97 protein-coding genes and 1 tRNA gene (1 of these 98 only partly in view) are annotated in these 89,861 nt (G+C 55.3%); 53 read left to right on the forward strand and 45 right to left on the reverse strand.

What is annotated here, in order from left to right:
* Window positions 1-578 carry the 3' end of an NADPH-dependent 2,4-dienoyl-CoA reductase gene (locus tag RGV06_RS24680; RefSeq protein WP_322151674.1) on the forward strand. It extends 1,459 nt beyond the left edge of the window, so only the last 578 of its 2,037 coding nucleotides appear in the window; the start codon falls outside the window, past its left edge; its stop codon occupies window positions 576-578.
* A gap of 114 nt (window positions 579-692) precedes the next feature.
* Here the strand turns inward: RGV06_RS24680 and RGV06_RS24685 are convergent, their stop codons facing one another.
* The 6 genes from RGV06_RS24685 to RGV06_RS24710 form a co-directional block, all read right to left on the reverse strand.
* Window positions 693-1,478: an amino acid ABC transporter ATP-binding protein gene (locus tag RGV06_RS24685; RefSeq protein WP_257622807.1), complete on the reverse strand. Its 786-nt coding sequence runs from the start codon at window positions 1,476-1,478 to the stop codon at window positions 693-695.
* A gap of 16 nt (window positions 1,479-1,494) precedes the next feature.
* Window positions 1,495-2,736 (reverse strand): NAD(P)/FAD-dependent oxidoreductase, encoded by a 1,242-nt coding sequence (locus RGV06_RS24690; protein WP_046810350.1) that lies wholly within the window; start codon window positions 2,734-2,736, stop codon window positions 1,495-1,497.
* 49 nt (window positions 2,737-2,785) lie between these two features.
* The gene (locus RGV06_RS24695) at window positions 2,786-3,496 is read right to left on the reverse strand and encodes an ABC transporter permease (RefSeq protein WP_019829054.1); all 711 of its coding nucleotides are present in this window, start codon (window positions 3,494-3,496) and stop codon (window positions 2,786-2,788) included.
* Window positions 3,493-4,212, reverse strand: coding sequence for an ABC transporter permease (locus RGV06_RS24700; protein WP_046810349.1), 720 nt, complete (start codon window positions 4,210-4,212; stop codon window positions 3,493-3,495). The genes RGV06_RS24695 and RGV06_RS24700 overlap by 4 nt, the downstream gene beginning before the upstream one ends.
* A 104-nt stretch (window positions 4,213-4,316) precedes the next feature.
* Window positions 4,317-5,072 (reverse strand): transporter substrate-binding domain-containing protein, encoded by a 756-nt coding sequence (locus tag RGV06_RS24705; protein ID WP_019829056.1) that lies wholly within the window; start codon window positions 5,070-5,072, stop codon window positions 4,317-4,319.
* Between the two features lie 13 nt (window positions 5,073-5,085).
* On the reverse strand, window positions 5,086-5,961 hold the full coding sequence (locus RGV06_RS24710; RefSeq protein ID WP_019829057.1) for a MurR/RpiR family transcriptional regulator: 876 nt from the start codon (window positions 5,959-5,961) through the stop codon (window positions 5,086-5,088).
* 132 nt (window positions 5,962-6,093) lie between these two features.
* Here RGV06_RS24710 and RGV06_RS24715 point away from each other — a divergent pair, with 132 nt between their 5' ends.
* The gene (locus RGV06_RS24715; protein WP_322151676.1) at window positions 6,094-7,116 is read left to right on the forward strand and encodes an Ldh family oxidoreductase; all 1,023 of its coding nucleotides are present in this window, start codon (window positions 6,094-6,096) and stop codon (window positions 7,114-7,116) included.
* A gap of 240 nt (window positions 7,117-7,356) precedes the next feature.
* On the opposite strand, the gene RGV06_RS24720 is transcribed toward RGV06_RS24715, so the two are convergent.
* Both RGV06_RS24720 and RGV06_RS24725 read right to left on the reverse strand, forming a co-directional pair.
* Window positions 7,357-8,391: an AraC family transcriptional regulator gene (locus RGV06_RS24720; protein WP_046810232.1), complete on the reverse strand. Its 1,035-nt coding sequence runs from the start codon at window positions 8,389-8,391 to the stop codon at window positions 7,357-7,359.
* Window positions 8,388-9,308 carry a GGDEF domain-containing protein gene (locus RGV06_RS24725; RefSeq protein ID WP_019829061.1) on the reverse strand — a complete coding sequence of 307 codons (921 nt, stop codon included), beginning with the start codon at window positions 9,306-9,308 and terminating at the stop codon, window positions 8,388-8,390. Before RGV06_RS24725 ends, RGV06_RS24720 begins: the two co-directional genes overlap by 4 nt.
* A gap of 397 nt (window positions 9,309-9,705) precedes the next feature.
* Here RGV06_RS24725 and RGV06_RS24730 point away from each other — a divergent pair, with 397 nt between their 5' ends.
* The 6 genes from RGV06_RS24730 to RGV06_RS24755 all read left to right on the forward strand — a co-directional run bounded on the left by RGV06_RS24730 (window position 9,706) and on the right by RGV06_RS24755 (window position 18,026).
* Complete coding sequence (locus tag RGV06_RS24730; RefSeq protein ID WP_198822523.1) at window positions 9,706-12,240, forward strand: TonB-dependent receptor; 2,535 nt, start codon at window positions 9,706-9,708, stop codon at window positions 12,238-12,240.
* 129 nt (window positions 12,241-12,369) lie between these two features.
* A complete protein-coding gene (locus RGV06_RS24735; RefSeq protein WP_322151679.1) occupies window positions 12,370-14,277 on the forward strand; it encodes a phytase in 1,908 nt (635 codons plus the stop codon).
* A gap of 55 nt (window positions 14,278-14,332) precedes the next feature.
* Window positions 14,333-15,043 carry a protein TolQ gene (tolQ, locus tag RGV06_RS24740; protein WP_322151681.1) on the forward strand — a complete coding sequence of 237 codons (711 nt, stop codon included), beginning with the start codon at window positions 14,333-14,335 and terminating at the stop codon, window positions 15,041-15,043.
* A 14-nt stretch (window positions 15,044-15,057) separates the two neighbouring features.
* Window positions 15,058-15,504: a protein TolR gene (tolR, locus tag RGV06_RS24745; RefSeq protein ID WP_322151682.1), complete on the forward strand. Its 447-nt coding sequence runs from the start codon at window positions 15,058-15,060 to the stop codon at window positions 15,502-15,504.
* Window positions 15,501-16,280: an energy transducer TonB gene (locus RGV06_RS24750; RefSeq protein ID WP_322151684.1), complete on the forward strand. Its 780-nt coding sequence runs from the start codon at window positions 15,501-15,503 to the stop codon at window positions 16,278-16,280. The genes tolR and RGV06_RS24750 overlap by 4 nt, the downstream gene beginning before the upstream one ends.
* A gap of 255 nt (window positions 16,281-16,535) precedes the next feature.
* The gene (locus tag RGV06_RS24755) at window positions 16,536-18,026 is read left to right on the forward strand and encodes a DASS family sodium-coupled anion symporter (protein WP_048352017.1); all 1,491 of its coding nucleotides are present in this window, start codon (window positions 16,536-16,538) and stop codon (window positions 18,024-18,026) included.
* Between the two features lie 124 nt (window positions 18,027-18,150).
* Here RGV06_RS24755 and RGV06_RS24760 read toward each other — a convergent pair whose 3' ends face one another.
* The 7 genes from RGV06_RS24760 to RGV06_RS24790 form a co-directional block, all read right to left on the reverse strand.
* Window positions 18,151-18,522, reverse strand: coding sequence for a Na+/H+ antiporter subunit G (locus tag RGV06_RS24760; RefSeq protein WP_322151686.1), 372 nt, complete (start codon window positions 18,520-18,522; stop codon window positions 18,151-18,153).
* Entirely contained in the window at window positions 18,519-18,797 is a 279-nt protein-coding gene (locus tag RGV06_RS24765) for a K+/H+ antiporter subunit F (protein WP_016780538.1), read from the reverse strand. Before RGV06_RS24765 ends, RGV06_RS24760 begins: the two co-directional genes overlap by 4 nt.
* Window positions 18,794-19,282: a Na+/H+ antiporter subunit E gene (locus tag RGV06_RS24770; RefSeq protein ID WP_019829079.1), complete on the reverse strand. Its 489-nt coding sequence runs from the start codon at window positions 19,280-19,282 to the stop codon at window positions 18,794-18,796. Before RGV06_RS24770 ends, RGV06_RS24765 begins: the two co-directional genes overlap by 4 nt.
* Window positions 19,279-20,964 (reverse strand): monovalent cation/H+ antiporter subunit D, encoded by a 1,686-nt coding sequence (locus RGV06_RS24775; RefSeq protein ID WP_019829080.1) that lies wholly within the window; start codon window positions 20,962-20,964, stop codon window positions 19,279-19,281. Before RGV06_RS24775 ends, RGV06_RS24770 begins: the two co-directional genes overlap by 4 nt.
* On the reverse strand, window positions 20,961-21,305 hold the full coding sequence (locus tag RGV06_RS24780) for a Na+/H+ antiporter subunit C (protein WP_019829081.1): 345 nt from the start codon (window positions 21,303-21,305) through the stop codon (window positions 20,961-20,963). Before RGV06_RS24780 ends, RGV06_RS24775 begins: the two co-directional genes overlap by 4 nt.
* Window positions 21,305-24,247: a monovalent cation/H+ antiporter subunit A gene (locus tag RGV06_RS24785; RefSeq protein ID WP_322151689.1), complete on the reverse strand. Its 2,943-nt coding sequence runs from the start codon at window positions 24,245-24,247 to the stop codon at window positions 21,305-21,307. The genes RGV06_RS24780 and RGV06_RS24785 overlap by 1 nt, the downstream gene beginning before the upstream one ends.
* Window positions 24,248-24,425: 178 nt before the next feature.
* Window positions 24,426-25,379 carry a DMT family transporter gene (locus RGV06_RS24790; protein WP_416194586.1) on the reverse strand — a complete coding sequence of 318 codons (954 nt, stop codon included), beginning with the start codon at window positions 25,377-25,379 and terminating at the stop codon, window positions 24,426-24,428.
* A 69-nt stretch (window positions 25,380-25,448) separates the two neighbouring features.
* Between RGV06_RS24790 and RGV06_RS24795 the strand changes: the two genes are divergently transcribed.
* A complete protein-coding gene (locus tag RGV06_RS24795; RefSeq protein WP_046810223.1) occupies window positions 25,449-26,012 on the forward strand; it encodes a helix-turn-helix domain-containing protein in 564 nt (187 codons plus the stop codon).
* Between the two features lie 192 nt (window positions 26,013-26,204).
* A tRNA-Cys gene (locus RGV06_RS24800) sits at window positions 26,205-26,278 on the forward strand.
* Window positions 26,279-26,376: 98 nt separating this feature from the next.
* Here the strand turns inward: RGV06_RS24800 and RGV06_RS24805 are convergent.
* A complete protein-coding gene (locus RGV06_RS24805; protein ID WP_322151691.1) occupies window positions 26,377-27,426 on the reverse strand; it encodes a tyrosine-type recombinase/integrase in 1,050 nt (349 codons plus the stop codon).
* A 1-nt stretch (window position 27,427) separates the two neighbouring features.
* Entirely contained in the window at window positions 27,428-27,667 is a 240-nt protein-coding gene (locus RGV06_RS24810) for a DUF4224 domain-containing protein (RefSeq protein ID WP_322151693.1), read from the reverse strand.
* 706 nt (window positions 27,668-28,373) lie between these two features.
* On the opposite strand from RGV06_RS24810, the gene RGV06_RS24815 reads away from it, so the two are divergent.
* The 3 genes from RGV06_RS24815 (at window position 28,374) to RGV06_RS24825 (ending at window position 30,314) form a co-directional block, all read left to right on the forward strand.
* Window positions 28,374-29,240, forward strand: coding sequence for a hypothetical protein (locus RGV06_RS24815; RefSeq protein ID WP_322151695.1), 867 nt, complete (start codon window positions 28,374-28,376; stop codon window positions 29,238-29,240).
* Complete coding sequence (locus RGV06_RS24820) at window positions 29,218-29,640, forward strand: hypothetical protein (protein ID WP_322151696.1); 423 nt, start codon at window positions 29,218-29,220, stop codon at window positions 29,638-29,640. Before RGV06_RS24815 ends, RGV06_RS24820 begins: the two co-directional genes overlap by 23 nt.
* 95 nt (window positions 29,641-29,735) lie before the next feature.
* The gene (locus RGV06_RS24825; protein WP_322151697.1) at window positions 29,736-30,314 is read left to right on the forward strand and encodes a hypothetical protein; all 579 of its coding nucleotides are present in this window, start codon (window positions 29,736-29,738) and stop codon (window positions 30,312-30,314) included.
* Window positions 30,315-30,473: 159 nt separating this feature from the next.
* Here RGV06_RS24825 and RGV06_RS24830 read toward each other — a convergent pair whose 3' ends face one another.
* The 4 genes from RGV06_RS24830 to RGV06_RS24845 all read right to left on the reverse strand — a co-directional run bounded on the left by RGV06_RS24830 (window position 30,474) and on the right by RGV06_RS24845 (window position 32,862).
* Window positions 30,474-31,289, reverse strand: coding sequence for a DUF2303 family protein (locus RGV06_RS24830; protein WP_322151698.1), 816 nt, complete (start codon window positions 31,287-31,289; stop codon window positions 30,474-30,476).
* A gap of 25 nt (window positions 31,290-31,314) precedes the next feature.
* Entirely contained in the window at window positions 31,315-31,662 is a 348-nt protein-coding gene (locus RGV06_RS24835; protein ID WP_322151700.1) for a hypothetical protein, read from the reverse strand.
* A 91-nt stretch (window positions 31,663-31,753) separates the two neighbouring features.
* The gene (locus tag RGV06_RS24840) at window positions 31,754-32,101 is read right to left on the reverse strand and encodes a hypothetical protein (protein WP_322151702.1); all 348 of its coding nucleotides are present in this window, start codon (window positions 32,099-32,101) and stop codon (window positions 31,754-31,756) included.
* A gap of 377 nt (window positions 32,102-32,478) precedes the next feature.
* Window positions 32,479-32,862: a LuxR C-terminal-related transcriptional regulator gene (locus RGV06_RS24845; RefSeq protein WP_138738247.1), complete on the reverse strand. Its 384-nt coding sequence runs from the start codon at window positions 32,860-32,862 to the stop codon at window positions 32,479-32,481.
* A 611-nt stretch (window positions 32,863-33,473) separates the two neighbouring features.
* Between RGV06_RS24845 and RGV06_RS24850 the strand changes: the two genes are divergently transcribed.
* Window positions 33,474-33,797 carry a DUF1654 domain-containing protein gene (locus tag RGV06_RS24850; RefSeq protein ID WP_138738248.1) on the forward strand — a complete coding sequence of 108 codons (324 nt, stop codon included), beginning with the start codon at window positions 33,474-33,476 and terminating at the stop codon, window positions 33,795-33,797.
* Here RGV06_RS24850 and RGV06_RS24855 read toward each other — a convergent pair.
* Both RGV06_RS24855 and RGV06_RS24860 read right to left on the reverse strand, forming a co-directional pair.
* On the reverse strand, window positions 33,794-34,414 hold the full coding sequence (locus RGV06_RS24855; RefSeq protein ID WP_322151705.1) for a hypothetical protein: 621 nt from the start codon (window positions 34,412-34,414) through the stop codon (window positions 33,794-33,796). The genes RGV06_RS24850 and RGV06_RS24855 overlap by 4 nt on opposite strands.
* Window positions 34,398-35,225 carry a S24 family peptidase gene (locus RGV06_RS24860; protein ID WP_138738250.1) on the reverse strand — a complete coding sequence of 276 codons (828 nt, stop codon included), beginning with the start codon at window positions 35,223-35,225 and terminating at the stop codon, window positions 34,398-34,400. Before RGV06_RS24860 ends, RGV06_RS24855 begins: the two co-directional genes overlap by 17 nt.
* A gap of 88 nt (window positions 35,226-35,313) precedes the next feature.
* Here RGV06_RS24860 and RGV06_RS24865 point away from each other — a divergent pair, with 88 nt between their 5' ends.
* The 8 genes from RGV06_RS24865 (at window position 35,314) to RGV06_RS24900 (ending at window position 40,192) form a co-directional block, all read left to right on the forward strand.
* The gene (locus RGV06_RS24865; protein ID WP_322151708.1) at window positions 35,314-35,523 is read left to right on the forward strand and encodes a hypothetical protein; all 210 of its coding nucleotides are present in this window, start codon (window positions 35,314-35,316) and stop codon (window positions 35,521-35,523) included.
* Between the two features lie 245 nt (window positions 35,524-35,768).
* Entirely contained in the window at window positions 35,769-36,683 is a 915-nt protein-coding gene (locus tag RGV06_RS24870; protein ID WP_322151709.1) for a DnaT-like ssDNA-binding domain-containing protein, read from the forward strand.
* Window positions 36,680-37,375, forward strand: a complete 696-nt coding sequence (locus tag RGV06_RS24875) for a replication protein P (RefSeq protein ID WP_322151711.1) — start codon at window positions 36,680-36,682, stop codon at window positions 37,373-37,375. Before RGV06_RS24870 ends, RGV06_RS24875 begins: the two co-directional genes overlap by 4 nt.
* A complete protein-coding gene (locus RGV06_RS24880; RefSeq protein WP_322151713.1) occupies window positions 37,368-37,577 on the forward strand; it encodes a hypothetical protein in 210 nt (69 codons plus the stop codon). The genes RGV06_RS24875 and RGV06_RS24880 overlap by 8 nt, the downstream gene beginning before the upstream one ends.
* Entirely contained in the window at window positions 37,574-38,869 is a 1,296-nt protein-coding gene (locus RGV06_RS24885; protein WP_322151714.1) for a tyrosine-type recombinase/integrase, read from the forward strand. Before RGV06_RS24880 ends, RGV06_RS24885 begins: the two co-directional genes overlap by 4 nt.
* 2 nt (window positions 38,870-38,871) lie before the next feature.
* Window positions 38,872-39,054: a hypothetical protein gene (locus RGV06_RS24890; RefSeq protein WP_322151716.1), complete on the forward strand. Its 183-nt coding sequence runs from the start codon at window positions 38,872-38,874 to the stop codon at window positions 39,052-39,054.
* Window positions 39,055-39,057: 3 nt separating this feature from the next.
* Entirely contained in the window at window positions 39,058-39,744 is a 687-nt protein-coding gene (locus RGV06_RS24895; protein ID WP_322151717.1) for a hypothetical protein, read from the forward strand.
* A 139-nt stretch (window positions 39,745-39,883) separates the two neighbouring features.
* Window positions 39,884-40,192 (forward strand): hypothetical protein, encoded by a 309-nt coding sequence (locus RGV06_RS24900; RefSeq protein WP_322151719.1) that lies wholly within the window; start codon window positions 39,884-39,886, stop codon window positions 40,190-40,192.
* Here the strand turns inward: RGV06_RS24900 and RGV06_RS24905 are convergent.
* Window positions 40,182-40,418, reverse strand: coding sequence for a hypothetical protein (locus RGV06_RS24905; protein WP_321833242.1), 237 nt, complete (start codon window positions 40,416-40,418; stop codon window positions 40,182-40,184). The two genes, RGV06_RS24900 and RGV06_RS24905, sit on opposite strands and share 11 nt — an antisense overlap.
* A gap of 565 nt (window positions 40,419-40,983) precedes the next feature.
* On the opposite strand from RGV06_RS24905, the gene RGV06_RS24910 reads away from it, so the two are divergent.
* From RGV06_RS24910 to RGV06_RS25050, 29 genes are all read left to right on the forward strand, one after another.
* The gene (locus RGV06_RS24910; protein WP_321833240.1) at window positions 40,984-41,298 is read left to right on the forward strand and encodes a phage holin family protein; all 315 of its coding nucleotides are present in this window, start codon (window positions 40,984-40,986) and stop codon (window positions 41,296-41,298) included.
* 60 nt (window positions 41,299-41,358) lie between these two features.
* On the forward strand, window positions 41,359-41,556 hold the full coding sequence (locus tag RGV06_RS24915; protein ID WP_322151722.1) for a hypothetical protein: 198 nt from the start codon (window positions 41,359-41,361) through the stop codon (window positions 41,554-41,556).
* On the forward strand, window positions 41,553-41,882 hold the full coding sequence (locus RGV06_RS24920) for an HNH endonuclease (protein ID WP_322151723.1): 330 nt from the start codon (window positions 41,553-41,555) through the stop codon (window positions 41,880-41,882). Before RGV06_RS24915 ends, RGV06_RS24920 begins: the two co-directional genes overlap by 4 nt.
* A 241-nt stretch (window positions 41,883-42,123) precedes the next feature.
* Window positions 42,124-42,618, forward strand: a complete 495-nt coding sequence (locus RGV06_RS24925) for a terminase small subunit (RefSeq protein WP_322151725.1) — start codon at window positions 42,124-42,126, stop codon at window positions 42,616-42,618.
* Window positions 42,619-44,298 carry a terminase large subunit gene (locus tag RGV06_RS24930; protein WP_322151727.1) on the forward strand — a complete coding sequence of 560 codons (1,680 nt, stop codon included), beginning with the start codon at window positions 42,619-42,621 and terminating at the stop codon, window positions 44,296-44,298.
* The gene (locus RGV06_RS24935; protein ID WP_314490909.1) at window positions 44,295-44,486 is read left to right on the forward strand and encodes a hypothetical protein; all 192 of its coding nucleotides are present in this window, start codon (window positions 44,295-44,297) and stop codon (window positions 44,484-44,486) included. Before RGV06_RS24930 ends, RGV06_RS24935 begins: the two co-directional genes overlap by 4 nt.
* Window positions 44,486-45,697: a phage portal protein gene (locus tag RGV06_RS24940; RefSeq protein WP_322151729.1), complete on the forward strand. Its 1,212-nt coding sequence runs from the start codon at window positions 44,486-44,488 to the stop codon at window positions 45,695-45,697. Before RGV06_RS24935 ends, RGV06_RS24940 begins: the two co-directional genes overlap by 1 nt.
* Window positions 45,675-46,328 carry an HK97 family phage prohead protease gene (locus RGV06_RS24945; protein WP_086797708.1) on the forward strand — a complete coding sequence of 218 codons (654 nt, stop codon included), beginning with the start codon at window positions 45,675-45,677 and terminating at the stop codon, window positions 46,326-46,328. The genes RGV06_RS24940 and RGV06_RS24945 overlap by 23 nt, the downstream gene beginning before the upstream one ends.
* A gap of 9 nt (window positions 46,329-46,337) precedes the next feature.
* Entirely contained in the window at window positions 46,338-47,543 is a 1,206-nt protein-coding gene (locus RGV06_RS24950; RefSeq protein WP_322151732.1) for a phage major capsid protein, read from the forward strand.
* Window positions 47,544-47,585: 42 nt separating this feature from the next.
* Window positions 47,586-48,011 (forward strand): HeH/LEM domain-containing protein, encoded by a 426-nt coding sequence (locus RGV06_RS24955; protein ID WP_322151734.1) that lies wholly within the window; start codon window positions 47,586-47,588, stop codon window positions 48,009-48,011.
* Window positions 48,004-48,321, forward strand: a complete 318-nt coding sequence (locus RGV06_RS24960) for a head-tail connector protein (RefSeq protein WP_322151735.1) — start codon at window positions 48,004-48,006, stop codon at window positions 48,319-48,321. Before RGV06_RS24955 ends, RGV06_RS24960 begins: the two co-directional genes overlap by 8 nt.
* Complete coding sequence (locus RGV06_RS24965; RefSeq protein ID WP_322151737.1) at window positions 48,318-48,653, forward strand: phage head closure protein; 336 nt, start codon at window positions 48,318-48,320, stop codon at window positions 48,651-48,653. The genes RGV06_RS24960 and RGV06_RS24965 overlap by 4 nt, the downstream gene beginning before the upstream one ends.
* Window positions 48,646-49,119 (forward strand): HK97-gp10 family putative phage morphogenesis protein, encoded by a 474-nt coding sequence (locus tag RGV06_RS24970; RefSeq protein WP_322151739.1) that lies wholly within the window; start codon window positions 48,646-48,648, stop codon window positions 49,117-49,119. The genes RGV06_RS24965 and RGV06_RS24970 overlap by 8 nt, the downstream gene beginning before the upstream one ends.
* Entirely contained in the window at window positions 49,119-49,484 is a 366-nt protein-coding gene (locus RGV06_RS24975; RefSeq protein WP_322151741.1) for a DUF3168 domain-containing protein, read from the forward strand. Before RGV06_RS24970 ends, RGV06_RS24975 begins: the two co-directional genes overlap by 1 nt.
* Window positions 49,485-49,541: 57 nt before the next feature.
* Window positions 49,542-50,033 (forward strand): phage tail tube protein, encoded by a 492-nt coding sequence (locus RGV06_RS24980; protein ID WP_322151742.1) that lies wholly within the window; start codon window positions 49,542-49,544, stop codon window positions 50,031-50,033.
* A gap of 9 nt (window positions 50,034-50,042) precedes the next feature.
* Complete coding sequence (locus RGV06_RS24985; protein WP_095028573.1) at window positions 50,043-50,393, forward strand: phage tail assembly chaperone family protein, TAC; 351 nt, start codon at window positions 50,043-50,045, stop codon at window positions 50,391-50,393.
* A gap of 29 nt (window positions 50,394-50,422) precedes the next feature.
* A complete protein-coding gene (locus tag RGV06_RS24990) occupies window positions 50,423-50,680 on the forward strand; it encodes a hypothetical protein (protein WP_019829244.1) in 258 nt (85 codons plus the stop codon).
* A gap of 123 nt (window positions 50,681-50,803) precedes the next feature.
* A complete protein-coding gene (locus RGV06_RS24995) occupies window positions 50,804-51,175 on the forward strand; it encodes a hypothetical protein (protein ID WP_127196279.1) in 372 nt (123 codons plus the stop codon).
* 57 nt (window positions 51,176-51,232) lie between these two features.
* Window positions 51,233-54,526, forward strand: coding sequence for a phage tail tape measure protein (locus RGV06_RS25000; protein WP_322151744.1), 3,294 nt, complete (start codon window positions 51,233-51,235; stop codon window positions 54,524-54,526).
* A gap of 10 nt (window positions 54,527-54,536) precedes the next feature.
* A complete protein-coding gene (locus RGV06_RS25005; protein ID WP_322151746.1) occupies window positions 54,537-55,016 on the forward strand; it encodes a DUF1833 family protein in 480 nt (159 codons plus the stop codon).
* A gap of 2 nt (window positions 55,017-55,018) precedes the next feature.
* Entirely contained in the window at window positions 55,019-55,453 is a 435-nt protein-coding gene (locus RGV06_RS25010; RefSeq protein ID WP_322151747.1) for a hypothetical protein, read from the forward strand.
* A complete protein-coding gene (locus RGV06_RS25015) occupies window positions 55,392-58,448 on the forward strand; it encodes a host specificity factor TipJ family phage tail protein (RefSeq protein WP_322151748.1) in 3,057 nt (1,018 codons plus the stop codon). Before RGV06_RS25010 ends, RGV06_RS25015 begins: the two co-directional genes overlap by 62 nt.
* A 17-nt stretch (window positions 58,449-58,465) precedes the next feature.
* Window positions 58,466-58,930, forward strand: coding sequence for a hypothetical protein (locus RGV06_RS25020; protein WP_322151750.1), 465 nt, complete (start codon window positions 58,466-58,468; stop codon window positions 58,928-58,930).
* A 135-nt stretch (window positions 58,931-59,065) separates the two neighbouring features.
* Window positions 59,066-61,165: a hypothetical protein gene (locus RGV06_RS25025; protein ID WP_322151752.1), complete on the forward strand. Its 2,100-nt coding sequence runs from the start codon at window positions 59,066-59,068 to the stop codon at window positions 61,163-61,165.
* 56 nt (window positions 61,166-61,221) lie between these two features.
* Window positions 61,222-61,638 (forward strand): hypothetical protein, encoded by a 417-nt coding sequence (locus RGV06_RS25030; RefSeq protein ID WP_322151754.1) that lies wholly within the window; start codon window positions 61,222-61,224, stop codon window positions 61,636-61,638.
* Between the two features lie 58 nt (window positions 61,639-61,696).
* The gene (locus RGV06_RS25035) at window positions 61,697-62,365 is read left to right on the forward strand and encodes a glycoside hydrolase family 19 protein (protein WP_322151756.1); all 669 of its coding nucleotides are present in this window, start codon (window positions 61,697-61,699) and stop codon (window positions 62,363-62,365) included.
* Window positions 62,362-62,883, forward strand: coding sequence for a lysis system i-spanin subunit Rz (locus tag RGV06_RS25040; protein ID WP_322151759.1), 522 nt, complete (start codon window positions 62,362-62,364; stop codon window positions 62,881-62,883). Before RGV06_RS25035 ends, RGV06_RS25040 begins: the two co-directional genes overlap by 4 nt.
* Window positions 62,884-62,972: 89 nt before the next feature.
* On the forward strand, window positions 62,973-64,169 hold the full coding sequence (locus tag RGV06_RS25045) for a hypothetical protein (RefSeq protein ID WP_322151761.1): 1,197 nt from the start codon (window positions 62,973-62,975) through the stop codon (window positions 64,167-64,169).
* A gap of 467 nt (window positions 64,170-64,636) precedes the next feature.
* Window positions 64,637-65,584: a hypothetical protein gene (locus tag RGV06_RS25050; RefSeq protein ID WP_322151763.1), complete on the forward strand. Its 948-nt coding sequence runs from the start codon at window positions 64,637-64,639 to the stop codon at window positions 65,582-65,584.
* A gap of 841 nt (window positions 65,585-66,425) precedes the next feature.
* On the opposite strand, the gene RGV06_RS25055 is transcribed toward RGV06_RS25050, so the two are convergent.
* Together RGV06_RS25055 and RGV06_RS25060 are read right to left on the reverse strand one after the other, a co-directional pair.
* A complete protein-coding gene (locus tag RGV06_RS25055; protein ID WP_322151765.1) occupies window positions 66,426-66,980 on the reverse strand; it encodes a hypothetical protein in 555 nt (184 codons plus the stop codon).
* A gap of 1,234 nt (window positions 66,981-68,214) precedes the next feature.
* Window positions 68,215-68,598, reverse strand: coding sequence for a hypothetical protein (locus RGV06_RS25060; RefSeq protein ID WP_240477097.1), 384 nt, complete (start codon window positions 68,596-68,598; stop codon window positions 68,215-68,217).
* Window positions 68,599-68,803: 205 nt separating this feature from the next.
* Between RGV06_RS25060 and RGV06_RS25065 the strand changes: the two genes are divergently transcribed.
* Both RGV06_RS25065 and RGV06_RS25070 read left to right on the forward strand, forming a co-directional pair.
* Complete coding sequence (locus RGV06_RS25065) at window positions 68,804-68,974, forward strand: YhfG family protein (RefSeq protein ID WP_019821961.1); 171 nt, start codon at window positions 68,804-68,806, stop codon at window positions 68,972-68,974.
* Complete coding sequence (locus RGV06_RS25070) at window positions 68,974-69,573, forward strand: putative adenosine monophosphate-protein transferase Fic (protein WP_322151766.1); 600 nt, start codon at window positions 68,974-68,976, stop codon at window positions 69,571-69,573. Before RGV06_RS25065 ends, RGV06_RS25070 begins: the two co-directional genes overlap by 1 nt.
* Window positions 69,574-69,971: 398 nt before the next feature.
* Here the strand turns inward: RGV06_RS25070 and RGV06_RS25075 are convergent, their stop codons facing one another.
* From RGV06_RS25075 to RGV06_RS25165, 19 genes are all read right to left on the reverse strand, one after another.
* Window positions 69,972-70,673, reverse strand: a complete 702-nt coding sequence (locus RGV06_RS25075; RefSeq protein WP_322151768.1) for a DarT1-associated NADAR antitoxin family protein — start codon at window positions 70,671-70,673, stop codon at window positions 69,972-69,974.
* Window positions 70,673-72,286 carry a DarT ssDNA thymidine ADP-ribosyltransferase family protein gene (locus tag RGV06_RS25080; protein ID WP_322151769.1) on the reverse strand — a complete coding sequence of 538 codons (1,614 nt, stop codon included), beginning with the start codon at window positions 72,284-72,286 and terminating at the stop codon, window positions 70,673-70,675. Before RGV06_RS25080 ends, RGV06_RS25075 begins: the two co-directional genes overlap by 1 nt.
* A gap of 96 nt (window positions 72,287-72,382) precedes the next feature.
* Window positions 72,383-72,874 carry a hypothetical protein gene (locus RGV06_RS25085; protein WP_322151771.1) on the reverse strand — a complete coding sequence of 164 codons (492 nt, stop codon included), beginning with the start codon at window positions 72,872-72,874 and terminating at the stop codon, window positions 72,383-72,385.
* A 405-nt stretch (window positions 72,875-73,279) separates the two neighbouring features.
* Complete coding sequence (locus RGV06_RS25090; protein ID WP_322151773.1) at window positions 73,280-74,596, reverse strand: undecaprenyl-phosphate glucose phosphotransferase; 1,317 nt, start codon at window positions 74,594-74,596, stop codon at window positions 73,280-73,282.
* A gap of 340 nt (window positions 74,597-74,936) precedes the next feature.
* Entirely contained in the window at window positions 74,937-75,578 is a 642-nt protein-coding gene (locus RGV06_RS25095; RefSeq protein WP_322151776.1) for a winged helix-turn-helix domain-containing protein, read from the reverse strand.
* A 96-nt stretch (window positions 75,579-75,674) separates the two neighbouring features.
* Complete coding sequence (locus RGV06_RS25100) at window positions 75,675-76,379, reverse strand: winged helix-turn-helix domain-containing protein (RefSeq protein ID WP_322151777.1); 705 nt, start codon at window positions 76,377-76,379, stop codon at window positions 75,675-75,677.
* A 221-nt stretch (window positions 76,380-76,600) separates the two neighbouring features.
* Entirely contained in the window at window positions 76,601-76,972 is a 372-nt protein-coding gene (locus RGV06_RS25105; protein ID WP_322151779.1) for a VanZ family protein, read from the reverse strand.
* A complete protein-coding gene (locus RGV06_RS25110; RefSeq protein ID WP_322151780.1) occupies window positions 76,969-79,050 on the reverse strand; it encodes a YjbH domain-containing protein in 2,082 nt (693 codons plus the stop codon). The genes RGV06_RS25105 and RGV06_RS25110 overlap by 4 nt, the downstream gene beginning before the upstream one ends.
* The gene (locus RGV06_RS25115; protein WP_322151781.1) at window positions 79,047-79,814 is read right to left on the reverse strand and encodes a capsule biosynthesis GfcC family protein; all 768 of its coding nucleotides are present in this window, start codon (window positions 79,812-79,814) and stop codon (window positions 79,047-79,049) included. The genes RGV06_RS25110 and RGV06_RS25115 overlap by 4 nt, the downstream gene beginning before the upstream one ends.
* Window positions 79,811-80,470: a YjbF family lipoprotein gene (locus RGV06_RS25120; RefSeq protein WP_322151782.1), complete on the reverse strand. Its 660-nt coding sequence runs from the start codon at window positions 80,468-80,470 to the stop codon at window positions 79,811-79,813. Before RGV06_RS25120 ends, RGV06_RS25115 begins: the two co-directional genes overlap by 4 nt.
* A 13-nt stretch (window positions 80,471-80,483) precedes the next feature.
* Window positions 80,484-81,596: a polysaccharide biosynthesis/export family protein gene (locus RGV06_RS25125; RefSeq protein WP_322151952.1), complete on the reverse strand. Its 1,113-nt coding sequence runs from the start codon at window positions 81,594-81,596 to the stop codon at window positions 80,484-80,486.
* An 86-nt stretch (window positions 81,597-81,682) separates the two neighbouring features.
* Window positions 81,683-82,006, reverse strand: coding sequence for a hypothetical protein (locus RGV06_RS25130; protein WP_322151784.1), 324 nt, complete (start codon window positions 82,004-82,006; stop codon window positions 81,683-81,685).
* 305 nt (window positions 82,007-82,311) lie between these two features.
* Complete coding sequence (locus tag RGV06_RS25135; protein WP_322151786.1) at window positions 82,312-83,721, reverse strand: mannose-1-phosphate guanylyltransferase/mannose-6-phosphate isomerase; 1,410 nt, start codon at window positions 83,719-83,721, stop codon at window positions 82,312-82,314.
* 28 nt (window positions 83,722-83,749) lie between these two features.
* A complete protein-coding gene (locus tag RGV06_RS25140) occupies window positions 83,750-84,220 on the reverse strand; it encodes a GDP-mannose mannosyl hydrolase (protein ID WP_322151788.1) in 471 nt (156 codons plus the stop codon).
* A 3-nt stretch (window positions 84,221-84,223) separates the two neighbouring features.
* Window positions 84,224-85,432, reverse strand: coding sequence for a glycosyltransferase WbuB (locus tag RGV06_RS25145; RefSeq protein ID WP_322151790.1), 1,209 nt, complete (start codon window positions 85,430-85,432; stop codon window positions 84,224-84,226).
* The gene (fcl, locus tag RGV06_RS25150; RefSeq protein WP_322151791.1) at window positions 85,432-86,409 is read right to left on the reverse strand and encodes a GDP-L-fucose synthase; all 978 of its coding nucleotides are present in this window, start codon (window positions 86,407-86,409) and stop codon (window positions 85,432-85,434) included. Before fcl ends, RGV06_RS25145 begins: the two co-directional genes overlap by 1 nt.
* Before the next feature lie 2 nt (window positions 86,410-86,411).
* Window positions 86,412-87,536, reverse strand: coding sequence for a GDP-mannose 4,6-dehydratase (gene gmd, locus RGV06_RS25155; RefSeq protein ID WP_322151793.1), 1,125 nt, complete (start codon window positions 87,534-87,536; stop codon window positions 86,412-86,414).
* A 1-nt stretch (window position 87,537) separates the two neighbouring features.
* A complete protein-coding gene (locus RGV06_RS25160; RefSeq protein ID WP_322151795.1) occupies window positions 87,538-88,773 on the reverse strand; it encodes a glycosyltransferase family 4 protein in 1,236 nt (411 codons plus the stop codon).
* A gap of 23 nt (window positions 88,774-88,796) precedes the next feature.
* Window positions 88,797-89,861: O-antigen polymerase (locus RGV06_RS25165; RefSeq protein WP_322151797.1), on the reverse strand; the 1,065-nt coding region annotated here is incomplete at its 5' end.

Below are 89,861 nucleotides of genomic sequence, written 5' to 3' on the forward strand. Positions count from 1 at the left end.
TGAGCTATCTGGATGTCATCCTGGGTCGCAAACCAGTGGGCAGCAAAGTTGCAGTGATTGGTGCAGGCGGGATCGGCTTCGATGTGTCCGAGTTTCTGGTGCATCAGGGCGTCTCCACCAGCCAGGACCGGGAAGCGTTCTGGAAAGAGTGGGGCATCGATACTGCACTGCAAGCCCGCGGCGGCGTTGCCGGGATCAAACCCGAAGTGCATGCCCCGGCGCGTCAAGTATTCCTGCTGCAACGCAAAGCCAGCAAGGTGGGTGACGGCCTGGGCAAGACCACCGGCTGGATTCACCGTGCGGGCCTTAAAAACAAGCAGGTGCAGATGCTCAACAGCGTTGAATACCTGAGCATCGACGATGCAGGGCTGCACATTCGAATTGGCGAGGGTGAGCCGCAGGTATTGCCGGTGGACAACATTGTGATCTGCGCCGGGCAAGACCCGCTGCGAGAGTTGCAGGACGGTCTGGTCGCTGCCGGGCAGAGCGTGCATTTGATTGGTGGTGCCGACGTGGCAGCCGAACTGGATGCCAAGCGTGCGATTAATCAGGGGTCAAGATTGGCGGCGCAGCTCTAGGCTCCCGCCTGGGCCCTTTGTGGGAGCGGGCTTGCTCGCGATTGGATCGACGCGGTTCAACTTCAATACCGCGGCGCCTTGATCGCGAGCAAGCCCGCTCCCACAGGGTGGTGTCTAGTGCACGATCTGCGCTAAAAACGCCTTGGCCCGCGGGCTTTTCGGCGCGTTGAAGAACTCTTCAGGTGGCGAGTCCTCGATCACCATTCCGCCATCCAGAAACAACACCCGCTCGGCCACCTGACGGGCAAAGCCCATTTCGTGGGTCACGCACAGCATCGTCATGCCGCTGCCTGCCAGATTGACCATCACGTCCAGCACTTCACTGACCATTTCCGGGTCCAGCGCCGACGTGGGCTCATCGAACAGCATGATTTTTGGCTCCATGCACAGCGCACGGGCGATTGCGACGCGTTGCTGCTGGCCACCCGACAACTGGCTCGGGTATTTGTCCGCCTGACTGGCAATCCCGACCTTGGTCAAAAAATGCTGCGCCAGTTCGATCGCCTTCTTGCGCGACAAACCGCGCACCGACATCGGCGCCAGGATGCAGTTATCGATCACGCTCATGTGCGGGAACAGGTTGAAGTGTTGAAACACCATGCCGATTTCGCTGCGCACCTTGCTCGCTTCACGGGTGGGCAGGGACAGGTCGGTATCGTTGATCAGGATGCGACCCTGTTCGGCGATTTCCAGGCGGTTGATGCAGCGGATCAAGGTCGATTTGCCGGAGCCGGACGGGCCGCACAGCACGATGCGTTCTCCTTCGCGGACTTTCAGGTCGATGCCCTTGAGTACGTGAAAGGCGCTGTAGTACTTGTTCAGTCCGGCGATATCCACCACTACCTTGCGGGTGTCAGTGACTGGCGACACAGGGTGAACGTAAGCAGGTTGTGCGTGCATGGTGTGTCTCCAGTGATCAGTGAAAACGCTCGGCGCTGTAGGGCGCAGGGTCGGTGAAAGGTGTTTCGCCGGTCATCATCTCGGCCAGCAGGCGACCGCTGACCGGACCCAGGGTCAGGCCGTGGTGGGCGTGGCCAAAGTTGAACCACAGGCCCTTGTGGCGACTGCCCGGGCCGATGACCGGGCACATGTCCGGCAGGCAAGGGCGGCGGCCGAGCCAGGGCTCGGCATCGACCCGCTTGCCCAGCGGATACAGGCGCTGGGCCCGCTCTTCGCAGCGGCGCAACTGGATTTCGTTGATCGGGTCATCGCTGTCAGCGAACTCGATACCTGTGGTCAGGCGGATACCCCCAACCATCGGCGCCAGCACATAGCCGCCCACCGAATCGAGAATCGGGTGCTGCATGGTCTGACCGTCCTTGGCCGCGTAATGCATGTGGTAGCCGCGCTTGATTGCCAGGGGGATGCGATAGCCCAGGGGTTCGAAAATTTCTCGTGCTTGTGGCCCGAGTGCTACCACCACTTCATTGCCGACAATCAGGCCTTTTTGGCTTTCGACCTGCCACTGTCCGGCCGTTGCCCGCAGGCTGGTGGCATTACCGGTCACGAACGTGCCGCCGCGCTTGATGAACAGTTCGGCGTAACCACGGGTCAAGCCGCCGGGATCGCTCACGGTCTTGGGGTCCAGCCAGTGAATGCCGCCGATGACATCGGTGTGCAGGCCCGGCTCCAGAGCGTGCACTTGCTGCTCGCCGAGCACGCGGTAGTTGAGCTTGTATTCGCTCAAGGCCGCGGCGTCGCGCTGGGCTTTGTCGAAATCGGCCGGGGTGCGATACACCTCGATCCAGCCGCTGTCGTCGATCAGTTCAGTCACGCCCGCAGGCTCGGCCAGCAGGTCGTGCTCACTCACGCATTTTTCAATCAGCGGCAGCATGGCCCGGGTGGCCTTGGCCAGTTCCTTGGGGCCGGACTGCTGCCAGTATTTCAACAGCCACGGCCCGGCCTTTGGCAGGTGCTTGAGGCTGTAGCGCACATCGGATTGCTGATTGAGGCCATAGCGCAGCAAACGCGAAATTTCACGGGGGAACGAGTAAGGGATCACGCTGGCGCGCTCGATCAGCCCGGCATTGCCGTGGCTGGTGCCGCTGCCGGGCGTTGCGCGGTCGAGCAGCACAACGCTGCGCCCGCGGGCCTGGAGTTGCAACGCGGTACTGACGCCGACGATGCCGGCTCCCAGAACGATAGTGTCGCAGTGCATAAACAAATCCTTAAAACGGGGGGCCGTGTTCGCAGCCCGAACAATGGGCTTACTGCAAATGGCGGCCGAGACGGCCTTCGATCAGCTTCAGACTGCGTCGTACCACTTCCACGATCAGCAGATACAGCACGGCGGCCCACAGGTACACCTGGAAGTCGAAGCTGCGCGAGAACGCCATTTTGGTGACGCCCATCAAGTCGTAAATGGTCACCAGCGACGCAATGGCACTGGCCTTGATCATCAGGATCAGCTCATTGCCCAACGGGCCGATGGCGACCAGCAGCGATTGCGGCAGCACGATCTTGCGAAAGGCGGTCCAGCGCGACAAGTTCAGCGCCTTGCAGGCTTCACGCTGGCCCTGGGCCACGGACAAGATGCTGCCACGCAGGATCTCGGCCTGATACGCCGCCGTGTTAAGGGTGAAGGCCAGCAGCGTGCAGAACCAGGCATCGCGGAAAAACCACCACAAACCCACGTCTTGCCAGAAGCCCTTGAACGAGCCGAGACCGTAGTACAGCAAAAACAGTTGTGCCAGCAGCGGCGAGCCCCGGAAGAAGTACACGTAGGCGCCGGTAAAGCTGCGCAAAAAGCGGTTGCTGGACAGACGGCCCAGGGCAATCAGCAAGCCGAGCAGGGCGCCGAGGGTGAACGAAATCGCCACCAGCTTGCCCGTCACCAGCAGCCCGTCGATAAAGCGCGGGCCGTAGCGTTCAAGCAGGTCGGGGTTGAGAAACATGTTTTGCAGATCCGCCAGACTCATGGCTGCGCGCTCCGTTGATGGCGGCTGAAGTAGCGTTCAAGGAAGGCAAACAGCCGCCCGGAAATCGCCGAGAAAAACAGATAGCCCAGGCACGCGACGCTGTAGAACAGCATCGGGTCTTTGGTGACGCTGACCGCCAGGTTGGTCTGGCGCATCAAGTCCACCAGGGAAATGGTCGACACCAGCGAGGTGTCCTTGAGCAGTGACAGCCAGTTGTTGGACAGGCCGGGCAGGGCGATGCGTGCCAGTTGTGGCAGCACGACCTTGCGAAAGGTGGTGAATTTGCTCAGGCCCAGAGCCGAGGCGGCTTCGAACTGGCCTTTGGGGATGGTTTTGAACGCACCCAGCCAGATCTCGCTGGAGAAGGCGGCAAACACAAGGCTGAAGGCGACCATCGCGGCCACGAAGGTATTGATCGTGACCTGTGCGTCGTAGCCCATCATGGCGAGGATCTTTTGCGCGGCGATCTGGCAACCGTAGTAAATGATCAGCAGCGTCAGCAGTTCCGGCAAGCCACGGAATACGGTGGAGAACGTGGTTGCCCACGCCCGCACCCAGCGGTTTTTAGAGCGTGCCGCTACCGCCACGGCCAGGCCCAGAGGTAAACCGATAGGCAGGCAGCTCAAGGCCAGGGCAATGGTCACCATGGCGCCTGCGAGCAAAGCCGAGCCCCAGCCGCCACTGGCGAAAGAAAGAAGTGAGAGTTGATCGAGCATGCTCGAATCCCCGGGCAAAATTGGGCCGAAATTCAGCCGCTGCGCACCTTAAGTGCGCAGGGCAGGGTCATTGGCAGGGAAGCCCTCAAACGAGGGCGGGCGACTCAGTAAATGTCGAAGTCGAAGTACTTGCTGGAGATCTTTTTATAAGTGCCATCAGCCACGATTTCATCCAGCGCCTTGTTGAAGCGCTCGCGCAGGGCGTTGTCGTCCTGGCGCACGGCAATGGCCGCATCGGCATTGGTGCCATTGACGTCACCGATGATCTTGCAGCAGTCGTCGCTGGCCTTGTTGATCCATTCCAGCAGCGGGAACTTGTCGGCAATGACGGCATCGACGCGGCCGTTTTTCAGTTCGGCGTTGGCTTCATCAAGCGTCGGGTACAGGTTGAGTTTGGCGCCGGCTTTCTCGTAGTGATCTTCGGCGTAGATACCTTGGGTCGCTGCGCCCTGGGCACCGATGGTGCGGCCCTTGAAGTTGATCTGGGCATCGGTGATGTCAGAGTCTTTGGGTACGGCGATCGACAGCGGGGTGCGGTAGTAGTGATTGGTAAACGCAATTTTCTTTTTGCGTTCATCGGTCACGATCATCGACGCCACGATGGCATCGTACTTTTTCGCCATCAGCCCCGGAATTATGCCGTCCCAGTCCTGGGCAACGATCTTGCACTGCGCGTTCATGCGTTCGCACAGGGCATTGGTGATGTCGACGTCAAAGCCCGATACCGTGCCGTCGGAGTTGGTGGTGTTGAATGGAGGGTAGGCGCCTTCGGTGGCGATAGTCAGCGTGTCGGCGTGCGCGTTGGCTGCAACGGCGGCCACGAGTGCACATGCACTTGCAAAGCGAATGACGTATTTCATCTAGCACCTCGTTTTATTGTTTTGATCCGGGTGAGGATGTGTAGCCCACGAACTCATTGTGTAAGGCCGCGGTTGCCTCAAGACGCTTCTCAACGTCCGGCCCCAGTTGTTTGCACACTTCATTGATCAGCAGATGCACCAGCGACAGCATTGCCGAGGTGGACTCCCAGAACAGGTTGAATTCGGTGGGCACGCGAAACACTTCATTAGCGCTCTGGTCAGCCCAGTCGCAGAAGGTATCGGTGATGAGCGTGACCTCAATCCCTGCTTCACGTGCCTTGCGGCACAACAGCTGGGCATGGCGCGAGTAGCGTCTGGCTTCAAACACCACCAGCGCGCAGTCTTGTGCAGGGCATAGCAGCACGTCGGCGTAATGCCCGGCGGCACCGTCGACCAGTTGCACGCCATCGCGCAGGTATTGCAGCAAATGCACCATGGAGGCGGCGATCCCGCGCTCGGTCTGGAACCCTGCCACAAACACCTTGCGCCGCGTGGCCAGGCGCTGACTGACGGCACGCCACTCAGGCGTAAGGCTGTATTCATAGACCTTGACCAGCGCACCGACTTCAAGCTCAAAACTGCGCGGCAATGCCTGCGGGCTCTGGCTCGATTGCTGGCGGAATTCTTGCAGGCGATCACCGACCAGCCACGGGCCATCGCCCAGGTCGTCCTTGAGATCGTTTTTCAAATCCTTGAAATGGCTGTAGCCCAGGGAGCGGCAAAAGCGCCCGACACTGGATTCGCTGACCCCCAGTTTGCTGGCGATGTCAGCGGCGGTCTGAAAGGGCAGCTCGTACAAATTGGCCAGCATATAGCTGGCAATCGCCCGACCCGAAGGTGCGGCGGTTGACAGACTGCTTTCAAGGCGTTGTTTAATCGGCTGGCTCACGACTGCTTCCTGTTTTTATTTCAGCGCGTTGCAGAAAGTGAATGTTTTCTGTCATTAAGTCAACAATTGACAGAGAACTGTCACCCAAGGATAGTTTGCCACAGACAAAAATAATCAGATTGGAGCGCCAGAATGTCCCAGCCCGTCACCTCCACCCAGTCGCTTTCCCTCGCTGAATTGACCGCCTTGCTGCAAAAAATTTTTGAACGTCACGGCACCTCGCAAGCGGTGGCTCAGGTATTGGCTGACAACTGCGCCCGGGCTCAGCGCGACGGCTCGTACAGCCACGGTGTGTTCCGCATTCCGGGCTACCTGTCTTCGCTGGCCAGTAGCTGGGTTGATGGCCAGGCTGTTCCCGTCGTGGAGGATGTTGCCTCGGGTTTTATCCGGGTGGACGCGGCCGGTGGCTTTGCCCAACCTGCGTTGGCAGCCGCCCGTCAATTGCTGGTCGAAAAAGCCCGCAGTGCCGGGATAGCAGTACTGGCGATTCGTAACTCCCACCACTTTGCTGCGCTTTGGCCGGACGTGGAGCCGTTTGCCGAAGAAGGCCTGGTGGCGTTGAGCGTGGTCAACAGCATGACCTGCGTGGTGCCCCACGGTGCGCAAAAGCCCCTGTTTGGCACCAACCCGATTGCCTTTGCGGCGCCCCGTGCCGAGGGTCATCCGATCGTATTCGATCTGGCGACCAGCGCCATTGCCCACGGCGATGTGCAAATTGCCGCTCGCAAGGGCCATCAGCTGCCTGCCGGTATGGGGGTGGACAAACAGGGTGAGCCGACTGAAGACCCTAAAGCCATTCTCGACGGCGGTGCCTTGCTGCCATTTGGCGGGCACAAGGGCTCGGCGCTCTCGATGATGGTCGAGTTGCTGGCAGCGGCCCTGACCGGAGGTAATTTCTCGTTTGAGTTCGACTGGTCCAAGCACCCCGGTGCGCAAACTCCGTGGACCGGTCAATTGCTGATCGTGATCGACCCGAGTAAATCCGGCGGCAACAGTTTTGCCCAGCGCAGCGCAGAACTGGTGCGTCAGATGCACGCCGTGGGCCTTGAGCGCATGCCCGGCGATCGCCGCTTTATCGAGCGTGCGAAATCATTGGACGAAGGCATCCCGCTGGGCGCTGAAGAGTTGACCAAGTTGCGTGAGCTGGCGGGGTAAGCCGCGTAGGAGCGAGCCTGCTCGCCGGATTGTGTGAGCTTCTTGGGGCTCACTAAAGCGCCCTTGTGGGAGCGAGCCCGTTCGCGAAGGCAGCACAGTGATTGTTCGGACCCACCGCGGCGCATGAATCGCGAGCAGGCTCGCTCCCAAAGGGGGCTTTGGCCAGTAACCAAATTTCTACAGCATTTGAGTATCAGTTGTGAGTTGCGCAGGGTTTTGAGTTTGAGCCCATGCGTGGGATTACAACGCCAAAAACTGTCGGATCAGGTTAGGGGTGCATCCCGTCCAGCGTTTCAGGGCACGGCGAAAGTTTGCCGGGTCGCTGAAGTTGAGGTACTCGGCCACGGCTTCGTGGCTCAGCCCCTTGAACTGATACAGGTACAGCGCCATGTGTTTGCGCGCTTGATCCTGCTGGGCCTGAAAGTGCGTGCCGTGTTTGTTCAGTTTGCGCTTGAGGGTGGCCTGGCTCATTGAAAAGTGCTGCGCCGCCTGCTCAAGACTGGGGGCGTGTTGCGCATTGTTGCGCAAGTACACATACAGCCGGTCAAGCAGGCTGGTGCTGAACCCCAGGCTGAGCAACTGCTCCTGCGCCTGCTGGTACGCCACCTGCCGGGCAATGGCCGAAGCGTTGGGCCAGGGCCGGGTCAGGTATTCGCGGGGCAGGCGCATCATGTCCAGCTGACAACCAAACTGAGTGTTTTCACCCAGATGCACCCAGTACTGCTCCACATAACGTGGCTGCGGATGGTTGAAGCTGCACTCCCACGGCAGGCGCTCACCGCTGAGCCATTGGCTCATGGCCTTCAGCGCCGTCATGCTGGCTTCCAGCACAAAACGCAATTGCTCCCCGGCACCGCAACTGTCGAGCCAGTACACGTAGGCGTACTTGTCGTCCAGCAACAGGCGTGGCGTCAGCAAAGGGCTGAGCAGGGCGCGGTGATGGATCAGGGTTTCCAGTGCCTGATGCAGATTTTGCGCCTGCTGCAGGGCGTGACTGGCCGGGCCGTAGTGCCCCGGCCACAGGCGTTGGCCAAACAGAAAACTGCTGTCATCGGCTTCGAGCAAGCGCTGGGCGTTGGCAATCAGGCCGAAGCATTGCTGTGGGCTGAGACGGGTGTGGCCGGCCACAATATCGTCGTAAAACAACCCGGTGCCGCGCAGCAAGCGATGACTGTCGATGTCTCGTGACAACGCCAGATCAATCAGGGTGGCAGGTTGGTAATGGCCGACAATAAAACGGCTGTCAGATTCGTACCAGTGAGTGTGGCGCGTCATGCGCGTTTGCTCCGTGGCGGCTTGGCTCGAACCAGTGCCAGATTCAGCCGCTTGAGCAACTCATCGGGTGCCTCATCGAGCGCCATCACCACCGCCGTACTGGCTGACAAATACACCCGTTCACCATGCTGGCGGGTTTTGTGGGCCAGGCTTTGAACTGCCTGTTGCAGTTCCAGGGCCAGCAATCGGGCCTGACTTTCACCCGTACCGGGCAGCAGCACGACAAAGCGGTCGCCGGCCAGTCGGCAGAGCAGATCGTGGCGGCGCAGGTTGAGCAGGAGCAGTTGGCTGAGGGCTTGAAGCACGGCATCACCTTCGGGGTGGCCGTAGTGCTGATTGATCGAGGCAAAATCGTCGATATCCAGCGCCAGAAGTGACAGCGGTTGTTGCTGCTCAAGGCTTTGCGCAAGGCAGTCGCTGACCTGGCGCTTGAGGTATTCGGCGCCGCCCAGGGGGGTCAGTTTGTCGAACAGCCGATGCTCGCGAAACACCCGTTCGCGCTTCTCCATGTGCTGGTTGATCGCCTGTTGTTCACGGTGCCAGTGGAACAGTCCGATGGTCAGCAAAATCATGCCGATGGGCATCGGCCCCGATTCCAGCCAGTGATCCCAGCCGATGTGTTTGGGCAGGCGAATGAACTCATCCAGCACGTCCAGCCACCAGGAGAAAAACATAAAGCACAAACCGCTGGCCAGGTAGTTGGTGACCCGTCCGGTGGGTCGGCTTTTAAGCACCAGCCCCAGCCAGAACAGCATAAACAGAGCCGTGCCCCCTTCACCGACGATGTCCAGCCAATGCCATTCGCTGAAGGCCTTGGGCGTGCCGAAAGCCAGGTTCAGCCACACGGCCATATTGGCCGCCAACAGCAGCAAGCCGAGCTTGTAGCGATGGTGTTTAAGGACGTTGAGCCAAGTCATCACAGTTCTACCAAAACGTATTGCCGGTCAGCAAAACAGAGGTGTGTGACAGCTGTGTGACGGGTTGTGCGGGTCGAATCAGCTCAGGTGTCTTGTGCAAAAACCTTGAACATTCACCTGTTTGACCGTGGGAGCGGGCTTGCTCGCGATGCAGGCGACGGGGTGGCTCAGTTGCACCGTGTTGATGCTATCGCGAGCAAGCCCGCTCCCACAGGGTGCGGGGTAGCTGACGCGGGTCATATCAGCTCAATTGCCTTCAAAGTGCCGCTCAAAAGGCTCTGTTTCGGGGTTTCAGCCAAACACTGTCACAGCGTTGTCATCCACCAACCCTAGCGTTCGCTCCCAAGTTGTCGGGCCATTTGCCCGGCCTGAAGTGCGATTTTGGGGGAGGACAAACATGTACAAGTCTCGCAGCAAGGCGCAGTGGGTCGGCTTTACCGTCAGTGCATTGGCCCTGGCAATCGCCAGTGAGCGCCTGAGCGCCGCTGAGGCATCGACCATTGGCGCCACCGAACACGTAGAAGTGGTCGGGCAGGCCGTCAGCCTGGACAAGGCGCTCAAGCAACAGCGCAGTTCGGACAACATCGAGAGCGTGGTGCATGCCGATGGCGTGGCGCAGTTGCCGGACGCTAACGTCGCCGAGGCGGTACAGCGCTTGCCAGGTATCAGTATTGAGCGCGATCAGGGCGAAGGTCGTTTTGTCAGCGTACGGGGCCTGGGGCCTGACCTGAACAGCGTGACCATCAACGGCACGCTGGTGCCGTCGCCGGAGAGCGCCCGCCGCGCCGTGGCCCTGGACGTTTTGCCGTCGGAACTGGTGCAGTCGCTGTCGGTGATCAAGACCCTGACACCGGACATGGATGCCAACTCACTGGGTGGCACGGTCGATGTCGAGAGCTTGTCCGCGTTCGACCACAAAGGTCTGTTTTATACGGGCAGCACTGAGGCCGGTTACAACAAGAACAGCCATCAGACCAGCCCCAAGGTGTCTGGCGCCATCAGTGATCGTTTCAGTCTCGGCGACGGTGTCGACAACTTTGGTGTCGCGGCCGCATTGAGCTGGAACAAGCGCGATTTTCGCTCTGACAACGTAGAGACCGGGGGCGACTGGGACTTCAGTGACGGCGCGCGCCTGAACAGCTTCGAGCAGCGGGTCTATGAAATCAGCCGCGAACGCACCGGTGGCGGTCTGAACTTTGACTACAAGCCCGACGACGACACCAGCCTGTACCTGCGCACGCTGTACAGCCGCTTCGAGGACAACGAAACCCGCAACTCCACCAGCTTTGAGTTTTCCGATCCCCAGGCCGAGGGCGAGGTGGGTAAAACCAAGACCAAGCGCAAGCTTAAACAGCGCGAGGAAACCCAGGAAATCCAGTCTTACGTGTTCGGCGGCGAACGCATGATGGGCCTGTGGACCCTCAGTGGGCAGGCCGGTTACAGCGAGTCCAGCGAAGACAACCCGGGAGGCATTGCCGGGGCGACCTTCAAAGGTGATTCGAGCATCGGTAACGGTGGTTTCTACGACACCGAAAAACCGCGCCCCATCATCGGCGCAGGCTTCTATGACCCGGCCAACTTCAGCCTCGACAAGGTGGACTGGCAAGAGCAGCACACCAAGGACACCGAGAAAAATATCCGCCTGGACCTGGCCCGTGACTACGACGTGCAGGGTTATGCCTCCCAGGTCAAATTCGGCGGCAAGGTCAGTCGGCGCAACAAGGACAACGACCTCAATGCCTGGACGTACAAGGACTTTTCGGATCTGGGCTTCAGTGACGAACAGCTCAACCTCGAGCAGTTCAACAAGGGCAACCTGCACTACAACCTTGGGCGGTTCGGCCCGGGCATCAGCGGGGGTGCGATCAAGGATCTGATCGGCGGATTGAACCGCGACGACTTCTATAACGAGCAAGACTCGCGGGCCAATGACTTCACCATGCGCGAAGACATCAACGCGGCCTACCTGATGAACACCGTCGATATCGATGACTGGCGCTTCATTGCCGGCATGCGCTACGAGGGCACCGAGTTCGAAGCCAAGGGCACGGGCGTGCGCAATGGCGTTTTCGAAGATCAGGACACCCGGCGTGATTACCATCACTGGTTGCCCGGCCTGCATGCGCGTTATCAATTGGCGAAAAACACCCAGGTGCGTGCGGCCTGGACCAACGCTGTGGTGCGCCCGACCTTTGGTCAACTGGCCCCGGGTTTTGTGATCGAAGATGACAAGGCCGAGTTCGGCAACCCTAATCTCAAACCGCTGGAGTCGAGCAACTTCGACCTGGGCATCGAGCACTTCATGGGGCAGGCGGGCACGGTGTCGGCGTTCCTCTTCTACAAAGACATCAAGAACTTCGTCTACAACAACGACCTGGCCGGCAGTGGCGAGTGGGTCGACTTCACTGAAGCCCACAGTTATGCCAACGGCGACAGCGCCAAACTCTACGGACTGGAACTGGCCTATTCGCAAAAATTCGACTGGCTGCCAGCGCCCTGGAACGGCGTGATCCTGGGTGCTAACAGCACGTTCAGCCGCTCCAGTGCGAGCATCAAGGGCGTCGATGCGGCAACCGGGGCAACCCTCAAGCGCGACATCGATTTGCCGAATCAGTCCAACACCGTCGGCAACCTGATGCTGGGCTGGGAAGACGACAAGCTGAGCCTGCGCCTGTCCGCCAACTACAAGTCGGACTACCTCTACGAGTTGGCGGGAGTCAACGACAAAGCCCATGACACCCATGTCGATGCCCAGACTTTTGTGGACTTCAGCGCCCGCTATTCGCTGACCAAAAACCTGCAAATCAAGTTCGACGCCCAGAACCTGACGGACCAGCCGTACTTCGTCTACAGCGGCAACAGTCGCTACAACAACCAGTACGAAGAATACGGCCCGACCTACTCCGTGGGCCTGACCTTCACCCATTTCTAAACGTCCGCAGCCTCTTGTGGGAGCGAGCCTGCTCGCGAAGGTCGTAAGCGATGCCGAGGCCATCGCGAGCAGGCTCGCTCCCACTGAAAGACCGTGCTTTTTTTGAACAGCATTCAGGATTGATCACTCATGTTTAAACGCAAACCCCGACTACTGCCCTTGCTGGTGTGCCTGACCGCAGGGAGCGTGCAGGCGGCCACTGAAGTCGCCGCTCCGGCATTGCAGCAATGGTCCACCAGCAAGGCCCAGGCGTTGAGTTACTTGCCAAACGGGACGGGCGACGAACGCCTGGCCGTGAGCAAGCGCGAAGGTTTGTTGTTGCTCGATAAACAGGGCAAAACCTTGAGCCGGGTGCCCGGGGTGTTTGCCGGCCTGGACAGCCGTGCGCTGGGGGATCAGGTCCTGGTAGCCAGCAACGACAAGGACAAACAGCAAGTGGCGCTGTTTAGCCTCGACCCCAAGACCCATCAATGGCAAGCCCCGACGTACTTGCCCGCCCGTGACTATTCGGTTGAGGGGGTGTGCCTGTACCAGGATGACGCGAGCAACATTTACCTGTTCACCGTGGGCGAAGAAGGCAAGGGCGAGCAGTGGCTGGTAGCTGCGGACAGCCAGCGCTTGGCTTCACCGCTACGGGTGCGCAGTTTGCCGTTGCCGCCGCAAGCGAAGTTCTGTCAGGTGGACGATGCCGCACAGAACGTGTTCGTCAACGAAGAAAATGTCGGCTGGTGGGCTTACCCGGCGCACGCCGAAGCTGACGTTGAGCGCGTCCCGGTGGCGATGGTCGAGCCCTTCGGCAATGTGAAAAAAAGTGCCGGAGCAATGGCACTGGTACCGGGCGGGATGCTCGGGCTTGATCCCGAAGCGGCGCAGCTGAATCTGTATCAGCAGCAGGGCAAGCGTTGGTCGCCTGTGGCCAGCCTGGCGCTGGCTGGAGTGGTCGAGCCTGAGCATCTGGCGCTGCGCCAAACACCCCAGGGCCTGCAACTGCTGGTGCAGGACGGCGCCAGCAACAGACTGTTCGAAGGCCTTCTGGGCTGGCAGGCCAGTGCGGTGAATGTGCCGCTGGTATTGGCCAGCGTAAAACCTGCGGTGCAAACCGAGGTGGTGATGAGCCAGGGCGACGCGGCGGATGACCCGGCGATTTGGGTTCACCCGCAGGCGCCGGCCCTGAGCCGTGTACTGGGCACCAATAAGCAGCAGGGGCTTGAGGTGTACGACCTTCAGGGCAAGCGCGTGCAGCATTTGCCGGTTGGGCGGCTTAACAACGTCGATGTGCGCCCGGGCTTCGAGCTGGGCGGGCGCACTGTGGATCTGGCCGTGGCGACCAATCGCGATCACAACAGCCTGAGCCTATTCAGCATTGATCGCACCACGGGTGAGGTGCAGGAGGCGGGCGAGATCGCCACACCGGTTTCAGATATCTACGGCCTGTGCCTGTTCAAGGCGCCGTCGGGCGAGATCTACAGCTTTGCCAACGACAAGGACGGCACCTTTGTGCAGCACCGCTTGTTTGCCAAGGGCAACAAGGTCGAGGGCGAACTGGTGCGCCAGTTCAAGGTGCAGACCCAGCCTGAAGGCTGTGTGGCGGATGACCGCGGCCAGCGCCTGTTTCTCGGGGAAGAAGACGTGGCGGTATGGGCGGTGGATGCCCGTCCTGACCAGCCGGCAACGCTTACCAGCGTGATCAAGGTGGGTGAGCAGGTGCATGACGACATCGAGGGCATGGGGCTGTATCAAACCGAAAAAGACAACTACCTGGTGATCTCCAGCCAGAGCAACGACAGCTATGTGGTGGTCGATGCCGAGCCACCTTACGCCGTGCGTGGCGCTTTTCGGGTGGGGGTGAATGCCGCAGCGGGGATTGATGGCGCGTCAGAGACCGATGGGCTGGAGGTGACGTCGGCCAATCTCGGTGGCCCCTGGAGCAAAGGCATGCTGGTGGTGCAGGACGGTCGCAAACGCATGCCCGAGCAAGCGCAAAACTTCAAGTACATCCCCTGGAGCGAGGTGGCCAAGGCGTTGCACTTGCCATAACCCGGTCATCTGAATGCTTTTCAATCCCTCAATCGCGGATCAATGGAGTAACAACATGTACGCAACCATGGAACACATGACGATATGGGGCCTGATCAGCGACGCGAGTCTGCTGGTCAAAGGCGTGATGCTGACCCTGCTGCTGGCCTCGCTGTTGAGCTGGTTTTTGATTGTGCGACGCAGCGCCATTTTGCGTCGCAGCGAGCGCGACATGGACAATTTTGCGCAGCGGCTCCGGGCTCAGGGCGAGCTGAATGCGCTGTACCGTGAAAGCCGCGATGCCAGTCATGAAGACGCCGGTGCCGAGCAGGTATTTGTCGCCGCTTACACGGAGTACGCCCAGCTCAAGCAGCAACCCTCGGTGGATGCCGAAGGCGTGATGCAAGGAGTTGAACGGGCGCTGTATGTGGCCATCAGCGAGCAGGAAATCCGTCTGGAAAAAGGCCTGCAGTTTTTGGCCACCGTGGGTTCGGTCAGCCCCTACATCGGCTTGTTCGGCACCGTGTGGGGGATCATGAATTCCTTTATCGGTCTGTCCCAGGTGCAGCAGGCGACCCTGTCCACTGTGGCCCCGGGCATTGCCGAAGCCTTGATCGCAACCGCCATTGGCCTGTTTGCCGCGATCCCGGCGGTGATTGCCTATAACCGCTTCTCGGCCCGTGGCCAGACCCTTCTGACCCGTTATTACAGCCTGGGCAACGAAGTGCAGATGCGCTTGTACCGCAACCTGCATGCCGGTTCGCGGAACATGTCTGCCGTCGCTTGAAAGGGAGTTTGAACATGCTTGCTCGACCACAGCGCAAACACGGGCCCAAGGCCGAAATGAACGTAGTGCCTTACATCGACGTGATGCTGGTGCTGTTGGTGATCTTTATGGTGACTGCGCCGATGCTGACCCAGGGGGTGAAAATCGAACTGCCTAAAGTCGCCAGCGAAGCCTTGGTTAATGACAGTCAGCAAAAAATCCTGACGCTGTCGGTCAAGGCCGAGGGCGGTTACTACTGGAATCTGGGCAGCGAACTGGACACCAAAAACCAGACCGACAGTGCCGTCAGCCTTGAAGAGTTGCAGGCCAAGGTCGGGCAGGTGGTGGCGCAAGACAGCGACACCCAGGTGTATATCCACGCCGACAATGAAGCGGGCTATGGCAGTGTGGTCAAAGCCATGGCGGCTTTGCAGCAGGGCGGCGTCACTCACCTGGGGCTGGTGACCGAGGCCCCGCAATGACTGGCACCTTGATGCACGGAGCGCTGGCGCACGCGCAGCCGTTGCCTTGGACCCGGCTGTGGCACAACAGCCAGGCCGTGGTGGTGAGCGTTGCCCTGCACAGCGCCGTGGTGGCTTTTCTGGTGCTGGGCTGGAGCATGGAGCAATCAATGCCAGAGCCTGCGCAGTCGACGCTCAAAACCCGGCTGGTGATGTTGCCCGCCGAACCGCTCGCGGCACCCCCTGCGCCTGAACCTCTGCCGGTGGTAGCGCCTGCGCCCGTGGTTGAGGCTAAACCCGAGGTGGTAAAGCCTAAAGTGGACCCGCAGTTACAGGCGCGCAAACTGGAACAGGCGGCGCTTGCGCGCAAACGTGTGGAGGAGCAGAAACAGGCGCAAGTGGAGCAACAAAAAGCCGCGCAGGTTGAGGTTCAGCGCCAGCGAGCGCTGGCCGAAGCTTCGGCGCAGCAGGCCCGTGTGGCAGCAGATAACGCCAGGCGAGCGCAACAGGCGGCAGCGGCAGCGGATGTGCGCCAATACCTGCCCATCAGCAAGCAAGCCCCGGATTACCCGCAGCGGGCACTGGACAAGGGCATTGAGGGTGATTGCACGGTGGAGTATTCGGTGACCCCGCAAGGCAAGGTCGACAACCCCAAAGTGGTGGGCAACTGCCATCCCGCGTTTATCCGGCCGTCACTGGTGGCGGCGGCGACCTTCCGTTATCAACCTCGGATGGTCGATGGTCAGGCCGTGACCGTACCGGGGGTGCGCAATACCTTTCACTACAAGATCCAGTAACGTGTGCAGGAAGTATTCGTAGCAGCTGCCGAAGGAACGAGGCTGCGTCCGGCGGCGAAGCCGTCGTAAAGTCGGACTCATCCTTGTGTCAGGCAGACCTGATGTTTCGGGTTTGCGATTGCTTCGCAATCGGACGCAGCCTCGTTCCTTCGGCAGCTGCTACAAGGTTACCTACCCTGGGCCTTGACAGGCATCAAGGCCCATCGCTTGTTCCTGGCCTATGCTCCACGGGTTTTCAAGCATAAGGAACTGGCCATGAATGCGCCTGCAACCACCCCGACGCCTGCTACGGCAAAAGCGAAACTCCCCATAGGCCTGGTGATTGCGGTCCTGGTGATGATCGGCATTTTGCTGTTGCCATTGCCTGCCGACTTGCCGGTGGCGGGTCATCGCATGCTGGCGATTCTGGCATTTGCAGTGGTGGTATGGATCACCGAAGCGGTGTCGTACGAAGCCAGCGCCATCATGATTACGTCCTTGATGGCGTTTTTGATCGGCATGGCGCCGACCCTGGCAGATCCGTCAAAGCTTTACGGCACATCGGCCGGTATCACCATGGCCCTGACCGGGTTTTCCAATGCCGCCCTGGCGTTGGTAGCGGGTGCGTTGTTTATCGCCGCGGCCATGACTCACACCGGCCTGGACCGGCGCATTGCCCTGGTGACCCTGTCGCGCATCGGCACCAGCACCCGGCGCATTTTGCTGGGGGCAATTGCCGTCACCATCTTGCTCAGCTTGGTGGTGCCCAGCGCCACGGCCCGCAGTGCGTGCGTGGTGCCAATCATGATGGGGGTGATCCTGGCGTTTGGCGTGGACAAACGCTCCAACATTGCAGCCGGGATCATGATTGTCGTGGCCCAGGGCACCAGTATCTGGAACGTAGGCATTCAAACGGCGGCCGCGCAAAACCTGCTGACCGTGGGCTTTATGGACAAAATGCTCGGGGCGCGGGTGAACTGGCTCGACTGGCTGATCGCCGGTGCGCCGTGGGCCATCATCATGTCGGCCGTGTTGCTGTTTGTGGTGCTTAAACTGCTGCCACCGGAAAGCGACAGCATTCCCGGCGGCAAGGAGGCGGTCGAAAAGTCACTGGCAGAACTGGGCCCCATGACCGGGCCGCAGAAACGCCTGATGGGTGTGTCGATAGCATTGCTGCTGGCGTGGGCCACTGAAGGCAAACTCCACAGTTTTGACACCACCTCGACCACTTATGCCGGGCTGGTGTTTTTGCTGTTGCCGCGATTTGGCGTCATGACCTGGAAAGATGTGCAGTCACGTATCCCGTGGGGCACGGTGATCGTGTTCGGGGTCGGGATCAGCCTGGGGACCGCGCTGCTGACCACCCAGGCCGGGCAATGGCTGGGCACGCAGGTGGTGGCCAATACCGGTCTGGATCAGGTCGGTCCGGTGGGGATTTTTGCGATTTTGGGGGCTTTCCTGATCTTGATTCACTTGGGCTTTGCCAGTGCCACCGCGCTCACCTCGGCACTATTGCCGATTTTGATTGCGGTGCTGCAAACCTTGCCGGGTGAATTCAACCGCCTCGGCATGACCATGTTGTTGGGCTTTGTGGTCAGCTACGGGTTTATCCTGCCGATCAACGCGCCGCAGAACATGGTGTGCCTGGGCACGCAAACCTTTACGGCCAAACAGTTTGCCAAGGTCGGGTTGATCGTGACTGCAGTGGGGTACTTGCTGATGCTGCTGTTCGCCACAACGTACTGGAGCTGGTTGGGCTGGATGTGATACCGATTTGTAGTCGCTGACGAGGCACGAGGCTGCGATGGGCTGCGCAGCGGCCCCGGCGTTTGAAGGTCCTTCGGCCCTTATCGCAGCCTCGTGCCTCGTCAGCGACTACAGGTCTGGCTGTTCAGTTGCCGCTTTCGCTGCGCCCGCCGCTGCTGACTTCCGCCGGTACATCTTCACCCGCCATGCGCTTGCGAAACAGCGAGGTCCGGGCCAGCAGCAAGGTGGTCACGGGTACGGTGATGGACAGCAGGATCGGCATCAGCCAGGCATGCAGCACCGGGGTCGATTTAAGCGCAGAAAAGTACAGGATCGACGCCAGCGCCACACCCCACGCACCAATGGTCGAAGCCAAAGCAGGGGGGTGCATGCGCTGAAAGAAGTCCTTGAGGCGCAACAAGCCGATGGCCCCGCACAAGGCAAACAGGCTGCTGAGCACCAGCAGCAGGGCCACCGGTATTTCGATCCAGAGCGACAACTCGCTGACGCTATTCATTCGATCACCTCGCCACGCAGCAGGAATTTGGCCAGCGCAAAAGAACCGACAAAGCCAAACAGGGCAATCAGCAGCGCGCCTTCAAAGTAAGTGTCACTGGCATAGCGGATGCCCAGCACCAGCATCATCAACATGGCCAGGATATACAGATAGTCCAGTGCCAGAACCCGGTCCTGGGCCGAGGGGCCCTTGAACAGGCGGATCACGGTCAGGACCATTGCCAGGCTGAAGATAAACAGGCTGAGCAAGATGGCATTGGAGAGCAGGGCACTCATTCAAAGATCTCCATCAATGGGCGTTCGTAGGCAGTTTTGAAGTGCTCTATAAACTTCGCATCGTCATCCAGATCGAACACGTGCAGCAACAGCACGCTGCGATCCAGCGCCAGTTCCGACCAGATGGTGCCGGGCACCACGGTGGTGATCATCGACAAGGCTGCAAGGCCGTTGGCATCACGCAAATCCAGGGGGATTTTGACAAACCGCGAGCGTGGCGGATTTTTGCCAGCCCGCAGTACACCCCAGGCCACTGCAATGTTGGACAGCACGACATCGCGGCCCACCAGAAAGAACAGCTTGATGATCACCCACGGATGACGAATGCGCACAGGCAACGGCCGCAACGGTGCGAACATCAGTGGCGCCAGAATGGCCAGTGCCGCACCTAGCAGCAGGTTGCCAGCACTCAGCGACAGGTTGAGCAACAGCCACAGCATCCACAATGCGAGGGACAGCCAGGGAGCAGGGAATAGACGCTTCATGGCTGCACCTGTGGCATGGAGGCCGCCTTGGCCTGCGGGCTTGGAACCGGGCGGGTGCCGATAACGGCCATCACGTAACGCTCGGGGTTATTGAGGGTGTCTGCAGCAGCCTGGGTGTAACGCAACACCGGCTCGGCCTTGAACGTCAGCAGCACACACAGCCCGAGCAGTAACACGATGGGCAGGCATTCGATGCGGCGCAAGATGGGCGACGGGCGCTCAAGGGGCGTCCAGAAACGCTGGATGCCCATGCGTGAGAAGGCAATCAAAGACGCTAGCCCCGAGAGAATCAACAACGCCAGCAGGCACCAGGCCGCCGTAGAAATCGGCGTATCCGTGGCATTGCCCAGGCCTAGCGGATTAAGCAGGGCGTTGAGCAAGCTGAGTTTGCCGATAAACCCGGACAGCGGCGGCATGCCGATAATCAGCAGGGCACAGGCAATAAAGCTCAACCCCAAAAAGGCCATGGTCCAGGGAATGATCTGGCCCACAACCACTTTTTGTTCGTCGTCGAGGTTGCTGCCACGCGGCGGCGGAGTGACGGTCAGGCTCGGCTGGGGTTCCGCATCGTCTTCGAGCACCAGGTCGGCCGAGGAGCGCGAACGCTCGATCAGCTCGGCCAGCAGGAAGAGCGCACTCAGGGCCAGGGTCGAGCTGATCAGGTAGAACAGCGCGGCGGCGGTCAGGTTGGGTTGGGCGAAACCTACTGCCGACAACAGGATGCCTGCGGAGACCAGGATGCTCAGGCTGGCCATGCGCTCCAGTCGCTGGGCGGCAAGGATGGCAATGCCGGCACAGACAATGGTCGCCATACCGCCATAGATCAGCCAGTCGCCCGCAAAGTACGCCGAGGCCCCGGCTTGCCCGGAGAACAGCAGGGTCCACAAGCGCAACACGGTGTAGATCCCGACCTTGGTCATGATCGCGAACAGGGCCGCAACCGGGGCACTGGCCGACGAATAGGCAGGCACCAGCCAGAAGTTCAGCGGCCACATGCCGGCCTTGGCTAAAAAGGCCACCGCCAAAATGGCCGTGCCCGCATGCAGCAAGCCACGATCCGCTTCAGGCACCAGAGGGATTTTCAGCGCCAGGTCAGCCATGTTCAGCGTGCCGGTGACGCCATAGATCAAGGCCGCGCCAATCAGGAACAGTGAAGAAGCCAGCAGGTTGATCGAAATGTAATGCAACCCCGCAGACACCCGGGTCTTGCCCGAGCCGTGGAGCATCAAACCGTAAGAGGCGGCCAGCAGCACTTCGAAAAACACGAACAGGTTGAACAGGTCGGCGGTCAGGAAGGCCCCGTACAGCCCCATCAACTGGATCTGGAACAACGCATGGAAGCTGGCACCGGCGCGGTCCCAGCGGGCCATGGCGAACAGCAGGGCGCAGATGGCGATGATGCCGGTCAGGACCAGCATCAGGGCGCTCAAGTGGTCGACCACCAGGGCAATCCCGAAGGGCACTTGCCAGTTGCTGGGCAGGTACACGCCAATTGAGGCCGGAATGGCCTGATGACGGGTCCACAGCAACAGCATCACAGAGATGCCCAGGCCGAGCAGGGTTGAGATCAGGTTGATCCGGGCTTTGAGTGGACGGTGTTTTTCGCCCAGCAACAGCATGCAGGCTGCGGTCAGCAACGGTAGCAAAATGGGTGCGACGATCAGGTGCGGCATCAAATTCATTCTTTAGGCTCCCGGCCATCAACGTGGTCGGTACCGGTCAGGCCCCGAGAGGCCAGCAAGACCACCAGGAACAGCGCGGTCATGGCAAAACTGATGACGATTGCGGTCAGCACCAGAGCCTGGGGCAATGGGTCGGTGTAATTAAGCAAATCCTGGGGCACGCCGTTCTTGATTACCGGCTCCTTGCCGATAAACAGGCTGCCCATGCTGAAGATGAACAGGTTGACACCGTAGGACAGCAGGCACAGGCCCATGACCACCTGGAAGGTTCGCGGACGCAGAACCAGCCAGGTGCCCGATGCGGCCAGTACTCCGATAGCAATGGCGATGACTTCTTCCATCAGGCGGCTCCTTCTTTAGTGGCAAGAGCGGATTGAGGGGCAGGCAGCGGGGCAAGCTGATTGCTCGGGCGATGGGCCCGCACAGACTGGTGAGCCAGTGCCGTGAGGATCAGCAGGGTCGCACCGACCACCACCGCATAAACGCCGATATCGAAGAACAGGGCGCTGGCCACATGGATATCGCCCAACAGCGGCAAGCTGAAGTGCGCGGTGTGGGTGGTCAGGAATGGGTAACCCAAGGGGATTGCGCCCAGCCCGGTCAGGGTCGCGCACAACAGCCCGGTGCCCATCCAGCGCAAGGGGCGCAGGCTCATTTGCGCTTCGACCCACTGTGTGCCGGCAACCATGTATTGCAGGATAAACGCGACCGACATCACCAGGCCTGCAACAAAGCCGCCGCCTGGTTGGTTATGGCCGCGCATGAACAGGTACATGGACACCACAAAGGCAATCGGCAGCAGCAAGCGCACCAGCACTGCCGGCACCATCATAAAGCCCAGTGCGGTATCGCTGGCGCTGCGGGGGTTGACCAGGTCGGTCATCACGTCCTTGGCCAAGAGCCGCTGCTGTGCAGGGAGTTGCATGCTTTCTTTGGAAGGGCGGAAGCGACGCAGCAGGGCGAATACCGTCAGTGCCACAGCGGCCAGAACGGTGATTTCACCCAGAGTGTCGAAGCCACGGAAATCCACCAGCATCACATTCACCACATTGCTGCCGCCGCCTTCAGGCAGCGCCCGGCTGAGGTAGAACGAAGAAATGTCGTTGGGGGTCTGGCGTGTCAGCATCGCGTAGGACAGCAACGCCATGCCGCCACCCACTGCCGTAGACAGCAGCAAGTCGCGCAAACGACGGATCTGCGCCTTGCGCAGGGTGCCCGGCAGTGGCGAGACTTCTTCGATACGGCGTGGCAACCAGCGCAGGCCCAGCAGTATCAGCACCGTGGTCACGACCTCGACCACCAGTTGGGTCAAGGCCAGATCCGGCGCCGAGAACCATACAAAGGTGACGCAGGTCATCAGGCCGCACACGCTGACCATCGTCAGGGCTGCGAGACGGTGGTACTTGGCTTGCCAGGCGGCGCCCAGTGCACAGGCAATCGCCAGCAGCCACAGGGTGATGAAGACAATCGAACCCGGTATTTTCGGGCGATCGCCCCAGCTCAGGCCGCTGTAGAACATCGGGATCAGCCCGGCAATCACGGCAACCAGAATCAACAGGAACAGCTGGGTTTGCAGGCGCTGGGTGCTGATGCGTCGTTCAAGCCGGCGCGCGCCGCGCATGATCACTACCAGGCTGCGCTCGAAGAAACGCTTGCCATTGAAGAACTTGCTCAGCGGCGGGTACGGGAAGCGACCGAGCTTGAGCTGTTTGCGCAACAGCACATACAGCAAGATGCCGCCGGACATGGCGATCAGGCTCATGATCATCGGTGCATTCAGGCCGTGCCAGATGGCCAGGCTGTATTCGGGCAACTCGCCCCCTACCACCGGTTGTGCGGCGGCGGCGAGCAGCGGGCCGACGGTTTGTGCCGGGAAAATCCCTACCATCAGGCAGGTGAATACCAGCAGCTCGACCGGGGCGCGCATCCAGCGTGGAGGCTCGTGCGGAGTGTGTGGCAGGTTGGTCGCAGGCGGGCCGAAAAACACGTCCACGGTAAAGCGAAGGGCGTAGGCCACGCTGAACGTGCCGGCGATGGTCGCAATGACCGGCAGGGCGATTTCGACCCAGGCCGTGGAGTTGATGAACACGGTTTCAGCAAAGAACATCTCTTTGGACAGGAAACCGTTCAGCAGCGGCACCCCGGCCATCGAGGCACTGGCCACCATGGCCAGGGTTGCGGTGTAGGGCATGAGCTTGAACAGGCCGCTGAGCTTGCGAATGTCACGGGTGCCGCTCTCGTGGTCGATGATCCCGGCCGCCATGAACAGAGAGGCTTTAAACGTTGCGTGGTTAAGGATGTGGAACACCGCGGCAACGGCCGCCAGCGGGCTGTTAAGGCCCAGCAGCAGGGTAATCAGGCCCAGGTGGCTGATGGTCGAATAGGCCAGCAGGCCTTTAAGGTCATTTTGAAACATCGCGCAGTAAGCGCCCAGCACCAGGGTGCAGGCACCGGCGCCGCTGACAATCCAGAACCACTCCTCACTGCCCGACAGGGAGGGCCAGAGGCGAGCAAGCAGAAACACCCCGGCCTTGACCATCGTTGCCGAGTGCAGATAAGCCGATACGGGGGTGGGCGCCGCCATGGCGTGGGGCAGCCAGAAGTGAAACGGGAATTGCGCACTTTTGCTCAGGGCGCCGATCAGGATCAGGGGGAGCAGGATTGGATACAGACTGTGGGCGCGGATCTTGTCGCCCGCCGCGAGCACGGCATCCAGATCATAGCTGCCGACGACATGGCCAAGCAGCATGACCCCCGCCAGCAGACACAACCCCCCGGCGCCAGTGACCATCAGCGCCATATAAGCGCCGCGTCGGGCATCCGAGCGGTGGTGCCAATAACCAATCAGCAAGAATGAAAAGAGGCCGGTCAGCTCCCAGAAAAATACGATCTGGATCAGATTGCCCGACAGTACCAGGCCGAGCATGGCACCCATAAACGCCAGGAAAAACGCAAAGAAGCGCGGAACCGGGTCTTCAGGTGACATGTAATAGCGGGCGTACAGCGACACCAGCGTGCCGATGCCAAGCACCAGAATCGAGAACAGCCAGGCGAATCCGTCCAGGCGCAGGACAAAATTCAAGCCGAGACTGGGCAGCCACATGAACTCTTCACGAATGACGCCGCCGTGGGCGATTTGCGGATAGAGCATGGCTACTTGAACAGTACCGATCAAAGCAATAAGACCGGCCAACAGTGATTCACTGTTACGTGCGTTATGCGGCAAAACAGCCGCCAGACAGCTGCCAACGAAGGGCAGAAGCAGTAGAACTATCAGGGACATAGGCTTCTAATCTGCAGGAGTTTGTAAGCGATCATACGTGGCGAGTTGCAGATCACCAACAGCGAACCTGTGGCTGAATCCTACAAAGTCTGTCGATAACCGGTCAGGTTTCCTACAGTTCTCTCCTTGTATAACCGCTTATAAGTAAAAAATCGTACCGGTTCACAGGCGTGCAGTTCTAATCGCAGGCTTGGTCGCCTTGCTTTTCCTCACGCTCTTCGAGCTTGTTACCTTTTGTTTTTAACTCACTCACGATCACCGCTGCAACAATCAATGCCGCGCCAAGCAATGCAATGCCAGGCAATCGCTCCCCCGCAAGACGCCCGGCGATGCCGGCCCAGACCGGTTCACCCGCATAAATAAGGGTGGCACGGGTAGGTGAAACACTCTTCTGAGCCCAATTCATCGCAACCTGAATGGCCGCGCTGGCAGCGCCCAAGCCAACGGCACTGGCTAACAATAGCCATGAAAAGTCAGGAATGGCTTCTTGAGTTGGCACAATCATCAAGAATGCCAGAATAGACGCTGTGCTGAGTTGAACGATGGTTACCCGACGCACGTCGACTTTGCCTGCATAAGCACTGATCAGAATGATTTCGGCCGCTATGGCAATGGCGCTGATCAGCGTGGCGATCTCCCCCGGGCTGAAATCCAGGGACGCACCGCTCGGACCGGACAACAACATCAGCCCGGTAAAGGCCAGCATGATCCCCAGGCTGGGCATCAAACCGGGCCTGCGCCCCAGCACCAGCCACTGCAGCAGAGGCACGAAGGGGACGTAAAGCGCGGTAATGAAGGCTGACTGGCTACTAGGGATGGTCTGTAGGCCAATGGTTTGCAAGCCGTAGCCAAGCATGATCGAGACACCGATAAACATACCCGCCTTGAGCTCGAACAGCGTAATACCGCGCAGACTGCGAAGTGAAAACAGAGAGACGATGACCGCCGCCGCCGCAAAGCGCAGGCCTACAAAAAACATCGGTCCGCTCGCCGTCAGTGCATGCTGCACCAATAGAAAGGTGACGCCCCACACCATGGTGATCAGGATCAGCACGCACTCCGCTTTACTGAAGCGGGAGGTCAAAGACAGCAGTCTGGTAAGTTTCAATGGCGTCGCAACCTTGCGTGCTATAGGACAGGAGACGCACAATGCGTCAAAGCTGGGCAGTATACTGCGCAGCCCCACAAGGTGAGCAATATAGTGCCCAAAGAAAATTCGCAACGTGCTTCGGTTTTGCAGCACGTCAGTCAAAACGTACGACGCCTCAGGCTGCTTTCGCACCTGAGCCAAAGCACATTGGCAGAACTGTCCGGCGTGAGTCGGCGAATGCTGGTCGCTATCGAGGCGGGCGAAAAGAACGTCAGCCTGAGCACCCTTGACCGAGTTGCAGAGGCGCTGAACGTAGCCTTCAGCGATCTGATCCAGGCCCCGGGCTCACCAGACCCGAGCCGCATCAACGAAGTGGCCTGGACGGGCACGAAGCCGGGCAGCAAAGCCGTACTGCTGTCCAAAGCCACCGCCACCCGCGAAGTCGAGCTTTGGGAGTGGACGTTGGAACCGGGAGAGGAATACCACTCCCAGGCAGACGCCGAAGGCTGGAGCGAACAACTCTACGTATTCGAAGGCTGCCTGACCCTGGTGATGGACGAAGAGGCGCTACGTTTTAGTGCGGGAGAGTTCTACATGTACGCCAGCAACCGACCCCATGCCTACCGCAACGAAGGCGAGGGGATATTGCGGTTTGTGCGCAATGTCGTGATCTGAAAACCCGTGCCAGAGAAATAACTAAAAATTATTAGAATTCAGGGGGTTGCCAGCTTCAACCTTCTAGTACATAATGCGCGCCATCAGCCCGGGGGCAACTACCTGGAGCGCTGAAGAATCAAATAGTTGTAGCGATAAGTCGCAGTAACACACTCTTGTTTTTGATGTTTCTCAGAAGCCTCAAGCACAATTGGCCGAATAGCAAAATGGTTATGCAGCGGATTGCAAATCCGCCCACGCCGGTTCGATTCCGGCTTCGGCCTCCACATTCGAAAGCCCCGCAGATTACGGTCTGCGGGGTTTTTTATTGGGCGCAGGAAAGTGAAGTGTTCCATTACTTTGGGCATGGTGTTCCATAACTAATTCACTTTGTGGGCTTGGCGATGGCTCCGATACGTCGGTAAACCCGTTCCGTAATCCCTTCTTTTGAGTGCCCAAGAAGCGCGCTCGCCTCCGAAATATCTGCAATTTCCGACGCAGCCTTTGGCCTGATATCGCGAAACTGAAATTGCATGATCCGCTTTGCTTCCTCCTCTGATCCCGATGCTCTTGCCCTGTCAGCGGCAAGCAATCGAGTGGCGTCCCAGCGGTTGCGCATCATTTGCCAGGACACCCTCACACCGCTTTTACTGAGAATGAAATAAGGCGAGGTGTGAGCAGCATTGCGCTGCATTATTTGGTCAAGCAACAGCCCGAGACTGCTGCGGCCGATACTGGTGTTCAAGTGAATGCGAAGGCGCTTGCCCGTCTTGCCTTGTCTTACCAGCAGAAAATCCCCAGCCATGTCGTCGCGGCGCATCGCCAAAACATCTGCCGGGCGTTGCCCTGTCAGATAGGCTAAGTCCATTGCGTCCTGAACTTCTTGTGGTGCGCAGCCATAAACGGCTGCCCATACTTCGTCATTGGCGTAATAGTCCCTGGGCTTCTCTTTGTTCTTGCGAACACCAAGGCACGGATTCTCCTGTCGAGTTAATCCCCACTCCCTGGCAATGTTGAATACATGCGAGAGCAAAGCGAGCTCTCTATTGGCTCGAGTCTTGGCAGATCGGGCATCGCGGTATTGGGCGACCATAGACGGCGATATCGCATCAATAGGCGCATCATCAAATACCGCTCTCAGTTGGCGAAGTTCGGCAGCATTGTCTTTTTGCGTCCTTGGGGCCTTCTTTGGAATGATGTCTCTGGCGTATCGATCAAATATCCCTCTCATTACAAGCAGGTCTAAAGGTTTTTCTTTCGACTCCAGTTCGGCCCACTTCATACGGGCCTGGTTAATATCCTTGCCCAGCGGAATGTCATGGCCCGTTGCATCGCGGTAATAGTAAGCCGTCCACACTTTCCCGTTTTTACGCAGGCGCGTGCGCTGATACATCCTTGGCGGCAGGTGTTGGTTTGCGGTTTTGCGAGGGCGCATTTCAACTTACTCGAGAAAAGTCAGGGGTCCAGGTAGGAGCTGGTGGTGGGGGTTGGGCTGCCAGTGTTGGCGAAATTATTCCGAGCTTCATGCGGGCGAACATCCGGCCAACGAGAGGGCGACCACCGCGACTTTCGATAAAGACCCAGTTGTGAGCCTTGAGCCATTGACGCTGGTAGCTGCGGTGTTTGTAGCCGGTAAGGTCGGCCAGCTCTTCCTCTGAGAGGATTTCAGTTTCCACCTTCAACTCCTATGTGTATGAAGTACGTAAATGACAATCGAAAACCTGGCCACAATCTTGAGTGCCGCTCCGGCGAAGGCTTCGATCAGGTGAGTTATTGATTCCCTATCGATAAAAAGGGTGGGGCAAGAAAAGCTACACAACGGTGCCAATCAGTACGCACAGGCAAAACTGTTTGAATCTGACTGGGTTAATTGAGTGGGTGCAGAGCTGCATACAGCCCTAGAGGTGGCAGTCGGTGATGGTTTTGAGGTCATGATTAGCATCTGGCTGCCCTCTGCAGGGCAAGGGCTGCATGGTGAGGGCTGTGATTCGTAGTGCTTTGGTAGGCTCTTGTCCGACATATAGCCAGTGCTTGGGAGGTCGGGTTCAGATGGGGGCGGGCTTCTGGGTAGAATTGCCGCAACTTCAAGTTCTACTGCGGTGTTATTGCCCTGTTTTGATAAGAGCTAGGGCGTCGCATTCCTGTGTACATCAAGTTTGAAGCATGTACGCGGTGCTGGTCACGTGGTGGAATTTTGATAATGGTCTGGGTGTAATCAAGCTGGTTGGGACATTTTGCCATCATAGGCAGTAGAATCAGCCCGCTCGCTGGAAAGGCTACTTACAGACTGTCCTTGATGCGAATGAGGTAAATTGCCCTGCTTTTTAGTCGTACTGCCGCGCTTGGTAGACGTTTTTCCCATTTTCAAGGACGTAGCTCGGAATGCATGAGACTCTGAAAATAAAAATTGACTTTGTGAAGGAGCGTAAGCGGCCGGCTGAAATTTTTCAGGCTATGAGCAGTTACATAGAGGCGTACGAAGCAATAGGCCAGGTCATGGTGCGCAGCTTCGATACGCAGAATGAATTCGCACTCAGGCTCGAGGATGTCGAGACCGGTTCAATTGCAAGTCGACTAAAGGCAGTCCCTGGGCGACTCAAGGGGTGGTGCGAAACCGCCGTCTTCGAATCGAGTATGAAATTAGCGGAGAGCATCGGTGACCTTGAAAGTACTACTACCGAAGAAGAAGTAAATCAGCTTGCTTCGGAGGTTGAAACGGAACTCGCTAAGTTCAACGTTGAGCAGATGGTTGCTCCCCAAATTGATCGGAAAGCATTTGCTTATGCATTACATAAACTCTCGGAAGCTAACAAGCGGCTGCTTCCTGAAGAGAGCGCATCTGCTAGTATAGTTGAGACTGAAAACGTCACTGCAATCAACACGCACTGGAGGTTTAATGCGAATCCCAAGGAAATGTTTCTAGGGGTAACCGAAACTAAGATGTGTGCGGATAAGTTGTATGTTCGAGCGCCAGTCAATATTGGTAAAGGCGCTTGGTCGATGCTCAGTGCAAGTACAAACAGCCGCTACAACGCTAAGATTGTTGACGCAACATGGCTTGATCAGTATCAAGATGGTTTGATACCACCAATTGGTCCCAAAGATGTTATGGAGGCAGAGATTTTACTTGAAATATATACACCGCCTCCTGGAAAAGGAAAGCCCTTCGTTTCGAGTGCGAAAATCGTAAGGGTTCTGCAAATCCACCGAGATGTCGGACTACAGCATGAAACCAAACCCCTCTTCTAAAGAACGAAGCACAATGTGGGCGGAGCTTTTTTCCGAGTATATTTTCATCGTTACTCCTTTTGTATTCTTGGTAGCGATAAAGTTATATGCTTACTCTTGGAGGGATATCCTGTTGGCCCCTGACTGGTCACTTGTGTCTTGTATAGTTTTTGGCCAGATCGCAGTAAAAATGTCGAGATCTGCTATCAAATATAGAAATGCCAATGACTCGCAATTCGGTCTTTATTCGGCAATACGATTTTTCTTTGTGGCTATGTCGTTACTGATTTACTTTGGTATGGTTGCTCAGCCAGGTATATACCTTGGTTGTGGTCAGCTTGTACTGTTCTTGATGGCAAGTTTCTTTCACTTCAAAGATGGTCTGGCTGCCAGGATTCTTGAAGGGCATACCAAGCCCTAGAAGTATGGCCGGAAATAGATGCTTTTGTGTTGCTGTACAATTGTTAGGCCAGATGTTCTTGGTCTTTAATGTCGCGATATTTTTAAGGAAGATATATGGAGGTTTTTAAAACTCTTGCTGCGTATGGTGGGCTTGCTCTAGGTCTAATAAATTTAGGTTTACTTATTTATAAAGATTATTTTCGGCGCGGAAAATTAACTGCCGTGCTCAGAAGAGCAGAGGTTCGATCTGTAAATTATGGTGATTTTGATGTTCAATTAGAGTTGGGTGTTAATGCCAAAGGTGGAGCTATCTTTCTAAGAGAAATGGAGTTGGGCTGTTTGGGTTGCGAGGTGTTCGATCCAAGTAAAGGCGTGAGCACTCAGAAAATATTTAGGGTTGTTGATTCATCTGGATACTCGTTTTTTGACTTGCCTGTGGATGTGTTTAAAACAAAAGTCGAGAAGCTAATGGTTAAGTCCAGTCTGGTATCAAATTTGAAGATAGAAGAAAAAGAGCACCGCTCTATAAGTGTGCTAGCTCGCATTTGTGTCGAACGAGGCATGGATGGCTTTGGGGATTGGCCGCGCTCGGGTTGGTATCTTAGAATAGTGCACTCTGAAGGGGAGGAAGTGGTTGATTTTTCATTTGAGGTTCACAGTTCTAATAAGGTTAATATCTTTTCTGGGGTGTGATTCTAATAGGGTCTCCCCAAGTGAAAGATCAAGTAATACGGGAATTTTCACTTGGGTGAGATTGCTGGCATATTATGGGCAGGTTGTATCTTTTACAGTGAAGGCCTTGGCTTACATCTACCGAGATTTGGCTTTCGCAAAACGTGGTATGTCAGTCGTTTATTTCGAGTCGAAAGTGCCGAGTATTAACTTGGCGGCTTCCCCAATCTGCGCATCAAGTACCGACTTAAATTCCTGCGCAATTTCTTCGCGCTGCACTTCTTCACCGACCCAGCGAAGTTTCAGCATCGGCTGTGCGCCGCTGGTGATGATGGACACACGCAAGGTGATGTTGCGCACGCTCAACCCCTCGTAAGGCACTACCGAAAACACCAGCGAGGCGGGCAGGGTCTCTTTGCTTGTGGCCTCGATCTGGTCCATCGCGCTGCGACTGGTGCGGGTTTCGCTGACAGCGTGGTCGCTCTCCGATGATGCTTTGATGGTTATGGTTCGCACTGCTGCAATGGCTTTGACGATGCTCATTTGTTGGCCAGCCTCATCAGTGGCGCCAAGCGAAGCATTCCAGTCTTCGATCCAATCACTCAGGTCTTTCTGCGACAGCGCGCGCGCCGGGATACTCTGGACAGCCTTGTAACCTGCTGATGGTTTGAGGCGTAGCACTGCACGATCATCTGCGTGCCCGGGCGCAACGTTGGTGCCCAGGTTGAAGATCAGAGTGCAGGTCATTTCGTCCTGATCGATAAAGCCTCGGGCGCCTTCAATAGCGCGTTCTTTGACGTAGGTACTGAAATCAACCAGGGAGTTGGTGGAGAGCACACCACGAAAGCGGCTGCGGCCCACCTGATACTTTTCCAGATCAACCACTTTCACGCCTTCAGGAAGGACGGCCGTTGGCGAGTAGGTCGACAGTGTTTTGCCTGCGGCCACAAGGGCTGTGTCGGTAATTAACTGAATTGCTTCTGAGCTGAGGGACATGGTTCAAGTACCTGTGGGAGTGGGCTTAAGTGCGCGGGGTGATTGGGGCTTCTTCTCGGTTGAATAGCTGGTCGTGCTTTTCAGGAAACATCGTGATGCTGCCGCCGGTACCGACATGCATAGGCGTATCGAGGCGGGTGTTTTCGCTGCGGGTACCACGCTTGGTGGGCACCTTGTAATCCAGTTTGTGATTGATCTTTACCTGGCTGGATTCGCCGATCTGGGTGAAATCGAGGGTAATCACCAGCTTCCCGGCTTTGCCGTGATCGACCACGCCTGCAGCTACTTCTGAGAGGGCGTGACCAATTTGGCTGATGAATGCACCGCCATTGAGGTCTTCGAGAAACTGCGCGGTATCGGTAGGTTTGGACATTGTTGTTGCTCCGGTCTGGCTTGGAGTCCGCTGGGCGGCAGGTGGTGTTGGGATTGGCGAAGGCGACGCAGCACTGAGGTGTTTATGCGCCTCACTGGCGACGGCCGAAGAAGACGAATACGGCCAGCATTGCGCCGATGCGTAATGCCCAATTGCGTAGGGCCTTCCCGAACTGCTTGATGCTGAACTGCGCCGCTTTAGCTTCCAGCTCACGAGCATGAGCAGTGGCATTGTTGTGGCCGAAGCGCTCGGCTACGACCACGCCAGTAGTGCGATTGATCAGCGAAAAGGTGTTGTTGCCGCTCGGCCGCACGATGATCAGCGGGGCCAGCGGTGGCGGTTGTACACCGGGCTTTTGGTAGAACTCGGCCGTAGCTTGGCGGGCACGTGCGCGCAACCCTTCGAGGGCAGTGACGCGTTGGGCGAAAGATGGGTGCATGGTCGATCCTCGACTTGGGTTGCGGGTATTCGTCAGCGCTCAGGCCTTTCGACAAGGGAGGGCTGACGAATAACTGCAGGCATGAAAAAGCCCAGTCGAAACCGGGCTGTGTTGCACTCTTAAAACGCCACCGTATGTAAGAGCCTGACTGTGCGGGCGTGCCCATCACGATTTACTTGTGCATGGTTGAATCCTCTTTTTTCTTTGTCAGCAGGTAAGGGGTGATGCAGGTGTCCAGCGTCTGCTGGGTTGGCGTCCGCATCGGTCTGTACTCAGGCCGGTAAATGCCGAAGATCAGACCGATGCGTCCTGGTGCTGGGGAGTACCAGGTGCTCGGGCAGTTAGCGACAGGCTGTCGTGGCGCTGGTTGATTCGGATTAACCGACCAGATCAAAAGAGTCAGCGCGGCGTGTCATTCTCAATTCGCCGCCTCGGCGCTCACTGGGGCGGCGATCACGTCGAGCCATCCCGCTGTCATCAAGACCTTGCATCGTCATCACTGCGACCAGCAGCAAGCAAAGAGGGGTGATTATCTGGCGGCGCATCGCTTCGGCGACCATCGCGCCCTGGCGGTGCACGCCAAGCTTGTACATGGCGCAGGCCAGTCGCTTAACCACGGTGCCCGGCGCAATGTCGAACTCTCTGGCTATCTCTTTTGCGGTCAGTCCCTGGGCAACTGACAGCACGAATTGCAGTTCCCGTGGCGCAAGGCCTCGGCCGAGGTGGCCCTTCCATGCACCGTCTACGATTGTCGATTCCATGATGTTTACTCGGTTGTTTTCCCGATGCACCCGGTTGCCCAGGTGCAGCAGTGAAAGTGTCCGTGAAACACCCAGTCTCGCTACTGGCGACGGCCTGGGGTTGTGGCGTCTGCGACTGATGGCTTGCTTGGGGCGGCCTACCGGTATTCGGCTGATGCGCGGTGACATCGACGGCTCAACTTTCCGCTGCCTGAACAGGTGTTGGGAGCGGCCTTCAGGCTTTCCGCTCCACGCAGGTGAATCGCTCACTTGTGCATGACTGCAAATCCTCCATTTGCTTGAGGTGTGTTGTTGCACGCCGTCTTACCGAGGTCGATACGGCAACACTCAGGGAGGCTCCAGCCTTTGAGTGCGCTAACGACCTTTCCCGTCCGGCGCTATGTAGCTGTTCGTTGTTAAAGAGCGGGTCTGGCCCATAGGCCTTCGCAGTTCCTGGTAAGTCGTTGCGATGGAGTTAATTTAGAAAACTAAACAGATGACGTCAAGGTTTATTTTAGAAATCTAAACAATTAGGGCGCAGCTATATCATCCAGGTGCTTAGATATTAAGGGCTTACGCTTTCAGGATTGTTCGGGTAAGCTGTATATGCATACAGTATTTTGGAGTTTTAAATGGCCCGCCAGCAAAAACTGAAGGCGCAGGAACGCAAGCCGATGTCCGGAATAGAGCGGTTAAACCTTAGAGTTTCAGGGATGATCAATCACCCAATAGCCCAGGACCGGCGGTGGGTTACGATCCATCGCTTGGGCACTGATGGCGACAGGGAGTGGGAAGAGGTGTTAGGCACGCTTTCAGATATCGACGGTATCAAAATGACGATAAATGATGAGGATGAGTCGATCACGCTGAAGTGGGAGGCGCAATCTGAGGAAGACCCTAGGGTAGAGTCGCATGACGAGTTCGTGGCGGTGGATGAGTCGGCTCTTTATGACTAACGGTCTTCTGGCTTTAGTGACCAGCCTGCGGTGTAGAGCGCGTGGGGCCTTAACACGTTTTGAGTAGGTGCTGTGTGCTCATCTATTTTCGTGTCTTCACGTCGCAGCCTTTGGGTGGGAGGGGTGATACTTTCCAAGCCTAGGCCTATTACCGGCGATGCCTTCCAGTCAGCAACCAGAGTAGCGGTAGAGGGTTTTGCCCTCTTAAGCAGGTACGCCACATCAGGAGCCCCCTTGCTTCTCGATCTGTCTTTTCTACGCTTCTTCTTGTTTTTCCGATTTAGAGGCGGGTCCAGGGAGGGAAGGGGAGATCCCGCGTAGGTGGGATGGCGGTCCAGATACTTAAATAACTGGACTGCAAGTCCAGAAAAATCCTCAGTTTTTCTAGCTGAAACCAAAACCTCATACAGGATAGCGTAGAGCCGCCACTCCCTGTAGTCAGTGAAGTCTCTGCGACTGTGCCCGGCCTTATTTATATAGCCTATTAGATTTTTCGGGAGCTTTGCGGATTTGAAATCCGAGATTCTTTGTTCAAGCAAGATGTCCATTTCTTGTATACCTGAAGCAGTAAATTTCGTAGCTAGCTCTTTTTGAGCAGGCTCATGCTTTTCGCGCATTCCAGATGAGCAGTACCTTCGCGTGAATTGTAACGTCGTCAATCCGCGCCGTCTGGTTCTCGTAATATTGATTGTCCGAGATCAGCCGGTAGTGCTCTTCATCGAGGCGCATCACTCGCTTGATGTACAAATCCTGGTGCCAGGTCATCACATAAATACCCTCGCCGACGAAGTCCTTGATGCCCTTATCTACAATGACCAAGTCTTTGTCGTTGATTGTTCCTTCCATGCTCTGACCCCAGCCTGTGATCATTGCCAGAGATGCGGCCGAAGTGTAGGTCACGCCTTTTTCGCGTAGCAGCTCCTCTCGCACAACCAAGTTGCGAACGGCCTCGTTGTACTCCGGTGGCAGTTGTCCATCACCCATAGCTGCGCGAATGTCGTACTGAGGGATCAGTATCTCGTCCTGTTTTGGCTGAAGGCTTGCGTGACTCGTGGGGATGTAGGACTGGTTAGACCCCGCCGGGTGGTCAGCCTCTGCAGCCGCTGCAAGCATGGTTTCTCTTGCCTTATCGGAAAGATTTTTCCCGGCCTTTGATGCTAGTAGCTGCGCAACCAAGTCGGCAGTTGAGCCCCCTTGTTCCGAATTATCAGAAGAAGAGATCTCCGGTGCTCCACTGCCATCCGATAGCCAGTTAGGGGAACACTCCAATGCCTTGGCCAGGGAGAGCAAGTTTCTGCCCTTGGCTCCATTGGTTCCGTTCACCCAAAAGCTTACCGTCGCCTTTGATACGCCAGTGAGCCTGCTGATGTCTGTCGCGCTGAGGTTCAGAGCCTTCATGCGCGCGGATACACGATCTTTGAATTCCATATTTAGGATTCTAAACAATTCACTGTTTAGATAACTTGCCTTGTATTGTTAAGAACTCTAAACTCAGTGAGGACACCGGAGAAAAACCATGACCTACGACCAAGCACTTGAACACTTTGGCACTGGCCGTGCTATCGGCGACGCCCTTGGCGTGACCGGCAGCCGGGTATCCCAGTGCCGGACAGCGGGCGGGTTCTCCTACCCAGTGCAATGCGTACTGGAAAAAGAGTCGGGCGGAAAGCTAACCGCCAGCCGCCTCGATGACCCATCGCACCAAATAAAGAAATCCGCCGCCTAACCCAACCCACAGCAAAGCGCTATCTGGGACGTAAATCATCACCTCGTTTGCAGCTGACTGGTAGCACCTCGGATTAGCTGTAAATCCATCCAGTTGCCAAATAACAAGCAAAAAAAAGCCGGTGGCTAGACCGGCTTCAGTACAACGTTTGCAGGAGCCATTATGAGCACCATTCCAGCATCAAGCAATACCGCCTATTCCATGCCTCCAGGCGTTGCACTGCCTACTTGTAAGGAGGCTATGTAATGGCGCGCGCACGCAACATAAAACCCGGCTTGTTCACCAACGAAGTTCTTGTGGATCTTCCGGCATTTGATCGACTGCTGTTCATTGGCCTGTGGTGCCTGGCAGACCGGGAAGGGCGGCTTGAAGACCGCGTCAAACGTATCAAGATGGAGCTGTTTCCCTGCGATAACTACGACATTGAGATGGGCCTGAATAACCTTGCGCGGTCAGGCTTCATTACGCGATACCTCTCTGAGGGTCATACGGTCATCGAGGTCAGTAACTTTACGAAGCATCAGAACCCCCATGGCTCTGAGAAAGACAGCGACCTACCTGACGTTAACGGTTATCTGACTGTTAACGAACGGAAAAATAAGCTCATCGTTAAGGGCTCTAGCCGCAAGATTCACGTTCGAGAACTGAGCAATACCGTTACTGCATCGTTGGAGCCGGTTAGTCCACCGTTACTTAACGCCCTGATTCCTGATTCCGGATTCCTGATTCCTGAAAAAGATCTAAACCACTCTCACAGCGCGGACGACAAATTCTCGTCTGCCGTGCCAAGGCAAAACCCAACTCCCGAGGATTCCTCGGTACTTGGGTCAGAGCAAGCACTGGAACCTGTTAACCCCAAGGCTCCGGTGGAGATGACCCTGGACTGGATGCCTGATGCCAATCTCTTGCAGACCTACTGCGTTCACTTCGGCGTATCAGCTGACCTGTTCACGAAGAGTGCTGTAGCCCCATTCACTGCTCACCATCAAACCGAAGGCGGACTAAACACCCAGGCTAAGTGGGTTTCCCTGCTGGTCAGGTGGGTGAAGTCAGATAGCGCCCGTACCAGCAATATTCGTCAGTTTCCGGCCAAGCCTAGAGCCGAGGATGCCTACGACGACGAAGACACCACCTGGCTGAATCAGGAGTTCACCCAATGAATCAAGTTTCAGTAATCGCCACCGGCCTATGGGCCAAGGTGCAGACCGGGCAGTTCATCGCTGCCGGCGAAATCGACAACATCCAGCCCGCTGCCGAGCTGTCCCAGGCCACGGCCAAGGTCATCAACGTTTTGTTCCGTGAGCTGCGTTCGATCTTCCCAGCGTGGAAACAGGCATGGCCGGATATGGTGACCTACAAAGCCGCCAAACAGCAGTGGATGCAGGGTTTTCTTGAGGCTGGTATTTGCAGTACTGAGCAACTGCGTTTTGGCCTGATGCGCGCGCGCCAGGCGAAAAAAGACTTTGTGCCGCACGTTGGTACGTTCATCGAATGGTGCACGCCCACAGCGGAAATGCTCGGCCTGCCAAGGCTGGCTGCAGCCCATCGCGAGGCTTGCCGTAACGCGCATCCGTCGATGGCCGGTCAAGCAAAATGGTCCCATGACGCGGTGTGGCACACGGCTAAAGAGTGCGGATTTGAAAACCTCAACCGGCTGTCCCATGACCTGAGCATCAAGCTGTTTGAGCGCAATTACACGATCACGGTACGTCGCATTCTAGCGGGCCTGCCGTTGCAGAAAATGCCCCTGGCTTTGCCGCCACGGGCCATTGAACGCAGCGCGCCCGAAGTGGGCAACATGGCTTTGGCGGCGCTGCGGGCCATGCGTTCGGGAGGTGCTGCACATGCCTAACCCAAACCTTGCCCCGGTTGAACCGAACGATTACCGCTGGGCGGTGCATGCCTGCTCGTACAAGTTTGACTTGAGCCACAAGCCCGATCGGGCAGTCGCCTTGTTTGAGCATGAGACTGCGGCACAACATTTCGGGCGCCTGATGTGGCCCGGAAAATTTGAAGTCGTGGACCTGCAATTACCTGTGGGAGCGGGGCAATGAACACCAAAATAAAAACCCTGACCGTGAAGCTGTCGGACGCGGAGATTGGGCGCAATGCCAAGCTTGAGCATGTGCGCGACCTGCGGGATGCCGGTCACCCGGCGTTGCACTTTCGCTTCTCCAAGAACCGCACCCGTGGCGCCTGGTACTTGGTCAACAAGCGCCGCTGGCATCGCATCGGTGCCTTTCCGGATTTGAGCTCTAAGCAGGTACTGGCCGCATTGCCAGCCGTGCGCCTGCGTGTGTCGGCTGATGCAGGCGCGACAATTTCCCAGTGGGCGACCACGGGCGAGCTGCTCAGCTGGTATGCCGGTCGCATGGCTTTAGACCGCAACCTGTCGGCCAAACGAAAGACCACCGGGGCCTCGGCCATGAAGTGCCACCTGTTGCCTCGTCTGAGCGGGCTGCCGCTGGCCGAGGTCAACAAGGCCGCCCTCGACCACTTGTTCATGTGGCCGCTGCAGGAGACCCTCTCCATCGATTACGTGCGCCTGGCGTTCCAGTTGCTGGCTTCGGCATTCCGTCAGGCGTTAACGCTGGGCTTGCTCTCGTCCAATCCAATGGCGGGCATCAAGTTCAGCGACTTCTCCAAGGCCAAGCGCGGCATTAAGCCCTCCCGGCTGCGCGGCGTGCAGTTGCAGGATCTGCTGAGCGAGCTGGCCCCGGTCATGGCGAATGAGCCCGCTGACGGCATGCTGGCCCTGATGATGCTTTGCCACGGCACCCGGATCGGGGAGACCCGTCAGGCGCGTTGGTCGCATATCAGCCTGGCCGAACGTGAGTGGTTCATTCCGGCTGAACACACTAAGACCGGGGTTGAGCATCACCTGCCACTGACCGACCAGGTGCGCAGCCTGTTGATCCAGTACCGCGACACCCAAGCCGCCCGCGGCTATGACGGCCAGTACCTGTTCCCGGCTCGCAATGGCAAGGCGTTGAGCGAAGGGCAGGCCAGTGCTGTATTCGCTCGGCTGGGCAAGGGTGAGTGGACTAGTCACGACCTGCGCAAGGTGGCCCGTACCGGTTGGGCAGACCTCGGCATCGACCACCTGATTGGTGAGTTGCTGATCAACCACGCGATGGGTCACAGCGTGAAGGTGTACATCCAGTCGGACGTGATGAGCCGCAAGCGCGATGCTCTGGAGAAGTGGCACGCCCATCTAGACCAAAAGGGTTTCAGCCTGATCCACGGGCAGACAGGCGTTAGATTCGGAGAATCCGGTAATTCGCTGGAAGCCGCTAACGGCATGGCGTGCAGCGCTATTCAGAAAACAACCACAGTAGAGGATTAAAAATGGCTCAAAAGCAGGCTGGAATCTTTGGGCCAAGCATCAGCCTTTGGCAGCATGGCGTGACGCTAGCCTGCGTGGGCGCCGCTGGATTTTTATGGCCTTCTCCTTGGGGCTGGGCAGTTCTGCTGGTGGTGATAGCCGGCGGAGTGGTGGAAGGGATCGTCATGGCAGTGAAGGGGTATTGAACTATGGCTCTGTATAAAGACGTAATGGGCACCCTGGTGCGTGTGCTTGCTGCCGACAACATCGACAACTCAACCAAGCAGAGCTGGCAGAAACTAATCGATGCCGAGCTGAGATCAGGCGGGCAGGGCGCGGGTATCTCGGTGCGGGACAAGTTCGACTATGACTGCTGCCTATATGCGCTGCTGCACCGTGAGCTGGCTCCGGCTCAGTGGGATGTGCTGGTGGCGAAGTACTCGACGCACAAGGCCAACAAGGTCGGGGCCATTGGCCGCCTTATCAGCCGCGTATCAACCCCGGCACCGCAGTTGTTCGTCTACAAAGCGGTCACCGCTTGGGCCATACCCAAGATGAAAGGCGTGCAGGTGCCTGCTCGTACGGGGCGAGAGGTTGTAAGCAGAAGCCTTCGCGACGATCTTGAGCATGCTGCTATCGGCAAAATGATTGCTTCCGGTCGGACGATTGATGTGGCTGTTGGGCGTGACCAATACATCAAGCGCTCCACGGACATGATCGTGTTGCCCGCTGAGTTCTACGACATGAACACCTGGGACACTGAGGGTAAGCCTGAGTCAACAAGGCGCCGCTGGAAGACCGGCATTATGAAATGCCTTGAGCGATTGGAAGAGGCTGCTGTCATCCATGCAACCGAGATCTTTGACCGAGAAGAAATCTTTATAGATGCGGCTTGACCATGATGGCGGTTTGATCGTAAATTAACCCCATCATGTCGATCTTGCGTGTGGTGATACTGATCAGCCCGCGACAAGACATAACCAAATCTCAAAGCCCAGCCATCGCGCTGGGCTTTTTCGTTTCTGGAGTTCACTCATGGCTACTGTCCAATTCATCCGCAAAGATGGTGTAGGCAAGCTTTTGATTGATGGCGTAGATGTTTCAAGCGTAACCCGCGAGCTTAAGGTTTCTTGTCTGGGCGGTGACATCCCAAGCGTTGAGATTGGTGTGCTGGCATATGGTCAGAACGATGTTGTTCTTGATGAAGCGCACATCGTTGTATCGGGCATCCAAATTCCAGAAAGTGTCGAGGCTGCTCTGTACTCTTATTTAAAGAGAAAGCGCGATCTGGTGGACGTGACCGCGCTTTCAGATAGCAGTATGAAATCAGCAATCAAATCCTGACACAAGACTCGCCAGTAGCTACGATAACGAACTCACCGCTTGCGCTTTTGTTCGCTGCTCCACCGCCTTGAACGGTGTAGCCCGCTAAGCCGTTTTTCCATTGCGTATGCGTGTCAGAGATGGTGGTTCCATCATGCTGTGTTGTTTCCTCAGTGATTGTATAAACCTTTCCTGAAGAACCTTTCACTTGGAACTGATCGGTTTGAATAATTCGCGTAGCTGCCATTGGTTTCACTTCGTTATAGCTGTAGGAGCAATGACGATAGCATGAAGCCATTACGGCATTGATACACCGCTAATTTCAGGCTCAGCCATCCCGCTGGGCTTTTCGTTTTCGGCCCCGCCACACCCATCGCCTCAAGCTGGGTGTGCTGTCGGGGCCGAATCAATTATTCTCCCGGAAAGGGAGGATCTCCCACCTCTATATGCTCGCAGCTCTATTCAGATACGAGTAGCGTCTTCCCCTGACGCCAGTATGTGAAACCCGGTTTGGCTGAGTTTATTCGCGCATCCGCCGCTTCTCACTTTGTAATGCTTGGCTCCGTCCACCCACCCCGTGTCTGAGTCACCCCCAAACGTGGTCTTGGTTTGGGTGGTTTGTTCGAATATCTCGTAGATCCTCCCTGTGATGCTTTTAACCTCAAACTGATCCGTGTTTACGACCCTTGTCCTATCCATGGTTTCGTCCTTGTATTTCATGCCAATGATGGTAGTGGCTTTTAGACTTCACGCCTCATTGATCGACCTTTTATTCAAAGCTCCCAAAGAGGGAGGAACACGAGATGCCCCACATGCCAGAAAAAGACCCGTCATTCTGGGTGTTGGTAATGACCGCTCTGAGAGAGAACGGCCTCGCCATGGTCCTTACATTCGCACTGACCTGGTTGCGCATTCAGTACGACGCAAAAGAGACAACACCATGGCGTCAGTTCATTGAGGCAACACTCGGTGCACTGATTGTGATGGTCGTTGGCCTTACAGTGAAAGAGTTCGGCCTCAGCATAGCGTGGTCATTCGCCACTGCCGGATTCATTGGGGTGCTCGGCGTGGAGTGGGCTCGCCAGCTGGGCAAGCGGTGGGCTGAGCGCAAGGCAGATGAACTCTGATGGCCTGCAGCAGCTGCGCCGCCCGGCGCGAACAGCTCAACAAGTGGAAGGTGATTGCATATGAGCGAGCAGCAGAACTCTTTGGCTGGCCTGCTCAGCCAGGTACTGGCCGAACAGATCAAGCAGACAGCGATCCTCGAACGGATGGTGACCCAGCAGACCCAGTTGATCACAGCCTTGGCCGAGGAGGGGATTGAGTCGGATCCAGAGTCAACGCCACCGACCTACATGAGCGGCGCACCGCGCCATCCAGCATGAGCCGCCTGAAGACACTGCCCACACGCCTGCAACCCCAAGCCAATCGCATCGCAACCGCAGTGCCTGGGTCATGGCGCAATGACAAGGCCACCTCGACCCAGCGCGGTTACGGTTACGCATGGCAACAGGCGCGACTGGTGCACCTCAATGCCCATCCCCTGTGCGTCTACTGCGAGCGTGATGACCGGGTGACAGCGGCCAGCGTGGTCGACCACGTCATCCCGCACCGTGGCGACATGACGCTGTTTTGGGATCGCACCAACTGGCAGTCGCTGTGCAGACCTTGCCACGACATCGTAAAAAAACGAGAGGAATCAGCAGGTTGAACAGGCTGAAATGTCAATCTTTATTGCTCGTTTCGGTCACAAACATGCAAATAAGAATATTTATCAATAAATTTGTTGCAATTAATTCTCATTTGTGAATGTGAGAATGATTCTTATTTGATTTAATGAGAATATTTCTCATTTGGTGGAGGGGGGAGGGTAAAACTCCAGAGGCCTTTTGCTCCTAGACCACCCATCCCCGCACGCGCACATTTTTTCCCCTTTTCAGGAATTTTTGTTAATGGCTTTAACACCCAAGAAGCGGGCATTCGTCGACGCTTTGCGGGGCGGTGCCTCAAACAAGGACGCAGCCATCGCCGCAGGCTACGCGGCGTCCAGCGCATCGGCCGCCGGATCACGGTTGGCAAAAGACCCTTACGTCATGGCCGCAATGGCCGGGACGACCTTTAACAAAAAAGTTAACAAAATTGTTAAAGCTCCAGCAGCGCAACAACCGGCTGCTGATGCGCCACAAGCAGCTGATCCCGATGACGGCCCGGGCTTCGATTTGAACAGGGCCTTGTCATTCTCCGACCCGAAAGCGTTCCTGCTGGCTGCCATGAATGACCATGAAGCCGAGGCAAAGCTGCGGGTCGATGCCGCCAAAGCGCTGATGCCCTTTATGCACCCGCGCAAAGGCGAGACCGGCAAAAAGACCGAGCGCGAAAACGCAGCGAAGATTGCCGGGGCAGGGCGCTTTGGCTCAAGCCCACCCCCATTGAAGGCGGTCAAGTAAATGCAATGGACGACCGCCTGCCCAGACTGGGAGCAGAAACTGCGCCTGGGGCAGTCGATTATCCCAGCGCCGCTGTTCCCGCAGGAAGCCGAAGCCGGTCTGGCGGTGTTGCGCGAACTAAAGATCGTCGACGCCCCGGGCAGCCCTACCATTGGCGAGTCCTGCGCCGAGTGGGTGTTCGACTTTGCCGGGGCGATCTTCGGCGCCTACGACTACACCACCGGGCGCCGGATGATCTCGGAATACATGCTGTGCATTCCGAAGAAGAACTCCAAGTCGACCATTGCCGCCGGGATCATGCTTACCGCGCTGATCCGCAATTGGCGGCTGTCGGCCGAGTTCATCATCCTGGCCCCGACCAAGGAAATTGCCGACAACTCGTTCAAGCCTGCGGCCGATATGGTCAAGCACGACGAAGAGTTGCGCGACCTGATGCACGTCCAGCCGCACTTGCGCACCATCACCCATCGGGAAACCGGCGCCACGCTCAAGGTGGTGGCCGCCGATGGCGACACGGTAGGCGGCAAGAAGGCAGTGGGCGTACTGATTGACGAAGCCTGGCTGTTCGGCAAGAACGTCAAGGCGCCGGACATCATCCGTGAAGCCACGGGCGGTCTGGCGTCACGACCTGAAGGCTTTGTGATCTGGCTGACCACGCAGTCCAACGAGCCGCCTGCCGGTGTGTTCCGCGAAAAGCTCAAGTACTCCCGCGCCGTGCGCGACGGGCGTATCGATGACAACCAGTTTCTGCCGGTGATCTACGAGTTTCCGCAGGCAATGATTAAAAGCGGTGAAGCCCGCTTGGTTGAAAACTTCCACCTGGTGAACCCGAACATGGGCTTCTCGGTGGACGAAGCCTTCCTGCTGCGCAGCTTCAAGATGGCGCAGGAAGCGGGCGAAGAAGAACTGCGCGGCTTTCTGGCCAAGCACGCCAACATCGAAGTCGGTTTGGCGCTGCTGTCCGAACGCTGGGCCGGGGCGGACTTTTGGGAGGTGCAGGGCAAGCGTCCAGGCTTGAGCTTCGATGACCTGCTGCGCCAGTGCGAAGTGATCGATATCGGCATCGACGGCGGCGGGCTAGATGACTTGTTGGGCTTTGCGGCTGTCGGCAGGCATCGAGCCACACGCGAGTGGTTGTTGTGGACTCACGCCTGGGCCCACCCATCCGTACTGACCCGTCGCCAGTCCGTGGCGGCCAACTTCCATGACTTTGCCAAAGACGGAAACCTGACGCTGGTAGACCAGATCGGTCAGGACGTGGAGCAGGTAGCGAGCCTGGTCGCCCGGGTTGAGCAAGCTGGATTACTGGACAAGGCGGGGCTCGACCCGGCGGGTATCGGCGCGATTCTCGATGCTCTGGTCGAGGCCGGTGTGCCCGAGGAAAAGGTCATTGGTATCTCCCAGGGCTGGAAGCTGGGCGGCGCTATCAAAACCGCTGAGCGCAAACTGGCCGAAGGCACCTTGATTCACGGCGGTCAGCCGATGATGGCCTGGTGTTGCGGTAACGCCAAAGTCGAGCCGCGCGGCAACTCGATCCTGATCACTAAACAGGCTTCAGGCTCGGCCAAGATCGACCCGCTGATGGCCACGTTTAACGCAGTGACGCTTATGGCGTTGAATCCAAAGACGGAGAGCTCCCTCTCTGACCACATCATGAAGCACGGAATCAGAACCCTATGACCGATGAAATCAAGGCGCCAAGGCTTGAGGCGCTGAAGGAGTCTGCGCCTGACATTATCGGCGTGCTTGGGTTGGGCCTGTTAACCCGTGGCCTGTGGGCATGGATGGGGGAGCCATTGGCTCTGACTGTCTGTGGTTCGCTCCTGATTGCGTTAGCCGTTGTGTCGATAGTGCGGGGAGGCCGGTAATGCTTCGGGCACTCTTTGGAAGAAAGACCAGCTCTCTGGCTATCGATACCTCTGAAAAGCTGGCCCAGGCACTGGGCTCCGGGTACGAAACCAACTCCGGCCAGCGTGTGACCACAAGCAGCGCCATGCAGCAGCTGGTGGTGTTCAACTGCGTTCGTGTGCTGGCTGAGTCTGTCGGCATGCTGCCCTGCAAGCTTCTGAAACAAACCAATCGAAATCGATTTCCTGCCACGTCGCATCGGCTATTTCCGGTGCTGACAATGGCCCCCAATGGCTTTATGACTGCCCAGGAGTTTTGGGAGTTGCTGATCGTTTGCCTTTGCCTCAGAGGCAATTTCTTTGCCTACAAGGTAATGGCACTCGGCAACGTGGTGGAGCTGCTGCCCATCAATCCTGACTTGGTCACGCCAAAGCTTAAGGATGATTGGACGGTTGAATATACCGTCAACTTCAAGTCGGGCACGAAGGTCCTCACCCAGGACGAAATCTGGCACGTCAGGTTGTTCACGCTGGATGGCCTGAATGGGCTCAACCCCATTGCCTACGCCCGTCAGGCGCTGGGCCTTGGCCAGGCTATGGACGCCCATGCTGCAAAGTTGTTCACCAATGGGGCGGTTGCCAGCGGCGTGCTTTCGACCACTGAGAAGCTGACTGATGAGGCATTCGCCCGGTTAAAGACCCAATTCAATGGCGAGCACATGGGTGTCGCCAACGCCTACAAGCCGATGATTTTGGAAATGGGCCTGAACTGGAAACCGATCAGCCTTAGCGCTCAAGACACGCAATTCATCGAATCCAAAAAACTGACCGAGGCGCAGATCTGCGGCCTGTTCCGCGTGCCGCCACACCTGGTGGCCAGCATGGAAAAGATGACGCTCAACAACATCGAACATATGGGGATGAGCTTCGTGAACTACTCGCTGGTCCCCCTGATCACGCGCATTGAAAACAGGATTTCTGTCGGCCTGCTCAGCGACAAGGACCGGCTTACCCATTACGCCAAATTCAACGCCGGGGCATTGATGCGCGGCGACTTGAAGGGGCGTTATGAGTCATACGGCCGGGGTATTCAATGGGGGATCTTGAGTCCCAATGACTGCCGCGACCTCGAAGACTACAACCCCCGCGAAGGCGGCGATATCTACCTCACCCCAATGAACATGACCACCAAACCAGAGGCTGCCGAAGATGCAGACAAAACAGCGCCTTGACCTGCCGCTGACTATCAAATCGGTCAGCGACAGTGGCGAGTTCGAAGGCTATGGCTCCGTGTTTGGTGTTGAGGATAGCTACGGCGATGTAGTGATTCGCGGTGCGTTCGCGGTGAGCTTGGCCAAGTGGAAAGAGAAGGGCCGCCTGCCGGCCATGCTCTGGCAGCACAACATGAGCGAGCCGATCGGTATCTACACCGAAATGCGCGAAGACGATGTGGGCCTTTACGTCAAAGGCCAGTTGTTGATCGATGCCGACCCTCTGGCCAAGCGCGCCCACGGCCATATGAAGGCGGGCAGCCTGACCGGCATGTCCATCGGCTACATGCTCGACGATTACGAATACGACAAGGAAAAGGGCGTCTGGATCCTGAAAGCGATCGACCTCTGGGAAGTCTCCCTGGTCACCTTTCCGGCCAACGATGAAGCCCGGATCACTGACGTGAAATCTCTGCTGGCCCGTGGCGAAACACCGCCACCCAGCAAAGTGGAGCGAGCCCTGCGAGAGGTTGGGTTTTCTGGCTCCCAGGCCAAGGCTTTTATGGCTAAGGGCTACGGCGCAGTTTCACCGCGAGAGGCGGGTGCCGACGAAGCACTGCAATCCCTCAAATCACTTTTGACCCGCATTTAGGAGCCTCTCATGGCTGTAGAAAAGAAAGATATCGAAGACGTCGCCGAAGCCCTGGGCAAGAAGTTCGACGAATTCAAAAAGACCAACGACAAGCGCATCGACGGTCTGGAAGAAGAGAAGGGCAAGCTGTCTGGGCAGGTTGATACCCTCAACGAAAAGCTGAGCGAACTGGACGAGCTGAAAAGCTCGCTGGAAAAAGAGCTGATCGCGCTCAAGCGTCCTGACGGTACCGGCACCAAGGCTGCGAGCGAGCATAAAACTGCGTTTCTGCAGTTTGTGCGTAAGGGTATCGAAACCGGTCTGGGCGAACTGCAGGCCAAGGCATTGCAAGTCGGTGTTGAGTCGGACGGCGGTTTTGCGGTTCCGGAAGAGCTGGACCGCAGCATCATCGAGTTGCTGCGCGATGCATCGCCAATGCGCCAGGTTTGCAATCAGATCACTGTGGGTAGCCCGGACTACAAGCGTCTGGTGAATCTTGGCGGTCACGGCTCCGGCTGGGTAGGTGAAACCGATCCACGTCCGGCAACCAATACCCCGAAGCTGGGCAATATCTCGGCCTATATGGGTGAGCTCTATGCCAACCCGCAAGCTACCCAAACCAGTCTCGACGACATTTTCTTCAATGCAGAAGAGTGGCTGAACAGTGAGGTGGCCCGCGACTTCTCCGAGAAGGAAGGCAATGCCTTCCTCAAGGGTGATGGCGTCAACAAGCCTAAAGGTCTGCTGGCTTACGGCCTGGACTTGAAGGGCGACGATGAGCGTGCGTTCGGTGTTCTGCAAAAGCTGATCACTGGTACGGCTGGCAAGATCACCGGTGACAATCTGATCGACCTCATTCACGCGCTCAAGGCGGGCTACCGCGCTAACGGCACCTGGATGATGGGTAACTTGACCGTGGCCTATGTCCGCAAGCTGAAAGACAGCGAGGGCAATTACCTGTGGCGCCCGGGCCTGGAAGCTGGCGCGCCTTCGGTTCTGCTGGGTTACGGCATCACCGAAAACGAAGATATGCCGGATGTGGCTGCCGATGCCAATGCCATTGCATTTGGTGACTTCAAACGCGCTTACACCGTTGTCGATCGCATCGGTACCCGTGTGTTGCGTGACCCCTACACCAACAAGCCGTTTGTTGGTTTTTACACCACCAAACGTGTCGGCGGCATGCTCGTTGACTCGCAGGCCGTCAAGATTCTCACCCTGAGCGCCGATGCCTGATTGGCTGGGCGCCTTCGGGCGCCCACACATGCTGGAGGAAATATGCCGATTATTTTCGTGAAGAAAGCGTTCCCGTTCGCCGTCGATGGCAATCAAGTGATTGAGATCCTTGCCGGTGAGCAGGAAGTCTCGGATCGCTGCGCGCTGGTGGCGGTCGAGCACCTCGGTGTTGCTGCCTATCTCGATACACAAGGCCATTCAGGCTTGAAACTGGACGGGCCGAGCATCGCCGAGTTTGTCGAGGCGGGCTATCAGGCTATCAACTATCCGCCTGTTGGCTATGAGTCACGCAGCTCACAGGACGAGATCGACCTGGCCATCAAGGCACAGAAAGACGCCGATATCGAAACCGACCCGATGAAGATGACGGTACCCAAACTGAAGGAGTGGCTGACCGCCGAGGGCATCACCTTCGACGCCGATGCCAATAAGGCAATGCTCCAGGCGCTGGTACCTGCCAGTGCTTGAACTGCCCATCGTCAAGGCTCATTTACGGGTCGACCATGACGGTGAGGATGAGCTGATTCAGGGTTATACGGATGCAGCCCTCAGCGCATTTGAGACCTGGACCAACCGCAAGCTGATTGGCGCTGATGATGCACTGCCTGATCCGGTGGGTAATGCGCTGGTCATCAGCAAAACGATTCGCCAAGGGGCCTTGCTGCTGATCGGCACCTGGTATAACAGCCGGGAGTCGGTAGTGGTCGGCGTGAGTGCGATTGAACTGCCAATGGCAACTAATGCCCTCTGGCAGCCTCACCGCTGGGTGAATATATGAGAGCCGGTCTTCTGCGGCACCAGATCGTCATCCAGCACCAGACCGCACAGCAAGACCCGGCCACAGGCGAGATGGCCACAGCCTGGGTGGACTTTGCGCGTGTTTGGGCGGCAGTCGACCCACTCAGTGCCCGAGACCTGATTGCAGCGCAAGCCAGCCAGTCCCAGGCCAGCGGACGTATCACCATCCGCTATCGTTCGGGCGTGTTGCCGACCATGCGCATCCTGCATCGCGGGCAAATCTTCACAATCATCGGTCAGCCGCTCCCGGACAGAAACTCGGGCCTGGAGTACTTGACCCTTGTTGTCGCTACGGGGGTGAATGATGGCTGACGGTATGCAGTTCAATATCCAAGGGCTCAATGGCGTGGTCGACAAAATGCGCACCCTGGGCCCACGCCTGCAAAAGAAAGGCCTGCGCAAAGCGGCCCGGGCAGCGATGAACATCGTGCGTGATGCCGCGAAAGCCAACGCCAAAGCCATCGACGACCCGGCCACCAAAGAGAAGGTGTTCCGCAACCTGATCACTCAGGAGTCGAGCAAGCAGTCCAGGCGCGAAGGCGGGGTGGTGATGCGGGTCGGCGTGCGCGGCGGCTCGGGCTCAAATCAGCACAGCAAGGACGCCTCCGGCAACCCCGGCGGCGACACCCGGCACTGGCGTTACATCGAGCTCGGTACCGAGCACAATCCGGCGGCGCCATTTATGCGCCCGGCGTTTTCCAGCAACGTGCAGGCTGTCACTGATCGTTTTGTCGCAGTGCTGAATACTGAAATCAACGCTTTGCTGGGGGCACGCTGATGTACGCGCCGATATTCGCCGTGTGCGCCGCCGACCCGGCGGTAACGGACTTGCTGGGCGTTTCGCCCGTGCGGATCTACCCCTTTGGCGAAGCGCCGGAAGGGGTGGCCAAGCCCTATGTGGTGTGGCAGACGGTCGGAGGCAACCCTGAATATTATCTGGCTCACCGCCCGGACATCGACGGTTTCAGCCTGCAAATCGATGTTTATGGCGTGTCCGTGACCCAGACCCGTGACACGGCCAAAGCCATCAGAAACGCCATCGAGCTCAAGGCCAACATTGTGCGCTGGGGCGGCGACTCACATAACACGGTCACCAAGACCTACCGCTACAGCTTCGATGTGGACTGGCTGGTACCGCGCTAAACCAACACCGACCCCCGGCCCGCCTTGAGCGGGCTTTTTCGTTTAAAGGAGACACCCATGTCCGTTCTCACACAGGGCACGCAGGCTTACATCCTCGTGCCGGCTGCGCCCGGTACCGGCCCGTTGACCGTAATGGAGGTGGAGTGCATCACCACCTTCGACCCTGCTGGCTCACCGGCAGACCAGATCGAAGACACATGCCTCAGTGATAAAGATCGCCGTTACAAGAAGGGTTTGCGCACGCCCGGCCAGGCATCCATTGGCCTCAACGCCGACCCCACTAATGCAAGCCACGTCCGCATGCATCAGCTGTACGAAGCGGACGGTGAAGACAATATCAAGTGGGCCATTGGCTGGGCCGATGGGGAGGCACCTCCGACCTTGAATGAGGCAGGTGACGATTTTGAATTCCCGAAGACGCGCACCTGGTGTGCCTTTGAGGGTTATGTGGCCGACTTCCCGTTCTCTTTCGCGGCAAACGCAGTGGTTGCATCGACCGTTTCCATCCAGCGTTCGGGCGGCCTCGCCTGGATTCGCAAAACCATCTAAGGGCTTTCCATGAACCTCAAGCAACTCAAAGCCAAAGGCGGCATCGTCGACGGAGCGCTGGTTAAAAAAGAAGTCACCTGGGTCCACGCCGACCCGGCCACCGGCAAGGACGTGACTGATAAATTCAACGTGCATATCCGCCGCCAGTCGTTCGGTGTCATCGAACGCCTGTTTGCCCCGGACGAAGCCGAGCAAAGCCGCAACGCCAAATACATCGCGGCCAGCGTGTTCCTGGGTGAAGAGGGTGCTGAAGCGCTTAGCTACGAAGATGCCTTCAGCTTGGAGTCGTCCCTGGGCTTTGCCATCCTCACCGCGGTCAATGAAGCCAACGGCACCGGGAAGGATCAAGCAAAAAACTAAGCGCCTCCGATGAGTTCTGGCACGAACTGGTGCTGAACCGCATCGGAGGCAGCACCATTGCCGAAGCCAAGGAACGGCTGACCCACCGCGAAGTGCTGGACTGGATCGCTTACCGGGAAAAGTACGGCACTTTGGATCAGAACCGGCGCCTGGAGCGTCACTTCGCGCTGTTGACCCACCTGACCAGCAAAGTGGCCGGCGGGAAAATGGATCTGAGCGATTTCATGGTTTACAGCCAGGCGCAGGCAACGATCAGCCTGGAAGAGGCTATGGCTACGTGGCAGTGAGTGGCATGCGCTTGGGTCCTTTTTCTCCCATTGATTCTCTGTGGTAACTCTGGTTAATCCGCAAGCTATGGCCTGTGTCTCATTAGCCGGTGCTATTGTTAAGCCATCAATCAAGGAGGGCGTATGGCGACAGTTAAAGTTGAAGCTGGTGATATTGATAAAGGTGCCTGGCAGTATTCCGGCATGTTTGGGACGTCGATTCTGACCCGGGCAAGCACCAAGGATCATCCTTGGAAAGGAGAGACCATCAACCTTGGGCTGGAGCTTGAGAGAACCGAGTTACTCGATGAGGAAAAGGTCAAGAAACTTGCAGGCACAGCCGGTTGGGGTGTGGCAGGGGCCGTTTTGCTGGGCCCGATCGGGGCAATTGGCGGGATGTTGCTTGGCGGCAACAAGAAGGAAGTAGCTTTTGCTGCTTACTTGAAGGATGGCCGGAAATTCATGGCTACAACTGATGGTGGTACATGGAAGAAGTTGATGGCGATCACTTTTTGATTCGTTGTTGAAGTATGGCCCGCTCCGGCGGGTTTTTTTTCGCCTGGAGAAAATCAAATGGCCTCGCGCTCACTTGGAACCCTGACGCTCGATCTCATTGCGCGTATTGGCGGTTTTGAACAAGGAATGGATCGCGCCGCCCGAACGGCAACAAACCGCATGGGCCAAATCGAGCGGTCGACCCAAAGCGCGAGCAGCCAGATTGTCAGCTCGCTTAAATCAATTGGTGTGGCTGCTGTTGGGTACTTGGGCACACGCGAACTCATTGCCTACGCTGAAACATGGACCTCCGTTCAGAACCGGCTAAAGCAAGTGACCGTGAGCCAGCAAGAGCTGGCTAAGGTCTCTCAAGAGGTTTTTGAGGTAGCGCAGCGATCGCAGGCGGCGCTTGAGCCTACGGCAGAGCTCTACCAGCGAATCGCTTCAACCACTTCCGCTCTGGGCGTGAGCCAGACGGAGATGATCCAGGTTACTGAGTCCATCAGTAAGGCAATGTCGGCCAGCGGCGTGTCTGCCGGTGCCGCAGCCGGGGCGCTGGTCCAGCTTGGGCAAGCCTTTGCTTCTGGTGTACTGCGCGGGCAGGAACTGAACTCGGTGCTCGAGCAGGCGCCCGGCCTCGCCCGCTCAATTGCTGACGGTCTGGGGGTAGCAGTAGGAGACCTGAGAAAGCTCGGCGAAACAGGATCAATTACATCCGAAAAACTGTTTCGGGCCATTCTTAGCCAAACCCAGTCAATTGATGACCAGTTTGCCCGGGCGCAAACCACTATCAGCGGTGCGTTTACTGTTCTTGAAAACAGCGCAACACGGGCTATCGGTACGCTAGACAACACCTTGGGCGTGTCCCGGGCTTTTGTGACGGCAGTGCTGGATTTATCTGCGGCCCTGGACTCTGGGAAGCTTCAAACCTTTACCCGGATTCTGGAAGCCGGGCTGTTGGTCGTTTTGGGAAGAACAGCGGGAGCGCTGATCAGCAACGCCTATGCAATGGGCGTCAACATCAAGGCATCCTCCGAGCTTGCAATGGCAAACTCTGTCGCCACGGCGGGTGAAGTGCGCAGGCTTGAGGCTGTAAAGGCAGGTGTTGTTGCAGATTTGGCGAGGGCGCGAAGCTCCGTTGCCAGTGCTGAGGCGTCGGTGCTTGCGTCGCGCCAAGTGCAGACGGCTGATTTGGCGCGTCTGCAAACTGTTCGGCAGGCATTAGTAGCCGAACTTGAGCTTGAACAGCAGCGCCTACGCGCACAAATCTCTGATATTGGCCGGCAGCAATCGGTCGCCCGGATGGCCGAGCTACGATTGGCAGAAACGGCGATCATTCGGCAGCTTACCGCCGCCGAGGCGCAGTTGACGGCAACCACCATTGCCGGTTCTGCGGCCGTCACTGCATCTCTGGCACAACGCACCGTTGCGACTGAAGCGCTTGCCGTGGTCAATGGTCAACTGGCAGTTGCACAAGTGGCCGCAACATCAACAATGGCCGCATGGGCCGCCAGTAGCACTGCTCTTGGCGCAGCTTTTGCGATGGCTGCAAAAGCAGGCCGCACCTTGCTTTCTCTGGCCGCTGGCTGGCCTGGACTGATTATCACTGTGGGCCTTATCGCCTATTCGTTTTTGGACTTTGGCGACAAAGCTGAAGAAGGTACAAGCAAGGCTGCAAACGCATTTGATGATGCGTCTACGCGCATTCGTCGTGCTGTTAAAGGGATGTTGCCTGATGATCTGGGTAAGCGTTCGTTTGAACAGCTGAGCGGCGCCCTTGATGGCCTTCAATCTGAACTCAAAAATGCTGAAGAGGTGTACGACCGCTTGCAGTCGGGCGCTGACTCGGGCGGTGACGTGCCTTTTGCGTTGCCGCTGGACCAGGCAGGCGAGCGGGTAGAGGCGCTCAAAGGCGCCATTCAGAAAACTCAGGCAGAGCTGAATGGTGTGCGATTTGCCAGCGACAAAGCGGGTCAGAGCTATCTGGACAGTCTGAAAAAACAGGCAGTCGTCGCCGGAAAGCTGACTGAGGTTGAAAAACTTCGGGCCCAGCTTTCCGCAGGCATTCTCAAGCTGGATCCAGAGTCTGAAAAAGAAGCGCTCAAGCACGCTGCTGCGATCGACAAGGTTAATGCCAGTCTCAAAATGCAGAAAGCCGACACCAAGTCAGTTTCCGAGGTGCAGAAGAAATTCGCGTCTACGGAAGAGGATTATCAGCGTCAAATCGAGCTTATCAATACCACCACTGATGCGCGTAAAAATGCCACGGAAGTAGCCAAGCTGCAGTTTGAGATTGAAAGCGGCAAGTTGGTAGGCATCAATGCCCTGCAGCAAAAGCGCCTTGAGGGTCTGGCTGTCGAACTGGACAGCCTGAAACAGCTGAAACAGGCCAACGAAGACGCCGTCAAGCTGGCTGCATTCGGCACAACCCTGAAAGACACCAACCAAACGATCAGGCAGGGCTTCAAAATTGAACTGGCCGGCGCGGGCTCCGGCGACAAGCTGAAAGAGCGCCTCCAGGCCGATCTTGAAATCCAACAGGAGCATGACAAGCAGGTCTCTGACCTGTTCAAGCAGCGCAATGCTGGTGATATCAGTCAGGAGCTGTACGAGCAGGAAACCGAGCTGCTCAGCGAGGCACTCGCCGAGCGCATGGTGATCCAGCAGGACTATTACAACCAGCTCGATGCCGCCCAGAGCAACTGGATGGACGGTGTGGGCGATGCTTGGAACAACTATCTGGATCAGAGTCGGGACATTTCCGGCCAGACCAAGGACATGTTCACCGATGCCTTCTCTGGCATGAATGACGCGCTGTACAACTTCGTGACCACTGGCAAGTTGTCCTTCTCAGATATGGCCGCGACGTTCGCCAGTTCCGCGCTGAAGATGCTGATTCAGTGGGGTACGGCTCAGGTAGCCATGGCTGCTCTGAACGCCTTCACCTCGACGGCAGCCATTCCTATCGTTGGCCCGTTTGCGGCGCCGGCGGCTGCGGCTTCCGCCCTGGGTGCAGCGGGCAGTTTCATGGGGATGATCGGCTCTGTGGCCGGTATGGCGCACGACGGCATCGATGCAGTACCGGAAACCGGCACCTGGTTGCTGCAAAAGGGTGAGCGGGTTACTACTGCTCAGACCAGTGCCAAGTTGGATCGTACGCTGGAGCAGGTCGCGCAAGGCGGAGGGGCAGGCGGGAAAGGCCTGACTGTAAATCTCATCGAGGACAGATCTCGTGCAGGGCAAAGCGAGAGAGGTACCAATTCTGATGGCTCTGAATACCTGAACCTATGGGCAGCGCAGATTCGATCCGGAGGAAACGAGGCGTCAGATTCACTCGAGGCCGCCTACGGTCTGAAACGCCAAGCTGGATAGGAGGTATCGCATGAGCGCAATCGAACAATGCTACGCCTCTGGCGGAGACATGATCATCAAGACCGTCGAAGTCCGGGCAGAAGGAGAGAGCACCACACTGCTGTTTTCTCAGGGCTTCGATGACTGGACGTGCGGTACCGAGGACGGCAGGGAGCTGACCTTCCCGGGTGTGGCGATGGGGGATGCGCTGCCCAAGAGTGACGGCAGCGGATACCAAAGCTTGAACATCGAAATTGATAACACGCTGGGCAACGTGCAGAAGGTCGTCGAGGAATACCGGCTTGCTGGAAAACGGATTTACATTACTCACCGCGAATACCTGCTGAGTGATCTGAGTTATCCGACATCGATTTACCACCTCACGGTGCTGGATCGAGAGTACGCCGATAACACAGCCAAGTTTTCCTGCGGGTTCTTTGACCTGCTGAACATTGGGTTCCCGCGAGACAAGCTCACCACATTGGTCGCACCAGGCCTGAAGTACATCTAACCATGCTTAAACACTACTTATCCGCCCCTTACCGGGATGGCGGCCGGGGACCTATTGCCTTCGATTGTTGGGGGCTGTGCATCGCGGTTCGCCATCAGCTACTGGGTCTGCCTCTGCTGCCCAGCCTGGGCGCTGTAGGCAAGGACCGGCTACGCGAGAACACCCACGCTTACCACGACCTAAAGCATGGCATGGAAACCTGCCCTCCAGAGATCGGCGCCATTGCGGCTGTATTTCGTGGCGCGCTATGCCTGCATGTCGGCGTGGTGGTCGAGGCTGATGGCAGGCTCAAGGTGCTGGACACCAACCCAGGCGGTGCACGACTGCGCACCGTCCGTGAGTTTGAAACTGACTTTCCAAGGGTGGTCTTCTACCGTGATCGAATTTTTCCCGAACAAGATGGCCGGCTCGGCGCCGATGGTCACGTACACGACTGATCGGCGCATGACGCTGGAGCAGTGGCTGATCGAGCAGTCACCCAGCTACCAGCGGATGGAGTCGCCTCCGATCAGCATTGTGCTGAATGACGAACTGATAGAAGCGAAACGCTGGCACAAGGTGGTTTTCAAACCGTCTGATCATGTCGAGATCTATCGCGAGCCCAAGGGTACTGACCCCTTCAGCATCACCTACGCCCTGTTCGCAGGCGCGAAGGCGGTGATGAAGATGATGGTGCCGAAGATGCCCGGCATGCCTTCAAACTCTACTGTGCAGGGCAATCCCCTGACCGAGGCCAGCGCCAAGGGCAACAAGGTCAAGCTGGGCGACACCATTCGCCAGATCGCGGGGCACCAAAAGGTATACCCGTCCTACCTGGCGGAACCACGTACTTGGTTTGTTTCTCCACGGGAGCAGTGGATCGAGATGCTGCTTTACGTCTCGGCGGGCGATCTGGATATTCCTATCAGCAAGATCAAGGTGGGTGAAACTCCACTGATTTCGCTGGGTGCCGATGCCCGTGTGACGATCTATCCGCCTGGTGCGGATGTCTCGGGCGATACCGCATCGATGCTCTGGTTCAATGTGGCCGAGGTGGGAGCGAGTTCGAGCGGATCGGCTGGCCTACAGCTGACGGTTTCGAACAGCATCACTCCATCGGCGCGGGCTTCGGCCTACCAGTTTAATGGCGATACCATTTCGATCCCTGCGGGAGCGGGTGCGTTCCCTGCCGACTGGGTCAGCGGTTTGGTGATTCGTGCGCTGGCTTACTACGAATACACGGTCATCGATGGTGGGCCGGGGCGTGACATCGTCCAAGGCCCTCTGGAGATGCTCAATCCTGAAGTCGGCATGCCGATTGAGGTTGTGGGTGCCAACGGCGGGTTGTACATCGTCAACAGCTACACGCCTTATGCACCTGCAATACCGCCCGGCGCAGGTACGGCTTCAACGCTGCGGGGCTCCAGTGCTCCTGCGCACTACGACTTTGATGTGACGCCGCTGTCGTTCACCGTCAGCCGAGGCGGGACGGCATACCCGGTCACCCTGAGCACTGCGACAACCGACCTTGCCGGTCTGGTATCGGCGTTCAACGCTGCCAAGGGCGCTGCGCCATTCATTGCCAGCGCCTCGCTGGGCCGACTGCTGATCACGGAAACGTCCGCTTTTACCGGTCTGCCGCTGACATCGACGGACGCGACTCTTTTCGGTAGCAGTCCAATCAGCAGCATCGGCACTGCCCCAACCAGCGGATCGCCTGAGCAGCCCGCAGAGATGACCTTGAACTATGACGGCGGAGCGCCTGCGAATGGCCTTGCGCTGGGCACTGGCTTGGCCTGCATTGGCCCTAGAGGGTTGCGGTATCGCATCACAGCCTCCGGTAGTTCCATTATTGAAGTCGAGCGTCTGACCTCCGCAGGTGCCGTTGATGAGGATTGGTCAGGGTTCAGCTATCTGGAAAGCGTTAACAGCGTGATCAACCTCGACCCGTCCAGCTTGCAGGGTGGGTACCGCGGTCCCTTCGTATGCAGCCCGGTCGGGGAGAAGGTCACCGCTATCGAGTATTCCGTCTTTGCGGCCAACGGCCTGATTGGTCTCGGAAAGAAAGGGGACATGTACGCTATTTCATCAGGCCACCAGTTTGAGTACCGGGATGCGGATGTGGCCGGTGCCTGGACGGTATTGCCGAGATGGGTGAGTGGTGCTTCGCGTGACGCCCAGGGCTTTACCTTCCGACATGAGCTGCCTTATCCAATGCGCCCTGAGTGTCGCCTCAAGCGCCTACCCAAGATCGGCGGCGCGAACGCTGACGAGGTCAACGACGACATGATGTGGTACGGCTTGCGCGGGCTGCGCCAGATTCGTCCAACCAGCTATCCGGGCATGACAGTTATCTCGGCCAAAATTCGTGGCGCTGACCGACTCTCAGCGCAATCAGAGAGCCAGGTGAATCTGGAGGCCACCCGTATCCTTCCACTGCGCAGCGGCGGTGCCTGGCAAGCACCTGCACCTACACGCGACATCGTGCCGTGGGTGCTGAATGTACTCAAATCGCTGGGCTACACCGACGCCGACATCGACCTTGAAGAGTTTGACCAGTTGCACGCGTCCTGTGTTGCCGATGGCCAGCTCTACGACGAGACGATTGATGCCTCAAGTATTGCCAAGGAAGCGCTGAACAATGCGCTCGCCTGCGGTTGGGCTGAGCTGACTATCGCTAACGGGCTCATCAGGCCAGTCCGTGATGAGCCAAGAGCCGTATTTGAGCGCGAGTACGGCCCCAAGACCCAAACCTACTCGCCGCAGAACATGACCACCGCCTTGAAGATCAGCGGCCCGCTTCCTTCGATCAATGACTATGACGCTGTAGACGTTGAGTTTTACTCGAGTAAAAGCTGGGCCTGGGAAACCGTTGAATGCCGATGGCCTGGTGATCTTGGGCTGAAGGTCGAGAAGGTCAAACTGCCCGGGGTGACTGATCGAGACCGCGCCTATCGGTGGGGTATGCGCCGCCGTGGGCACCAACTGTTCCGATCGGATACTTACACCTGGGCGACCACGCTGGCCGGGCGCAACTCGGGTTACCTGAGCTTTTGCGCGGTTGCCAGTGATACGCCGGGGCTTTGTCAAAGTGCGCTGTTATTTGGCGTTCAGCCGGTCATTGGCGGGCTGATATTGGAGTCGTCAGAACCACTGGATTGGACTGCCGGCGGCGCTCACAAGATCGGTATCAGTCGATTGGACGGCACGCTGTCCGGGCCTTATCCGGCCACTCAAATCGATGAGTTCCACGTCAGGGTCGATGACCTGGACTTCGTGCCCAGCAACGATCCGGCCTTGAATTCACCACGCCTGCTGTTTGGCCCTGCTGACAAGTGGGCTTACCCGGTGCTGGTGACCTCGGCCGATCCTTCCGGCGGCAACGTCTCAATGAAGGGAATGCCCTATGACGCCCGCGTTTACACCTACGACCACGCCACGGCGCCTGGCTGATAAAGGATCTGCTAACCATGCTTGCATACCCTGAAGGTCTGCCTACGCCTCAGCGGGAGGGCTACGGCTTTGATCCTGTCAGCCCGATGACCAGCACAAAACTGGTGAGCGGGCGCTCAGAGCGTCGTCGGGCCTTTGTCAGCACTCCAACTGTGGCGACTGTCACCTGGTTGCTGACACCGTCCGAGGCGCAGTTGTTTGAAGGGTGGTTTGAATACGTTCTGCTGTCTGGATCATTGCCGTTCGAATGCCCACTCCTGACCCCGATGGGCCTGGAGCCGTACCGGGCCAACTTCGTCGACATCTACAGCGGCCCGGTCTTGGTGGGTGTGGACCTCTGGCGGTTCAGTGCTCAGCTCAGTCTGTTCAAGCGACCACTGATTGATAAGGAGTGGATAGTGGATGCACCGGACTACATCCTTGGGTCAGACATTTTCGATATAGCCATGAATCAGAAGTGGCCGAAGCAAACTGAATGCTGAGCCAGCCCCGTAACGGCCAGCCCTGGCCGCTGCACCTCTACATAATTTCCACCGGCAGCTCGCCGGAAACTTAAAACAGCGCTTACGCATCCGCACTTTTGGCGGAGGTGTCGTCGCGCCTGCGAGAAACTGCCCATGGCTTACAACACTGGCAACCCGATCGGGTCGACCTCCCCAAAAGACCTGTCCGATAATGCCCGGAACCTGGACCTGTTGCTGCTCGGGGATGATCCGTCATACCCAGATCGTAAGGGCGTGCCGCGCAAGTCGTGGAAGGGCATGGAGGCCGAGTACGTTGCGGATCGCCTGCGCCGCGCCACTGAATTCAATACAGCCCAGACTGATCGAGAGATCCAGTTCGCTAAGTTCCTGGAGTCCAGCGGTTTTGAGGCTCCTGTCCCATATGCCCCCGGCTTAATCCTACAGCGCGCTACTCAAACCGTTACCTATTTGGGGAAGGAGTACCGGGTAAAAAGCCAGTTTCTGCCGCTGTTGACTACGAACTGGGCCGGTGACGAGTCGAAGCTCAAGCTGATTGGTGATGATTCGCTTCGACAGGATATGGCCAACTTCACTGATCCAGCTAAAGGCGCGGCCATCCTCGGGCGCGGCGTTGTTTCGATAGCGTCAATTGCGGACTTACTAACGGCAACACTCAAAGAGTCTCTGACCTATCGTGTCGCGTCCTATCATGGCGGATGGGCCGCAATGACGCCATACGTTGGCCCGCTGGGCGGTGGAGACTTTAAGTTTTCGGCTGGCTCTACTATCCCGGCTGACGGCGGCATCGTCTTCGAAGTTCCCGGAGGGCGCGTTGTGCGCATGGGCCACACTGCCACGGTGAGGCCGGAGTGGTATGGGGCCATCGGTGATGGTGTTCAGGATGACACAGACGCTCTTCGCCTAGCCTGCCGCTCGGATGGTGAGTATGTGCACGACTACGGTTACACGTTCCGTAAGGCGGGCGGTCGCAGGATCAAACTACGGACGGGCGGTAACTACCGGATCACACGACCAGTTCACGTGCGTAAGGGTGATTGGGCGCAGGGCGGAGGCTACACCGCCACACGCGTGTTCTCCAACCAGTCCGGCATAGGTCAGCTGTTCTACGTTGGATGGGGGATGGTTGACGGCGTGCTCGTACGGGATCCTGGCGGACTCATACCTAAAGTTACAGACATTTGCTTTGCCGAGACTGTGGGCGGAGTCAGCGCCATATTCCTCGACAATGTTTCTGGCTGGGACGTAAGGGACTGTTGGTTTTTTGCGGACGTAGGCGTGAGAACCAAGGGGATCACCAACGACGGATTTATGCTCAACTGTGTTGCTGACAACGGTAGTGGGCACTTGGCTATTTTTGAAGGCACGGGTGATGGCTATCACACCGGGCAATCCACAACCGTCCAAAGCTGCAGTGCCTTCAAGACACGGTATGGCGGTATTAAGCTGGATGGCGTATCCGACGTTACCATCATCGGCGGGTTCCTCAACTTCATACCATTTTATGGCGTCTACACCGGCACGGTTAAGACGAACTCTCGCATCAAGGCTATTGGTGTCAACTTCAAGGGCTCCATGACTGGCGAGGGTATGGACGTGACACAGCAGCATATCCGCGTCACCGCCCCCACCGCTGGATTTGCCATCATCGATTGCGGGTTTGCGTATTCCCGGAATGCTGACATTCAAGCAAATTACCCTGTTCAAGTCAGGGGCGGGCATTCCGCTAATGCGGCAATCGATAGCATCGTCTGCCTTGGTGGGCGGTCGAAGCTCAACGGCATGACCTTCGCGGACACAGGGAGACACCCAGTACGCTCGACAGTGCGTATTGACGTGGAAGGACTGGAAATGGAAAACCCTCTGTCTATCGGTGTTCCGGCAGATATCTTTGCTCGCGGGGCAATTTACTTGTCAGGTTCAGGCAGCAAGTCCACCGTGTTCAATTGCCACCGGCATGATGATAAAGGCCCGGCAGTAAGCACGAACGGTCTGAACGGTATCCGCTCATCCGGGAATACCTCTGAGGGGGACGTAGACGTCCTGCACTACACCGGAAATGGGGTTAACTACTCGGTTAACGAGCGGGCTGAGAATCCTGTTGGACTTTGGCGAAATGTTGAGCTGTTACGTGGTGAGTACACCCGTTGGATTGACTCGTCCGGGAGGTTGCGTATCAAGAACGGAGACCCGACCAGCGAAACGGACGGTACAGTAGTCGGGGCTCAGGCCTGATCCTATAGCCAAGCATGCCCGCCACTGTGCGGGCTTTTTTCCGTATGGAGGAAAGAGTGAAGTTCTACCTGATTAAGTACGCAAAAGAACTGCCCAACGGATTTGGTGGCACCGCTCAAGGCCCGCTTATCAAAATACTGCCGAAGTACAAAGATGACATCGGCCTGCTTGAGCATGAAAAAGTGCATGTGCGTCAGTGGTACGCCTGGCTTGCCCTGGGGCTGCTGATCGGCACGCTACTGACACTGCTGGTCTCGCCGTTCCTATGGCCTCTGTTTGGCCTGGCACCGTTCCTCCACTCGCTGCTGTACAAATTCATTCGACCCTACCGGCGCTGGTGTGAGGTACAGGCCTACCGCAAGCAACTCGCAACCGGGGGTTATGACGGCAACGACTTTGCAGTGACTGCCTTGGTCGAGAAGTACGACCTGAACCTGTCGACCAACGAAGCCAAAGCACTGCTGCTCAACTGATCAACATCCACAAGCCAACCCGCCATCGAGCGGGATTTTTTTTCGCCTGGAGAAAACTATGCCCATCACCTTGCAGCAACTGCTGCAGATCCTCCCGAACGCCGGCCAAGTTGCCGGCGTTTTTGTGCCTGTCTTAAACACCGCAATGAACCGGTACCAAATCGTGGGCCAGAAGCGCATGGCGGCCTTCATTGCCCAGGTTGGCCATGAGTCCGGCCACTTGGCGCGTCTGGTGGAAAACCTCAACTACAGCGCTGACGGCCTGGCCAACACATGGCCGAGCCGATACGCCGAGCCAGACGGTAAGGGGGAATACGTCAAAGTGCAGGTGTCCGGCAAAGTGCGCAACAAGCCGAACACCCTGGCGCTGAGTGTTGACCGTAAGCCCGAGCAGATCGCCAACATCGTCTACGGCAACCGCATGGGCAACACCGAGCAGGGAGACGGCTGGAAGTATCGTGGGCGAGGCCTGATCCAGATCACCGGTAAGAACAACTACCGCGCCTGTGGCGACGCGCTGGGCCTGGACTTGATCACGCAACCTGAGCTGCTGGAGAAACCGCAGCACGCTTGCATGTCAGCTGCGTGGTTCTGGGCAACCAATGGGCTAAACACCTTGGCGGATGCTGGTAAGTTCGACGCCATCACCCAGCGCATCAACGGCGGCCAGAACGGCTCGGCAGACCGCCAAGCGCTGTATGCCCGGGCACTGAAGGTGTTGGCGTGAACATCGATGCGGTGAAGTGGTGCGGAGTGTTGCTGCTGACCTGTGCCTTGATGGCTGGTAGTGCGCGAGCCGCGTGGGTGTGGCAGGCCAACGCGTACGGGCAGCTACTGGCCACAAAGGAAACAGCTAATCAAGCCAGGCTCACCAATCTGGCCAACGTCAACTCTGCGTTAATCCTGGCGGAGCAGGACAAACGTATAGCCCTAGAGCAATGGTTGGCATCCAGCGACCAAGCCCATTACCGAGCCCTTACCGATGAAAAAATTAAACAAGCGCGCCTGCGTGATCGCCTTGCTACTGCTGACCTGCGGCTGTCAGTCCAACTCGATGCCTCCGCCTCAACTGGCGGTGACGCGATGCAAACCACCTCCACCGCCGGCGGCGTGGTTCATGGCGCCCATAGCGCCCAACTTGACCGAGCGCATGCTCAACGAATTCTCGGAATCACTGGGGATGGGGATGAAGGACTGATTGCTTTGTCTGCATGTCAGTCCTTCGTAAGAGCCTTAACTTACTAATAGTGATTGATTTTTCTGGATTAACCAGTGAATGCATCTATTATTCGGGGGTGTTTGAACTCGGTGGTTGGCTCGTTAGTGGAGGGGAGATGGACTTTACGGATTTTGAGCGAGTTACACTTAAGTTTTGGCGAGACTATATGAGTGGGATTTCGGATGCCAAGAAGGCAGGGAAACTTTGCTCTGGGGAGGGGGGGATTCTGTTTCCTAATATTCTGATGGTTACAAATTGCGAGGGATATTATGTGGCGGAGTTGCTGGGCGCTGGTTTTGAATATGTTGGGCTGAGCCTGAAGAAGAGTCGGACTCAGTCAATTTCAAAGTATTTCAATCAGTTTGATGACTCTGCTGAAACGCCATTATTTGTGCTTGATGGCAGTGATATTCGTTTAGAGTGGCTGTGTCTAAGCCATGCAGGGGACTTTGAAGAGGTTAAAAAAAGATTTCCTGCGTTTGGTAATATTTCGACTCGATTGATACGCACTTCAGAGGCTGAAACGTCTGGGAGTGTTGTTGCATTCAGTGATGCTTTTCGGTCGGCATCTTTTCATAATTGTTTGATAGTGAATCAGAGAGGGAGCGCATATAGGTGTAAATCTATTTTAGCCCTGATGGTAGTTTCAAGTTCTGTTAAGGCTGGGGAGTTGAAGGAGTTCTATTCTCGACAGCAAAAAGGTGATGAGGTGTCTGCAGTCCATACAGTTTCAGCCGGGGGTGAGTCTGTTGTAGCTGCAGGGCAGTTTCAAAATTTATATTTATCTCAAGGTGTTCATGAAACAACTTTGGGTGAGTTTCTTCGCTTGCATCCTGACTTTTTAAAAAAGTCTTTTTCGTGTGATGAGTTTCTTTATGAGAAAAGCTTTCAGTGGAAGGAGTCTAAATTCTTTCGGGATGAGCAATCCATCAATCCGGACTTGTTGATAAAGAGATTGGACGGATTTTATGATATATGTGATTTGAAAACAGCTGCATTTAAATACAAGAGTCTGACAAATAGCAAGACGAGTAGAAAGAAATTCAATGACTATATTTATGACGGAATAGCTCAGTTGAATACATATCGTGAATATTTCACTTACGAAGAAAATGCAAGACATGCTTTTGAGGTGCATGGAGTAAAAGTATCCAATCCTAAGTTAATCCTCATTGTGGGTAGTTGGGAAAATGCTTGTCTGGTCGATATAGAGCAGGCATGTTTAAATCATCCTGAAATTACCATTATTGACTATGATACTTTTTGTCATTTGTATATTGCGGCAGCACATGATAGTGCAAGGCTGACGTAATTGTTATGTAAGGGTGTGCCTCAGACTTTATGGGGTTTTATGGGGGGGCGAGGCCTTTGTTTCTTTGGCATTTTAACTGGAGCCGCGGCTGCACGTCCTTTTTGAACTTATTGAGTAACCTTGTACGCTATGGTGCTATTTGCCCGGCAGAGGAAAGAAAAGCCTCAGTGACTTTCCGAGTGACCTCGTTACTCGGTATCCAGCAGCGTTGGGCGTCGTTGCAGCGAGCGCCTGTTGCTGGAGTCCCGTATTTACTGGCGCTGAGTACGTCCAGCTTGAATGGGGTGCTAGGCGGTTAGGGGCTTGCCGGTAAATTTCAGATCGTTGATTGTGCTCAACAAATCTCTAGGGAAGTTAAGACCCGGTCGACGAATCAGAGGGTTTTTTGTCCGGCAGTAATTGGCCAATAGCGGTTACCGAACGTCCACGAAACCCGGGACGATTCAAACATTTGATGGAGTTGGATAATGAGAACTAGGATATTTAGACCGTTGAATCTTGGGAAGCTTGCCGTTGTGGCGGTAATTTTTCTCATAATTGGTATCTGGATTGGTGCATGGTGGTGGGTTTCCAATCCATCAGACTTTATCAAAAATCTGACGAGTCAGCCGTTAGCAGATACCTTCAGTAGCGTTAATGCATTGTTTGCGGGGCTAGCGTGTGCTGGAGTACTCATCACGATTTATCTTCAAATGCGCGAGTTGAGTGTTACTGCAGATGATCTAAAGAAGACAGCAGAAGCCAACACAGCCACGGCTCGTGCGATTAGTGATACAGCCTTGGCTAACGGTGAAATGGCTCGGGCCAGTCTTAAAGTTGCCATCCATGCGGATGAGCGATCAGTGCTAGATCTATTTCAGGTGTACTGCAGCCAATATTTTCAGGACGTGAAAAACTCTTCAATGAGCGTGCTTATTCCATGTGTAGCAAGTAAGGAGTACTTTGATTTTGTGGTGAGCCGTTTTTTTGTCGCAGAACAACTCACTCTTCAATCAAGTTGCTGGGAGCGAGTGTCGGAGGTTACATATTCCAAGAGCTATGACGAATTCATTCTTCAGGAGCAGCACCACCGCTACAAACTCGACGAACTTATCAATTTCTTCACCATGTTGACTGGCCGTGATAACGCTCGCGAAATCATCTTGCGTTGTGACTTTTCTTATTCTTGGTGGCGACCACTATTTTGGATGATCGCGTCTCAGCAAGAGCATCGTTTTAATGATTGCCCAGGGGTTCGAGCCTATGCCACACCATTGTATTTTTTAAAGGCGGTGAAAAAGCTAGATGAAATTTATGGCTTTGAACCATTTTCATCTGATGATGATATGTGGAATTTCATTGTTAATCACCCAAAAATTAAAAGTTACTCTTTGGATCCGGCGCACGGAGCGGATCTGTCCAGACGCGCGATATGAAGGCAAATTATCAAACTACAAGCTAGACCTCAAACAAGACATGGCGTTGTAAATCGCCAGCTGCCGATTTGCCGCTGACAACCACCTACCTAACACCTGTCGGCGAGCAGGAGACTACCTTGTTGCACGAGACGACCAGTATGTGGTTAAAACCGGTATTTCGACTTACAGACATGGCCCGCAGTTATCGCTGCATAGCTGACACCCGCTGGCAAATCACGAATGGCAGCTACTTAGGGATTGAACGCTTCTTACCGATTGCCGCCATTCAGAACTCCAGTGTGCTGACAACAATCAGATGATTTTCTGAGGTAGATGGGATGAATTTGGTCGGTAGGACGCCGGAAGACGAGCAGTTCCTAAACTAAAGATAGGGGCCGTACCCTACGAGGTTTACAGTGGCTCTACACTGCCAAAGTTTCGGAAGGGAATATCGCTACAAGCCACGGCCCGCTTGAGTACTCCTATCGGACTGCAAATCTTTAGCTATTTCGGGTTTGTGTTCATTCGGTAGGACGTCGCGGGAGGAGGCTGAAATCTCAGTGACTTTTCGAGTGACATCGCTACTCCTTGTCCAGCAGCGTTGGGCGTCGTTGCAGCGAGCACCTTTTGCTGGAGTCCCGTATTTACTGGCGCTTAGTAAGTCCAGCTTGAATGGGGTACTAGGACGTCAAGGCAGCCACTAGCACTCAGCTAATCTGATGTCACTGCAGAGTGGGTGAGTACTTATGCGGGCTCAGCAATGGGCCTAAGCGGTGTGTAGGGCGGCCAGTTCGGACCGATATCGCCATACCGATATCGGTCTAGAGCTTCTCCAGCAAGGCTGGCATAAAGCTGTCATTTAAATTTGTGGGTCAAGCTCGCTAGCGTGGGGAGTTACTGGTGCACGGTATGGCGCCTTATAGGGTGCGATGCCGAGCGACCAGAGATTGTCGATATTCTTGAGATACACGATCATCTTGTCTCCACCAGGATGGATAATGCCTGACTTGATAGCTTCGCTTTCCGGCTGAACCTCACAACTCCACCAGTCGTCACCTACACTGCCAGCGAGTTTTTCCCACGCCTGAGTGAACTCCCGTTTGTTGTTGCAGTACTTCCAAAAATCAGAGTCAACAATTACTGATAGATGTCCTTTACGCTCCCCTACAAATTTAACGGGAGCGATCAAGCATTGGGTATACGCGGTTTCGAGTATTGGAATAATCCGCTCATCATGATCTTCGTCCCAAATTACTGCGAGTTTTTGAATTTCCGCATTGCCAGTAACTTGAGGCTGCATGAAGCGATCATTCCACTGAGCGCAGCTTAAGACAGAATAATGGCTGCCCCGGCCGATATTGCCGATGGGATGTTGTTCATCATGAATAACAGAAAACAGGCTGGAATAAGCCATAGAGGATTTCCTTTTGTGGTTTTCATACACAGCGAAGTTCCTTTCGGGAGCCCCGCGATCACTTTCTAGGTAAACATTTTATTTGGAGCGCGTCAATATCCCTGCAGAGCTAAAAATGCGCTTTTTTTCTTTGGTGTCGTCCTTGGTCGATGGCATCTATCGACCATAAGCTCATGCAATTATGGCTATGTCACTACGCTCGACCCTTTCCCTTTCCCTTTCCCTTTCCCTTTCCTTGTTCTGTGGTGAGGTTCGCCGGTGACGTGCGTCATGGCAGGCACAGATATTCCGCATCTAGCAAGGCATAAGCGGTTGGAACATCGCCTAGCAAGAAGATGGCCTACAGCAGTTAATATGTGCATGTCGGAAGTGCGTTCGTTCGGGAAAACACCGGAGAAAGGCCAAAAGGCCTCAGTGTTTTTTCGAGTGACACTGTCACTCATTGCTCTACAACGTAGGGTGTCGTTGCAGCGAGCGCCTGTTGCTGGAGTCCCGTATTTACTGGCGCTGAGTAAGTCCAGCTTGAATGGGGTGCTAGGCGGGTAGGCACATTGCCCTGGGTTTTACTCAACCAGCAGAGCGCTGTGAAATTGATGATTTTTTGGGTCCATAACCTAAGACCGAGCCTAGACGGAATGCGGCCTGCAAGGCATAGGAGATCTCCTACTAATGGAACACCAAACAGCCTACAGGCTACGGTTATAAAGGACTTCAGACCCGGCTTGCAAATCCGCCCACGCCGGTTCGATTCCGGCTTCGGCCTCCACATTCGAAAGCCCCGTAGATTAGCGTCTGCGGGGTTTTTTTATGGCTGCGAAAAAGAGGTGATGTGTTCCGCATTTTAGGTTGCGAGCCTCTTTTGTAAGCGCTCCATAAACCCTATCTAGTCAAAGATGTGCGGCGCGTTTAGGAATTCAATTGAGCTGTGCAGTTCCACGTTGCTTAGTCGGCGCGAGCAACTCTTCATCTAATTCTTCGGCAGCGGGTTCAGCAAGACTTTCGGGTAGAGATAGCCTTTTTCAACTTTGGCTTCGGGACGCATCATGAGTTGCAGGCTCCGGAAAAAAATCGGGAGTACAGCATCGGGGATCAGCTAATCGCTTTGAATGTGGGGTTCATGGCGCGGTTACCCTAGATCTCGCCATGTCGCTCGTGCAATGCGATTGCGCCTGGATACGGCCAGTCATGCACGGCCCAGCGTTCCAAAGCACTCAACAAGCGTTGGGTATATGCCTCATGGCTTTCTGCGCCTTTGCAGGCCCCGGCGTACTTTCCTATTTGAGCCCTGAAGCCGCCCCGTCCCGTCGCGAATTCGTAACGAGCACAGCCGCTGCTGCCGCCGAAGCCGCTTGTGCTTCAAGGGTTGTAGTTCTTTGATCAATCGGGATTCCAGCAGCAGGGCGCCGATTTCTCCAGCGGTTTGCGGGTACTCGATCCGCTGCGCCTGACGCAGCATCCGGGCTTCTTCCGGTGCGCGCAGGTGAGAAAGCAATCGACTGCGGATGTCGATGCTTTTGCCGATGTAGAGCGGTATCGAATCACCCTCAGCGTAAAAGAAATACACCGGATGCCCGCGGGGCGGCCTCGACCTGAGCACGCAGGTGTGCCGGGTATTCATAAACAAGGTCGGGGCGAGCTGTGGAGGCGGGCATGTTGGTGTCTTCGTTGTTAATCAGGGTGCATAATCAAAATGCAAGTCCAAGCATAGGCTGTAACTTCTCATGGTAGTGGGTTCAGTCCACCGTTTGATACCCATGGTTGGCCCATCAGACCGTTAAATTGGGCTACAATCTGCCTACACACAGCTCGAGGAGGCTCAGTCAATGGCAACCATCAGCCTTGAGGCCAAGAAAGCCTACGCAGTCAAAACGCGCCAATCCAACTACGCGGCCAGCCTTCGTCTTGAAGGGTTCAAAGTGACAATTACAGACACCGAACGCAAACTGCCTTCGCGTGAAGAGGTACTGAAGTCTTTTGCCAAGACTCGGGCGTAATGTCAGATAAGTACGGAGTTGGTCAAGATTCCTATTGTTATCCTGGCTCGACAGTTCTTCGTAACAAACTCGATATTCGAGATGACTCAACATTAAACGATGCTGAGCAGCAGCTCTCGGCCGTAGCTGCTGCAACCATCGAGTTCAGCCCCCCACCCTATAACTTGGCTTCCCTTCAAAAAATCCACCGTACTCTGTTTTCCGATCTTTATGACTGGGCCGGGGAGCTTCGGACAGTCGGCATTTCGAAGCAAGACACGCGCTTCTGTCAGCCGGATTACATGGAGAAGGAAGCAGGCAAGATTTTTAAGGGCATGGCATCGGCAAACTGGTTTGAGGGCATGAGTCGCTCAGACCTGATCGTCGCAGTCGCGGACGCATACTCAGACCTCAATGTGGTTCACCCGTTTCGTGAAGGTAATGGCCGCACGCAGCGTATCCTTTTTGAACACCTCGTGATGAACGCAGGTTTTGAAATCAGTTGGTGGGGCGTCGAAAATGACGAGTGGCTTTACGCAAATATCGCTGCTTACAACTGTGTTCTTGAACCGTTGCAACAAGTGTTTAATAGATGTATTGGCCAGCAGATTCTGGCGTGAGTCGGTGAATTGACTGTGTGTATCTCAAGTTACCAAGTTAATCATTTTTAGTTTTTACGCGCTTCAAATCTGTTCCGCATCCAAAATTTCGACGGCTCTAGACCAGGCTTTTCAGCGTGGAGCCAATAACCAAAGCCCGCAAAAAAACTCTTGTAACTGTCTGAAAGTAATAATTTTTTCTCGTGGCTTGCAAATCCGCCCACGCCGGTTCGATTCCGGCTTCGGCCTCCACATTCGAAAGCCCCGTAGACCTTGGTCTACGGGGTTTTTTATTGGGCGCGATTTGACGATCAGTTCCGCAACTACTACTGGTTCTGGTCGTGCTGAATATCAGTATGTGCGCCGCATTGGTTTAAGGACGCAGTTTCACAATTGAGCAGTGCCGTGTCGGGGCAAATTCAGAACAGTCGAACTTGTGACACGTCATCCCCACGAGCACTCACAACAGGCCTGGCCCCCACATAACTTAGAAACGCCGCTGGCGATGCGGTGGCCTGCTCAAGGCAATTTCTCTTATGCAGAGAAGCAAAAAGTGCCACCGAGTAAGCTTGGCAATTGATGGATTTTTGTGGGTTGAACTCGATGTCGGTGAACGCGGAATAGTCGGATAGCTGATCCGCCAAGTCCGTTCGATGCTTCAGCGCACGGATATATAACCAGTCATAAAAAGCTGTTTGCGGTTCCAGTGGCCACTGCACGTTAGCGAAGTTAAATCCTGTGAGTCTTCCGGATATACGCAGCCGCTCGTCACGCTTTGCATCGCGTGAGGTAAAAGCATAAATATCGGTGAAAGGGCCGCCTTGTTCGAATACCTTGCTGCCCTGGAAGGCGCATTCGACACTTAGTGGGTGACCGAGCATCAAGCTGTCGAAGCAAAGATTAAAAGCGCTGAGCGCAGCACCGAGAGGTTCAGGGGATTTAGTGGAGACCTCCAGCACTTTACCAATGCCTGGTAATGCACGCGCTGCTTGGTGAAGGGCGGTGACAGATTTTTGTTTCTGAGACACTGAGAGACCTGCAAACCATTGGAAGTCTACGATCTGTGTGCTTACGAGCGCTTGCCCGTCAAAGTCAGGGATAAAAACGGGTCTGCTGGCCATCAATAAGTCCATCCGGATTTGCGCGCATAAGTTCGTGCACCGAGAAAGCCGTAGCCTTCAGTGTGTACGTGCACAGGCTTGTCTACTACGCAGTCTTTGTACTGTTGCAGGCTGTTCTGGTCGCTGAAAACCACGCTGTTGATAAGCGCGGGCTTTAGTGTATCGAATACTAAAATTTCAGCTTGAACATCGGAGGGGTCCCCTGGCTGAAGTCTGCATTCTGCTCGAGAAGGCAGGTTGTTCTGCGGACTAAACAGGTTATCGAAAGCTGCGACTGTCTTGAGGGCCGCGAGAGGCTGTTGGCGAATACGGTTATCTGCCGCATTGTGATTGCAGAACGCCGTATCAAGTGACCATAAGACGCAGCGATCAACCACCAGTACAGCCCAGCCTTGCTCGGGACTTTTCCAGCGGTAACTGGCAAACATCTTGTCATTGGGATGTCCGATGGACATGCACACGGCATTTGGGCGCCCATCAAGACGTAGATGATCGTTAAATCTGAAGTCGATCTTTTTGTCTGTAAGGGCAGTAATGGAGCAAAGTCCATGCTGCATGATCGAAGGCAAATTTTCGACACGTGTGAAATGAATCAGATAGGGCAGTTCAAGAGCTCGCACCCGTGTCTCGAGTTCTTGCTTGCGCAGGAACCCAGGAATGTAGGCTGTCAGCCCGCGACTCTTTATCTCCGGGTCCTGGAGGTCAGCTCTGGTCGCCTGAAGTGTGCCCAGTACGGCTCCGAACGTAAGCCGCGCCAACGGTTTGTTGCTTTGCGCGGCTTTGCCGGAAATGAAATCCCAGGTGTCATGCCCCCCCAGCTTGCACAACTCCTCACGCATTGCGTTACGAAGAGGGGCGTTAGCCCACACTTGCCGAACAATATCGCTGAAAAATCTGTCTCGTTCGTCTTGAAGCTGGCGCTTTTTGACCTCTATGGCGGTCGCCAGAGGGGTAGCGCCGACTCCGAGCACGCTGGAAAAGTCTGGAACCGCCCAAGTAAGTGAAGGAGCCGCCGCTAAGGCCTGTGTGTTGGGCTCGAGCGCTTTTGTGAACTTGGCACGCGCTTGAAGATAGTGCGCCCAGGCTATCTCCCCATGTTCCTGACGCCAAGCATCCAGCTTCAAAGCGCTTTGCGCCCGCTCCAATGATTTTTCAGTCCAGAGCTTCTCCGTGAACATGACAGCTTCCAGGGAGGCAGTGGCTTTTTGAACGTCAAGGCTCAAAGCCACCGAGTCGCTGAAGTACGTGATGGTAGTGCTTAGCGAATCGAGCGAACGAAGAAAAGCTCCACCCGAGGACTGACTTTCAGAGGGTGTCCTTACTGCAGGCTTCAAATCCAAAGACTGGGGCTGCGGCGATGAACGCGAGGGTGAGGCCTTTTCACCGGCGGGTACGACGGGATGAGGCTGCACAGCGCTATTTTTGTTCCGTTTAAGGAACCAATAGCATGCCCATATGGTAATCAGCTGCAGCAAGATCAAACTGGGGAGAAACGCGTTAGAAAGTGTAAATACAGTCCATGCGGCACAGACAATAATCAATGACTTTTTACCGAAGAGACTCGCGAGGTAAATAGTAAAAATAATTAAAATCTGGAAATAAAGAATTGCCATCCATTGCCCCCAATGAACTGTTTATGGACTGACTTCAGCGCCCTGAAGTGTTAGCCAGCTGACGAGATAACAACAGGCGTTAAAATCGGGCAGAGATCACTCGACAAGCTCGCGGGTTGCTTCTCTGACGGCTTTCAACTTTGTGGGTAAGAGAGGCTCAGGCTCGGGGATTGCCGTCTGGGTGTAACGCGTTATATCCCCGGGTTGCCAGCTATCGAGCCTATTCATCTTTACCCTGACCCATAGCAAATAGCTGAAGCACAAAGTCGCTACAGCTAGCCCAATTTGAATGCTGAGGGTTTCCAGCAGAACTACACCTTTTTGCGCATTGGCGCCGTACCAGGAGAGGACCGGAATCGCCATCAAGACCCATGTGGCGAACCAGGCCAGCAGACCGGCTAGCAGGGTCCTGGCAGTCAATTTGTGAAGGCTGTTGATTGTGCGATTGCGCAGCACTTTGTGCCCAGGGCCTATTTGTTGTACGGCGGCAATGGTGAGCGCTTTTTTAAAACCGGGGTCGTAATACCAGACTCGACTTTTTGTAGTGTTGTTAGCACCGGTCAGGTGGTGATAAATCTCATTGGACATGGCCAATCGTTTGACCGTACAGCCATTAATGCGAGCACTGAATTCGTCACTATGAAAGTCAACTTGTTTCAGGTCTGATATCAAGCAATCGGTATTAAAGAACCTGGGCACACAAAACATCCTGTTCGAGTGATGGCAAATTTATCGGGTTGATATCATATGGCCATATATCGTTTGTGTCGAGGATGTTAGGTTGTTTTAATGCAGTGGTGGTGGGTGTGAAACTGTATATATATTGGCGCCAATAAAATGGCTGTCGAGATTATCAGCAATTAAATTCGTATAGAGCGCAAAGGTGGCTGCTGCTCGAATAAATGCTACCTAGTGTGTGGAAGTTTGAATTGAGTTTGTCGCGGGGGATTTAGCTGTCACAAACAAAAAAGGCCCCGGGAGGGGCCTTTGGTGTCAGTAGATATCTTTTGAGATCAAGGTAAGCGGGGTCTTGATCATGATTTTGATATCGAGCCATAGCGACCAATTGTTGATGTAGTCGAGGTCGATCTCAACCCGCTTCTGCATTTTCTCAATCGTGTCGGTCTCACCGCGGCAGCCACTGATCTGAGCCAGGCCAGTAATGCCGGGCTTGATACGGTGGCGTGCCATATAGGCGTGAATTTTTCCGGTGTAATAGTCGTTGTGAGCCACTGCGTGAGGGCGTGGGCCGACAAGCGCCATGTCGCCATGCAGCACATTGAACAACTGAGGAAGTTCATCCAGTGAAGTGCGGCGGATAAAGCGACCAACAGCGGTAACACGTGAGTCATTGCGGCTTGCTTGTTTGACCTGTTTGTCGTCATGCACTTGCATGGAGCGGAACTTCCATACCTTGATGACTTTGCCGTTCCAGCCGTGGCGATGCTGTTTGAACAGTATCGGGCCTGGTGAAGACAGCTTTACTGCAATAGCAATAATGGCAAGTAATGGGCTAAGGATAATAATTGCACCCAGGGACAGCGAGCGTTCCATTAATGCTTTGCTTAGTGCTGCAGTTGGATAGCTGGTGAGCGGGCTTTCATTCAAGTGGATAGCTGGGCGACCACCAATTTCGCTGACAGAGTGGTTGAGCAGCATCATGCTGTCCAGGTCCGGAACCCAGACTACATCGACATTCAAATCCAGCAGGTCTATGTAAAGCGCTTCAATACGTTGGGCTTCTTGCAGGGACAAGGAGATATAAAGCCGGCGGATATTGTGTTCGGTAATCAATGAACGAAGTTGCGCTAGCTCACCCACAATCAGTGGCGAATTTTTACCATCTTCAAAGGGAGAAGCGCTAACGACACCAATCAATGGAAAATGATTTTGTTGAATAAAGTTTTCAGCCAGCTTCAGGGCAACACCATCTGAGCCGATAATAAGGCTGTTGTAATGATGGTTATTTCGTTGATGATAAAACCTGGACAGGCGATGCAGTATTAAATAAGGCGGGATTTGAATCAGGTAGCCTAACAAAGCCCAACTAATAAGGGTTTCACGGGAAAACAGTTCGCCGGATTTGGTAATGAAACCAATAGTGCTCAGGCAGGTGAGTGTCAGGGTCCAGCCCAGCAGTAAACGGATCGCTCCGTTGAATGCCTTGTGCCTTTTATAGTAGACATGGGTGGCAGAGTAGGCCGGAACTGACACCAGTAAAGTGAGGATGGCGAGCACGCGATAATGAAAATCGATGGTGCCAAGCTTGGTGTAGACCAGTGCCAATAACAGTGCGATGACAAACGTCATGGCAATGGACCACTGCCCCCAAAAAGTAAGCCCTCTGGCCACGGTTTTTCGATCTAGACGTGTATGTATCAAGGTAGCAGCCTTGTAATAAGTGCTTGACTATATGAGAGTGGCTTGCCTGTTTATGGTTCAACACTCTTTTGCGCAGGATTCGTGCCGTAGTGGAGCTGTGATGGTCGTAAGAACCATTCATAATAAAGGTAATTTACAACAGCCGTTCGACGATTTATAACAATTCGCATATAGGGTATTGTTATTTTCAATAAAGTAAAAGTGCTCAGCATGTCAGATTGATAGCGATATGCCTGTATGTTTTAAAAAGATAAAGGCGATATGCCACTTACTCGATAATTTGCACATCTTGTACCAAACAGTACCCTCGGTTACGCACCGAGCGAAATAGACGCTCATTAAAAGCTCTTCTGAACTTGCTCTGCAGTCGGCTCAGACACATTTCCAGGCCGCTATAACTGTAGGCGTCTTTATTGATGCCGAGAATCAACTCTTGCTTGCTACAAACACGTTCATTGCTTCGAGTGAGTGTCTGGATCAGCATTGATTCAATATTTGTAAGCTGAATGCAAGCAGTGCTATTGCATAACACTTGTTCTGCAAAACAAAACGACCACACATCAGAGCTGCTCGATAGCCGGGAGGGTTCTGTCTGGGGGCTGGAAGTCAAGGTCGTTTTCAAGGTCGAGATAGTAGTAAGGCCTGGTGAATAAGGGTGATTTATCAAAAGGTAGGGTTTTTCCACCGATATTGCGTTGGGCAGCGTGCTGGTGGTTTTGTTCCCGGGCATCATGCCAGGCTGCGTATTTACCCAGTAACCCCAAGAGGCAAGAAGGTGTCCGATAGAATTATCGGTCACATAACCGGCTGGTCGTCGGGTGCTTGCAACTTGCGGCGTACCACTATAGAACGCCGTTAGATAATCATTAGCCGTGCTTGCAGGGCTAGTAAAACTCAGTGTCAGCTTCATACGTCAACGTCTCCATTCGTCGGTGTTCGTCTGGTGCCAAGCCACGAACTACAGTGGCACTACTGATAGTGCATGAAGTTGCTGTTTGAATTATTACTATCCGGTAACCGTGCCACGGCGCAGTCGATAACCAAATGCGCGGACACTGACAATCAGTTCCAGGTTGTAGGCTTTTTTAATCTTTGTTCTTAAGCGGCTTATGGTTTTTTCCAGCGCTCGAGGATCATAAAATACTATGTTAGGGTCCAGTATTTTGGCAATACTGTCTTGGCTTAATACATGTTGTGGGGCAGAAATCAGAGCATCGATAATTGTCATTTCGGTATAGGAAATTTCAAGTTTTCTGCTGCCGTTGCTTAATAACAGTCGGGTGCGATCAAGTGTCAGCTGAGTGGTTGTTTGCCAGTGTGAGTCCGCGAAAGTACGCGATAGTAATGCCGCTTTTTCCAGTGGGGCGGCCGGTAACTTAATACAGTGGTCGGCCCCTGCCAGATAATAGTTGATAGTGGTAAATGACTTGCTATGGGTCACCAGTACAAAGATACAAGCAACTTTATTGGTGGAACGTATATGTTTGACCAGTTCCAGGCTGTCGTTGATATTGTCTGGTGTATCAACCTCAATAAAAACAGCTTCTGCCTGGCTAAAATCACAGATCAGATATTCCGTAATCACCGAGGCGACAATATGCCTCACGCCAGAGGTGATGAGTTGTTGTATGTCTTCGACCAGCGCGTTGTTCTGTACAAAGTTGAACGCTTGTGGGGTCTGGTTGTCGGTCTTGCATCCTGCGAAAAGCATATCACCTAACCCAAATACTCAGAGGCCATAGGATTTTGCCATATAAGCCAATGTGAAAACCGACATTTTATAACAATCTGTATTCGCAGTGTGATTCTTATTGCCAAACCTTTGGCTTCAAGATATCGATGGCCGATTTCTCTGGGGTTTAAACACAGTATCTATCGCAAAACTCTTATTTTTAACTCTGCACTATCACTTTGCGGGCTTCTATTCAATATCTAATTGGCGGGCTTGCGAGTGCAATACCATGCGGCTGCCAGCCCAAGCGCTACCCCGAGGGTATTGGCCAGTGCGTCGTATAACGATGCAGTGCGCAGTGGGATAAGCGCCTGGGCATATTCAATGGCGACCCCGGTCAGCACGCAACCCAGTGCGATCCAGTGCAGCTTGACCCGCAAAAACGCCAGGCGACAGCTAAATGCCAGGGCGAAAAAGCCCAAAAGGTGATGCAGTTTATCTTCCTGGTCAAATAGCTGCGCAATGGGCCTGGTGCGCAATCCGGTGTACAGCAGGCCTGCGCACACAGCTATAAATAGCAGGGTGCGCAGCCAAAATGGCAACTCAGCAAGGCGCCGGATCAACGGAATCACTCGGTGATCTTCTCGAAATTCTCGTAGAACGCATCGCGGTTACGGCCATCGGTCATGGTATGTAACGAGTACTGGCGATGCAGCATGGCGCCGCCGTCTCGAGTCAACGGAGCCCATGCAATGTTTGCGCGGCTCATGGTTGACACGCTCATCATCTCGTCGAACGGAATTGAGATATAAATGCCCTTGTCGAAGCTACCTTCTCCGTATTCTTCCTTGGATGCCGTGGTTCGAGTTACCCAGCCGCCGAACTTCACGCCATTGGTAAACTCGCGGGAAATATCGATGGTGGTACCCCAGTCACGCGCCAAATAGCGACCGACACTGACCGCAGCGACCAGATCAAACGGCAGCTTGGTATAGGTAGTGATATGGCCGGTCACGGTCTTGTAGTCACGCAGACCAAAGCCCTGATCAAAATCACGTTGGCGCACATAGTTCAAATCGGCCCCAATCGACCAGCGTTCACCCATGGGGCGGTACAACAGCTCACCGCCGACACCGGCGTACATCGATTCCAGATAACCGCCATAGACCATGCCATATAAATCCTGATCCAGTCGTTTTGCCTTGTTAAGCTGCAAGGCTGGCATTGTGACATCGGACGTAGTGACATATTGGCGTAAGTCGGTACGCACGCGGGGCAGGTTACTCGCGGAATCGTATTTGAACTTGTCATAGTTGTTCAGCAGGTTGGCACTGATGCCACCACTGGCCCAAGTGCTTGGGGTAAAGCGATATTGCCCTTCGGCATAGGCGCTGATCTGGTAGAGCAGGAATCCATCGGGGCCACCGAGGTTTTGCTGATAGCCCAGGCCAAAACCATAGGTAAACGGATCCGGCTTTTGCTGATACAGGGTTTTATCGTAATGGGCGGTAGCGCGATTGACCTCGGTGGTGCGATGCAGATCAACCAGATCTTGCTCGTTATTGACTACATTGCGGAAGGTTGAGCGCGGTACGCTGGTTTCTTCCACCGGCATGTCATAACGCTTGTTGACCAGGGTAAACCACTGGATCTCATCATTGGCGCTATTATCCAGAATTCGGCTGGCCCGGCCTGCGCCTTTGGCTGCGTAGAAATACTTGGACTGCTCGCCATACACCATCAGTTCGGAATCGCGCTGGGCAATACGCTCGACTTTATAGCCGGCATTGCTTTCCAGTTTTTTCGACACTTCGGCCCAGTCAACCTGGTCCAGCCCTACGGTTGGCGTATGGGTTGGCAATGGTTGGGCGGGCGGGTCGTAGGTTTTGGCCGGTGCTTTGCGACTGACAAAGTTGGTGTGCAGGGTGATGCCGAACAGGGCAGTATTGCCGCGTTCCCAGCCTGCGGTCAGGTCGATATTTTCGTTAAGTTTGTAGACTGCGCCGATATTGATCGGGGAGTCTTGCACCTGGTTGTTGTTTTGCGGTTCATGCTTGTAATCGTTGCCGTCAAACTCGACCTTCAAGCTCAAGGGTGCCCAAGGTGTTTGATAAACAACCCCGCCAAACAAAGCTGGTGAGCCCCGGAAGTAGGTATTGGTATTGACGTCGCCGACTGTTGTATCTGTAGGTCGTGTGTCAAAACTGTTATCAAGATAACCCAGCGGGTTATCCATATCGCCCCGATTGCCTATATAGCCCCAGGCAATGCCCAGGCTGAAATCTAGGTCCTTGTAGCGTTTGTTGGCTACAAAGTACTCGCTGGAAAACAAGCCGGTACCGCCGATATCGCGGAAACCCAACGCTACCTCTGGTAGCCAGTGGCTTTCTTGCCAAAGTCGGGCTTTGACATCGATCGCCTTGTCCTTATAGCTTTGGTTTCCACTTAAAGCCTCCGAACCGTACATCCGGTTGGTAATAGAGGTATAGCGGAATGTCCCTTCGAGCCAGTCAAGGGGCTGCAAGGACAGACTGTAACGTGAATAAGGCTCTGTGCGGTTGGCGTTAAGGCTTAACTCACCTGCGGGTGCCATACGAGCGGTTGGTGTTTGGAGCAAGCCAACACCACCAAAATCATTTTGTGTATAGCGTGGCTCCGCATGGGCCAAGCTATAGGGCAGCAAGACGACAACAGCAAAACGTAACTTCAAGGTGCAACCTCAGCCAGCGGTTGAGTGGCAAGGAACTGCGCCAACTGCTCGTTTAAATCAGGCGTGGGCAAATCGGGATTGTCGTTGCGTACCGGCACTAAAATTGTGCTGCCGGCTACCGCATGCACGCCGTCCTCACGGTTCCATGCAGCAATGGCGACTTGCTTGTAGGTGCCATCTGGACGAACCATCCACAGAAAATCGCTCTCTGCTTGTTTCAGGCGCGGGCAATGGTCGAGATAGTCGCGTACCTCTTGCATGGCCTTATAGGGCAGAACGCAGCGCTGCTCCACGGCGCCGAGTACGGTCACCGTATTGGTGCGGGCAGGGTATATAACCCGGTCGCCATCGCTAAGCAAATAGTTGCGAGCAAAACCTACTTCCAGTGCTATGGGGTCCAGATTTGCAACTTTACGGCCGGTAACCGGCAGCCGGTCGACTTCCTCATAAAGGCGCGCAGCAACGGCTGCCAGGGCGTCTTTGTTGTTGAGCAAAGCACCACGCTGGAGCATTTTCAGATCAAACAGCACGCCCACTTTAAGCCGTGTCTGTTTTTCCATTTCGGGCTGGTGCAACCACGCTGCTGCTAACCAATAACTTTCCGGGTTGGGGCTGGCCAGGCTGATCAGGTTCAGCAAGCGCATGCCAGGTGTATAAGCGACACTGACAGGCTTAAGTACATCACCGCTCACAGACACTGCGGCCTGACTCAGGGCGGCATGGCTCAGCAGCAGGCACAATGCCAGTTTTTTCAATTGGCTCACTGGGTAGCCTCCCAGTCAGGGCGTAGATGCACAATCCTCAACAACAGCCCCGGAGTTACATATTGCTCGCTCTGCAAGATAATGCCGTCTGCAGGTCTGACCCAATAATGGTTGGTGTTACTAAAGCCCAGGGCCGGGATTTCCACCTTTTCATCAATGCGCTGCAGTACATAGGGGGTGTCTAGAATTGTCACGGTCTCCAGGCCTTTGCGGATAAAGCGGCTGTTGACCGCCAGCCCGACCTGTTCGCCCTGATACATGTCGATCCAGCGCGTACTGCGCTCGCCGTCGGCAATATGCTGCAAGCCGCGCTTGAATGGCGACTGACCGTCAAAGCGGGTGCCGTCCAAGCCTGGCTCCAGTCCGGTGGTGCGAACCACCAAGCCGTTGCGCATTAGCAGTACCTGTTTACCGGAGGCAACCCAGTACTGCAAGTCGCCCTGCTGCCGTAGTTTGGCCATGACCCCTTGACTGGAAGGGGTGGTGACCAAAATTTGCGCATAAGGTACGGCCGCCACATCGTCAGCCGTCAGTTGCACCGGTTCAGCGCTGTTCAGGGTGGCTTTGAAGGTATCAACGGAGGCTTTCATCAGCGGGCTGCAGCCACACAGCAGCAGGCACGCCACCAAGCATGAGCGGTTACGAAGAGTTTTCAAAACGGCTCAAACCTTATCGGCTGTTGGCTTCACTGAGGTTGTTACCTGCGGCGGCACCAGTACCCAGTATAGTGGCCGATGGCAGCAACTGGCTGATCAGGCGGTTCCAGCGAGTTACCTGGGCAGGGCCAACGTAAACGATGTCCTGAGGCTTCAATTCAAAGCGGTTGGCGATCGCAAAGGCGACAGGAGACTCAGCATCTAGTTGGAATACTTTGGCCGGCTCGGTTTCGATGTTCTCGGCGCCACGAATCACATAAAGCGCATTGCCGTTGGAGGTGGTTTGGTTCAAACCACCGACAGAGCCGACTACATCAGCCAGGCTCATATTTTTGGTTTTGAAACGGATTGCCTGCGGTGCAAGAACTTCACCCATGACGTAAATCTTCTTGCGATCGTTGTAAGGCAGATACAATTGATCACCGTCTTTCAAAAATACATTGTGCAACTGCGATCCGCTCGTGTTGAGCGCATCGATATCCAGCACATATTCTTTACCGTCACGGGTTAGCGTCAGCCCGGACAGATCAGCATTCAGCGGCTCAATACCAGCTGCGCCGATTGCTTCGATCACGCTCATGGGAGATGTGGTAATGGGCATCGGCCCGGCTTTAACTACAGCGCCTGCAAGGATTGCCTTTTGGCTGGCAAATCGCAGAACACTCAAATCCACCTGTGGACTGTCAACGTACTGCGCCAAACGTTGGGCAATAGTAGAGCGCAGCTCTTCGATGGTTTTGCCCGCCGCATCGAGCTTGCCGATATACGGGTAGAAAATAGTGCCGTCAGGTCGTACAAGGCGACCGTTCGCATCAATCTGCTGTTGTGCGCCCGAAGGTGCCGTCAATTCAGGATGATCCCAGACGGTTATATACAGCACATCGTTGGCGCCGATCCGGTAGGCCGCAGGCTTGAATGCCAGCAATTCTGCTGGCACCGAGCTTGAGACGTGTGTCGCCGCGTTTTGCGCAATCAGCTTGGGAGTGATGGGGATTAGCTCTACCCGACTGCTTTCTGGTGAGCCTTCAGTCCCGATTTCACTGGTATCCAGGTACTGACCGGGCGCAAACATACAACCTTGCAGGGCGAACCCTGCAAGTACCGCGAGCGACAAACTACGAATCATCATTGAGGACACTTGTAAAGGAAACACATCAAAATCAAATGCCTGGAGTATCCCAGGTGGTTTAGTCCTTTCTACCTGGCAGGTACCTAGTTGGTACCGGTAGTGCCCGTTGTACCAGTAGTGCCAGTAGTGCCAGTAGTGCCGCCGTTGCCACCACCACCACCACCGCCACCGCCCGAAGCTGCAGCTGCAATGCCGGCAGCCGCCGCAACACCTAGACCTACTGCGGTGGTGGTGCTAACGCCACCCAGTACGCCGGTTTCAGCAGCCAAGGATGTGCCAGAGGTAGCACCAGTAGCACCTGCTTCAGCCGCAGGTGCATCTGCAGCAGGTGCGTCAGTCACAGGCTCAGCTGCAAATGCAGAAGCGCTCAAGGCAAGGGCGAGGGCTGAAACGATAAATTTATTCATTTGAAAATCCTTTTGAAAAGTCTGTATGGGCGATAGAGCTGTAGCGCCTCTGTCCAAGGCTATGAACGTCGAACCCAGGATATGCTTACAGCCCCAGAAGGCGCTATAACTGTGGCATTCAAGTGATTCTGTACAGGCATTTTAATGTGCAATAACGGCTCAAGAATACCTGTGTAGAGCGGTCAATGTTGCTGACCTTTTATAACGCTCGGCCTAATCTGCAGTTATCTGCAGGGGACTGGATAAAGTGTTGAGAGCAACACCTTTGAATGGTAATTGCTAAATTCAATTACCTCAGTCCAGATTTACGTCCGACCGTACTTGTCCTCAAAGCGAACGATATCGTCTTCACCCAAATAAGAACCTGATTGCACTTCGATCAGTTCCAAGGGGATAACCCCCGGATTTTCCAGCGCATGGATCTGGCCAATCGGAATATAGGTGGACTCGTTTTCGCAGACCAGATAGGTTTTCTCGCCATTGGTCACCCTGGCTGTGCCGCTCACCACGATCCAGTGCTCGGCGCGATGGTGATGCATCTGCACCGACAGCTTGGCACCCGGTTTTACAGTGATGCGTTTGACCTGATAGCGATGGCCGTTGTCGACGGAGTCATATACTCCCCATGGACGATAGACCTCGCGATGGTTGATATGTTCAGTGCGCGAGCCATTTTTCAATTGCTCAACGATCTTCTTTACATCCTGTACATGGTCCTTGTGAGCGACCAGCACCGCATCCTTGGTTTCGACAATCACCAGATCATCCAGGCCGACAGTGGCAACCAAGCGGCTGTCAGCGTGCACATAAGTGTTGCGTGACTGCTGATTAAGCACATCGCCCTTGAACACATTGCCCTGTTGATCCTTATCACTGACATCCCAGAGAGCAGTCCATGAGCCGATATCACTCCAGCCTGCATCCAGTGGCACCATCACCGCATCGGCTGTTTTTTCCATCACGGCGTAGTCCACCGAATCATCCGGGCAGGCGGCAAACGCAGTTTCGTCGACACGGGTAAAGTGCATATCCTGCGAGCCACCGGCCAGCGCGGCACGGCAAGCGGCCAGAATATCCGGGCGATAACTTTCCAGTTCTTCCAGGTAACGACTGGCACGGAACATAAACATGCCGCTGTTCCAGAAGTAACTGCCACTGGCCAGATATTCTTGAGCTGTGACCAGATCAGGCTTTTCAACAAAACGATTGACCTTGAAACCGCCGATACCTACGTCGTCGCCTTGCTCGATATAGCCGTAGCCTGTTTCCGCATGGGTCGGAACTATACCGAAGGTCACCAGCTTGCCGTCTTGCGCCAAGGGCAAGGCGGTCTGGATGCAGGCCTGGAAAGCGCTTACGTCCTTGATCAGGTGATCAGCTGCGAGCACCAGCAGGATAGGGTCCTGGGCTTCGCTGCAGGCCTGTAAGGCTGCCAGTGCAATGGCCGGTGCTGTATTGCGACCGACCGGTTCCAGCAAAATGCCGGCTTTCTCGAGCCCCAGTAGGCGCAATTGCTCGGCAGCGAGAAAACGGTGCTGTTCATTGCAGATCAGCCGCGGCAATTCGGCGCCCAGCCCGTCAAGGCGCTGAATAGTGGCCTGAAGCATTGAAAAATCAGCATCGGCTAGCGGCAGAAACTGTTTGGGATTGAGCTGCCGTGATAGCGGCCACAAACGGGAGCCCGACCCCCCGGCCATGATGATCGGAAAGAGCATGTTCATATTCCTTTGTATGCTTTAAAAATTATCGCAGCGCATCCAGGTAAGCACGTGTGTTGGCATGTACCTGCTCACAGGTCTGCATCTCGGCCTGAGACCACCAGCGATAGGCATCGTGCTGCGCGTGAGGAGGGTGCAAAATGTCGTCCGCACCCAGAACCAGTTGGTAAGCGAGTACCACGTAGTGGGTGTCCGGACCTTGCCCGGACGCCGCAAACACGCTGTCAGCGTAAAAGTGTTCATACACCCCCAACAAGCGGGCGTCGCTACGCTGACAGGCCTTGCCCAACTCTTCCAGGGTCAATCTGTCAAACGCCGCATCCAGGGTTTCATTTTTAAGGATGCGTCCACCGGGGACAAACCAGTTACCCTGGGCCGGTCGATTAAGCCGTTGCCCCAACAGGCATTCGCCCTTGCTGTTTTGAACCACCAGGTCGATGGAGATCAAGGGGGTTGAATCGACAACGCTGCGAAACAGTTCGTTGCTGAGCCACATGATTTAAATCTCGCTAAGGAAGCGGTTCAGTATCTGGTCTTTATCCAGAAACTCGCAGGCATAGCCGGTAGCAATCATATTGGGCACCGGCATGGCCAAAACGCTTTCGATACCCTCGATCAAGGCCTCGACCGATTCAGGCTCCACCAGGGTGGCGATACCCGGGTACTCCGAACACAGCAACCCTAAACTGGTGTCAGGATCAGCGGTAATCAAGGCGTTGCCGCCTACCGCTAGGATATTGGTCAGCTTGGACGGCAATACGGCATCTGCGGCCCCGCGTTTCTGGATCACCAGATGACAGTCGGCCGAAGCCAGCAGGGCAGGTAGGTCGTCATAGGGCTGAAGCGGCGCGAATACAATATTGTGCAAGTTGTACTGTTTGCTTAGCTCCAGTAATCGGGCTTTACCTGCGCCTTCCCCCACCACCAAAAAAACCAGGTCGGTTCGCGCTGACAAGCGTTGTGCTGCTTCGACCACACATTCAAGGCCTTGCTTCTCGCCAATGTTGCCGGAGTAAAGCAGTACGCGCTTGTCGGGATCGACGCCAAGCCTGCGCAGCAGTTCGGCATCACGGGGCACATTGCGGAAGCGGGCGGTTTCGGACCAGTTGGGAAAGAACCGCAACCGCTCTTTGGCAACGCCTTTTTCTGCCGCCCGCTGCAACATACCGCTGGAGATGGTCGATACCCGATCAAATGCCCGCAGCACTGCGCGCTCAACAGCAAACGCCCAGCGCTTGAGGCGCTCGCCCTTGGCGATGGATAGCCCGAACAGGGCATCCACTTCGTAATCCTGAATATGCAGCACCGAAGTGGCGCCCGTCAGTCTGGCCAGCGCCAGTGCTTGGGGAGCGCAAAACAGCGTTGGCACCACCAGGATCACCAGTTCAGGCTTCCAGCGCAACTGGGCCAGCATGGCGAAGGTCGACGACAGCGAGAAACTGGCCAAATGCAGCAAGCGTTTGATGGCTGTGGGCTTGGCCGGAACATACAGCGGGCAACGAATGACTGTGACGCCAGCCTCTTGGCGTTGGTTAAAACGCCAGGTGCTGAAGCCTTGCCAGACCTTCCAGTCCGGGTAATAAGGCGGGGCTGTAACGACCCGCACCTCATGCCCCTGAGCTGATAGCCAGGCAGCCATCTCACCGCTGTATTTGCCGATACCGGTCAGCTCGGGGCTGTAGTTGATGCCGTAGAGCAAAACTTTCATCAGTGTGTCCGCGCCTGTTGCACGTTAGTGACATACCAGTCATAGGCATCTTTGAGTCCGTCTTCCAGGCTGATACTGGCCTGCCAGCCCAGTGACTTAAGGCGAGACACATCCATCAGCTTGCGCGGTGCACCATCCGGTTTACTGGTATCGAAGGTCAGCTTGCCAGTAAAACCGGTCACTTCAGCTATGGTTTTAGCCAGTTCACCAATAGTGCAGTCAACCCCGGTGCCAACGTTGATGTGCGACAGCATCGGCTGGGTATTGGCCTGATAAGTGGCATCGTCCAGTTCCATGACATGGATACTGGCCGCGGCCATATCGTCTACATGCAAAAACTCGCGCATCGGCGTCCCGGTGCCCCAGATCACCAGTTCTTCGTCACCGCGCTGAACCGCTTCGTGGAAGCGGCGCAGCAGGGCAGGGATTACATGGCTGTTCTGCGGATGATAGTTATCATGTGGGCCATACAGGTTGGTCGGCATTACGCTGCGGTAATCACGGTTATGCTGACGGTTATAGCTTTCACACAACTTGATCCCGGCGATCTTGGCAATCGCATAGGGCTCATTGGTGGGCTCCAGCGTACCGGTGAGCAAGGCCTCTTCGCGCATCGGTTGCTCGGCATGTTTGGGATAAATGCATGACGAACCGAGGAATAACAACTTGTGTACATCGTTCAGGTGCGCTGCCTGAATGATATTGGCCTGGATCATCAGGTTTTCAAAGATGAAGTCAGCAGGGTAGGTGTTATTCGCCTGAATACCCCCCACCTTTGCCGCCGCCAGATACACCTGATCGATCTTGTGCTCCTGGAAAAAGGCCTGCACGGCCTGTTGATCCAGCAGATTCAGAGTGTCGCGCCCGGCAGTGACAATACGGGTATAACCCAGTGTCTGCAGACGGCGGACGATGGCCGAGCCGACCATCCCGCGATGGCCGGCGACAAAGATATTCTGGTTCAACTCACGGGCCATACTCAGTTCTCCGTAGCCACCGGCAAGTCATGACCGTGCTCTTTTAGCAATGCATGGCGCTGCGCGACCTTGAGGTCTTCGCGAACCATTTCTGCGCACATCTCCTGAGCGGTGATTTCCGGCACCCAGCCCAGTACTTGTTTGGCTTTGGTTGGATCGCCGAGCAAGGTTTCAACTTCGGCAGGGCGGAAGTAACGCGGATCGACTTTCACGATAACGTCACCGACCTTAAGTGCCGGGGCTTTGGCGCCGTCGATGCTTGCAATAATGGCGTGCTCATCGACACCATCGCCTACGAACTTCAGGGTGATACCAAGCTCTGCTGCCGACCAACGAACAAACTCACGCACCGAATACTGCACACCGGTTGCGATCACAAAATCATCCGCCACGTCCTGCTGCAACATCATCCACTGCATACGCACGTAGTCTTTGGCATGGCCCCAGTCACGCAGTGCATCCATATTGCCGAGGAACAGGCATTGCTCCAGGCCTTGGCTTATGTTGGCCATTGCGCGGGTGATCTTACGGGTTACAAAGGTCTCACCACGGCGCGGCGACTCGTGGTTGAACAAAATGCCGTTGCAGGCATACATGCCATAGGCCTCACGGTAGTTAACGGTAATCCAGTAGGCGTACATTTTGGCCACGGCATACGGCGAACGCGGATAGAAAGGGGTCGTTTCCTTTTGTGGCGTTTCTTGCACCAAACCGTACAGTTCGGAAGTCGAAGCTTGATAGAAGCGGGTTTTCTTTTCCAGACCTAGCAGGCGGATTGCTTCCAGGATACGCAACGTACCCATTGCATCTACATCCGCGGTGTATTCCGGCGACTCGAAGCTAACGGCTACATGGGATTGAGCACCAAGGTTGTAAACCTCGTCCGGCTGCACTTCTTGAATAATGCGGGTGAGATTGGATGAGTCTGTCAGATCGCCGTAGTGAAGTATGAAGTTTTGATTATCGACGTGCGGATCTTGATAAATATGATCAACACGCTGAGTGTTAAATGAAGAGGCTCTGCGTTTAATGCCATGTACTTGATAACCTTTTTCTAAAAGAAATTCTGCAAGATAAGATCCATCTTGCCCCGTTACTCCAGTAATTAATGCTTTTTTAATGCTCATTTTAATTCTGCACCTTGTGTTTAACGGATTTAATTATAGATGAATATAATTCAATGTATTTTTTTGCGACTAAGTGACTTTCAAAGCTGTCAAGAACTTTTGAACGTGCATTTGTACAAAGTTGTTCGTGGTGAGTTGAGTTAAGAACCCATAGTATACCTTCGGCGAGGCTTTTAGAATCATATGCCTTAGCTAGATATCCATTTTTCTTGTGATCTACAATGTCTAGTAGTCCTGTTGCTCCGAAAGCCACAACTGGCGTTGCACATGCCATAGCTTCGGCTGCAGTCTGTCCAAAAGACTCCTGAATTGAAGGGACTACCATGACATCGGCTGAACAATATAGTGAAACTAAAGTTTCATCATCACTAATGTGGCCAAAGTAGTGAGTTTTGAATCCTAGAATATCATTTGTTTCTTTCTGCCCATTGCCGAAAACTACTAATTCAATTTGTGTGTCTTGAGGGATGTGGTCTAAAGCTTTCTTTAATATAGAATAACCTTTATTGATATCTTTTGTGGCAGAGCTTGCACCAAATAATATTAGCTTTTTGTCTGCAGGGAGATCAAGAAGATCTCTAGCTAAGCGTTTGTTTGTGGGTCTAAATAATTCCGTATTCAGAGGGTTGGGTAAGTGAGCAACATTTTGGTTTTTTAGTAAATCTGATGATCGTGCGCATTCAGCTATCCAGTTACTTACGCCAACGAAGGTTACATTGGATAGCTTCGAGTAGTGAATTATCTTTCTCTGTACGACCTTACGGCTAAGGTCATTTAACTTGTCAGAATTTAGGATAGGGCACTTCCCACAACTCAACTTATATCGTTCACAATCCCACATAACATGACAGCCACCAGTAAAAACCCAATTGTCATGCATTGTCCAAACGATAGGTTTTGCTATATTGGAAATATCCTCTATAGACAAGCCTCCTGCATTTATCCAATGCAAGTGAACCAGGTCTGCTTCTGAGTCATTAATATACTTTAATATGTTGGTATTATTGGGCTTTCCGCTAGAAAACATTACTCTTTTTTTTGCCGAAAACAAACCAGGAAGCCTATCGAAAAAAACTCTGTATAATAAATTTATTTTTTCGAGGGTTTTGAATTTTTTGGGATATATGCTTTTGTACTCGACATCTATTCCAGTCCGCTCAAGTGAGTCGGCAAGCCGCACTGCTGCTCTTGCTGCGCCCCCTTTGTCATAGTATGAGTTCAATATCAAGATTTTCAATTTATATGCGCTTTGGATAAAGTTTAATGATCGAGAGAGCGTAATGCGCGGAGTGATCGCCCTTTCGGTGCTTTAAGCAGGTTTTCAATTTTATTTGATATGATTAGAAGTGTCGAAGGTATTATTACTGCCTGGCTTAATGCGCAGTTTAAGAATAAAGTTGAATTGCTCCTGAAAAACATAAATGGCATGAGTGACAAAATAGAAATAAAATACGACATCCGAAGAGCATTTTTTGTGGAGCCGTTTGAAAGAAATTTTAGTATGGTGCCTAAAATGAAACACGCAAATGCACTTCCAACTACACCGAAGTTCGCCAGCATCACATATACAATGCTGGTAGCGCCAACGGGATTGTCGTAATAAAAGCCACTACTAAATTTGGATATAAACTCGAGTTTGGATGGCCATATGACGGATGGTATCATCGCTAAAAAGGAAGCAATTAACTCTTTAGGAAAGGCAAAATATGGTAATGAGTTATATTGAATGAAAGAGCCTGCGCCTATCCAGGTAAAAAAAACCTCTGCTAACAAAATGAAGGATAGACCATCTGAGTTTATGTCATCACCCTGTCTTAAAAGCCCTATCAATAGTATTGTGGAGGCTATAGCCGGAACAGCCATAAAAATCAAAATCATTTTCTTACTTAGTATTATATTTCTTGTTGATAAAAAGGCTATATACAAAAAAGCTAGGACTGCAGGCAGGACAAACATTCTTCCGCCGAGCCCTAACAAGAATACAGAGTTGGCAAGTAGCAGAAGCAAGATTATTCTAAAGTTCTTCATCTGATTTGATGTATAAAAAAATACAGCCAGCGTAGTGTAGATTATGTTTAATCCGGACAAAAAGCTTTTGGCTGAATTCGTTTCGTTCCAGTTGATGCCAGCATATCCTTTGAAAGAATATGATCTTAAAGCGTAGTACGAATAGAGTTGAAAGATCACAAGCAGCGAAATCAATGCATAAAATGCTATGCCCGAATTTTTAGTATGGGTGTATGCATGTCTTTTTGTTCTTAGTGATGTAAAGCCTAAAATAAAAAATATGAAATATAGAGCAAGGATTGAGAAATAACTAATTTT

Origin of the sequence: Pseudomonas sp. CCI3.1, assembly GCF_034313985.1 — a bacterium.
GTDB classification, from domain to species: domain Bacteria; phylum Pseudomonadota; class Gammaproteobacteria; order Pseudomonadales; family Pseudomonadaceae; genus Aquipseudomonas; species Aquipseudomonas psychrophila.

Excerpts from the sequence above, each read along its gene's own strand:
- RGV06_RS24685 (WP_257622807.1), bottom strand. The coding sequence starts at position 1,478 with ATGCACGCACAACCTGCTTACGTTCACCCTGTGTCGCCAGTCACTGAC.
- RGV06_RS24690 (WP_046810350.1), bottom strand. The coding sequence starts at position 2,736 with ATGCACTGCGACACTATCGTTCTGGGAGCCGGCATCGTCGGCGTCAGT.
- RGV06_RS24695 (WP_019829054.1), bottom strand. The coding sequence starts at position 3,496 with ATGAGTCTGGCGGATCTGCAAAACATGTTTCTCAACCCCGACCTGCTT.
- RGV06_RS24700 (WP_046810349.1), bottom strand. The coding sequence starts at position 4,212 with ATGCTCGATCAACTCTCACTTCTTTCTTTCGCCAGTGGCGGCTGGGGC.
- RGV06_RS24705 (WP_019829056.1), bottom strand. The coding sequence starts at position 5,072 with ATGAAATACGTCATTCGCTTTGCAAGTGCATGTGCACTCGTGGCCGCC.
- RGV06_RS24715 (WP_322151676.1), top strand. The coding sequence starts at position 6,094 with ATGTCCCAGCCCGTCACCTCCACCCAGTCGCTTTCCCTCGCTGAATTG.
- RGV06_RS24720 (WP_046810232.1), bottom strand. The coding sequence starts at position 8,391 with ATGACGCGCCACACTCACTGGTACGAATCTGACAGCCGTTTTATTGTC.
- RGV06_RS24725 (WP_019829061.1), bottom strand. The coding sequence starts at position 9,308 with ATGACTTGGCTCAACGTCCTTAAACACCATCGCTACAAGCTCGGCTTG.
- RGV06_RS24730 (WP_198822523.1), top strand. The coding sequence starts at position 9,706 with ATGTACAAGTCTCGCAGCAAGGCGCAGTGGGTCGGCTTTACCGTCAGT.
- RGV06_RS24735 (WP_322151679.1), top strand. The coding sequence starts at position 12,370 with ATGTTTAAACGCAAACCCCGACTACTGCCCTTGCTGGTGTGCCTGACC.
- tolQ (WP_322151681.1), top strand. The coding sequence starts at position 14,333 with ATGTACGCAACCATGGAACACATGACGATATGGGGCCTGATCAGCGAC.
- tolR (WP_322151682.1), top strand. The coding sequence starts at position 15,058 with ATGCTTGCTCGACCACAGCGCAAACACGGGCCCAAGGCCGAAATGAAC.
- RGV06_RS24750 (WP_322151684.1), top strand. The coding sequence starts at position 15,501 with ATGACTGGCACCTTGATGCACGGAGCGCTGGCGCACGCGCAGCCGTTG.
- RGV06_RS24755 (WP_048352017.1), top strand. The coding sequence starts at position 16,536 with ATGAATGCGCCTGCAACCACCCCGACGCCTGCTACGGCAAAAGCGAAA.
- RGV06_RS24760 (WP_322151686.1), bottom strand. The coding sequence starts at position 18,522 with ATGAATAGCGTCAGCGAGTTGTCGCTCTGGATCGAAATACCGGTGGCC.
- RGV06_RS24765 (WP_016780538.1), bottom strand. The coding sequence starts at position 18,797 with ATGAGTGCCCTGCTCTCCAATGCCATCTTGCTCAGCCTGTTTATCTTC.
- RGV06_RS24770 (WP_019829079.1), bottom strand. The coding sequence starts at position 19,282 with ATGAAGCGTCTATTCCCTGCTCCCTGGCTGTCCCTCGCATTGTGGATG.
- RGV06_RS24775 (WP_019829080.1), bottom strand. The coding sequence starts at position 20,964 with ATGAATTTGATGCCGCACCTGATCGTCGCACCCATTTTGCTACCGTTG.
- RGV06_RS24780 (WP_019829081.1), bottom strand. The coding sequence starts at position 21,305 with ATGGAAGAAGTCATCGCCATTGCTATCGGAGTACTGGCCGCATCGGGC.
- RGV06_RS24785 (WP_322151689.1), bottom strand. The coding sequence starts at position 24,247 with ATGTCCCTGATAGTTCTACTGCTTCTGCCCTTCGTTGGCAGCTGTCTG.
- RGV06_RS24805 (WP_322151691.1), bottom strand. The coding sequence starts at position 27,426 with ATGCGCCCTCGCAAAACCGCAAACCAACACCTGCCGCCAAGGATGTAT.
- RGV06_RS24815 (WP_322151695.1), top strand. The coding sequence starts at position 28,374 with ATGCATGAGACTCTGAAAATAAAAATTGACTTTGTGAAGGAGCGTAAG.
- RGV06_RS24820 (WP_322151696.1), top strand. The coding sequence starts at position 29,218 with ATGAAACCAAACCCCTCTTCTAAAGAACGAAGCACAATGTGGGCGGAG.
- RGV06_RS24825 (WP_322151697.1), top strand. The coding sequence starts at position 29,736 with ATGGAGGTTTTTAAAACTCTTGCTGCGTATGGTGGGCTTGCTCTAGGT.
- RGV06_RS24830 (WP_322151698.1), bottom strand. The coding sequence starts at position 31,289 with ATGTCCCTCAGCTCAGAAGCAATTCAGTTAATTACCGACACAGCCCTT.
- RGV06_RS24835 (WP_322151700.1), bottom strand. The coding sequence starts at position 31,662 with ATGTCCAAACCTACCGATACCGCGCAGTTTCTCGAAGACCTCAATGGC.
- RGV06_RS24840 (WP_322151702.1), bottom strand. The coding sequence starts at position 32,101 with ATGCACCCATCTTTCGCCCAACGCGTCACTGCCCTCGAAGGGTTGCGC.
- RGV06_RS24845 (WP_138738247.1), bottom strand. The coding sequence starts at position 32,862 with ATGGAATCGACAATCGTAGACGGTGCATGGAAGGGCCACCTCGGCCGA.
- RGV06_RS24850 (WP_138738248.1), top strand. The coding sequence starts at position 33,474 with ATGGCCCGCCAGCAAAAACTGAAGGCGCAGGAACGCAAGCCGATGTCC.
- RGV06_RS24855 (WP_322151705.1), bottom strand. The coding sequence starts at position 34,414 with ATGCGCGAAAAGCATGAGCCTGCTCAAAAAGAGCTAGCTACGAAATTT.
- RGV06_RS24860 (WP_138738250.1), bottom strand. The coding sequence starts at position 35,225 with ATGGAATTCAAAGATCGTGTATCCGCGCGCATGAAGGCTCTGAACCTC.
- RGV06_RS24865 (WP_322151708.1), top strand. The coding sequence starts at position 35,314 with ATGACCTACGACCAAGCACTTGAACACTTTGGCACTGGCCGTGCTATC.
- RGV06_RS24870 (WP_322151709.1), top strand. The coding sequence starts at position 35,769 with ATGGCGCGCGCACGCAACATAAAACCCGGCTTGTTCACCAACGAAGTT.
- RGV06_RS24875 (WP_322151711.1), top strand. The coding sequence starts at position 36,680 with ATGAATCAAGTTTCAGTAATCGCCACCGGCCTATGGGCCAAGGTGCAG.
- RGV06_RS24880 (WP_322151713.1), top strand. The coding sequence starts at position 37,368 with ATGCCTAACCCAAACCTTGCCCCGGTTGAACCGAACGATTACCGCTGG.
- RGV06_RS24885 (WP_322151714.1), top strand. The coding sequence starts at position 37,574 with ATGAACACCAAAATAAAAACCCTGACCGTGAAGCTGTCGGACGCGGAG.
- RGV06_RS24890 (WP_322151716.1), top strand. The coding sequence starts at position 38,872 with ATGGCTCAAAAGCAGGCTGGAATCTTTGGGCCAAGCATCAGCCTTTGG.
- RGV06_RS24895 (WP_322151717.1), top strand. The coding sequence starts at position 39,058 with ATGGCTCTGTATAAAGACGTAATGGGCACCCTGGTGCGTGTGCTTGCT.
- RGV06_RS24900 (WP_322151719.1), top strand. The coding sequence starts at position 39,884 with ATGGCTACTGTCCAATTCATCCGCAAAGATGGTGTAGGCAAGCTTTTG.
- RGV06_RS24905 (WP_321833242.1), bottom strand. The coding sequence starts at position 40,418 with ATGGCAGCTACGCGAATTATTCAAACCGATCAGTTCCAAGTGAAAGGT.
- RGV06_RS24910 (WP_321833240.1), top strand. The coding sequence starts at position 40,984 with ATGCCAGAAAAAGACCCGTCATTCTGGGTGTTGGTAATGACCGCTCTG.
- RGV06_RS24915 (WP_322151722.1), top strand. The coding sequence starts at position 41,359 with ATGAGCGAGCAGCAGAACTCTTTGGCTGGCCTGCTCAGCCAGGTACTG.
- RGV06_RS24920 (WP_322151723.1), top strand. The coding sequence starts at position 41,553 with ATGAGCCGCCTGAAGACACTGCCCACACGCCTGCAACCCCAAGCCAAT.
- RGV06_RS24925 (WP_322151725.1), top strand. The coding sequence starts at position 42,124 with ATGGCTTTAACACCCAAGAAGCGGGCATTCGTCGACGCTTTGCGGGGC.
- RGV06_RS24930 (WP_322151727.1), top strand. The coding sequence starts at position 42,619 with ATGCAATGGACGACCGCCTGCCCAGACTGGGAGCAGAAACTGCGCCTG.
- RGV06_RS24935 (WP_314490909.1), top strand. The coding sequence starts at position 44,295 with ATGACCGATGAAATCAAGGCGCCAAGGCTTGAGGCGCTGAAGGAGTCT.
- RGV06_RS24940 (WP_322151729.1), top strand. The coding sequence starts at position 44,486 with ATGCTTCGGGCACTCTTTGGAAGAAAGACCAGCTCTCTGGCTATCGAT.
- RGV06_RS24945 (WP_086797708.1), top strand. The coding sequence starts at position 45,675 with ATGCAGACAAAACAGCGCCTTGACCTGCCGCTGACTATCAAATCGGTC.
- RGV06_RS24950 (WP_322151732.1), top strand. The coding sequence starts at position 46,338 with ATGGCTGTAGAAAAGAAAGATATCGAAGACGTCGCCGAAGCCCTGGGC.
- RGV06_RS24955 (WP_322151734.1), top strand. The coding sequence starts at position 47,586 with ATGCCGATTATTTTCGTGAAGAAAGCGTTCCCGTTCGCCGTCGATGGC.
- RGV06_RS24965 (WP_322151737.1), top strand. The coding sequence starts at position 48,318 with ATGAGAGCCGGTCTTCTGCGGCACCAGATCGTCATCCAGCACCAGACC.
- RGV06_RS24970 (WP_322151739.1), top strand. The coding sequence starts at position 48,646 with ATGGCTGACGGTATGCAGTTCAATATCCAAGGGCTCAATGGCGTGGTC.
- RGV06_RS24975 (WP_322151741.1), top strand. The coding sequence starts at position 49,119 with ATGTACGCGCCGATATTCGCCGTGTGCGCCGCCGACCCGGCGGTAACG.
- RGV06_RS24980 (WP_322151742.1), top strand. The coding sequence starts at position 49,542 with ATGTCCGTTCTCACACAGGGCACGCAGGCTTACATCCTCGTGCCGGCT.
- RGV06_RS24985 (WP_095028573.1), top strand. The coding sequence starts at position 50,043 with ATGAACCTCAAGCAACTCAAAGCCAAAGGCGGCATCGTCGACGGAGCG.
- RGV06_RS24995 (WP_127196279.1), top strand. The coding sequence starts at position 50,804 with ATGGCGACAGTTAAAGTTGAAGCTGGTGATATTGATAAAGGTGCCTGG.
- RGV06_RS25000 (WP_322151744.1), top strand. The coding sequence starts at position 51,233 with ATGGCCTCGCGCTCACTTGGAACCCTGACGCTCGATCTCATTGCGCGT.
- RGV06_RS25005 (WP_322151746.1), top strand. The coding sequence starts at position 54,537 with ATGAGCGCAATCGAACAATGCTACGCCTCTGGCGGAGACATGATCATC.
- RGV06_RS25010 (WP_322151747.1), top strand. The coding sequence starts at position 55,019 with ATGCTTAAACACTACTTATCCGCCCCTTACCGGGATGGCGGCCGGGGA.
- RGV06_RS25020 (WP_322151750.1), top strand. The coding sequence starts at position 58,466 with ATGCTTGCATACCCTGAAGGTCTGCCTACGCCTCAGCGGGAGGGCTAC.
- RGV06_RS25025 (WP_322151752.1), top strand. The coding sequence starts at position 59,066 with ATGGCTTACAACACTGGCAACCCGATCGGGTCGACCTCCCCAAAAGAC.
- RGV06_RS25035 (WP_322151756.1), top strand. The coding sequence starts at position 61,697 with ATGCCCATCACCTTGCAGCAACTGCTGCAGATCCTCCCGAACGCCGGC.
- RGV06_RS25045 (WP_322151761.1), top strand. The coding sequence starts at position 62,973 with ATGGACTTTACGGATTTTGAGCGAGTTACACTTAAGTTTTGGCGAGAC.
- RGV06_RS25050 (WP_322151763.1), top strand. The coding sequence starts at position 64,637 with ATGAGAACTAGGATATTTAGACCGTTGAATCTTGGGAAGCTTGCCGTT.
- RGV06_RS25055 (WP_322151765.1), bottom strand. The coding sequence starts at position 66,980 with ATGGCTTATTCCAGCCTGTTTTCTGTTATTCATGATGAACAACATCCC.
- RGV06_RS25060 (WP_240477097.1), bottom strand. The coding sequence starts at position 68,598 with ATGAATACCCGGCACACCTGCGTGCTCAGGTCGAGGCCGCCCCGCGGG.
- RGV06_RS25065 (WP_019821961.1), top strand. The coding sequence starts at position 68,804 with ATGGCAACCATCAGCCTTGAGGCCAAGAAAGCCTACGCAGTCAAAACG.
- RGV06_RS25070 (WP_322151766.1), top strand. The coding sequence starts at position 68,974 with ATGTCAGATAAGTACGGAGTTGGTCAAGATTCCTATTGTTATCCTGGC.
- RGV06_RS25075 (WP_322151768.1), bottom strand. The coding sequence starts at position 70,673 with ATGGCCAGCAGACCCGTTTTTATCCCTGACTTTGACGGGCAAGCGCTC.
- RGV06_RS25080 (WP_322151769.1), bottom strand. The coding sequence starts at position 72,286 with ATGGCAATTCTTTATTTCCAGATTTTAATTATTTTTACTATTTACCTC.
- RGV06_RS25085 (WP_322151771.1), bottom strand. The coding sequence starts at position 72,874 with ATGTCCAATGAGATTTATCACCACCTGACCGGTGCTAACAACACTACA.
- RGV06_RS25090 (WP_322151773.1), bottom strand. The coding sequence starts at position 74,596 with ATGACGTTTGTCATCGCACTGTTATTGGCACTGGTCTACACCAAGCTT.
- RGV06_RS25095 (WP_322151776.1), bottom strand. The coding sequence starts at position 75,578 with ATGAAGCTGACACTGAGTTTTACTAGCCCTGCAAGCACGGCTAATGAT.
- RGV06_RS25100 (WP_322151777.1), bottom strand. The coding sequence starts at position 76,379 with ATGCTTTTCGCAGGATGCAAGACCGACAACCAGACCCCACAAGCGTTC.
- RGV06_RS25125 (WP_322151952.1), bottom strand. The coding sequence starts at position 81,596 with ATGATTCGTAGTTTGTCGCTCGCGGTACTTGCAGGGTTCGCCCTGCAA.
- RGV06_RS25130 (WP_322151784.1), bottom strand. The coding sequence starts at position 82,006 with ATGAATAAATTTATCGTTTCAGCCCTCGCCCTTGCCTTGAGCGCTTCT.
- RGV06_RS25135 (WP_322151786.1), bottom strand. The coding sequence starts at position 83,721 with ATGCTCTTTCCGATCATCATGGCCGGGGGGTCGGGCTCCCGTTTGTGG.
- RGV06_RS25140 (WP_322151788.1), bottom strand. The coding sequence starts at position 84,220 with ATGTGGCTCAGCAACGAACTGTTTCGCAGCGTTGTCGATTCAACCCCC.
- RGV06_RS25145 (WP_322151790.1), bottom strand. The coding sequence starts at position 85,432 with ATGAAAGTTTTGCTCTACGGCATCAACTACAGCCCCGAGCTGACCGGT.
- fcl (WP_322151791.1), bottom strand. The coding sequence starts at position 86,409 with ATGGCCCGTGAGTTGAACCAGAATATCTTTGTCGCCGGCCATCGCGGG.
- gmd (WP_322151793.1), bottom strand. The coding sequence starts at position 87,536 with ATGAGCATTAAAAAAGCATTAATTACTGGAGTAACGGGGCAAGATGGA.